This window comes from Microbispora sp. H10949, from assembly GCF_014161435.1.
Taxonomy (GTDB): domain Bacteria; phylum Actinomycetota; class Actinomycetes; order Streptosporangiales; family Streptosporangiaceae; genus Microbispora; species Microbispora triticiradicis.
Map to the genome: position 1 here is coordinate 1 of NZ_JABBWZ010000012.1, position 114,173 is coordinate 114,173.

Below are 114,173 nucleotides of genomic sequence, written 5' to 3' on the forward strand. Positions count from 1 at the left end.
CCGCCGCCCGCTCGGCCTCCCCCCGGCGCGAGAACCCCAACCGCGCCCGCTCATGACCCAGATAGATGTTCTCGGCCACACTCAACCCGTCCACCAGGTCGAGCTCCTGATAGATCGTGGCGATGCCCTGCCGGATGGCGGCCGTCGGGCTGGTCAGCCGGACCTCCTGGCCGTCGAAGGTGATCGTTCCCTCGTCGGGCTGGTGCGCCCCGGCCAGAGTCTTGATCAGGGTGGACTTTCCGGCGCCGTTCTGGCCGAGCAGGCAGTGCACCTCACCGACGCGGACATCGAGGTCGACGCCGTTCAGGGCACGCACACCGGGGAACTGCTTGACGATGCCTCGCATCTCCAGCAGGGACGACTCGGACGATGACGGCTGCACAGAGGCCTCCTAGGGGTGGGTGCGGCCGGGCCCCGCCCGCCTGACGGCGCCGGCTGGCACCGCCGCTACGGCACCGATGTCGGCGTCAACGATGCCGACGCGGCTCCGGACAGCCGTACAGGCGGGCGGGACGTTCTTGTGGGATAGGGCTCGGAATGGCTAAATGGTGGTGGTGATCCCGTCCGCCTGACCGCATGTCCCATCGCCACGGCACGCGGGATGGGCGGGGGGGAGTACCGAGCGGGGAGCACGGTCAGGCGGACGGGACGTTCGAAGGGGACGGCTGAGGAGAGGATGGGGGGTCGGAACCGGCCCGCGGACAGAGGCGTCCGCCGCCGGACAGGTCGTCGGAGTTCTCGATCACCCCGATGGCAGCGGATGTCGGATCGATATGGCGGTGGGATCGGACAGCGCTCGTTCGACGACGACACCGGCCGCTCCACGTGCCGCCGCCCCGAAGCCGAGATCGGATGCGACGAACCGGCAGCGTTCGACGGCGCCGGTCATGCCCAGACGCGTCAGCTCCTGCCGGGCGGCGGGGATGAGCCGGTCGGCGAGCCTGGCGAAGTAGCCACCGAGCACGATGACTCGTGGGTTGAAGAGGTTGACCAGCACCGACGCGCCGAGCCCGAGCCACCGGCCCACCTCCGCGATGGCGGCTTCGACCCTCGGGTCGCCTTCCGCCCGCCGCTGCTCGATCTCGGCCAGCCGTTCCTCCGGATCACGGACGATCTGCCGGCCCATGCCGTACGCACGGTCGGGTGTGGCCATGCGCACCAGCGCCGCCAGTCCGACCTTGGTCTCCCAGCAGCCGACACGGCCGCAGCGGCAGGGCTCACCGGCGGGATCGACCATTATGTGACCGACCTCCCCGGCGAATCCGTCCGCTCCACCCAGCAACCGCCCGCCGGAGATTACACCGCCTCCGACGCCCACCTCGCCGGTGAGGTAGACCAGGTCGGACGTGCCGGCCTCGGAGCCGGAAGTGTACTCGGCCAGCGCGGCGAGGTTGGCGTCGTTGTCCACCACGATGGGGATGTCCGGGCGGATGCCCGCCTGGGACAGCCGCTCCGCGACCGCCACTCCGTGCCAGCCGAGGTTCGGCGCCACGACGACGGTGCCGGTGATCGTGTCGACGAGGCCCGGGATGGCCACGGTGACACCCGCGGGCGTCACCCCGAGCCGGTCGAGGTCGGCCAGGGTCTTCTCGACCACGAGGGCCAGTTCGTCGAGCGAGCGCTCCGGGCTGGACCCCATCGCGTCGAAGCCGACGCGCCGGTCCACGAGCACCCGGCCGGCCAGATCGGTGGCGATGGCGGCGATGTAGTCGACGTTGACCTCCACGCCCAGGGCGCCGACACGCGAACCGTCGAGGGCGAGCGCGACGCTCGGGCGGCCGACGGAGCCCGCGTGCTGCGGTCCCGTCTCCATCACCAGCCCGCGTGCCTGCAACTCGCTGACCAGGCTGGTGACGGTGGTCTTGTTCAGCCCGGTGGCGAGCGCGACAGCCGACCGGGAGCACGGGCCCGAGGCGCTCACGTGACGCAGCACCAGAGCGAGGTTGGAACGGCGCACGGTGGCCTGGTCAGCGGGAACACCCGCGGACAGACCGCGACTCAACGAGTCGCCCGTACGGCCGTCGGCCCTGCTTCGGTCCACGCCTCTCCCTCAATTAGTTCGTGTGGCTCGCCGAATTAATGCCAGCGACTTCCGGAAGACGCAAGACTGAAACCGGTTGCAGGTTCCGTAACAGTCCGATAACCCCAGGTACAGATGGTCGTTGAGCTGCGGTTGGGCCGCCGATGCCAACTCGTTACTCGACAGATGGGTGCAGGTCCGGACATCCTCGTGTTACAACGCTGATTAATTGATCTCAGAGACAAACAAAGGGCGGGTGAGGGTCAGGTGACGTACGAGCCGAACCTCCTCCGCACCTCCACCGGCGCGACGCCGACGGCGGCGGGCCCCGCGGCCCTGCGCAGGGCGAACCTCTCACTGGTGCTGCGCGAGCTGCGTGACCACGAGTCCCTGTCCCGCGCCGACATCGCCGACGCGACCGGGCTCCACCGGGCCACCGTCTCCAACCTCATGGCCGAGCTGCTCGAGCGGCGGCTGGTGCGGGAGGTCGGCGTCGAGCACGTGGGCGCGATCGGCCGGCCCAGGCGGGCGGTGGCGCTGCACGGCGCGCACGTCGGCGCCCTCGGACTGGAGATCAATGTCGACTACATCGCGGTCCACGGCACCGACCTCAGCGGCCGGGTGCTGGTCGAGCGCCGCGTGGCCTTCGACACGATGGGCAGCGGCACCGACAGAGCCGTCCGCCGCCTCGGGCTCGTCGCCAAGGAGGCCGCGGAGGCTATGGAACGTGCCCGGGCCGTCCCCGCCGGCGTCGCGGTGGCCGTCCCCGGCCTCGTGGACGTGGCGCGCGGCGTGGTGACGCTCGCGCCCAACCTCTACTGGCACGATCTGCCGCTGGCGGACGAACTGACCTCCATGCTCAGGCCTCTGGACGTTCCGGTGAGGGTGGACAACGACGCCAACCTCTCCGCGCTGGCCGAGTTCACCTCGGGCGTCGCCGCCGGCACGCCCGACCTGGTCTATCTCACCGGAGAGGTCGGCGTCGGCGGTGGCATCATCTCGGGCGGCAGGCTCCTGTGCGGAGCGGACGGCTACTCCGGCGAGGTCGGACACCTGCGGGTCGACCCCAACGGCGACCAGTGCGGCTGCGGCCGCGTCGGATGCTGGGAGACCAAGGTCGGGCTGGCCGCACTGGTCCGCGCGGCCATGCCGGAGCAGGCGTACGGACTGCCCGGGATGCCGGTGCCCGACCCCGACGAGCGCGTGGCCGACATCGCCCGGGGCCTTTCATCGGGCGACCGGCGCATGACGCAGGCGGTCGCGCAGGTCGGCCAATGGCTCGGGCTCGGCGGCTCGATCCTGGCCAACCTGTTCAACCCCCGCGTGATCGTCATCGGAGGCTACTTCGCCTCGCTGGCCCAGTGGCTCCTGCCCCACGCGCAGGACCAGCTGAACCGGCTGGTGGTGGCCGGCTCCGGCGCCCAGTGCCGGTTCGTCGCCTCCACGCTCGGCTTCGGCGCCGCGTCACGCGGCGCCGCGAGCATGGTGGTCGACCAGATCATCGCCGACCCGACCTCGATCCTCGATTCATTACCCCGGCCGGCAGTTCACTGACGGCCCCCACAGACCTGGAACGGCACCTTCCAGCACCCCGAAACACCTCCGGAATATCCACTACGACCAAGTGGCAACAAGCGCGGCGGCGCGCGCCTTGCCTGACCTTCCCCCCAGTCAGGAAAGGGTTCTCCATGTCTCCACGTTCTCGAACGTGGGCCAGGCTGCTCAACGCGGCCCTGCCAACCAACGGACGACGTCCGAAACGTCTGAGCGCGGCGACGACGGCCATCGCCCTCGCCGCGCCAGTGATCACTCTCCTCGCGGCGCCGGTGAGCGCCGAGGCCGCCACCACGGCGGCCACGGCGGCCCCTGATTTCAAGGTGCTCGTCTTCTCCAAGACGACCGGTTTCCGGCACGACTCGATCCCCGAGGGGATCGCGGCGGTGCAGAAGCTCGGCCAGGAGAACAACTTCGCGGTCGACACGACCGAGGACAGCGCGGCGTTCACCGACGCCAACCTGGCGCAGTACCAGGCCGTCATCTTCATGTCCACGACCGGTGACCCGGTCAGCACCCAGGACCAGAAGGACGCCTTCCAGCGCTACATCCAGAAGGGCGGCGGCTACGTCGGCGTCCACGCCGCGGCCGACAGCGGCTACGACTGGGCGTGGTACGGCAAGCTGGTCGGGGCCTACTTCAAGCAGCACCCGGCGATCCAGCAGGCGACGGTCAAGGTCGAGGACCCGGCGCACCCGTCGACCGCGGGCCTGCCGATCACCTGGAGCCGTACCGACGAGTGGTACGACTACCGGACCAACCCGCGTAACACGGTTCACGTGCTGACGTCGCTGGACGAGAAGTCCTACACCGGCGGCACGATGGGCGCCGACCACCCCAACACGTGGTGTCAGGACTACGACGGTGGCCGCTCGTGGTACACCGGCCTGGGCCACCTGAAGGAGAACTACAGCGAGGCGAACTTCCTCAAGCTGCTCCTCGGCGGTATCAAGACCGCCTCGGGCGCCGTGAAGGCCGACTGCTCCGCCTCGCAGAGCAGCAGCTACGAGAAGGTCACCCTCGACGACAACACCAGCAACCCGATGATGCTGGACGTCGCCAAGGACGGCCGGGTCTTCTACATCGACCGGCTCGGTGACGTCAAGGTCATCAAGCCGAGCGGCGGCACCGTGACGGCGGCGCACCTGAACGTGTTCACCGCCAACGAGAGCGGTCTGCTCGGTATGGCGCTGGACCCCGGGTTCGCGACGAACAAGTGGATCTACCTGTACTACTCGCCCACGGGCTCGGAGAACGTCGACCGGCTGAGCCGGTTCACGGTCAACGGGGACGCCCTGGACCTGGCGAGTGAGAAGAAGATCCTGGACGTGCCGGTGCAGCGGGCCGAGTGCTGCCACCACGGCGGCGGCCTGGTGATGGACCCCAAGACCGGCAACCTCTGGCTGGGCACGGGCGACAACACCAACCCCTTCAACTCCGACGGCTACACCCCGATCGACGAGCAGTCGGGCCGCTCCAGCTGGGACGCCCAGCGCTCCGCGGGCAACACCAACAGCCTGAGCGGCAAGCTGCTGCGCATCCACCCCGAGGCGGACGGCACCTACACGATCCCGTCGGGCAACCTGTTCGCCCCGGGCACGGACAAGACCAAGCCGGAGATCTACGGCATGGGCTTCCGTAACCCGTTCCGGATCGGCATGGACCCCAAGACCGGCAACGTGATGCTGGGTGAGTACGGCCCCGACGCCAACTCCGCCAGCGCCACGCGTGGCCCGCAGAACACGGTGGAGTGGAACCTCATCTCCAAGCCGGGCAACTACGGCTGGCCGTACTGCAACGGCAACAACACGCCCTTCATCGACTACAACTTCGCCACGAAGCAGTCGGGTTCGGCGTTCAACTGCGCGGCTCCGGTCAACGACTCGCCGAACAACACCGGCCTGACCAACCTGCCGCCGGTGATCCCGGCCACGGTCTGGTACCACTACGCCGTCGACGCCAACAACTTCCCCGAGCTGAGCGGCGGCGCCCCGATGGGCGGCCCGGTCTACCGCTACAACCCCGACATCACGGCGACGAACAAGTGGCCGGCGTACTGGGACGGCAAGGCCATGTTCGGCGAGTGGAACAACAACGCCATGTGGTCGTTCCAGCTCAACGAGGACGGCACCAAGCTCGTCGAGATGAACCGGATCCTTCAGACCCTGAGCTTCAAGAAGCCCATGGACATGAAGTTCGGCCCCGACGGCGCCCTCTACCTGATCGAGTGGGGCTCCGGCTTCGGCGGCGACAACGCCGACTCCGGCGTCTACCGCATCGACTACGTCAAGGGCGTCCGTCCCCCGACGGCGCGTGCCGCCGCCGACAAGACCGACGGCCCGACGCCGCTGACCGTCAAGTTCAGCAGCGACGGCTCGCGCGACCCCGACGGCAAGGCGATCACCTACGCCTGGGACCTCAACGGTGACGGCACGACCGACTCCACCGCCGCCAACCCCACCTTCACCTACACCCAGGCCGGCGAGTACAACGCGGTTCTCACCGTGACGAACGCCGACGGCCTGACCGGTAAGGCGAGCGTGGTGATCAACGCGGGCAACTCCAAGCCCGAGGTCAAGGTCGAGCTCCCGCCGAACGGCTCGTTCTTCGAGTTCGGCGACCAGGTGAAGTTCAAGGTCACCGTCACCGACGCCGAGGACGGCACGGTCGACTGCAGCAAGGTGCAGATCCAGTCCATCCTGGGTCACGACACCCACGGTCACCCGCTCGACCAGACGACCGGCTGCGAGGCCGTCGTGCAGACCGCCATGTCCGGCCACGGTGAGTACGACAACCTGTTCTACGTGATCGAGGCCAGCTACACCGACAAGGGCGCCGGGGCGGCCAAGCCGCTCACCGGGCGGGGTCAGGTCATCCTGCAGCCCAAGCGCAAGCAGGCCGAGCACTTCAGCGCCACCGGCCGGGTCACCGGCGGCACCGGCACCGACGCCGCGGGTGTCGCGGTCGAGGACACGACCGACACCGCGGGTGGCAACAAGAACATCGCCAACGTCCAGGACGGCGACTGGTGGTCGTTCGACCCGATCAACCTGACCAACATCAGCGCGATCCGGTTCCGCGTCTCGTCGAACACCACCGGCGGGACCATCCAGGTCCGGCAGGGTGACCCGGCGACCGGGACGCTCATCGGCTCCGTCGATGTGGCGAACACCGGCGGCTGGCAGACGTTCAAGGACGTCACGCTCAACCTGACCAACCCGCCGGTCACGAGCGGCCCGCTGTACTTCGTCGTGCGCAAGCCGGCGAGCGCGGCGAACGACGCCTTCCTGCTCAACTTCAACTGGGTCGACTTCATCGGCAAGGGCGCCTCGGAGAACCAGCGTCCGACCGTGTCGGTGGCCGCGAACGCGACCACGGGCATCGCGCCGCTGAAGGTGGACTTCACCACCACCGCCAGCGACCCCGAAGGCGACGCGCTCACCTACAAGTGGAACTTCGGGGTGAACGGCGCGCCGGAGCCGACCACGGCCAACGCGAGCTACACCTACACCGCGCCGGGCACCTACACCGCCGTGGTGACGGTGACCGACGCCAAGGGCGCCGCAACCAGCGCTCAGGTGCAGATCAAGGTGGACGCGCCGGCCATCGTGTGCTTCAGCGGCCGTTCCGACGACTTCCTGGGCACCCAGCTCGACCGTGACCGCTGGTCGGTCATCCGGGAGAACCAGGACCTGCGGGTCGCCGACGGCAGCCTGATCATCCCGACCTCGACGACCGACATCTACCAGACGACCAACAACACGCCGAACATCGTCGTGCAGCCGGCTCCGGCGGGCGCCTGGACGGCCACCGCCAAGCTCACGCTGAAGGCGCAGGACGCCTACCAGCAGGCCGGTCTGGTCATCTACGGTGACGACGACAACTACGCCAAGATGGTGCTGCAGGGCCGGTCGACCAACGGGTCGAACCACGCCAACCGCGTCTTCCAGTTCATCCGGGAGGACAAGGGCGCACCGAACGAGGTGACCGCGAGCAACACGGCCCAGCTCGGGGACGCGTACCCCGACACGGTGTACGTGCGGTTCATCAGCGACGGCACCAACATCACCGCGCACTACTCCTCGGACGGCACCAACTTCACGGCGATGTCGGAGACCAAGCCGCTCGCCGGGATCTCCAACCCGAAGATCGGCCTGATCTCGCTGGCCGGGGCCAACCACCCGGTGGTGGACGCGGCCTTCGACTGGTTCCAGATCACGCCGGACGACAAGGCGACCGCGCCGACGCCGGACGACGACTTCAACGGCACCTCGCTGGACAAGTGCCGCTGGACCCAGAACGTGCGTTACGACGCGACGGCCGCTCGGGTGACCGGTGGCAACCTGGAGCTCGACACCACGACGGGTGACATCTACGGGACCACCAACAGCGGCCCGAAGAACTTCATCCTGCAGACGGCGCCGAGCGGTGACTGGACGCTGGAGACCAAGGTCGACGGCTCTGCTCTCAGCGAGCAGTACCAGCAGGGCGGCGTGATCGTCTACGGCGACGACGACAACTACGTGAAGTTCGACTTCCTCACCACCAACGCCGCAGGGTCGACGGTGGCGCGGACGATCGAGCTGCGCAGCGAGGTCGGCGGCACCGTGCAGAACCCGCAGCCGCAGGTGAACAACCTCACCGCCGGCCCGTACTGGCTGCGCCTGAAGAAGGTGGGCGACAGCTTCACCGGTGCCTACTCCGCGAACGGCACCACCTGGACCGACCTCACCACGAGCGGCGCGGTCGCCGTGGTGAAGAACAGCGCCGTGGCGAACGCGTCGAAGGTCGGCGTCTACACCATCGGCACCAACCAGGGCGCGTCCAAGACGGTCAAGTTCGACTACTTCAAGCTGATCAAGGCGGGTAGCGAGGACAAGACCGCTCCGGTGACCACCGCGACGACCGACCCGGCCCAGCCGGACAACGGCTCGTTCACCGGTCCGGTCACGGTCACGCTGAAGGCGGTCGACGAGACCGGCGGCAGCGGCGTGGCCAAGACCGAGTACGCGCTGGACGGCGGCGCCTGGACGGCCTACACCGCCCCGGTCACCGTCTCCGGCGACGGCCAGCACGAGGTGACCTACCGCTCGACCGACAAGGCCGGCAACGTCGAGGCGACCAAGTCGCTCAAGCTGACGATCGCCACGCCGAAGGTCAAGCTGACCGTCACCGCGGCCACCCGCTGCATCGGCACCACCGCCTACCTGGCGGTCACGGCCGTCAACGACGGCGACGCGCCGGCCACGATCACGCTGAACACCGCGTTCGGCAACAAGACCGTGACCGACGTGGCCCCGGGCAAGCAGGCCTACCAGTCCTTCAACACCCGGACCGCCCAGGTCGCCGCCGGCAAGGCCACCGTGACCGGCACCGCCACCATCGGCGGCAAGCAGGTCACGACGTCCTACGACGCGGCCTACGCCGCGGCCAGCTGCAGCTGACCGCGACGGCGGTGACGACGCGCACGCGCTGACCCACCGCCACAGCACAACCGGGGCCGGCCGGCCGAACAGCCGGCCGGCCCCGCCCCCTCATAAATCGGAGTGATCACCCCATGCGAATGACCCGCACCACCCAGATACTGGCCGCCTCCGTGCTCGGCCTCACCCTCACCGGCATCGGCGTCTCCCCCGCCCTCGCCGACGACCCCGGCGCCGGCATCGACGTCTCGGTCACCATCACCCCCACCACCACCCCCGGCCAGATCTCCATGACCGTCGCCGACAACAACGGCGTCTCCCTCCAGGAGAACGGCTCCGACGCCGCCGCCCGCCAGTTCGTCGGCACCCTGCCCACCGTCACCGTCACCGACACCCGCACACCCGCCGAGATCCCCGACGGCGAATTCTGGGCCGTCGTCGGCCAGGCCAGCGCCTTCACCGCCACCGCCACCGGCACCGCCCCCATCGGCCCCGAATACCTCGGCTGGAAGCCCCGCCTGCTGTCCGACACCAACACCGGCGCCGTCGCCGCCGGCGAGCCCGTGTCCTCCGTCGTGTCCGACGGCTCCGGCGCCCCCACCGTCGGTCTCAAGGGCCAGGAACTCCTCGTCTCCACCGCCGACTCCGCCACCGAGATCGGCACCTCCAAGGTCAACGCCGACCTCGCCCTGCGCACCCCCGTCGACGTCGCCGCCGGCGAATACCACTCCACCCTCACCCTCTCCCTCTTCAACCAGTCCTGACCCACCGCACGTCGTGGACGCCCGGAACGTGTGCGAGTCCGACTCCACGTTCCGGGCGTCCATGTTCGCGCCCGGTGTCGCTTCCGGGTGACTCTCCCTACTACGCTCCGCCTATCACTCCCCGCGGAGAACTTCGACCAGGAGGTGGCAGCAATGAGCCGGCGTAGCGAACCGACGGTGACCCGGCAGCCGGCCAGGAGCCACCGCGTGCTCACGCTGGTGGCCGCGTTCGTGCTCGGCGCGGTGGTGGCCGGTGGCGTGGTGTTCGCCGCGACCCGGCCCGACTCGACCGAGCAGGCGGTGAACCGGATCCGCGCCGAGGACGCCGTCCGCGACAAGGCGCAGATCAAGGAGCTGACCGCGCTGGCCCGCACCACCCGCGACAAGCTCGTGCCCGTGCTGGAAGGGCTGGAACGCGTGATGCCCGTGGAGGACGGCGCCGCCCCCGCCGCCGCTTCCACCACCGCCTCCCCCGAGGGCGGGAAGCCAGAGAAGGCCACCGGCGCCGACATCGCGAACTGGCGGCAGGCGACCGCCGCCGCCGTCCAGTCGTTCGCCGACCCGCCCTCGGGCGAGACGTACACCAACCTGGCGAGGTCGGGTCTCGCCTCAGCCGTACGGCAGCTCGCCACCACCGTCGACAGCTTCGCGGCCGCGCAGGCGCTCACGGGACCGGCCCGCACGAACATGCTGGCCCTCGCCGCCCGGCAGCGGATGGACGCGGTCTTCACCTGGTCGGTCGGGGCCACCGCCCTCGACGCGGTCAGCGTCGACGCGGGCAGCGGACACCAGCACGTCTACCTCCCGGCCGCCCCCGGCAGCGGAGCGCTCACTGCCGACGACGAGGAAGAGGGCCACTGACGTTCAGCCGCGGGTCCACTTCTGGTTGGACCCGCCGGTGCAGTCCCAGAGCTGCAGAAGGGCGCCGTTCGCGCTGCCCCGGTCCACGATGTCCACGCACCGGTTGGCCTGGACGTTGACCAGGTCTCCCGCCGGCGTGAGCGTGAAGCGCTGGGCTCCGGTCCCGTTGCACGTGTAGAGCTGGATCGGAGTGCCGTTGGCGGTGCCCGCCGCGGCGGCGTCCATGCACTTGCCCATCGCGCGCACGGTGCCGTCGCCGTTCACCGACCACTGCTGCGCGACGGTGCCGTTGCAGTCGTACATCTGCAGCCGGGCGCCGTCGGCGGGGTTGGCGCTCGGGATGTCCACGCAGCGGCCGTTCATGGCGGATCTGAGCGCGGTGCCGGTGCCGCTCCCGTCGTTGTTCCAGGCGGAGACGCGGACGTAGTCGACCAGCATCGTCTGCGGGAACGCGGTGGTCGCGTCGGGGTTGCCCGGCCAGTATCCGCCGACCGCGACGTTCAGGATCATGAAGAACGGGTGGTCGAACACCCACTGGTTGCCGCGGATGTCGGCCGGGGTGACGCGGAAGTACTCCGCCCCGTCGAGGTACCAGACGATGAGGCCGGGCGACCAGTCGACCCGGTAGTTGTGGAAGGCGTCGCCCAGAGGCGCCCCGATCGTACGGTTACCGCCGACGCCGCCGCTGCCCGAGTAGCCGGGGCCGTGCACGGTGCCGTAGACCGTGTTCGGCGCGTTGCCGACGTTCTCCATGATGTCGATCTCACCGGTGTTCGGCCAGTTGCCGCCGCCGAGCATCCAGAAGGCCGGCCAGATGCCCTGCCCCTTGGGAATCTTGATGCTCGCCTCGAAGCGGCCGTACGCCTGGCTGAACCTGTCCGCCGTCAGGATGCGGCCGGAGGTGTACTGGCAGGTGCCGTAGTGGCACTGGTAGCCGGCGGGGTTCTCCTTGCGGGCGGTGATGGCCAGGTGGCCCTGGCCGTCCTGGTACACGTTCCGGGTGGAGTTGGTGTAGTACTCCAGTTCGTTGTTGCCCCAGCCGCCACCGCCGATGTCGAACTTCCACTTCGCCGGGTCGACGGCGCTGCCCGAGGCGCCGTTGAACTCGTCCGACCAGGTGACCGGGCCGATGGCGGCCTCGGCCCGCTCGTTGCCGGGAATACCGCTCAGGGCGCCGGCCAGGCCGACGGCCAGGGCCGCCGCGATCAGGAGTAACCGGGGTTTGCGCATGGGGGTCTCCGGTCCGGGGGGAGTGATTCGGAGTGTGGTTGCCGATGCAACACCCGTTCACACGCACTGTCAATAGTAAAGTTTACTTTTTGTTTACTTCGGTCAGGGTCTTCAGGGCACGTCCGGCGACCGTCTCGGCGGGCCTGCCGAGCAACGCCACCAGGTCGCCGGTCTGCTGTTCCAGCGCTCCCGCGCGGATCCGCGCGTTGATCCAGCTCATGGGGCCCGATCCGGCGTCGGGCACCTCGCGGTAGGGCACGCCGAGCGCCTCCGCGACCTCCGGATAGCTCCACAGCGGTCCGGTGAGGTCGTACGCCCGGCCCAGATGCCCCTCGCCGGTCAGGACGTTCGCCGCCGCCTCGGCGAGATCCGCCCGGAACGCCGTGTTCAGCCCACGGCCTCCGGTGCTGCTGGTGATCTCGCCGTCGTCGGCCCGCGGCACGAACGCGTCACTGTAGAAGGGGTGGCGCAGGAACGTGTACGGCAGGCCGCTGCGGAGTATCGCCTGCTCGGTGGCGTGATAGGCCTCCGTCATGCCGGTGGCGGCGGCGCCGGCCCCGAGGAAGCTCGTGAACACGACGGCGCCGACTCCCGCCTGCTCGGCCGCGGCCACGGCGTTCAGGTGCTGTCCGATCCGGCGCGCGGTGTCGAGTTCCGGCGAGGAGATGAGCAGCAGACGCGTGGCCCCGTCGAACGCCTCACGCAGGCTCGCCGGGTCGTCGTAGTCGCCACGCCGCACCGCCACGCCTTCGGGCGCCCGGCCGGGGTCGCGTACCGCGGCCACCACCTCCGCCCGGGTACGAAGATGTTCGACGACGAGGCGGCCGAGCGCGCCGGAAGCTGCGGATATCACGATCACGGGGCGAGTCAACCGTCTGCCGGGGCGAGGCCGCCACTGCTTTATGACCGCACTGCTTTATGACCGAGAATGTCGGTCGTGAGCCGTCCCCCGATCGCCTCGGTTCCGGCCGGACCCGTCGACGTGCCGCGCGTCGTCGCCGAACTCGCCGGGAGCGACGCCGTCACCCCCGTCTGGCGCAACGAGGTCGGCGGCCTCACGTTCCGGCTCGACGGCCCGGGTGACGGTGCCGGTGGCACGAGGTACGTCAAGTGGGCCGCCACCGGCACACCCGAGATCGACCTGCCGCGCGAGGCGGAACGGCTGACCTGGGCGCGGCAGTGGACCACCGTCCCCCGCGTGCTCGCGTACGGATCGGACGCCGACGGCGCGTGGCTCGTCACCGCCGCGCTCCCCGGCCGCTCGGCGGTGGATCCGCGCTGGACCGCCGACCCCCGCACCGCCGCGGCCGCGATCGGCCGTGGCCTGCGCCTGCTGCACGACGCGTTGCCGGTGGCACGGTGCCCGTACGACTGGGGGGTCGAGCACCGCCTCCGGCGGGCCGGCGAGCGCCTCGGCCGGGCCGAGGCGCGGCGGCGTCTGGGCCGCCCGCCCGCTCCCGACCGGCTCGTCGTCTGCCACGGCGACGCCTGCGCCCCCAACACCCTCCTGCACGACGACGGGACGGTCGCCGGGCACGTCGACCTCGGGTCGCTGGGCGTGGCCGACCGGTGGGCCGACCTCGCGGTCGCCGCCTGGAGCACCGAGTGGAACTACGGCCCGGGTCACGACGGCGAGGTGTACGAGGCGTACGGCGTCGCCCCCGATCCGGAGCGCATCGCCTACTACCGCCTGCTGTGGGACCTGACCTGACCGGTAAAGCCCCGGCTCCCTGGGCGGTCTCCGGAGTTCACGTGAGGTTCAGCCGTTGCCGCGAGGGTGCATTCGGAGCCGGAGCGATCCCCCCGGCGGAACGAAAGGGCACCGCACATGAGCGAGGGGCACGCGCATCCCCACCCCCACCCCCACAGCCATCCCCACAGTCATCCCCACAGCCACGACCACGACCACGACCAGGACCCCGGGGAGACGGCGGCGGTCGTGGACATGGACGTCCCCGACGAGGCGCTGTCGCCGGGTGAGCTCTCGCGCCGTCAGATGTTCCGGCGGGCCGGACTGCTCGGCGCCGGCCTGACCGCCGCCGGCGTGCTCGGCGCCCCCGGCCCGGCCGCCGCCGCCGGCCGGGACGACCGGGAGCCGAAGGACGGCTTCCTGTGGCTCGCGGGTGACCACCACATCCACACGCAGTACAGCTCCGACGCCATGTACCGGGTCGTCGACCAGGTGCGGCACGCCAACGCGTACGGCCTCGACTGGATGGTCGTCACCGACCACGGCAGCGTCACCCACGCCAAGATCGGCGTGGAGAAGGTCAACCCCGACATCGTCGCGGCGCGTCAGGCGGTCAGGGACACCCTCGTCTTCCAGGGCCTTGAGTGGAACATCCCGGCCGCCGAGCACGGCACGGTGTTCGTGGCGCCGGGACGGGGCGAGGTGGAGACGCTGAAGGAGTTCGAGAACTCCTTCGACGGGTCGGTGAAGGGCGCCACGGCGAGCACCCGGCAGAACGAGGCCCTCGCCATCGCCGGGCTCGACTTCCTGGCCCAGGCCGTGAAGCGCCGCCGCGTCCCGGACGCGCTGTTCCTGGCCAACCACCCCGCGCGCAAGGGCATCGACTCCCCGCACGAGATCCGCGCCTGGCGCGACGCAGCGCCAGGGATCGCGGTCGGCATGGAGGGCGCTCCGGGCCACCAGGCCGCCGGAATCCCCAAGCCCAACGGGCCCGGCTCCGGACGCGGCTACTACGACAACAGCCAGAGCGCCGACTCCTTCCCCGGCTATCCGGCGGAGAGCTACCGGACCTTCGGCGGCTTCGACTGGATGACCGCGACCGTCGGCGGCCTGTGGGACAGCCTGCTCGCCGAGGGCAGGCCCTGGTGGATCACCGCCAACTCCGACTCGCACACCGTCTACGGAGACGCGAGCGACCGCGGGCCGGGCAGCGACTTCAACGCCAACGGCCGGTACGAGGACCCGATCTACAAGGGCGTGCCAAACCTGTCCAACGGCGACTTCTGGCCCGGCTACTACAGCCGCACCCACGTCGGCGCGACCTCCTTCGCGTACGGCGCGGTCATGGACGGCATCCGCCGGGGCCGCGTCTGGGTGGACCACGGCGGCCTGATCAGCGGCCTCGTCGTCCGCGCCCGGGCGCGCGGCAACGGCGGCGACAACGGGGTCACCCTCGGCGACACGCTGTCCGTCCGCCCCGGCACCAGGGTCGAGGTGTCCATCCAGATCACGCTGGCGAACCGGCCCAACTGGGCGCAGTTCATCCCCACGCTGGCCCGGGTGGACGTCATCCAGGGCGACGTGACCGGCCCGGTCTCCGACAAGGACGTGTTCACCACCCCGAAGACCAAGGTCGTCACGTCGTACGAGGTCGGGAGGAACAGCGGAACCGTCACCTTCACCTACCAGGTGGAGGCCGTCGACCACCCGGTCTACGTACGGCTGCGCGGCACCGACGGCAACCGCGTCGCCCCCGGCCTGCTCGGCGCGTCGGTGGACCCGCACGGCCCGGCGATGGACGTGCCCGGCGACGCCGACCCCTGGAAGGACCTGTGGTTCTACAGCAACCCCGTCTGGATCGTGCCGCGCCGATGATCGCCGGTCTGGACAACGGCACCCGTACGGTGGCCCAGGCCGAGCATCTCCTCCACCAGGTGGTGGAGGCGCTCGGCCTGTCGTCCGGGGTCGTCGGCTGCACCCACTTCGTCCGCACCGGTGACCTGCCGCACGTCGCCTGCTCGCTGACCCTGGCCGGGCACCTGGAGACGTCCCGGCTCCCCGAGGGGGTGTCGGTCGCCCTCGGCGACAGCCGTACGGGACCGGATGCGGAGGGCGCGGCGGTGGCGGCGGCCGAGCACGCGGCCCGCACCGGCGGGCGGGTCGTGCTGTTCCCCGGCGGCGACGACCTGCCGGGGACGCTCACGGTCGGCGAGTTGCTGGACCGGACGGCGATCGACCGCGTCGTCGTGCTCGCCCAGGCCGAGCCTCCGGCCGACGACGTGGTTCTGGTCACCAACGGCCACGTCCGCCCGGTCTGGCGGGACGGGCTGATGACCCTGCTCGCCATGCCTGCTCCGGGGCCGATCCCGGGCAGGCGGATCGCGCCGGCCGAGGTGCCGGACCCGACCCCCTGTTGCGCCGACCACGTGTCGTGATCGGTTCGGTATCGAACCTCTAGTGGATTTTGGAGCGATTTCGGTAAAAGATCACTCGTACCCTTTTTCCTCGCTCTTTGAGGTACATGTGAGAAAGATCCTTCGGGTGGTCGCGGCCCAGATGTTCGCCGCCGCCTTCGTCGTCACCACCCTGACCAACCCCGCGCACGCCGACACGACCGAGAGCGACGCCGACATCGCCCTCGAATGGCAGAGCGTGTACGACACCTACCACTTCACCGACGCCACCCCGCCCGCGCCCGGCTCGGGCCGCAGCCGGGTCGTCAACAGCATCTCCGTCGACATCGACTCGCCGATGCCGCAGACCTTCTACAAGTACTCGAACTTCAACAACCACATCGGCAAGAACCCGTTCCTGAAGCGGGTCGTCACGCACAAGGAGTGGCTGGCGGCTCCCGTGCTCTACCGCAACCTCACGGCGATCGAAGAGATCCCGTACCAGGGCACGATCGTGGTGAGCAAGACGCACGCGCAGCAGCGCCTCCACGCCGACGGGTTCTACTACGAGACCGACAGCTGGTCGCAGCCCAACGTGGTCACGCACCAGAAGATCGAATTCACCCCGCTGCCCGGCGGGAAGACCCGGGTGACGGAGAACCTCGCCTTCGAGGCGGACGACTCGCTGATCGACTTCGTCGCCGCGAACGGCACCGCCGCTCACCAGCAGCTCCAGGGCGCCCTGAAGCAGGCGATCGAGAGCGGCGCGCTCTGATCCGGCCCTGATCCGGCCCTGATCGGGCCCTGATCCGACAGCGACGACGGGCGTCCTCTCTAGTGGGGAGGACGCCCGTTCCGTACTCAGCTCCGTACTCAGCGCCCGTTGTATCCCCTGCCCTCGGCGCTCTGGAGGTTCTGGTTGATGGAGCAGTGGCGGGCCCCGCTCCCGCAGTTGCCGTTGATCGTGTTGGTGTAGATGCTGACGCTCGACACCTGCTGGACGCCGGAGTAGTCGACGGCGCTGTTGCCCGCCGGGGCGTTCACGTTGTGCCGGCCCGTGCTCAGCTGGTAGGGCGGGCTGTCCATCGTGGGGGCGCTGGCCGAGTTGACTCCACCCGTCCGCTGACCACCGCCGCCGTAGACCCTGCCGCCGTGCTCACTACCGTGCTCACTACCGTGCCTCCTGCCGTGTCCCTTGCCGTGTCCCTTGAGGTGGACGGGTTCCACGGCGTGCGGCGCGGCGGCGGGATGGGCGGCGGCCGCTCCTGCCGGACGGCCCGCGCCGGTCGGATGGGCAGAGCCGGTCGGATGGGCCGAGCCGGACGAATGGCCGTCATGGCCGGGACCAGGACCGGGGCCGGGATCGGCGGGGACGACGAGTGCCGTGGACGAGACCGGCTCCGCGAGTTCAGGGATCAGGTGACCAGGGCGTGTGACACCGGACATCGCGACGAGGAGCACGGCGAGGGCGAAGGGCCGGACGTACCCCGCCACAGCCCGGACCCTCCCTCTCCCTGCTCTGTCGCCGCCCATCCGTTCCACCTCCGCTCCGGCCGCTCATGGGTGCAAGCGGCGCATCCCGCTCATACCCTTCGCCCCCCGCCCATTTCCCTCTTCGCGTGGCCAAGCGGCGGTCAGGATGTGGCGATCGCGGCGAGCACGTCGAGCCGGGCGGCGCGGCGGGCCGGCAGGAGCCGGCCGACCGGCAGCGTGAGCGTGGCCTCGCTGGTGCGGCCCAGCGCGGCGACCGTGCCGGCCGCGAAGGCGACCCCGCACAGTGCCCGACCCAGGGCCGGGGCGACGACAGTTCGCCGTCCAGGCCCTGTCGCGTGGGCAGGGCCGCGCCGAGTGTCTTCGCCGGGCACCGGTTTCGCCTCTCCCCTCATCTGCTACACCCGCAGTCGTGTGGTGCGGGGGTTGCGGTAGGTGAAGGCCCAGCGGTCGTCGCCGATCTTGCGGCGGGTGTAGCGGGTGGGGTGGCGGTAGCGGTCGCGGTTGTGGAACTGGCACGCCGGTCCCAGCAGCTTGAGATCGGTCAGCCCGCCGCTGCACCAGTCCTCGGCGTGGTCGATCTGGCACATCGTGGCCGGCAGCGGGCAGCCGTCCACCCAGCAGGTCGCATACCGCGCGAAGACCGCCCGCCGCTGGGCCGGGGTCGCCAACCGCACCTTGCGGCCCATGTCCAGCACCTGCCCACCGGCGTCCATCACGATCCGCACCAAAGTGCTGGTACGGGCCAGCCGGTGCACGCTGGAGACGGGCAGCAGATGCCCGGTCGCCAGGATCAACCCCGGCAACCCCCGCAACCACACCCCCGGCGGACTGTTGCCCCCCGCCCTCGGCCACGCGTCATCGTCGCGTTCCACACCCGGCGGAGCATCGGCTCCTGTCCGGGACGTCTCATGCGACGCCCCACCTGGCGTGAAGGCATGCCGGTAGCCCTCCGCCGGGCAGTCGCCGGCAGAGCGGTCCCCACCGGGGCTGCCGTGAGCACGGCGATCCCCAGGGCGATCCCTGCTTGGACTGTCCTCGGTGTGAGCGCCAGTGGCGTCGTCACTCTTGGTCGGGGGATCAGGGGCACGCGTCTGCTGCGCACGAGTGCGCTGCGAATTCCAGGCTCGGTGTCTGTGCGTCTTTGCCTCGTCGGCGTGACCCTGCCGGGTATCGCCCACCTCGCCGACCTCATCAACCTCGCCGAGGGCGGCACGCTCGTCGCCGTGGGCCGCGTCGAAGTGCGGCCAGACGACGGCCGGGCCACCTGTGGCCGGGCGCTCGGGAGCAGAGGGCTCGCTGTCGGTTGTCGCGGCGTAAGGCGTGCCGAAGCCCTCGCTGACGCAGGCGTCAGAGCCGGGGACGGAGCCAGGGCCGCAGGAACCGAGGTCGGGACCAGAGCTGTCGCTCGGGTCGGAGTCTGAGGGGTCGCTGGTGGGGTGGTCGGCAGAGGGGTCAGCTGTGGGGTCGCCCGAGGGGCCGGTGCCCGAAGGGTCGGGACCAGAGCCGTCGCTCGGGCCGGCGTCTGAGGGGTCGCTGGTGGGGTGGTCGACAGATGCGTCAGCTGTGGGATCGCCCGAGGGGCTGGCTGTGGAGTCGCCTGAGGGGGTGGTGCCTGAGGGGTCGTCGGGGAGGCTTTCGGCGGTGACCAGCACCAGAAGCTCAGTCGCGATCTTGTTCTCCAGGAGCGCGATGAACGCATCGGCGTTCCGCACGCTCGGGGTGCGGTCGTCGCCCTCGGCCTTCGGCTTTGCGTAGACGTCCAGCAGGTGCTGCAACCGCCCGGCGGCCTCGACCGGGAGGTAGAACTCTCCCTCCAGCCCGCCGTTCCTGCGCCGCCGCACCCGGAAGAACCGGCGGTCGAAATCGGCCTGCTCGTCCTGCTCGTGGCCGTCGGGGTCCAGCACCGCCCGCAGATACCGCCCCGCCTTGGCCACCTCCGCCGCCCCCGCCGAACCTGCCAACTCCAGCAGAATCCCCTCAGCAGTCACGGCCTGCTCATCGGTCAACCCGGAGGTGGCGGTGCAGATCGCCTCCACGATGCCTTCGGCCAGGCTGCCCTCGGCGAACCGCTCACGCACCCGCGACAGGCGACCCAGCTCCATGCCCATCGTCACCAACCGGCCCGCACCCGGGATCGTCATGCCGCCAACGGATCGCAGCCACAACCTGGTGGAGGCATGCCCATGGTTCTTCGCCTCCCCGGACCGATGCACCCGGCCCACCCGAGCGGCAAGCGCGCTGGTGATGCGGTCGCGGGCTGCCAGCAACTCCTCGGCCTCGGCCAGACATACCTCCGCCGACTCAGGCACCGGCACCAGCGCCACTACCCGCGCCGCCTCACCAACCGCCGCCACCGCCACCCACGACGATGCACCACTGCCACCAGCACCAGAAGCATCCCGGTCCGGGCCCGCATCGCTTCGGCCGGCGCCCTCGGCACCGCCAGACGCACCACCGGCATCACCACCAGAAGCACCAGCGGAAGCGCCGCCGGAAGCGCCGCTGTAGGCACCCCCGGCGCCATCCGGACAAGCCGCGTCGGGAGAAGCACAACCAGGAGGATCACCGTCAGGAAAGGCACCGTCGGCGGCACCGCCATCCGTGCGCGCGGCATCCGTGCGCCCTGCGACCGTGCGCGCACCATCGGCGCCCAGGGCATCGGTGCGCGTGGCATCGGCGCCCAGGGCATCAGCACCGGCACCGGCAGGGCCAGGGGCGCCGCTGTCGGCATCTCCTGCGCGAGGGGCAGGGGCGATGGAACCGACCTCAGAGCCGGGGCTATCGGCAGGGTTAGGAGCGCCATCAGGGGCGGGGCCATTCACGGTTTCGTCAGCGCTGGAGTCGTCAACGGCAGCGATACCGGCACGAGTCGTAAATGCTCGAACAAAGGGAAGAGTTGCCGGGATACCGCGTCGACTCGCGTGCTCTCGTGTATCGGGATCGACGATAGGCACGTATTCACGGGCAAGTGCGCCCTCGGACGACCAAAGGGGCGAGCCGGCGATGAGCTGATCCCACCAGTCGTCGCCGATGTCACCGCTGGCATTAGAACGCTGGGAGCGCTCAGGATCATCGTCGAACAGATCCATCGCACCTCCCGAGAAATTCGAAATCCTGTCTTAATTCTTCCACGCCAACCGGCCACGAACACCCCCGCACCGGGATTTGTTGGAGTTACAGGCAAGTTCCCGATTAGCTGTATATGCGACATCTGCCGTACCGCACCGTTTGAACAGAAAACAACCGCCGCAGAAGGCCTTGAACGGGGAACAGCAGGGCACTACCGCGAGCACGGTGGCCGGGAGTGCGGGAGAAGAGCCCGCGGAGCCGGCAGCCGGCTCGGGCGGTGTGGCTCGGGCGGTTCCTCGGAGGCCGGCCGGACATGACCTCCGGTCGAGGACTCAGGGGATGGTGGCCAGAAGATCGGCCAGGGCTTGGATCGCTCTGGAGATCCCGGTGGCGGCGAGGCCGGCACCCACGAGGCTGAGGCAGATGGACAGCACGCAGCCGTGGCCCCCACGCATCGGGCTGAGGATCGGTTTCTGCGGCTCCAGCCCGTACCAGAGGGACCGCGGCTCCAGGAGAAGGAACAGGATCGCGCCCACCTCGCCCACCCAGAAGAGCCAGAACCAGGCCCATCTGTTGCCCCAGCGGGGCTGACCCGCGCCCAGCATGGTGAGGAGAGCGGCGAGCCACGCGCCGCCGACGATCCAGGGCGCGCCGGGGAAGGGCACCTGGAAGGGCCATGATGGATAACGCGGGTTGTTCTGATTGCTGGTCCAGCGCCAGATGACCAACGGGTGCTGATCGGCGGCCTCGGATCCGCGCACGAGTTCACGGCGGACGCGGGCCGCGTCCGCGACCCGATCGACGTCGTACCACAACAAAGGGCCGGTGGACCACCGTAACCGCACCGGATCGCCCTCGAAGAAGATCACGCACGTGACCTGATCCGCGCGCAGCGCCGCCTGGAACTCGGCGACCGTGCTCTCGCGCGGGAAAATGCTCAGAACGGTCAGAAAAGCGCCCCAGAGCAGGATGACAAGCAGCACGACGCGTATCCACAGGGCCGCGATCCGAAAGGGAACCCGCATGACCGGCGGTCTCTCCTGCGGATGCACGTCCCTCCGATCGTCGAGGCCCGTACGGACGTCACTCCCGGACTACAGCGGCCAGGCTTCACGCGCTTCAAGGTGATGTCGGAGGGCGGCTACGGCGCCGCGGCAACGGGCCGTTCGAGTGCCCGGCCGACGCGCCTTTCACAGATCCCGGCGCACAAACGCCGCCACGCAGACACCGCTGCACAAAACGCCGCCGCGCAGACATCGGCGAAAGCCGCCGAGAGTGCCCCATGCCGAAAGCGTACGTTCTCATCACCCGGAGCGCGTGCGCCGTTCGGAACAGATATGAACGGAGACAATCGGATCAGACTTGCTACAACCGATCCTGGCGGGGCAGCACGACCTCGCGGGCGATCAGGAGCAGGGCGGCCGCCAGGGGGATCCCGAGCAGCGCTCCGACGATGCCGAGCAGGGCGCCGCCGAGCAGCGCCCCCAGGATGGTCGCCACGGGCGGTACGTCGACCGACGACTTGAACACCTTCGGCGAGATCCAGTAGTTCTCCACCTGCTGGTAGACGATGAAGAACACGGCGCAGGCGATGCCGACCTGGACCGACACGAGGAAGCCCACCCCGGAGGCCACCACCGCCCCGATGACCGCGCCGGCCAGCGGGATCAGGTCGGTGACCGCGACGAAGATGGCCAGCGCCAGCGCGTACGGCACCTTCATCATGGACAGGAACAGGAAGGTCACCACTCCGGCGATCAACGAGATGATCAGGTTTCCGGCGACGTAGCCGCCGATCTGGTTGATGATCTCGTCGCCGAGCAGCCGGACCCGTGTGCGGCGCGAGCGCGGCACGAACCGGTAGGCCGTCTCCTTGATGGAGTTGAGGGACCCGAGGAAGTAGAGCGTCAGCACGAGCACGGTGAACCCGCTGAACAGCGCACTGATCAGGACGCTCGCCACGCCGAGGAGGCCGCCGAACATCTGGGTGGCCAGCCTGTCGCCGGTCACGTACTGCTGGAGCTTGTCCAGGACCTGATACCGCTCGTCCACCGAGCGGATCAGCGGGTGGTTCTGCAGTTGCTGCACGTATTCCGGCAGGTGGCCGAAGAACCCGGACGTCTGCTCGGTCAGCGGCGGCACGACCGCGAGGCCGAAGGCGACGAAGAACGCGATCACCGATCCGAACACGATCGTGATCGCGACGCGGCGGGACAGGTTGCGGCGCTGGAGTGCCTCGACCGCGGGGTTGAGGCCGATGGCGAGGAACAACGACACCACGATCAGCACGAGCGCCGAACCCGCGCTGGCGATCGTCTGGACCAGCAGCCACGCGGTGAGCACGCCGAGGGCTCCGGTCAGGCCGAACATGAACGGGTTGCTCCGCAGAGGGCGCCCCGGCATGCCGAACGGCCGGTCGAGGGGCGTCATCGCGACTCCGTCGCCCGTGCCGTCGCCCGTGCTGTCGCCCGTGCCCCCACCCGTGCCGCCGTCCGTACCGACGCTTGTGCCGGCGCGCGTGTCCCGGCCCGTTTCACCGCCGCCGTCACCGCCGCCCACGCCACCGGTGTCGGCAGCCGGCTCGGGCGCCGGCCGGTCGGGGGACGGCCGGTCAGGAGACGCCGGAGAGTCGGCCGGCTCCGCTGTCCCTTCACTCTGACCAGGGAGTGAGGGGAAGACGCTGGAGATGCCGTTGCCTGGGGAACGACCGGTGTCGGGCACGCCCCCCTACTGCCCAAACAATCTACGATTTATCGCGACAAATGCCACGCGATGCACTCACCACCCCGACGCGTCAGTGACGGTCATTCGACGGGCGGTCCGGGGCACGCTTGGGGCTCGCCTCTCGCGCATGACGTTCGATCGCGCCGTTGATCTCCGCGCCGAACAGCACGACCAGCGCGGAGAGGTACAGCCAGAGCATGAGCACGACCACCGCGCCCAGAGCGCCGTACGTCTGGTCGAAGCGGCCGAAGCCGCTGACGAAGACCGACAGGCCCACCGAGACCAGCAGCAGGGCCGGTACGGCGAGTCCCACGCCCCAGCCGACCGTGTGCCACCCGGGGCGCCGTCCGGGTTCCAGCCGGGCGCCGGGGACATACCGGTAGAGCAGCGCCAGCCCCGCACCGAAGAGCAGGACGAGCAGCACCCAGCGCCCGGCCGAGACGGCGGCGCGGGCGGCCGCGCCGAGCCCCAGGTGCCCCAGCACCACCGGGAACGCGGCCACGAGCGCCAGCAGGACGGACGTCCCGGCGATGGCCGCGACCGTGAGCAGCAGGGCCGTCAGCCGGGTACGGATGAAGCCGCGCTCCCGCCGGCCGCCGTAGACCGCGTCGACGGCCCGGACCAGCGCCTGGACGGCACGGGACGACGCCCACAGCAGCGCGACGAGGCTGAGCGCCAGGGGCGCGCCGAAACCCTGGCGCCCGGCGCGCACCGCGTGGGTGAGCTGGGAGACGAGCAGCCGGCCGACGTCCGGGGGCAGCGGGCGGGTGAACGACGCCAGTTGCCCGGCCACCTGCCGGGGGTCGGCGACCAACCCGTAGACCGCCACCACGACCATCAGGCTCGGGAAGACCGACAGCGTCCCCCAGAAGGCGATGCCCGCGGCCAGCAGAGACAGGCGCTCCCGGGACGCCTCCTCCCGCACCCGCCGGGTGATCGCCCGCCACTCCTCGGCCGGAGGCCACGCCCGCGCCCACCCCGTGATCACGCCGTACCGGCGCCGCATCTAGTCGCTCTGCCGCTGCGGTTCGCTGATCTCCTTGACCACGGGCGTGAGCAGGTCGGCGGTGAGCTGGTGCATCTGGAGGAGCAGGTCGTCGATGGTCAGCATGCCGACCACCCCCTCCTCGTCCGCCACGGGCAGCCTGCGGAAGGAGTGGCGGCGGAAGGTGTCGAACGCCACCTCCACCTCGTCGCCGGGCCGCACCACGACGGGACGCTCCGACATCACCCGGCCGACGGGCGTGTCCGCGTCCTCCCCGCGGGCGAGTACGCGAAGGGTGAGGTCGCGGTCGGTCACGACGCCCGTGACGCCCTGCCCCTCCGAGACGACGACGCATCCGACGCCCGAGTAGTCCATGTGCCGCGCGACGTCCCGCACCGGGGTGACCGGCGGGACGACCACCACGGGCGTGGACATCACATCTCTGATCTTCATGGCCGGCACTCCCCCCGCGCCCGCCCAGGGCCCTGTCCTCAGCCCACTCCTACCCGCCGTACGGAAGTCCCGCCCTATTTGTGACCTAGTGCTCTTTTTATTCCCAAAAATACAGATAAGGGTGTATTTGGAGGTGATGACCATGATCACGCTGAGCGTCATCAAGGCCGACACCGGAGGCTTCGTCGGCCACTCCGCCGTGCATCCCCGATTGACCGCCGAGGCCAGGCGGGAGATCGAGCGGGCCAAGTCATCCGGGCTGCTCGTCGACGGCCACGTCGAAAGCTGCGGCGACGACATCTCGCTCATCATGACCCACACGTACGGCCCCGAGGCGGGGCTGATCCACTCCTTCGCCTGGGACACCTTCCAGGCGACCACCCACATCGCCAAGGATCTCGGCCTGTACGGCGCCGGGCAGGACCTGCTGTCGGACGCCTTCTCCGGCAACCTGCGCGGCATGGGCCCGGGCTACGCGGAGATGGAGTTCGAGGAGCGGCCGTCCGAGCCCGTGCTGTGCTTTCTCGCGGACAAGACCGAGCCGGGCGCGTGGAACCTGCCGCTCTACAAGATGTTCGCCGACCCGTCCAACACCGCCGGCCTGGTGATCGACGAGAAGATGCACGCCGGGTTCGCGTTCGAGGTGTACGACCTGTGCGAGGACCGCCGCATCGTCTTCGACTGCCCGGCCGACCTGTACGACATGCTCATGTACATCGGCGCCCCGGCCCGCTACGTGGTCCACGGCGTACGGTCCAAGACGCTGGGCACGACCGCGGCGGCGACCAGCACCCAGCGGCTGTCGCTGATCGCCGGGAGGTACGTCGGCAAGGACGATCCGGTCATGATCGTACGCTGCCAGTCGGGCCTGCCGGCCGTCGGCGAGGCGCTGGAGCCGTTCGCCTTCGCGTACTCGGTGGCGGGCTGCATGCGCGGCTCGCACCACGCTCCGTTCATGCCGGTGCCCGTCGGGCAGGCGCACCCGTCCCGCTTCGACGGCCCGCCCCGGGTGGTCGCGCTGGGCTTCCAGATCAAGGACGGCAGGCTGGTCGGCCCGCGCGACATGTTCGACGACCCGGCCTTCGACGGCGCGCGCCGGCAGGCGACCGAGGTGATGGACTACCTGCGCCGCCACGGCCCCTTCGAGCCGCATCGGCTGCCGCTGGAAGACCTGGAATACACCACGATGGCCTCTCTCACCAGGCGCCTGTCGCACCGCTGGACGCCGATCACGACCGAGGTCGCCACACCTGCAGGGTTGCGATGAGAGGACTGTGATCAGGATGAAGGCGGCGGTCGGCGACCGGCTGGTCGTCGAGAGCGTCCAACGGGGCAGGCTGGGTCGCGTCGGGATCGTGCTGGCGCTTTACCACACCGACGGCTCACCGCCCTACCTCGTACGCTGGCTGGACGAGGAACGGGAGACGCTGTGCTTCTACCCGGGCCCCGACGTCCGGATAGAGCACTACCTGGAGTGGTGCCCGCAGAGCCCGTGAGGCGCTAAGCCCGGTGGAGGCACTCCATGACGTCCTCGTCGCTCGTCTGGGTGAAGTCCTCGTACCAGGCGCCGATGGCGTAGAAGTGGTCCGGGGTGTCCAGGCAGACGATCTCGTCGGCGTCCCCGCGCAGGCTCGCGATCGTCTCCGGCGCGCCCACGGGCACCGCCAGCACCACCGTGGACGCGCCGTGCGCGCGGGCGACCTGGCAGGCGGCGCGGGCCGTCCCGCCCGTCGCGATCCCGTCGTCCACCACGATCACCGTACGGCCGGCCAGGTCGACGGGCTCGCGGGCGCCGCGGAACCGGCGGGCACGGCGCTCCAGTTCGGCCCGCTCACGGCGTTCCACGGCCGCCATCTCGTCGTCGGTGAGCCGGGCGAGCCGTACGACGTCGGGGTTGACCACCCGCACCCCACCCTCGCCGATGGCGCCGAACCCCAGTTCCGGCTGGTACGGCACGCCCAGCTTGCGCACGAGGATCACGTCCAGGGGGGCACCGAGGGCCCGGGCGACCTGGAACGCCACGGGCACCCCGCCTCGGGGCAGCCCAACGACGACCACGTCTCCCACGCCATCCTTTGCCTCACGGAGGTCACGCAAGCGCTCGCCGAGGAGGAGCCCGGCGTCACGACGATCCACAAACACGACATTCACCCCCAAAACCTGACGGTACGCGGCCTCTCGTGAGCGAGGAGAGCCGCGGGTGAGTCCTGATCGCCTGTCCTGCATACTGGGGCGGTGACCGCGACCGACCGGGCCCCCGGCGGGGAGCTTCCCCGGCACCGGCCGACTCTGGCCGAGATCGCCAATCTGGCGGGTGTGTCTCCGCCGACCGTGTCGAGGGTGCTCAACGGGCAGGCCGGGGTCGCCCTGGCCACCCGGCAGCGCGTGGAGGCGGTGCTCCGGGAGCACGGCTACCGGCGGCGCGACAGCGAGCCCGCCGCGATCCTGGAACTGGTCTTCCACGCCCTGGAGAGCCTGTGGGCGCTGGAGATCATCCAGGGCGTCGAGCAGGTCGCGCGGGAGCGCGGGCTCGCCGTGGTGCTGACCGAGATGCAGGGCAGGCTCACCCCCGGCAGGGCCTGGACCGAACAGGTGCTCGCCCGCCGTCCCACCGGGGTCGTGGCGGTCTTCTCCGAGCTCACCGTGCAGCAGCAGTCCCAGCTCGCCACCCGTTCGATCCCCCTGGTCGTGCTGGATCCGACCGGGGAGCCGCTGCACCAGACGCCGTCCGTCGGGGCCACCAACTGGAGCGGCGGGATGGCCGCCACCCGGCACCTGCTCGACCTGGGCCATCACCGCATCGCCATGCTGAGCGGGCCCACCCAGTGGCCGTGCTGCCGGGCCCGGCTCGACGGTTTCCGGGCCGCGATGGACGCGGCGGGCGTGTACGTGGACCCCGCCCTCCTGCGGATCAGCACCCTCTATGTGGAGGGCGGGTTACGCGACGGCGCCGAACTGCTGCGCCTGCCCGACCCGCCGACCGCCGTCTTCTGCGCCAACGACCTGCAGGCCCTCGGCGTGTACGAGGCCGCCAGACGGGCCGGGCTGCGCGTCCCGGAGGACCTCAGCGTGATCGGGTTCGACGACCTGTCGTTCACCCAGTGGGCCGGGCCGCCCATGACGACCGTACGGCAGCCGCTCGTGCAGATGGGGGCCACCGCCGCGCGGATGGTCCTCCACCTCGCCGACGGCGAGCCGCTCGAACAGCACCGCGTCGAACTCGCCACCACCCTCGTCGTACGGGAGAGCACCGCGCCGCCCCGTTCCTGACCTTTCTACGGCTCCGTTCACGGCCGGCGGCCCCATGTGGCCCATCGCCACAGCCACTCCAGCGGGCCGTACCGGTGGGTGCGCAGCCAGAGAACGGACCACAGCCACTGGACGGCGAGGATGACGGCCGAGGTCAGTGCCACTCTCGCCGAGGACCAGGCCTCCGGTGAGCATCCGCAGAGGCGGGCGGCGAGCAGGACGAGGACGGTCGCGGTCAGGTAGTTGGTCAGCGCCATCCGGCCGAGCGGCGCGAAGACGGCCGTCAGCGCCGGCCGGAGCGGCGTCCGCAGCAGCACGAGCAGGGCGCAGACGTAGATCCCCGCGACCAGCAGCCCGGAGAGGGCGAGCGCCCGCCCGAATCCGGGGTCGTCGCCCTCCTGACCGGCCGACCACCACAGGGCGGGCGCCGCCGCGACCGCGAAGGCCAGTCCGAGCAGCGCCGGCACCCGGGTGGACCGCTCGATCCGGGCCGTCACGCCGTATCTGGTCAGCGCGGATCCCAGCAGGAACAATCCGGCGACCAGGGTGAACCTCTCCCCGCCGAGGAACAGCGCCACCGCGACGAGCACAGGGGCGAGCCCGGCGACCACCCGGCGCGGCAGCCAGGTCGAGGGCAGCAGTACCAGCAGGCCGATGACGGCGTACGTGCTGAGGATGTCGCCGGGCCAGAGCAGGAGGAGGTGCGCCAGCCCGGCCGCGAGCAGCACGAGGAGCCGGCGCAGCAGGATCACCCTCGGGCGGGCGGCCCGGGCGGCGGCCGACTCCAGCAGCAGCGAGAACCCGACGCCGAACAGCAGCGAGAAGATCGGGAAGAAGCGCTGCTCGACGAGCAGGCCCATCCAGGCGTCGTCGGGGGTCGTGGGGGCGGCCGCCCGCAGGACGTCTCCGGTGTGGGCGATGGGTTTGACGTTGGCGAGCAGGATTCCGCACAGCGCGAAGCCGCGCACCACGTCGAGCGCGGTGATGCGCTCACGTCGCGTTCTGTGGGCCGCGGGAGGTTCCGTGAGAGCTTCCATGAGAGCCGCATCCTGCGCGGGCCCGTACGCCCCCGGCATCGGCCGCAAGCGGGAATCGGGCGGCACGGGACCATACTTTCGGCTGGTTCTGCGCGGCCCGCCCATCTCGTAGCCTCGGCCCTGTGTTTACTGAGGGCACTCGTAACCTCGGCCCTGTGTTTACTGAGGGCACTCGTAACCTCGGCCCTGTGCTTACTGAGGGCGCTGTAGCCGGGGGCCGTGCGCGGAGATGGGCGGCCGACACCGGTCTGGGCGCCGTGTTCGCCGTGGTCCTGGCCTTCTGGGCCTCTCTCATCGCCGACAGCTGGGGCGGGGGCTACTGGCGGTTCGACTGCGCCGCCGGGGCCGCGGTCTGTGCCATCGCGTTGTTCCGGCGGCGCGGCCGGGCATGGGCGGCGGTGGCGGGCCTGGCCGTGGCGGCGACCGCCGTCCTGGCCGCCAGGTTCGCCGATCTGCCCGCCGAACCCGGTCCCGGGATGGCCCTCGGCCTGGCCGTGCTGGTCGCCGCGGCGGTCAGGAGACTGCCGGTCCGTACGGCCTGCGGCGTGGCGGCCGGCGGGCTGGCCGTGGCCGTCGGCAGCCTGCTGACCGCGCACACGTCCGCCGCCGGGGTGCCGTCGGTCACCGCGATGAACGTCGCGGCCTGGGCCGCCGCCGTCGTGGCCGGGCTGAGCCCGCGGCTGCTCGACGCCCGCAGGCGGGCCGTCGCGGAGGCGGTACGCCAGGCCGAACGGCTGGCGTTGGCCCGGGAGTTGCACGACGTCGTCGCCCACCACGTCACCGGCATCGTGGTGCAGGCGCAGGCCGCCCGGCTCGTCGCGCGGCGGAGCCCGGAGAAGGCGGGCGACGCCCTGGGCCAGATCGAGGCGGCCGGGTCCGACGCGCTGGCCGCGATGCGTCGCGTCGTCGGCCTGCTGCGCGTCGCCGAGGGTGAGGCGGGCGGCCCCGACGCGGGCCCGGGAGTCGCCGAGCCCGGCCGCCTCGGCGACCTGGTCGGGCGGTTCGAGGCCGGGGGCCGCCCGGTGCGCCTGCGGCTGCCGCGCGAGGAGGAGACGGCGGCGTGGCCGCCCGAGGTGGCCTCGACGGTCTACCGGGTGGTGCAGGAGTCGCTGACCAACATCGCGCGCCACGCGCCGCGGGCCCGCGAGGTCACGGTCAGCGTGGAGCGGGACCGGGACGTCGTCGTCGTGGAGGTCGCCGACGACGCGCCGCCGGGGTCGCAGGCGGGATCGCGCGGAGGGTACGGCCTGCTCGGGATGCGTGAGCGCGTCGAGGCGCTCGGCGGCACGTTTCGGGCCGGGCCACGCCCCGGATCCGGCTGGTCGGTGCTCGCCACCCTGCCGGCCACCCTGCCCAGCCCCCGCCAAGAGTCCCGGCACGACGCGTGACGACGATCAGAGTCCTGGTGGCCGACGACCAGGCGATGGTACGCGGCGGCCTGCGGCTGATCCTGGAGGACCAGCCCGACATCGAGGTGGTCGCCGAGGCGGCCGACGGCGCCGAGGCCGTCGAACTGGCCCGGCGGCTGCGGCCGGACGTGTGCCTGGTCGACGTGCGGATGCCCCGGCTCGACGGCATCGAGGTCACCCGTCTCCTGGCCGGCCCGGGAGTCCCCGAGCCGCTCAAGGTGGTCGTGGTCACCACCTTCGACCTGGACGAGTACGTGTACGGCGCGCTGCGGGCGGGCGCGGTGGGCTTCGTGCTGAAGGACTGCGGCCCCGCCCTGCTGGTGGAGGCCGTGCGGGCGGCGGAGGCCGGGGACGCCCTCGTCTCCCCCTCGGTCACGCTGCGGCTGCTGCGCCACCTCACCACCCACTGGACCACCCACCCGGCCACCCGTCTGGAACATCCCCTCTCGAACCGGGAGATCGAGGTCGTCCACGCCATCGCGCGGGGCCGTACCAACCAGGAGATCGCCGCGGAGCTGTTCATCTCGCTCAGCACGGTCAAGACCCATGTGTCGGGCATCCAGGCCAAGCTCGGGGTGCGCAACCGCGTCGAGATCGCCGCATGGGCCTGGGAGAACCGACTCATAGGACGTACGTGACACAACAGCCCAAAATGTGTCAAATCACCCGGAACGGGCAGGAGGTGGGCAGCAGAACTAGAGAAGGGTGGCAGCATGGCCGTAAGCGGCATCATCTCCGCCATAATCATCGGACTCATCATCGGCGCTCTCGGCCGACTGGTCGTGCCCGGGCGTCAGGCCATCCCGATCTGGCTGACCATGGTGATCGGCATCATCGCCGCCCTCATCGGCACGGCGATCGCGCGGGGCCTCGGAGTGGCGACCACCCCCGGCATCGACTGGCTGGAACTGATCATCCAGGTGGCGCTGGCGGCCCTGGGCGTCGTCGCCGCCGTGGCCCTCTTCAGGCGCGGAAGCGTCGGATAGGCCCTCTCCGACGGCCCCGGCACATGCCGGGGCCGTCGGCGCGTTCCCGGACTTCACCGACCTTTACGTAATCACCGACTTCCTTTGAATTCGCCCGGCCCGGGGCGGCGTACGGTCGTCTTTCGGGGGCGTTTCGGGGGTCTTGATGAACTGCCGTGATGAGACGTGTGTCACCTGCTCGGACGAGGCGGTCGCGGTCACCGTCGTACGGCTTCTTGTCGGGTGGCGTGGTGTCAGGTGAGCCCGGAGGGAGGCGCTCGTGAAAGAGGCGGGCCCGATGACGGCGCCGATGGAGCACCGCATGCGCTGGCAGTTCGGCGTGCTCGCGCCGCCGGGCTTTCCCGGCGAGCCGTCGGCCGGCGTGACCGAGTGCCTCCTTGAGGCGGACCCGGACGCGACGATCGACCTGCGGCTGCGGTTCCTGCACGTCAGGTGCAGGACCGTGGAGCGGGAGGAGGACGACGGCTACTGGCCGGTGCCGAAGCTGACCGTCGCCGGGCACGACTACCTCGGCTTCGACGAGGCCGTCGAGCGGGAGACCCGGGCCGTCATCCCCCTGACGGGCGGGCGGCGCACGATCGAGGTCCACGTGCCCGGGGGCCGGGAGATCGAGCCGATCCTCTCCCCGAGCGGTGAGCGCACGGGCCGCGTCACCTGCGAGCACCAGCCGATCCACGCGGAGCTGCGGGTCTCCGCCGAGCGGCTGGCCGATCCGTACGGGCTGGTCAGGTTGCGAGTGGAGGTCCACAACACGGCCCGCTGGGAGCGTGCGGACGCGCCGCGCGAGGAGGCCCTGCGGCACTCGCTGGTCGCGGCCCACCTGCTGATCGGCATCAGCGGAGGAGCGTTCGGCCCGGGCCCTGTCGACGAGGGCCCGCAGGTCAGGGGGGTGTGACGGCGATGCACGAGTTCGGGATCGCCGAGGCCGTTCTGGACGCCGTGGAGCACCGCGCGAAGGGCAGGCGGGTACGGCGGGCCCGGGTGCGGGCGGGCGCCCTGCTCCGCGTCTCCCCCGCGGTCCTGAAGCAGGCGTTCGGCCTCGCCGCCACCGGCACGGTGGCCGAGGGGGCGACGCTCGACCTGGTCGTCGAGCCCGTCCGGCTCGTCTGCCGGGGCTGCGGGCACAACGCCCTGTGCGACAACCCGATGACGATCTGCGGCAAGTGCGGGGGCATCGACATCGACGCCGAGGGTGGGGACCGCCTCGTCCTGGAGTCGGTCCAGATCGTGGAGGCGGCCCATGTGCCTGGGGATTCCGGGCGAGATCGTGGAGATCCCGTCCGATCGGCCTGACCTCGCCACGGTCGACGTGAGCGGGCCCGACGAGGCCCAGCCGCGTGGCGAGGCCCTCACACGAAGGGCCGGGAGCCGACCCCCTGCACGATCCCCTCGACCCGGACGGCGACGCACGCCTGCTCACGGGCCCATTGTCTCAGGCGGCGGTTCAGTCGGGCAGGTCGAAGACGTCGTCGAGGGCGATGACCCGCAGCAGATGGCGCAGGTAGGCGGTCAGCGCGACGATCCGGAAGGCCGCCCCGCGTTCCTCGGCTCCCCGGTAGAGGTTCATCACGACGGCGATGCCGGAGGAGTCGACGAACCTCAGCCCGGCCAGGTCGAGCTCGATCACCCGCGGGTTGTCCGCGAGCACCTTGTCCGCCTCTTCGGCCGCCTCGTCCACGGTGGTGTAGTCGAGCTCGCCGGTCAGCACAAGGCGCGCGGTGCCTGGCTCGGGGGTGACGTACTCGACCAGTAACGGCGGCGTGTCCTGCATCAGGGGCTCGTCTCTTCGGGTTCGGGGTGATCGGGGGCGCCATGGGCCGCGCCCGCCACTCTCATGCCCTCGGCGAGGAACGCCCGGGTTCGAGGGCAGTCTGTCAGCTCACCGCGCAGGACGGCCAATCCGAGCACGACGGACTCGCTCGGCACTCCGCGCGCGGCCAGCACCATGCAGGCCCAGGTGACGAAGTCCGTGAAAACCGACACGTCGCCGAGATACAGCGCGGCGCCGAGGAAGTCGGCGACGTACCCGAGATCCTCCCTTATCTGCTCCATCTGCCACGGGTCGTAGTCCCGCATGGGCGGGTAGGAGGCGACAAGCAGGTCCAGCGCCCGCGGCAGCAGCTCGCCCCGGCGCCGGGCGAGGCAGGCGTACTCGCCGTCGGGCGGCAACTCGGCGCCGTTCTCCCCGGCGAGCGGCAGCGGCCCGGTGTCGAGCAGGTCGGCCGCGATGTCGGCGGCCGGGGCCCAGGCGTCCGCGCCGAGCAGACGGGCGATCCGGTCGTCGGCGCCGAACGCGGCCCCTCCCACCAGGACAGGGACGCCGGCCATCCGGCAGGCGCCGACGGCCCGGTGCGCGCGAGGCAGCCACACGGGCAGCGTGCAGCCGAGCGCGACCAGTTCGGGGCCGGCCTGCCCGATCCATTCGACCAGATGGGGTGCGGGCACGTTGGCGCCGAGGAAGTCGGCCCGCCATCCGTGCAGGCGCAGCACCTCGGCCAGGAGGCGGGTGGGCAGCGCGTGATTCTCCCTCTCCGCGCAGGCGACCACGATCCGCCCGCGGGTGGGGGGCGGGCTCACCCTGTGGGCGACGGCGGCGACGACCCGCTCGCTGACCGCGGACGCCGCGTGCTCCTGGGCCACGGTCCACCGGTTGACCGCCCAGAGCCGGCCGACCCGGCGCTGGGCCGGACCGATCACCCGCAGCAGCACGTCCTGCGCGGAAACGCCCTCGTCGAGCATCCCGAAGACCAGGTCGACGGCGCCGGACTCGTCGGCCTCCTCGATCTGTCGCAGATAGCGGACGATCTCGCTCGTGAAGCCCGCCGCCGGGGCGCTCACCATCGCACGTCCACCGGCCGAGGGGGGAGCCGCCGGGGTCTTCCCACGTCACGCCCCCTTCAGCTGAGTCCTTTTCCTCACGTTACCCGTGAGGGCGAGCCGCCGGACGGGCGGGAGGCGGCCGCCGCCTCCATGCCCTCGGCCAGCAGGGCGCGGGCGCGCGGGCAGTCGGCCAGCACATCCCGGAAGAGCCGCAGCCCGAGCACCACCGACTCGGCGGGCACCTTCCGGGCCGAGAGCACCTCGCAGGTCCATGTGACGAAGTCGGTGAACAGGCTCGTGTCGTGGACGTAGAGCGCGGCCGCGAGGAAGTCGGCGATGTGCCCGAGGTCCTCCGCGGTGTGCTCAAGCTGCCGCTCGCTGTATCCGCCCATCGGGGCGTACGACTCGCTGAGCAGGTCCAGCACCCTGACCAGCACCTCGGCGCGGTGCCGGGTCAGGTATCCGTACTCCTCGTCGCCCAGGTGGACCGCCCCGTCACTGCCGGCGGCGAACGACGGCAGCCCGGCGGCGAGCCGGTCGGCCGCCGCGTCGGCGGTGGGCGCCCACGCGTCCGCACCCAGCAGGCGTGCGAAGCGGCCGTCGGCGCCGAAGGCGGCCCCGCCCGCCAGCACCGGGACGCCCACAGCGCGGCAGGCGGCGATGGTGGCGTGCGCCCGGGGCAGCCGGGTCGCGATCATGCAGCCGAGCGCCACCACGTCGGGGCCCGTCTGGTGCAGGTGCGTGATCAGGTGCGGGCCCGGCACGCTCGCCCCCAGGAAGTCGACCCGCCATCCCCGCAGCCGCAGCACCTCGGCCAGCATGCGGGTGGGCAGCGCGTGATACTCCCCGTCGGCGCAGGCCACCGTCACCCGGCCACGCGTCGGTCTGGGCCGCACCCGCCCGGCGATCGCCGCGACGGCCCGCTCGCTGACCGCGGTGGCCCCGTGCTCGCGGGCCACCGACCAGTCGCCGGCCGCCCACAGCTCACCCACCCTGCGCTGGCCTGCGGCGACGACCCGCAGCAGCACGTCCTCGGCGGGGACGCCCTCGTCGATCAGGTCCAGGACGAGATCGACCGCGCCGTACTCGTCGGCCTCGCCGATCAGTTTCAGGTAGCGCTCCACCGAGGTCCCGGCGCCGGTGCCCGCCGGTCCGCCCGTCATCCCTGCCTGGGTCATCACGTCGTCTCCGCCCACACGGTCTTGGCACCCGGCATGGCACCCGTCGCCGAACCGGTCGCCGGGTCGTACCCGCCCGCCCGTACGGCGAGGAGGGCGCGGTCGTCCTGCTGGCCGCCCGCGAGCCACTCACTGCTGATCTGCTCCAGCCGCTCCACCAGCGCGTCGACCGGCATGCCGGCACAGCTCGCCAGGGCCTCCTTGAGCCGTTCCTCGCCGAACATCTCCCGCCTGGTCGGCCCGCCGAAGGCCTCGGTGATGCCGTCGCTGTACAGCAGGCACACCTCGCCGGGAGCCAGGTCGACCGTGGCCGGCCGCACCACGGTCTTCTTCAGCGCGCCGAGGAGGGAGCCGCGGGCGGGCGCCTCCTCCACCGTGCCGTCCCGGCGCAGCACCAGCGGCGGCGGATGGCCCGCCACGGCCAGATCCACCAGCACGTGCTCGTCGGGGGCGACCCGGAGCGCCGCGAGGACCAGCGTGACGTAGGAGTTCGGCGCCGGCGAGGCGAGCAGCGACCGGTTCAGCAGTTCGAGCAGCTGGACCGGGCGGCTTTCCAGCAGCAGCAGCGCGCGCAGGCTCTGCCTGACCTGCCCGGCCAGTACGGCCGCGCGGGCGCCCTTACCGCAGACGTCGCCCAGGATGATCAGAGGCGGACGTTCCAGGATGCCGATCCCGCTGTCGTGACCGGCGCCGGTCTCGGACATGTAGACGTCGTAGAAGTCGCCGCCCACGGCGCCGGCCTGCTGGGAGGACCGGAGCCTCCCGGCGAGGCGCATGCCCTCGACCTCCGGCAGGTCGGGCGGCAGCAGGTCGTCGATCAGGATGGCGTTCACCGCGCTCTGCTCCCGGAACAGCGAGGCCGCCGAGAGCGCCGCGCCCGCCCGGGACGCGAGGTCGCGCACCATCGCCAGGGCCTCGTCGTCGAACGGAGGCCGACCGGCGCGGCGGACCAGCGCCATCGCCCCCGCGGGGACGCCGTTGCCGGGCAGCGGGAAGACCAGCAGGTCACCGGCCGGGCCGAACCCCTCCGGCAGCAGCCAGTCCGGCGCGGCGCCCGCGTCCTGCCGCCCGCCCGAGCCGTGCGTCAGGCCCGCGAGCGCGTCGGTCAGGCCCGGCACCCGCAGCGCCGTCGAGAGCGGCATGACGCCCTCCTCCGGTCCGGGGTGCCCGGCGACGGCCCGGATCCACTCGACCCGGCGGTTGGTGGCGGGCGGCAGCACCACGACCGCCAGGTCGCACAGGAACTCGGTGCCCAGATCCACGGCGGCGCGGGCGCATCGGCGTGGGTGGAGCGACGCGAACAGGCGGCGCGCGGCCTCAAGCAGGAACTCGGCGCGGCGCGGCAGGGGCGGCGCCTCGCTCAGGTAGAGAGCACGGTGGTCGCCGGCCGCCTCCGTCCGCACCCGGATCACCCGGCCGCCGTACGTCACCGTGTTCGATCCGGCCTGGTCCAGCTGTGGGGGAACCGGCCTGCCCGGGACGATCTCCGGCGCCAGCCGGGCCGCCGCCGCGTTGGCCAGCAGCACGACGCCATCTGCGTCGCACAACACGATTCCCTCGTCGCTGCCGTCCAGCAGCGCCGCCATGTCGCCGGGCGTCGCCCGCGCGGCTCCCGCGTTCGCGGAGCCGGTGGCGCCTCTCACCCGTGCGTTCTCCTCATGGCCCTCGATCCTCGGATCCGTCGTCTTTGTCAGACTACCTTCGGCCCTGTCGGCTCGATCCACGCCCCTTGGCCACGGGATGGGCTAAGGAACGCCCTGGAGCAGGACCAGGGCGGCGGCGCCGAACAGCCCGGCGTCGCGGCCCAGTGAGGTCGGCTCCACCCGCAGGCGGCGCAGGAAGCCGAGCCCGGTGTTCCGCCCGATCGCCCGCCTGAGCGGGTCGAACAGGATCGGTCCCGCCGCGGCCACGCCCCCTCCGATGACGACGTCGTCGAGATCGAACAGGGCGGACGCCGTGAGGACGGCGGTGGCCAGCGCGCCGCCCGCGCGCTCGAAGGCGCGGACGGCGGTGGGATGACCGGCGCGGGCGTCGGCGGCCAGAGCGCGGGCGTCCGCGCCGGTCCAGCCGTTCGCGGCGGCCCAGCGCACCATGCCGGGCCCGCTGGCGATGGTCTCGACGCATCCGACGCCGCCGCAGGGGCACGGCTCGCCGCCGGGATCGACGGTGATGTGGCCGATGTGGCCGGCGTTGCCGGTCGGGCCGACGTACGGCACGCCGTCCAGCACGAGACCGCCGCCCACGCCGGTGGACACGACCATGCCGAGCATCGCCCGGCTCCGCCCGGTGGGCCCGTCGGGAATGGGGCCGGTGAGCCCGCGCCACCACTCGCCGAGCGCCATGCACTGGGCGTCGCCCGCGAGCCGTACGGGACGGCCGGGCAGTGTCTCACCGAGCGCGTCGACCAGCGGGAAATCACGCCAGGCGGGGATGTTCACCGGACTGACCGTGCCGCGGCGGGGGTCGAGCGGACCGGCGGAGCCGACCCCGATTCCGTCTAGGCGGTCGGGCGCCACCCGCTCGGTGATCCGGCGCACGACCTCCGAGAGCGTCCGGCCGGCCGACTCCGGGCCGCGCAGCGGCACCTCGGTGCGGGCCAGCATCTCGCCGTCGGGCGCGACCGCCGCGGCGGCGAACTTCGTGCCGCCGATGTCCACCGCGAGCACGGTCATCGCCGCGTCCCCGGTCTCTCCACCACGGTCACTCCCGTCGCTTAACCGGATAAGGCCACGCAACGCTAGTCGCTTGACGACCGCCGCGTCAACGCTCCGTCACCGGCACCCGGGCGGCCGCCGACAAACCGGTTCAGCGGTAAATATCCGACCCCGCGGACATCGGCGGGGCGGGGGCGGGAAGGGCCGCGAGGGGACCCGGCCTGATGAACAGGGCTTTCCATAATTCCGATCGATTTGGTAGGGTTCGCTGGTGCATTTCGACTACACCATGGCGATCGGCTCCTTTCTGGTCGCCGTCGTCGTCGGCCTGACGGGGATGGGCGGGGGCGCCCTCATGACGCCCATGCTCGTGACGTTCTTCGGCGTGCCGCCCCTCGCCGCCGTCTCCAGCGATCTCGTCGCCGCCGCCGTGATGAAGCCGGTGGGCAGCCTCGTGCACCTGCGCCGGGGCACGGTCAACCTGAGGCTCGTCGCCTGGCTGTGCGCGGGCTCGGTCCCGGCGGCGTTCTGCGGCGTGCTCATCGCCCGCGCCCTCGGCACCGGCGAGGGCGTGCAGAGCGTGATCCAGAAGGGCCTCGGCATCGCGCTGCTCATCGCCGCGGCCGGCCTGGCCGTCCGCGGCTACCTCGCGATGCGCGACCGCGCCGAGGGCCGCACCCCCGAGACCGGCCGCCGCACCGCCGCCCCCGGCGAGCCGGCCGCGACCGAGATGCCCTCGGTCACCGTACGGCCGCTGCCGACCGCGCTGGTGGGGGCCGTCGGCGGGCTCGTCGTCGGCATCACCTCGGTCGGCTCGGGCTCCCTGATCATCGTGGCCCTGCTCGCGCTCTACCCCGCGCTGAAGGCCAACCAGCTCGTCGGGACCGACCTGGTCCAGGCCGTGCCGCTGGTCATGTCGGCCGCGCTCGGCCACCTGCTGTTCGGCGAGTTCACGCTGTCGGTCACGGTCGCGCTGCTGGCGGGCTCGATCCCCGGCGTCTACCTCGGCTCGCGCATCTCCTCCCGCGCCCCCGGCGGCCTGATCCGCCGCGCCCTGGCCTTCGTGCTGCTCGCCTCGGCGCTGAAGATGTTCGGCGTCGGCAACGCGCAGACCGTCTGGGCCCTGCTCGCCGTGCTGCTGCTCGCCCCGGCCTTCTGGATGGTCCTGCGCGTGCGCTGCGGCCTGCCGCCGCTGCCCTGGACGCGTACGGCGGCCTCCTCAGCGGGCACCTCACCGGACTCCTCACCGGACTCCTCGGACAGAGACTCCGACCGGATCGCCGCGCAGTAGGACCGGCGGCGGCGCCGGCGGCCCGGCTCAGGAGGCGGGCGGGTGGCGGCGCAGGGACTGCCAGATGGGCTCGGGCAGCAGCCGGGCGGCCTCGTCGAGGTCCGCCTCCGGCGCACCGGCGATCCACCGGCGCGTGACCTCGGCCACCGGGCCGATCAGCAGTATCTCGATCACCGGCACGGGCAGGCCGGCGATCGCCCCCGACGCGACGTGCGGGCGCAGCCACGCCACCAGCGCGTCCAGGCGCGGCGTCTTCGCGGCGGCCGCCGCGCCGGGCTCCACGTGCCCGAGGTACGGCGAGGCGTGGATGAACCTCGCCTTGGCCGGGTGCTCCCGTACGAAGCCGAGGTAGGCGACGACGATCGCGCGCACCCCCGCGCGGGGGTCGTCCACCCCCTCCACGGCCTCGACCAGCGCGTCGAGCAGATCGGCCAGGCACGCGGAGTAGAGCGCGGTCGCGAGGCCGGGGAAGCTGCCGAAGTGGTGGTAGAGGCTGCCGACGCTGATCCCGCCGCGCCCGGTGACCGCCCGCATCGTGAAACCCTGCGGGCCGTCGTCGGCGTACACGGCGAGGGCGGTGTCGAGCAGCCGCCGCGCCGTCTCCTCGCCGCGCCGCTGCCGGGTCACGCCGTCCTGGTGAGGGCCGCGGCCTGGCTCCACAGCGCCTCCGCGAGCGCGGCGTCCCGCGCGACGGGGGCGAGCGGGGTCTCCTCGTCGATCTCGAAGTAGCGGCCGGTGCCGCCGGAGGCGTCGAGGGCGAGGCGCACGACGGGCCGCGCGCCGGCCTCGGGAGTGTCCCAGGTGCGCTTGACCGCCTTCAGCACCAGCCCGAGCGGGCCGCCCCTGGCCCCGAGGTCGGTCCGGATCACGCCCGGGTGGACCGCGTCGATCGTCACCCCGGCATCCTGCCACCGCCGGGCGAACAGCGGCACCATCATGAGGTTGCACAGCTTGGTGTCCGCGTACGTGCGGATGGGGTGGAAGTCCAGCCCGGTCGCGGTCCGGCCCGGCTCCGCCCGGCCCTTGACGTACAGGCCCGCGCTGACCTGGACCACCCGCGTGCCGCTCTCACGCAGCCGATCCTCCAGCAGGTGGTTGAGCAGGAACGGCGCGAAGTGGTTGACCGCGAACGCGCGCTCGATGCCGTCCGCGGTGATCTCGCGGCGGGCCGGCCAGACGCCCGCGTTGTGCACCAGCACGTCGAGGCGCGGGCAGGCGTCCAGCAGGGCGCGGGCCGCCTCCCGCACCGACGCCGCCTCGCCCAGGTCGGCGACGACCAGCACGGCGTCGCCCGGCAGGGCCGCCCGCGCCGCCTCTCCCCGTACGGGATCGCGGGCGACGATCACGACCCGGTACCCCTCCTCGGCGAGGCGGGCCGCGACCGCCTGCCCGATCCCGCGGGAACCCCCGGTGACCACAGCCGTACGCGTCATGGGAGCGACTCTAATTAGAGAAACTCTCTAGAGCAACTCTCTAATTCTGAGCCGTCAGAGCGAGCCCATCAGAGCGAGCGCAGTGCGGGGAGCAGCTCCTTCTCCGACCACTCGAAGAACTCCCGCTGGCGCTCCCGGCCCACCTGGACGAGCGCGAGGTGGGTGAACCCGGCGTCGGTGTACTGCCGCACCGCCTCGACCACGGCGTCCACGTCGGCGCCGCAGGGCACCTTCTCGGCCACGTCCTCGGGCCGTACGGTCTCGGTCGCGGCGGCGAAGTTGACCGGGGCGGGCAGCTCGGACATGACCTTCCAGCCGGTCACCGCCCAGCGCCACATCCGATGCGCCCGCTCGACGGCGGCGTCCCGGTCGGGGTCGTAGCAGACGGCGAGCTGGCCGTACACCGGCTTGCCCTCGCCGCCCGACGCGGCGAACTTCTCCACCAGCGAGCCGTCCGGGTCGGTCGCGATGAGGCCGTCGCCGAGCTCGGCCGCGATGTCCGCGGACTGGCCGCCGGACGCCGCGATCGCGATGGGCACCGGGCGCTCCGGCAGATCGAAGACCCGGGCGGAGTCGATGTCGAAGTACTCGCCCCGGTAGTTGCGGTAGCCACCCTGGAACAGCTCCCTGATGACCTCGATGGCTTCCCGGAACATCTCGTGCCGGGTGTTGACCGGCGGCCACCCGTGCCCCACGACGTGCTCGTTCAGGTTCTCGCCCGCCCCGAGCCCGAGCGTGAACCGCCCGTCGCTGAGCACCCCGACCGTGGCCGCCTTCTGGGCCACCACCGCCGGGTGGTACCGCATGATCGGGCAGGTGACGTACGTCATCAGCGGCAGCCGTTCGGTGGCCTGCGCCACCGCGCCGAGCACCGACCAGGCGTACGGGGAGTGCCCCATCTCGTCCAGCCAGGGGAAGTAGTGGTCGGAGATGACGGCGTAGTCGAAACCGGCCCGCTCGGCCGTGACCGCGTCCTCCACCAGCTCCTTCGCCGGGCTCTGCTCGGACATGAGTGTGAAACCGATCTCTGCCATACGCGACCCCTACCCACGTCCGTCCAGGTCAGACGGGCCGCCCAGACGGGCCGCTCAGACGGCCCGGTGGTACTGGTGGGGCCATCGGCCGGCGGCGCCCAGCTCCCGGGCCGCGCGGTTCGGCCAGTAGGGGTCGCGCAGCAGCTCACGGCCGAGCATCACCGCGTCGGCCCGCCCGGAGGCGACGATCTCCTCCGCCTGGCGCGGCTCGGTGACGAGCCCGACGGCCGAGACGCGCAGGTCGGTCTCCTCGCGCACCCGGGCCGCGAACGGCACCTGGTAGCCGGGACCGGTCGCGATGCGCGCCCGCGGCGCGTTGCCGCCGGACGACACGTCCAGCAGGTCGACGCCGTGGGAGAGCAGTTCCTTGGCCAGCCGCACGGTGTCGTCCGCCGTCCAGCCCTCGCGGGGGTCCTCGGGGTTCTCGCTGAGCCAGTCGGTCGCCGAGACGCGGAACAACACCGGGAGCTCCTCGGGCCACTCCGCGCGCACCGCGTCGACCACCTCCAGGGCGAAGCGGACGCGGTTCTCGAAGGAGCCGCCGTACGCGTCGGTGCGGTGGTTGGTGAACGGCGACAGGAACTGGTGGATCAGGTAGCCGTGGGCGCCGTGAACCTCCACCACCTTGAAGCCCGCCGCGAGCGCCCGGCGCGCCGCCGCCGCGAAGGCGCCGACGAGCCGCCGGATGTCCGCCTCGTCCAGCTCGTGGGGCACCGGGTGGCCCTCGTCGAACGGGATTGGGCCGGGCCCGACCGGCCGCCAGCCGTGCCCCTCCGGGCCGACCGGCGCGCCGCCGCGCCACGGCCGGTCCGTCGACGCCTTGCGGCCGGCGTGGGCGAGCTGGACGCCGGGCACCGCGCCGTGCTCGGTCAGAAACCGGGTGACGCGGCCGAACGCCTCCTGCTGCCGTTCGTTCCACAGCCCCAGGTCGGCGGGGCTGATCCGGCCCTCCGGGGCCACGGCGGTGGCCTCGGTCATGATCAGGCCGGCCCCGCCCACCGCCCTCGACCCGAGGTGGGTGAGATGCCAGTCGGTGGGCACGCCCTGCTCCGGCCCCTCCACCGCCGCGGAGTACTGGCACATCGGCGACATCCAGGCACGGTTCGGGATGGTCAGGTCGCGCAGGGTCAGGGGCTCGAACAACGCGCTCACGGCCGCGCTCCTCTCGTCGTCGGGACACTAGTACGATAACCGTCGTAGTACGCTATCTGTCAAACTACGATGGTCCTCGTACAATGAGGGGTTCGCGAAGGGAGCCGCCGATGCCGTCCACCACCCCTCAACTCCGGACGCTCGACCATCCGGACCGGGCCGAGATCCGGCTCGAAGGCGTGCTGCACGCGTTGTCCGATCCCGCCCGCCTCCAGGTGGTGCACTACCTCGCGGGCGCAGGCGAGTCGTCCTGCTCGGCGATCGACCTCGCGGTCAGCAAGTCGACCAGCACCCACCACTTCCGGGTCCTGCGCGAGGCAGGGGTGATCAGGCAGGTCTACCGCGGCACCGCCAAGATGAACCGCCTGCGCCGGGAGGACCTCGACGCCCTCTTCCCCGGCCTGCTGGACTGCGTGCTCCGCGCGTACGAGACGCGATGCGTCCAGCGTACGTAACCGTCCAAATCGCCTTGACCAGTTACCGGCTTTGCGTTACCTTGGTAACTGCCTAAGAAAATAAAGACAGTTACAACGGCGTTGGGGCGGCAATGATGTTCTACGACTACTCCCTGGCCACCGAGCGGGTCACCGAGCTGCACCGCGCGGCGGACCACGCCCGCGTCGCGAGCCGCATGGCCGCGGCCCGGCGCTGGTCGCGCCTCGCGTCCTGGGCCGAGCGCCAGGCCCGGCGGGCGGGCGACCTGGGCTGACGCCCGCCGTCCGCACCGGGCCGCCGACAGTGTGAGGAGGCGCGGATGCGGGCATGCGGCGTCCCCGGCACGGCGGTGGTGAAACCGACTCCCGCCGCCCTGATGGAGGACGCGGGCACCGGCCTCGACTACGGCACCCGGCCCGACCGCCTGCCCGGCCTGCTCACCCCGAACGACCGGTTCTTCGTCCGCAGTCACGCGCCGACCCCCCGCCTCGACCCCCGCATCTGGACGCTGCGCGTCGAGGGCGCCGGCGTGCGGCGAGCCGTCGACTACACCTACGACGACCTGTGGCACCGGTTCCCGCTCGTGTCGGTCGTCCGTACGCTGGAGTGCGCCGGCAACCGGCGCGCCCTGTTCGCCGCCGAGTGCGGGCGCCGCTTCGACGGGGTCCAGTGGGGCCGCGGCGCGATCGGCACCGCCGAGTGGACCGGCGTCCCGCTGCGCGACCTGCTCGAACCCGCCGGGCTCACCGGCACCGCGGTCGAGGTCATGCCCGAAGGGCTCGACGAGGGCCGCGCACGCCGTCCGATGCCCCTCGCCAAGGCACTGGCCCCCGACACCCTGCTCGCGCTCGCCATGAACGGCGAGATCCTGCCGCCGGACCACGGCTTCCCCGCCCGCGTGGTGGTCTCGGGCTGGCTCGGCGCCGCCAGCGTCAAGTGGGTGGGCCGGATCGAGGTGTCCGACCACCCCCTGCACGTGGCGTGGAACACCGACGACTACGTGCTCGTGACTCCCGGCGAGAGCGCCGTGCCCATCACCTCCACCCCCGTCGCGAGCCTGGTCGAACTGCCCTGGCCGGCCCGGCTGCGGCCCGGCCCGCGCCTGGTCCGCGGCCGGGCGTACGCCGGGGAGGACCGGGTGGCGGCGGTCGACTACCGGATCGACGACGGCCCCTGGCGGCCGGCCGGCCTCGACGGGCCGGATCTCCCCGGTGTCTGGACCCGGTGGCGCTTCACCTGGGATCCCACCCCGGGAGCGCACGTCGTACGTGTGCGCGCCACCGACGAGCACGGCCGCTCCCAGCCGGACGCCACCCCCTGGAACGCCCTCGGCTACTGCCACAACTCGGTGCTCCCCCACCCCGTCCTCGTGGCCTGAGGCAGTTACGGATTCAGAAGCCGGAGCCATTGACGTGGACCGGTCCAGGGTCGAGCATGAGCGACGCCGCTTCAGTCATACGTACGTCCGCATGCATGAGATCCAGGAGGAACCATGTCGAGCATGTCGAGCGAGTCGTCCACGGAAGCGGCGTTACCGAAGGCCTGGCAGGCGTTCGTCACCAAGCCCGGCGAGGACACCGCCAAGGCGGTGGCCAAGGAGCTGGGAGAGGACGCGAACCCCGGAGTGCTCGGGTCCATACGGCTCATGGCCAAGACCCTGGCCCAGCGCTCCGCGAACGAGCGCAGCGCGATGTCCCGGCTCATCGCCGCACAGCTCATGGGCGACGTCGCCCGCGCGTTCATGAAGGCGACCGCCGCGGTCCGTCTCGCCCATCTGGTGCAGGAGGCGCCGAAGGAGCAGCCGGTGCCGCGGCACGACGACCCGCACGGCGACGACCTGGTCTACACGCTCGACCTCCTGCCGCCGGACAAGCCCAGGAAGCTCCCCGAGAAGGGCCGCGACTGGCAGACGCTCGACGCGCTCGACCTCGCCCCGGGAGGCAAGGCCCCGGACAAGGTCACCGTCGACCTGGTCAAGCTCGCGCAGCGTGTCGACGACGCCCGCGACGCCACGTCCATGAGCCACCTGCGAGACGCGCTGAAGCTCCTCGACTCCATCGCCGGCGGTGGGTCCGCGTACTCCACGCAGCGCCGCACCGAAATCGGCAAGACGGTGAAGGTGAAGGGGACGACGCAGGAACACCTCGTCGACCAGATCGGCTTCCGCGCCGCGCCGAGCCAGCGCGCGGAGCTGGGTAACCTGTCGGCCCAGAACTCCCGCGCGGCCCTCTACTGGCGCACGAACTTCCGGGACAAGGTGAACCTCTTCGTAGACAAGCTGCAGATGAGCGGGAAAATCGGCAAGGACGACATCCTGGTGAACAGCCCGCGCGTGCTGCGCAGGCTCGAGATGGTGCTGCCTCCGAAGGTGTGCGCCGATCTCTCGATCAAACCGCTCATCGGGAGTTCGGGCATCAGCGTGCTGAGCGGCACCGGCAAGCACTCCGGGCACCTGTGGAGCCAGGTTCTCTACGAACTCGGCGCCACGCCGTCGGCGTACCAGCTCTACGAGCTCGTGGACAGGGACAAGCCCGCTCCCAAGCCTGACTTCACAGTCGACACGCAGGCCGACCTCGTGCAGCTCATCACCTCCAGCCTGTTCTCCCGGCTGCAGGAGATCGCACGCGGGAAGGGTGTGATCGCGCCGGTCTGCGCGATGGTCGAGCACCTCGTGCTCGGCCTCACCGACAAGCTCGGCCCCGACCGCTACGACGCGCTGACCGCCAACGCCATCGGGTCCCTCAACCGGCTCCTCGACATCGTCGTGGAGAACGTGGACAACCCCACGGTGGCGATGCGCGCGGTCGACCTGATGATGGACGAGATCGCCGTCGTCGTCGCCGTGGGCAAGTACTACAACTGGACCGACTACCGGAAGACGATGCGGGAGATCCTGCTGGAGCGGGCGCCGAGCATCGCGACGCTGGTCGAGGGCGACAAGATCCAGGTCGACAGTTGCCTCACCACGAGCGGCATGGACGCGCTCGCGACCGCGCTGTACATCGCGCTGTCGTGGCGGGACCAGGAGGAGGTCGCGCGGTCCACCGAGGCGATCGACTACTACGAGATCACGTTCCTGCTCGGCAAGCTCAAGAAGGGCGAGAAGGCGACCCCCCACAAGGACGTCCTGGTGGCGGCGCTGAACCCGAGCACGCCCGCCTTCGCGCCGTCCCCCGAGAAACTCGTGACCGACGTCCTGCAGAGGGTGAAGACGCACAAGAAGGGCGAGTCGCCGTTCGCGCTGATCATCGACACCACCATCGAGGTCGCGCCCAAGCCGGGCGGCAAGACCCAGATCGAGATCGTGCTCGACGGCCTCAAGGACGCCGTCGCCGCCGGCGCGCTGGAGGTCTTCCTGTGCAAGAGCTTCCAGAAGTACGCCTCGCTCGGCACCGGCAAGGTGGCCGCCGGCAACCTCACGATGCTGTCGGCGAAGGACAACCTCGAGTCCGCGTACGCACGGGCCGAGGCGCTGCTGCAAGACCTGGATCTCGGCCTCGCGGGACACGATGAGTCGCAGCTCGTGGTGCACATGCTCAGGCACGGGCACCGCGACGAGCTGGCGCTGATGCGCAGCGCCGCCCGGAACGCCAAGTTCGTGGACGAGTTCTGCTGGCCCATCGAACGATCGGACTTCAGTCAGGGGACGTCGTACGTGGACGGCATCCCGCTGCTCATGCGCAGGACGCCCGCCGTCGACACCGACGAGCTTTTCAAGAAGCTCGTCCTCATCGATCAGCGCCTCAGCTTCTCGTTCCTGCGGACCTCGTACTCCGGCCAGATCCCGAGCGTCGGCGGCGTCGAGGGCAAGTACGTGCGCATCAACACCGGCCACGAGTCGAAGGCGACGATGGTCGAGTGCTTCTACGCGTTCGGCCACCTGGCGACCAGCACGCCCCCCGGCTTGGAGCCGAGCGAGACACCGGTCAATCTGCGCGCGCTGACGATCGCTCCGGTGCAGATGCACCTGAAAGCGCTGGACGCCGCCAAGGACACCGATGCCCTGACCGCGCGGTACCTGAACAACATCCTCGCCTCGTACTGCGCGTTCGCGCTCCAGAATGTGGCGGACAGGGCCACTGTGACGCCGCTGCTCGTCGACTTCTTCGTGAATTCGACGAGCGGCGTCACGATCGAGACCCAGCGCTATCTCGCCGGCGAACTGCTCACTTTCGCGAAAGATCAGATGGAGGTGCCTTCGGACTCCACCACCCTCACGGCGTTGTACAACGCGGCGGTGATCCTTCCCGCCTGGCGGCTCAAGTCCATCGCCAAGGGGCTCGCGCCCAAGCTCGGCAGGATCGGCGAGTCGAAGGAGGCGACGCAGTTGCGCGGTCTCATCGACCGCGCCGCCAAGTGACGGCGGCGAAAGCCTTCGCCTGATCGTCTCCCGCGTGAGCGCACGGCGCTTTCAGGGGACCAGGACCACCTTGCCGACGGTGGCGCGGGTCTCCAGCGCCGTGTGCGCGGCGGCGGCGTCCTTGAGCGGGAAGCTCTGCACCAGCGGCGTCAGCGCGCCCGACGCGGCGGCGGCGAGCGCCCGCTCCTCCAGGCCCCGCAGGCCGCCCGGCCGCTTCAGCACCCGCGGGCCGACGGCCACGGACGCGGTGATGCCGCGGGCGTAGAGGTCCTCGGTGGTCAGCCTGGTCGGCCCGCCCGCCGCGTCGGCCCAGCCGAACAGCACGAGCCTGCCGCCGACGCCGAGCAGTTCCAGGGTCTGCCGGCCGAGGTCCCCGCCGACGCCGTCCAGCGCCAGCGTCACCTCCTGGTCGCCGAGGGCGGCCCGGACCGCCTCGGGCCAGCCGGGAGCGGTGTAGTCCACGGCGTGGGCGGCGCCCAGGCCGAGCACCCGGTGCGTCTTCGCCGCGCCGCCGGCCAGCCCGACGACGGTGGCGCCGGCCCGCACCGCCGCCTGGACGAGGAGGGCACCGACGCCGCCCGCCGCCGCCGTCACGAGGACGACGTCGTCCGCCCGGATCTCCGCCACGTCGAGGATCCCCATGGTGGTCCGGCCGGTGCCGATCATGGCCACCGCCTCGCCGAAGCCCAGGCCGTCCGGGATCTCGTGGATCGCGGCCGCGTCCCGTACGGCCAGTTCGGCGTAGCCGCCGGGGGCCATGCCCAGGTGGGCGACCACCCGCCTGCCGACCAGGGCGGGGTCGGTCTCCGGCCCGGCCGCGTCGACGATCCCGGCGACCTCCCGGCCCGGGATCGTCGGCAGGTCGGGCACCGGGATCGGGCCCCCGCCGTACTTCCCGGCCCGGAGCACGGTGTCGACCAGGTGGACCCCGGCCGCCCGTACGGCGACGCGGACCTGGCCGGGACCGGGCTCGGGATCGGCGACCTCCTCGTAGACGAGGTTGCCGGCAGGGCCGAAGGCGTGCAGTCGGACCGCGTACATGCGGCTGTCTCCCCTCCGCGAACAACTGAGCAGGTCCGTTATAGATCGGCCCGAACCCCCGGCGACATCGGACGATGGTCCTAGGCCGTACGGGCGTTGGGTTTTCCCCGGGCGGCCTTTATGATCGCTGCGAGTCACCTTCGCTACCGCCGGTCAGGGAGACGACACGTGGCCGATGACGCGCCGCCGCCGGGCATCGACGCGAGCGTCCCCAACCCCGCCCGCATGTACGACTACTTCCTCGGCGGGAAGAACAACTACGCGGCCGACCGGGAGGCGGCGGAGCGGGTCCTGCGGGTCGCGCCCGAGGCCCGCATGCTGGCCCGCCGCAACCGCGCCTTCCTGCGCCGCGCCGTACGCCACCTGGTGACCGAGGTCGGCATCCGGCAGTTCGTGGACATCGGCACCGGGCTGCCCGCCCAGGGCGGCGTCCACGAGGTGGCCCACGAACTGGATCCCTCCGTGCGGGTGGCGTACGTGGACCACGACCCGGTCGTGCTCGCGCACGCCAGGGCCCTGCTGTCCGGCGCCGGCTCCACCGTCACGGTGCGGGGCGACCTGCGGCGGCCCGAGGAGATCCTCGCCGATCCCGGGCTGCGGTCGCTGATCGACCTGTCGCAGCCGGTCGCGATCCTGCTCGTGGCCGTGGTGCACTTCCTGTCCGAGGCCGACAAGCCGGCCCAGCTCGTAGCCAGGCTGCGGGACGCCGTCGTCCCCGGGAGTCACCTCGTGCTGTCCCACGTCACGGACGAGGAGCGGGGCGGCGCGGCCCGGGAGGGGGCGGCCGTCTACCGGGGTTCGGACGCGGGCGTCACCCTGCGGAGCCGCGACCAGATCCAGGAACTGTTCGACGGCTGCGAAGTCCTCGATCCCGGCCTCGTCCCGCTGGACGACTGGCGGCCCGACGACGAGAATCCGCTTGCCCTGCAGGCCCGGCGCAACCTGCCCACCTGGTTCCTCTGTGGGGTCGGCCGAATTCCCTGAAAAAGCCGTGAATATTGTGTTACGTCCTTCCTGTACTGGTTTCTTCCTTTAGGTGCGATACGCGAAGATATGCGTCATCGCATTGGATGGGAGGAGACGCATGCTGAAGCGCAACAGGCTGTTCGGTCCGAAGACCCGGGTGACCTTCACGCTGCCCGTCGACCAGCCCCTGGGGACGGTCAGCGTGGTCGGCGACTTCAACGACTGGCTGCCCGGCCGCCACGAACTGCTGCGGCGCAGGAACGGCACCCGTACCGTGTCGGTGATCCTCCCGCCCGGCGCGCACCGGTTCCGCTACCTCGCGACGGGCGGCGTGTGGTTCGACGACGAGGGCGCCGACCACGTGGACGAGCAGGGCAGCGTGCTCCACCTCTGAGCCGTTTCCTCTTCCATAACTCGGGCATACGGGAACGATCGTGACACCCAGGCCCTTCTGGAAGGGGAAACCATGAAGGCACTCACCTGGCACGGCAAGCGCGACGTTCGGGTGGAGGAGGTACCGGACCCGGCGATCAAGGAACCAACCGACGCGATCATCCGGGTCACCACGACCGCCATCTGCGGCTCCGACCTCCACCTGTACGAGGTGCTCGGCCCGTTCATAGGAGAGGGCGACATCCTCGGCCACGAGCCGATGGGGATCGTGGAGGAGGTCGGCGCGGAGGTCACCCACATCGCCCCCGGTGACCGCGTCGTGATCCCGTTCAACATCTCGTGCGGCCACTGCTACATGTGCGACCGGGCGCTGTTCGCCCAGTGCGAGACCACCCAGGTCCGCGAGTACGACACCGGCGCCGCGCTGTTCGGCTACACCAAGCTGTACGGCGAGGTGCCCGGCGGCCAGGCGGAGTATCTCCGCGTGCCGCAGGCCCACTTCGGGCCGATCAAGGTGCCGGAGGGGCCGCCGGACGAGAGGTTCGTCTACCTCTCCGACGTGCTGCCCACCTCGTGGCAGGCGGTCGAGTGGGCGGAGATCCCCGACGGCGGCAGCGTCACGGTCTTCGGCCTCGGCCCGATCGGGCAGATGTCCGCCCGCATCGCCCGCCACCGCGGCTACCGGGTGATCGCCGTGGACCTCGTGCCCGAGCGTCTGGAGATGGCCCGCAGGCACGGCATCGAGGTGATCGACGTGGGCGACACCGACAACGTGCCCGAGGTGGTCCGGTCGATGACCGGCGGCCGGGGCACCGACTCGGCCATCGACGCAGTCGGCATGGAGGCGCACGGCTACACCGTCGGCAAGTTCGCCCAGACGGTCACCGGGATGCTGCCCGACAAGGCGGCCGCCGCCATGATGACCCGCGCCGGCCTCGACCGGCTCGCCGCCCTCCAGGACGCCATCGAGACCGTGCGGCGCGGCGGCACGATCTCCATCAGCGGCGTGTACGGCGGGATGACCGATCCCCTGCCGATGCTGCGGATGTTCGACAAGGGGATCGCGCTGCGGATGGGCCAGGCCCACGTCAAGCGGTGGATCGACGACCTCATGCCGCTCGTGACCGGCGACGGCGACCCGCTGGGGGTCGAGGACCTGGCGACCCACCGCCTGCCGCTCGACCAGGCCCCACACGGCTACGAGATCTTCCAGAAGAAGGAGGACGGCGCCATCAAGGTCCTGCTCACGCCCTGACCGGCACGGCCCGTCTCGTCCGGCCGCGTACGGCGGTGGCGAGGAAGACCGTCCCGAACACCAGGCCGACGAGCAGGGCGATCGACGCCCCGGTCGCGACGTTCCACACGGTGGAGACCCACACGCCCGCCAGCGCGCAGGCGACCCCGATCGCAGCGGCGATCGGGAACAGCAGCGCGATCCTGTCGCTGAGCAGGCGTGCGGTCGCGGCCGGGCCGACGATCAACGCGACGGCGAGGATCGTCCCCAGGGCGGGCACGCTGGCGACGACGGTCACCTCGACGACCGCCAGCAGGGCGAAGTCGAGCAGCACGGTGGGCAGCCCGAGCGCCGCGGCGCCCACCGGGTCGAAGGACGCCAGCAGCAGTTCCTTGCCGACCAGGGCCAGCAGGAGCAGCACGCCGACCGTGACGGCGGCGGTCGCCGCGAGGTCGCCCGTGCTCACCGCGAGGACGTCGCCCACCGTGTACGCCGCGAGGTCGCGGGTGAACCCGTCCTGCGACGACACCAGCACGACCCCCAGGGCGAAGCCGCCCGACAGGGCGATGCCGGTCGCCGTGGTGAAGTCCTGCCCGCGGCCCCGGCTGAAGACCAGCACTGCGGCGACAACCAGCAGCCCGAAGAGTCCCCCGCCGAGATAGAGGTTCACCCCCAGCATGGCCGCGACCACGATGCCCGGGAACGTCGCGTGGGTGAGGGCCATCGTGAAGAACGGCAGCCGCCGGGCGACGACGAACACCCCGGTCACCCCGCCGAGCACGCCGACCAGGACCGCCTCGACGAGGGCCCGGTGAACCGTGGAGTCGAGCCAGCTCACGCCGCCTCCAGGACATCGAGGTCGTCCGGCGCGGTGCGGCGGCGGGCCCGGCCGAGCCCCGCACGCCGGCGGGCGAACGCGGCGGCGTGGGCCAGGCCGTACAACCCGACCAGGACGAGCACCACGGTCGCCCCGGAGGCGAGCCGGAGGCCGTAACCGATCGACGCCTCGTAGCTCGCGACCAGCCCGAGCCATCCGGCGGCGGCGCCGAGGAGCGCGGCGAGCGGCACGATCACCACGAGCCGGTCCGACAGGCTGCGGGCCGCCGCGGCCGGCACGACCAGCAGCGCGATCACGAGGATCGTGCCGACCGCCTTGACGGCGGCCACGACGACCAGGGCGACCGCGACGTTCATCACGAGGTCGAGCAGGCCGACGCGGACCCCCGCCGCGCGGGCGCCCACGGGGTCGAAGGCCCGCAGCAGCAGCGGCCGCCGCAGCACCGCCAGCAGCGCCACGACCAGCACCGTCACGACGGCGGTCTGCGCCAGTTGCTCCTCGGTGACGGTGAGCACCCGGCCGAACAGGAACGCGGTGAGGTCGGAGGTGAACCCCGTCTGCCGTGACACCAGCACGACGCCGACCGCGAACAGCGTGGTCAGCAGCACGGCGAGCGCGGCGTCCTCGCTCACCCTGCGGCGGGCGGTGAGCAGAGTGAGCAGGACCGCGGTGACGACCCCGGCGGCGAGCGCGCCCCAGAAGACGCCGCCGTCACCCGCCATGAGATGGCCGATGACCACCCCGGGGAAGACGGTGTGCGTCAGGGTGTCGCTGACGAAGGCCAGGCGGCGCAGCAGCACCAGCACTCCGACGGTGCCCGCGAGCGCGCCGAGGACGACCAGCTCGGCCAGCGCCCGCGCCATGAACGGAAGCTGGAACGGCTCGAAGAAGATCATGATCGCGCCGCCCTCACGTCTGGGTCACGATCACGCGGTCGCCGCGTAGTTCGAGCGCGTGCCCGCCGTACGTCGCGCGCAGCCGCTCGGGCGTCAGCACGTCGCCGGTCGGGCCGAAGCCGAACTGGTGCCGGTTGAGCAGGCACACCTCGTCGCACGCCAGGTGCGCGATGGCGAGGTCGTGGGTGCTGACGACGACCGAGGCGCCCTGCTCCTTGAGCGAGCCGATCGCCTCCAGCAGCGCGTGCTGGCTGACCGCGTCGACACCGTTGAACGGCTCGTCGAGCAGCAGCATCCGGGGTCCGGCGGCGATGGCCCGGGCCAGCAGCACCCGCTGGCGCTGCCCGCCCGACAGCGTGCCGAACCGGTCACGGGCCCGCGCGGCCAGCCCGACCCGCTCCAGGGCCCCGGCCACCTCGGCCCGGTCGGCGGCGGACGGACGGCGCAGCCAGCCGATCCGGCGGTAGCGGCCCATCATCACCACCTGCTCGACCGACACCGGGAAGTCGGGGTCGAGCGTGTCGGCCTGCGGCACGTACGCGACGTCGCGGCGGGCCTGCGCCGGGGTCGTGCCCAGCACCTCGATCCGGCCGCGTACGACCGGAACCAGCCCGAGCAACGCCTTGATCAGCGTCGACTTGCCCGCGCCGTTCGGGCCGATCAGCGCCACGGCCTCGCCCTCGTGGACGACGCCGTCCAGTTCCTCCAGCACGGGGACGTCGCCGTAGGCCACGCTCGCCCGGTCGATCACCAGGGTCGGCGCGCGCTCACTCATGTGGACGTCCCCCTCAACGCGTTGACGATGGTGTCGGTATTGTGCTCCTCCATCTGGAGATAGGTCGCACCGGCCGACCCCTCGGGGCCGAGCGAGTCGCCGTACAACGCGTCCTCGCCCGCCACGACCGTCACCCCGGCCTCGCGGCCGATCGCTTCGGCGGTCTTGGGCGGCAGCGACGCCTCCGAGAAGATCGCGACCGTCCCGGTCGCCCTGATCTCGGCGACGAGATCGGACACCTGCTTGGCCGACAGTTCGGCGGAGGTGTCGAAGCTCGGGATGATCGACCCGACGAAGGTCAGCTTGTAACGGTCGAGGTAGTAGCCGAAGGCGTCGTGGTTCGTCACCAGCTTGCGCCGGTCGGCCGGGATCGAGCCGATCTTCCTGGCGATCTCGGCGTCGAGCGCGTCCAGCTTCGCGTCGTATTCCGCCAGGTTGGCCTGGTACGCCGCGGCGTCGGCCGGGTCGGCGGCGGCGAACGCCTTGCCGATCGTGGCGGCCATCGTCTTGACGTTCAGCGGGTTGTGCCAGATGTGCGGATCGCCCGCGCCCTCCTCGCCGTCGCCCCCGCGAACCGGCACGCCCTGCGAGGCGTCGACCACCCGGCCGTCGAAGCCGGCGGCCCGGACCGTGTCGTCGAGCCACTTCTCCAGGCCCACGCCGTTCTTCACGAGCACGTCGGCCTCCGCGATGGCCTGCATGTCGGCGGGCGACGGCTCGTAGTCGTGCGGATCGACGTTCGGCCGGAGCAGCTGGTGGACGGTGACCCGGTCACCGCCCAGGTTGCGGGCGAAGTCCGCGACCTGGGTGGTGGTCGCGACCACCTTCAGCGGCAGCGACGGGTCGTCGGGGGTCTCAGGCTCCGCGCCGCCGCACCCCGCGGCGAACAGGACGAGCAGCGCGGCGGACGACAGGGTTCGAGCAAGCGGCGAGAGCACGAGAGATCCTCAAGTCGGCGTATCAGGGGAGGCATCCCACTCAACTGTCCCGCAAATGAAAATCATTGTCAACTTAGGACATCTGGGCCGTGTTTCCCGCTCACCATCGGGGCGCTCACACCCGCCCGGTCGTGCCGGAGGCGCGCCAGGGCACAGCCTTCGTCGCTCGTTCCTCGCTCCTCAGTCCAGACCGGCGGCGCGCCCCTCCGGATCGCTCGGTGTTTCCCGCTTGGGTGTCTAGTGGCGGGTGCGGGCGGCGAGGACGGCGCGGGCCGTGCCGGGGTTGTCGGCGAAGACGCCGTCGACGCCGAGGTCGAGCAGGCGCGACAGCCAGCCCGTCACGTCGCCGGTCGTCCGCGCGTACGCCGGGTTCGCCGGGTCCCCGAGCCGGAAGTCGGCCGGAAGCTGGGAGTTCTCGTCGCGGACCGTCCACACGTGCACGTCCAGGCCCGCCCGGTGGGCGTCGCGCACGAGCGTCGTCGGCGCGAGCAGGCGCCCGTCGGGGCCCGTGGGCACCACCCGAGAGGTCGCCGCGCCGATCCCGTCGGCGTACGTCGCGATCTCCTTGAGACCGGCGGGCGTCACCATCCCGTCGTAGGTCAGCGGGTCACCCGCCGCCACCCGGTCGTACGGCGCGCCGGACCCGTTGACCAGCTGGATCAGCGGCAGGCGGGTCTTTCCGCTCAGCTCGCGCAGGTTGGCCGTCTCGAACGACTGGATGAACACCGGGTCGCGCCGGTCACGCCAGCCGTGCCGGCCGAGCACCTCCAGCAGCGGCTCCTCCAGCGACAGCCCGATGGAGTCGAAGTAGGAGGGGTGCTTGGTCTCCGGGTACACGCCCACACCGCGCCGCCGCGCCAGCTCCACGACCTCGTCGAAGGTCGGGATCTGGGCCAGGCCGTCCAGGGCCGCGTTGTCCGGGCGCAGGTCGGGGATGCGCTCGGTGGCCCGCAGCGTACGCAGTTCGGCCAGCGTGAAGTCCTCGGTGAACCAGCCGGTGACCGGCACGCCGTCGATGGTCTTGGTGGTCCGGCGGGCGGCGAACTCGGGATGGTTCTCCACGTCGGTGGTCCCCGAGATCTCGTTCTCGTGCCGGGCCACCAGGACGTGGTCCCTGGTGGAGACGAGGTCGGGCTCGATGTAGTCGGCCCCGAGCGCGATGGCCGTCTCGTACGACAGCAGCGTGTGCTCGGGCCGCAGGGCGCTGGCGCCCCGGTGCCCGATGACGACGGGCTGACGCTCCCGCCCGGCGGCGGCGGGTTCCGGCTGGTGTGACACAGCGGCCACCGTACCGGCGGCGAGGACGGACAGGACGACGACGGCGGATCTGCGGATCATGGTCATGTCCGGGACGCTAGGCGGGTCAGGCGTACCGGACGTGACCTTCGCGTGCCTTCCCCGGGAAACGCGTACGGCCCCCGGGTGACCCGGGAGCCGTACGAAGAGACGCGGTGAGACGCCGGATCAGACCTGGCCGGCCTTCTCCAGGGCCGAGCAGCAGGTGTCGGTGATCAGACGGGTGACCAGGTAGGGGTCGACGTTGGCGTTGGGGCGCCGGTCCTCGATGTACCCGCACTTGTCGACCTCGACCTGCCACGGGATGCGGACCGAGGCGCCGCGGTCGGAGACGCCGTAGCTGAACTTGTCCCACGGAGCGGTCTCGTGGTGGCCGGTCAGCCGGTCCTCGATGCCGTGGCCGTAGTGCTTGACGTGCTCCACCGCGTTGTCGGCCAGCGCCTCGCAGGCGGTGATGATCGGCTCGTAGCCCTCACGCATGGCCTTGGTGGAGAAGTTGGTGTGCGCGCCGGCGCCGTTCCAGTCGCCCTTGACCGGCTTGGGGTCGAGCGTCGCGGCGACGTCGAACTCCTCGGCGGTGCGGTAGAGCAGCCAGCGGGCGACCCACATGTGGTCGCCGACCTCCAGCGGACCCCCCGGGCCCACCTGGAACTCCCACTGGCCGGGCATGACCTCGGCGTTGATGCCGGAGATCTTCAGGCCGGCGGCGAGGCAGCGGTCGAGGTGCAGCTCGACGATGTCGCGGCCGAAGACCTCGTCGGCGCCGACGCCGCAGTAGTAGCCGCCCTGCGGGGCCGGGAAGCCGCCCAGCGGGAAGCCGAGCGGGCGGCCCTCCTTGAAGAAGGTGTACTCCTGCTCGATGCCGAACCACGGCTCCTGCGCGGCGAACCGCTCGTCCACCTCGGCGAGCGCGGCGCGGGTGTTGGTGGCGTGCGGGGTCATGTCGGTGTGCAGGACCTCGCACATGACCAGAACGTGGTCGCCGCCGCGGATCGGGTCAGGGCAGACGAAGACGGGCTTGAGCACCAGGTCGGAGGAGTGACCGGTGGCCTGGTTGGTGCTGGACCCGTCGAAGCCCCACAGCCCCGGCTCGGCGCCGTCGGCGAGGACCTTCGTCTTGGAACGGAGCTTCGCGGTCGGCTCCGTGCCGTCGATCCAGATGTACTCGGCCTTGTAGGTCACGTCGATCCCTTTCGAAGCGAGGCGGCCTGGCGTTCGTCCGCCACGCTTGAGAGTGCCGTTCTGGCATTTCGTAACCTTTGCCCGTTTGTAACCAGGGTGTTAACGCGTGTTCTTTGCTTGACAAACCGCTGCCCCGTTGTGACCGGGAGCACATGATCCGCGCCTTTGAGGGCAGACGGAGTGCGTCCACGAATCGCAAACCGCACCAGGGAGTGACGGCAGATGGTCTTACTGGGCCTGCTTCTGGTCCTGATCGCGGCGGCTGCGGTGATCGAGGTGTCGGTCAACGACACCGCGAACACGATGCCGATCACGGTGCTGGACCGCACCTTCAACCTCAGCCCGTTCGAGTTCTTCATCGCCGGCGTGGTGACCGCCGCCGTGTTCGTCGTCGGCCTGATGCTCATCACCGGCGGCCTGCGCCGCGGGGCCGTCAAGCGCCGCAAGGTGCGCGAAGCGCGCCTCGCCGAGCGGGACCGCGTCTCCCGCCTGGAGGCCGAGAAGCGCGAGCTGGAGCGCCGCCTCCAGTCGTCGCCGGCGACCACCCCCGCCACCGAGACCGAGGCCGAGGCCGAGCGGGACGGCGTGGCTCCGGTCACCGCGGCCTACCCCAAGGTCGACCGGGACCGGGACGGCGTCGACGACAGGGCCGAAGCCAGGGCCGAGAACCGGGCCGAGCGGGACACCGCACCGCACCGCCTCTCCGTGCCCCGGCAGTCGTCGCCGGACCAGCTGGTCGCGGGTGGCCGGCACGCGGCCGACGACCGGCACGCCTGACCGGCGTGTCCGGGCGGCGGCGGCCCGCCCCCTCAGCGGGAGACACACCTATGAGGGGGCGGGCTGCAGCCGGTGGGCCTCGCCGCCCAGACCCGCGGGAGGCCGCACCCTGGTCACCTCCCGCCCCCGCGCGCACACGATCTCCGCGAAGGTGACGGCGTTGCGTACGGCGGCTCCGCCCGGGTCGTTGTTGAAGTAGACGTAGGCGTCCGGCACGTCGCCCAGCCGGTCGGCCCAGCTGCGCAGCGCGCGCCGCCCGTACGTCGGCCAGGGGTCGGCCCGGCCCTCGTGGAAGCGCAGGTAGACCCAGCTCGTGGTGCGCCACAGGGGCCCCGCAGGCCGTCCGAGCCGGTCGGCCCAGCAGAGGGCGGCCCCGAACTCCGTCAGCAGATCGCGGATCTCGGCCGTCCACCACGAGGCGTGCCGCGGCTCGACCGCGACCCGCACCGAGGACGGGAACCGGGCCAGGCAGGCCCGCAGCCGTACGGCGTCGGCCTGCAGGGTCGGCGGCAACTGGAGCAGGATGGGCCCCAGCTTGGGGCCGAGGCCCTCGGCCACGCCCATCAGCCGGTCCACCGGCTCCTCCGGGTCCTTCAGCCGCTTGATGTGGGTGAGGAAACGGCTGGCCTTGACCGCCATGACGAAGTCCGGCGGGGTGCGCTCCCGCCACGACTCGAACGTCTCCCGCTTCGGCAGCCGGTAGAAGGCGTTGTTGTTCTCGACCGTGGCGAAGATCTCGCCGTACCTTTCCAGCCACAGCCGCTGCGGCACTCCCCCGTAGACGAGGTCGCGCCAGTCGGCGTACTGCCATCCCGATGTCCCCACCAGCACGGGCATGTCCGCTTCCTACCCCGCGAACGGCATAGATCGCGGATCGCCGGGCACGCGTAGCCAAAAACAAGCAAAACGCGAGCGAAGCGGGAAACACCGAGCGAGCCGGAGGGGCGCGCCGCCGATCTGGACCGAGGAGCGAGGGACGAGCGACGAGGGAAGACGGCGGATGTGAGCGCCCCGACGAGCGAAGCGGGAAACACAGAGAGGAAGCACGATGATTCAGGGCAAGACGATCGCATTCCTCGTCGCCCCCGAGGGGATCGAGCAGGTCGAGCTCACCGAGCCGTGGAAGGCCGTCGAGCAGGCGGGCGGCACGCCGAAACTGATCTCCACCCAGCAGGGCCGGGTACAGGCCTTCAACCACCTCGACAAGGCCGACACGTTCCCCGTGGACGCCGTGGCGGGAGACGTCGCCGCGTCGGACTTCGACGGGCTGGTCCTCCCCGGCGGAGTGGCCAACCCCGACTTCCTGCGGACGAAGCCGGAGGCCGTACGGTTCGTCAAGGAGTTCTTCGACACGGGCAAGCCGGTCGCGGCCATCTGCCACGCGCCGTGGACGCTGGTGGAGGCCGACGTGGTGCGCGAGCGCACGCTCACCTCGTGGCCGAGCCTGCGGACCGACCTGCGCAACGCCGGGGCGACGTGGGTGGACAAGGAGGTCGTGGTCTGCACCGGAGGCCCGAACACGCTGGTGACCAGCCGCAAGCCGGACGACCTCAAGGCGTTCTGCCAGGCCGCCGTGGACGCGTTCGGCGGCTGAGCCCCCGCGCGGCGCGGGATCGTTCCAGAGCCCTTTCCGAGCGGATCACGGTCTGCCATGCTTTTCCGGTGCTACCCCCTGGACGCAGCGCATGACCGAGGTATTCACGCTCGGAGAGGCGTTGGCCGTCGTCTCGGCCGACCGGCTCCGGCATGACGCGAGCACCCGCCTCGACGTGGAGGGACCCGAGCTGACGACGGCGATCGGCCTGGCCCGGCTCGACCACTCGGTGAGCTGGCTGGGCCGGGTCAGCGCCGACGAACTGGGCGTCCGCACGATGACCGTCCTGCGCGGCGAGGGCGTGGACGTCTCGTCCGTACGGGTCGATCCGACGGCGTCCACCGGTCTCGTCGTCCGCCAGCGGCGCATCGGCCGGTCGTCGCACGCGGCCTACTACCGCGGCGGCTCGGCGGGATCCCGCCTGACGACCGGGGACGTGCCCGGCGAGGCCGTCCAGTCCGCCCGGATCCTCCACGTCACCGGCGTCACCGTCGGGCTGAGCGGCTACGCCTACAGCGCCGTCCACCACGCGGCGAAGCTCGCCAAGGACGCCGGCGTGCTCGTCTCCGTCGACGTCAACCACCGCCCGCACCTGTGGGACAGCGTGGAGGAGGCACGGCAGGGCCTGACCGAGCTGGCCGCCTGCGCCGACGTGCTCTTCGCGACCCAGGACGAGCTCGGGCTCGTGGAACCGGTGCTCGCGTCGATCCCCGAACTGGTCGTGACCCGGGGCGCCAAGGGCGCCAGCGCCACCGTGGAGGGCCTGCGTTACGACACCCAGGCCGCCCCCGTGACGTCCGTCGACCCCTCCGAGGTCGGCGGCGCGTTCGTGGCGGGCTATCTCAGCGCGATCCTCGACGGGCTCCACCCCTCGGACCGGCTCAAACGCGGCATCTCCGTGGCCGCCTTCTCCGTGGCCAGCCCGAGCTCGTGGCAGGGCCTCCCGACCCGCGGCGAGCTTCCGCCGTAAGTGTCCGTGATATCCCGATCAAGACCGGTACCATCCTTGCTGTACGACGAGGAGGGGTGCCGTGGACGAGCAGAGGGCACCGGCGGGCGTTGATCCGTTCGCACCCAGCGTCGCCCGGATGTACGACTACTACCTGGGCGGCAAGGACAACTTCGCGGTGGACCGCGAGGCCGCCCAGAAGATCATCGAGATCCTGCCCAACCTTCCGGACATCGCCCGGGAGAACCGGCAGTTCCTGATCCGGACCGTCACCCACCTCGCGCGGCAGGGCATCCGGCAGTTCCTCGACATCGGCGCCGGGCTTCCCACGCAGCGCAACGTCCACCAGGTCGCCCAGGAGCTGGCCCCGGAGTCGCGCGTCGTCTACGTGGACAACGACCCCATCGTCCTGGTCCACGCCCGGGCGCTCCTCGCCGAGAACGAGCGGGTGATCGCGGTCGGCGCGGACATGCGCGACGCCGAGGCGCTCGTGGACCGTCCGGAGGTCCGCGCGCACCTCGACTTCTCCCAGCCGGTCGCCGTCCTCCTGCTCGGGGTGCTGCACTTCGTCCCCGACGACGAGGAGGCCCTGAAGATCGTCACAGCGCTCCGGGCCCCGCTGGCGCCGGGCGGCTACCTGGTGGTCTCGCACGGCTCGCTCGGCGAACTGAGCGAGGACCAGGAGGAGGAGGGCCGCAAGGTCTTCAGCCGCACCTCGGTCCCCGGCACCACCTCCCGGTCGCGGGAGCAGATCCTCGCCTTCTTCGACGGGCTCGACCTGGTCGAGCCGGGAGTGGTGCCGCTGCAGGAGTGGCGGCCTGACGCCGACTACGTCTCCGTACGGGACGGCAAGGCCGGCGCGCTCGGCGGCATGGGCCGCGTGCGCTGACCCTCGTCAGGGACGCGGGACGTTGCGACATTGGTACCGTCCCGTAACACCCCGCCCGGAGAATCGAAGCAATGGTCTGAAGGCAGACCAAAGGAGCCGGGCATGCCAGATCCCGTCGGTGACGTGCGGGATGTCGTCGCGGGCTGGGCCGGACGGCCGCTGACGTTCACCAGGATCACGGGCGGGCTCAGCCACCACGTCGCCAGGATCGACAGCGCGGACGGCGAGCGCTGGATCCTGCGGGTGCTCGACCCGCGCATCACCGAGGCCGGTCTCGGCATCCCACTGGACCAGGAGATCGCCAACACGGTCGCCGCGGCGGCGGCCGGAGTCGGCCCCCGGGTCGTGCACGTGCTGCCGGGGGCCCTCGTGCTGGAGTACGTCGAGGGCGTCACGCTCGACGTCCCGGCCGTGGCGGCGCGGATCGAGGAGGTGGCGGCCGCCTGCCGCCGCCTGCACGCCGGGCCCCGGTTCGGCAACGACTTCTCCATCTTCCGCACGCTCCGGGACTACCTGGCCCGCTGCCGGGCCCACGACCTGGCCCTGCCCGCCGGGTTCGAGGACGTGCTGCCTCTGGCCTACGAGGTCGAGGCGGCGCTGGCCCGCCGCCCGCTGCCGTCCGTCCCCTGCCACAACGACCTGATCTGCGGCAACCTCATCGCCACCGGTGACGGCGTCCGCATCGTCGACTACCAGCTGTCCGGCAACAACGACCCCTGCTTCGAGCTGGGCGACATCGCCGCCGAGGCCGGTTTCGACCCCGGCCAGGTCGTACGGCTGACGCGGGCCTACTTCGGCGGCGACGAGCACGTCCCACGCGTACGGCTGAACCTGATCATGGCCAACCTCACCTGGACCCTCTGGTTCGTCGTCCACCAGGGGCTGGTCCGCTCCGGGGCCATGCCCGGATTCGACTACTCCGCCGAGGCCGCCGGCAAGTTCGCCCAAGCCGTACGCGACCTCGGGGATCCCAGCTTCGGACGCCTGCTCGACGGCGTCCGGAAACCCCGCACCGGTTAGAGGAGGCCTCAGTGGCGCAAGCCCTCGACGACGACGCCAAACGACTGGCGGAACTCGGCTACAAGCAGGAACTGGCCCGCACGTGGAGCGGGTTCTCCAACTTCGCGATCTCCTTCTCCATCATCTCGATCCTGGCCGGCTGTTTCACCACCTTCAGCCAGGCCTGGAACAACGGCGGGCCCCTGGCGATCTCCGTCGGCTGGCCGCTGATCTCGGCGTTCATCCTGATCATCGGGTTCTGCATGGCGGAGCTGGTCTCCGCCTACCCCACGGCGGGCGGCATCTACTGGTGGGCCGCCAAGCTGGGCAGGCCGGTCCACGGCTGGTTCACCGGCTGGCTGAACCTGATCGGGCTGATCGCGGTCACGGCGTCGGTCGACTACGGCTGCGCGACGTTCCTCAACATCGTGGTCGGCCGGTTCAGCGACTCCTGGGCGAACGGCAACGCGCTGCACCAGACCTTCCTGCTGTTCGCGATCGTCCTGGTGCTGCACGCGCTGATCAACATCTTCAGCCACCGCCTGATCTCGCTGCTGCAGAACATCTCGGTGTGGTGGCACGTGTTCGGCGCGGCGGCCGTCGTGCTGATCCTGGTCTTCGGCCCGTCGAAGCACCAGAGCGTGGGCTTCCTGTTCGAGACGTTCAACCACTCCGGCTTCGGCGGCGGCGACTCCGGGCCCGCCTTCTGGCTGTACGTGCTGCCGCTGGGCTTCCTGCTCACGCAGTACACGATCACCGGCTTCGACGCCTGCGCGCACGTGTCGGAGGAGACGCACGGCGCGGCCCGCGCCGCGGCCAAGGGTCTCTGGCAGTCGATCTTCTACTCGGCGATCGGCGGCTGGATCCTGCTGCTGGCGTTCCTGTTCGCCGCCACGAACGTGGACGCCGTCAACGCCGAGGGCGGCTTCGTCGGGGCGATCTTCACCTCGTCGCTGTCGTCCACCCTCGCCACCGTCGTCTTCGGCATCTCCACGATCGGGCAGTTCTTCTGCGGCATGAGCTGCGTGACGTCGATGTCCCGGATGACGTACGCCTTCTCCCGGGACGGCGCGGTGCCGGGCTGGCGGCTGTGGTCGAAGGTGGACCGCAACCGCACGCCGGTGAACGCGATCATCGGCGGCTGCGCCGTCGCGCTGCTGATCACGCTGCCCGCGTTGTACGCCCCCGAGGGCTCCGCGACCCCGGTGGCGTTCCTGGCGGTGGTGTCCATCGCGGTCATCGGGCTCTACCTCGCGTTCCTCATCCCGATCTGGCTGCGGCTGCGCGCCGGCGACTCCTTCCAGACCGGCCCGTGGACGCTGGGCCGCAAGTACCGGGCACTCTGCTGGATCGCCGTGATCGAGATCGCGATCATCTCGGTCTACTTCGTCCTGCCCATCTCACCCGCGGGCGTGCCCGGCGACCCCGGCTTCACCTGGACGTCGGTCAACTACGCCCCCATCGCCGTGGGCGCCGTGCTCATCGGCATCGCCCTGTGGTGGCGCCTGTCGGCCAGGCACTGGTTCACCGGTCCCCGCCGCACCGTCGACACCGTGGACGGCATGGACGGCGTCGGCGGCGTGGACGAACCCGAGCCCGTCGCGTAACCCGGCGAACCCCTCCGTGCGGCCCGCCCCGGGGCGGGCCGTACGGGACGCGGTCAGGTGGGCTCACCCAGCTGTTCGGCCAGTCGCTCCAGACCGCCCCTGATGAGCCGCCCATACCCGTCGTCGCCAAGCGCCCCGATCTCCGCCCGCGCCTGCCGGAGGTGCTCACGGGCGCGGTCGAGATCGCCCAGCTTGCGGTAGCACTCAGCCAGGTTCAGGTGCAGCGACGGATACAGGCCCGCCACCGAGAGCGGCACCCCGACCTCGGCCACCCGCTCGTCGGTGACGAGATCGGCGGCGGCGAGCGCCCGCAGATCCCACATCAGCTCCTGGTGGACGTCGTCCTGCACGTCGGCCATCGAGTGGGCGAGGACGCAGACATGCAGCGGGTCGCCCTGCTCACCGCCGATGTCATCCCAGATCCGCGCGAACAGGTCGCGAGCGGCTTCACGCTGACCCTGACCGTGATGCAACTCCACCGCCTGGCCGATCCGGGCCATCGTCGGGTCGGCGGCCATGAGCCACTCCTTCACCGTCGCGAACGATCAAGGGCAGCCTACTTGTCCCATCTCGCCCGTTGTGCATGCCGGAAGGCAGGGCCGGGAAGGTCCGGGAGTTCCAGTACGACCCGCTTTCCTGACGGCCTGCGGCCATCCCGCGCCGTCCACGTGTTTCAGGGCCGGCTCAGGAGGACTCGAAGGCGGTGGCGACGGCTCGGCGGGTCTCCTCCATGGAGGCCCGGCCGAGCTCGTGGGCGATCGACGTCATCTCCACGTCCGGCATCCCGCAGGGGATCGCGAGGTTCCACGGCGTGAGGTCGCCCTCAACGTTGAGGGCGAAGCCGTGGCTCGTGACCGACCGGCTCGCCCGCATGCCGATGGACACGATCTTGCGGCCGGTGTCCCTGGTCCACACGCCGGTCAGCAGCTCCGACCCCGGCGGGGTGTCGCGCCGCTCGGCGGGGACGCCGAGCGCGGCCAGCGCCTCCACCAGGCGCAGCTCGACCTCGCGGATGTAGTCGACCACGCCCTCGCCGGTGCCCAGCTTCACGACGAGGTAGCCCACGAGCTGCCCGGGGCCGTGGTAGGTGAGCTGACCGCCGCGGCCGGTCGGCACCACGGGGATGCCGGCGGCCGGGTCGGGCAGATGGGACTCCAGGGTGCGCTTCCCGATGGTGAAGACCGGCGGATGACTCAGCAGCCACAGTGTGTCGGGCCGCGCGTCGTCCTGCCGTTCCTCGACCAGGGCGGCCATGCGTTCCATGGCCTTCTCGTAGTCGACCAGGTCGTCCTGGATCAGCGTCAGGGGCCGTCGCCGCATCATCGCTCACCTCTCCCGATGTGAGCATATTCCGATCTGCGCCATAGACGCGCCCGCGCGGCCCCGCGCCGCCTACCTGCGGTCGTACGAGTAGTCGTAGGCCGCTGTGGACGCGGCCGGGGCCTTGGGGAAGATCACCCACATGATGATGTAGGCCACGAACTGGGGGCCGGGCAGGAGGCAGGACAACAGGAACAACACGCGGATGACGGTCGGCGAGGTGCCCCACCGCTCCGCGAGCCCGCCGCAGACGCCGGCGATCATCTTGTGCTGTCTCGATCGGTACATCGTCGGTTCCTTTCGTCATCCGATACAACGGACCGTTCGACACCTCACGTTCCGCGAGGAACCCTGATAAAACCCTGACCCTCCCTGATTCGGCGATTCAGGGCTCCGGGCCGGTGATCTTCTCGTGGAAGGGGGCATATACGGAGCCAAAAGACCGTCGTGGGAGTTACACATGGATATAGCGACTCTGCAGGGGCAGACCCGCCTGTACCTGCGGCAGAAGATCACCATGATGGTGAACAGGTACGTCGTCCATGTGGCCGGTCCCGGCGGTTCCGAGGGCGAGCTGGTGGGCTTCGCCGAGCAGAAGCGGATGGCGCTCAAGGAGCAGGTGACGCTCTACACCGACGAGTCGCGGGAGACGGTCCTCGCCGGTTTCAAGGCGCGCAAGGTGCTCGACATCGCCGGGGAGTACGACGTCGTGGACCACGCCGGAACGTCGATCGGGACCTTCCGCAAGAACTTCGGCCAGTCGCTGCTCCGCTCGACCTGGCATCTCCAGCAGCCCGGCCTGCCGACGCTGACCGGCCACGAGCGGAACCTCGTGGTCGCGTTGCTGCGCCGGTTCGCCGACTCGCTGGAGTGGCTGCCCTACCACTTCGACTTCAGCATCGGCGCCTCGATCGCGTTCTCGGTCGACCGCCGCTGGGGCCTGCGCGACCGGTACGCCATCGAGATCCACGACCCGCGCCTCGACCGCCGCCTGGTCATCGCCATGGCCGTGGCCCTCGACGCGCTCCAGGCAAGGTGAGGGAATCACCGGAACGGCCGCGACTGTTATAGTCGGCGGTAGCCGTATGGTTCTGGCTCCGTTCGAGCCCATACGCGCACCGCATATCTTCCGTCGGCGACCAGCCGACACGAGACCTCCCGCGCGATCCGTGATCTTGCGATCCGCGATCTGACGGGTGCGATCCCGTCCGTCCTTCGGGCGCGGCGTCCCACGATCCGCCTCCAGCGGAGAACCCCATTGCGTGCGTGTGAGTCCCAAGGGGGACCCCGCACATTCCCGGACCGAGGAGTCCTATGACCACCACCACTCTCACCGTTCCCAAGCAGCGCTCCTCCCGCCCGCGACGGGCCCCGGCCGCCGCCTCCGCGACCGTGGCCACCGAGGTCGGCGGCCTGCTCGACTTCGCCGGCCGGAACGCGGTGATCCGTTCCCGCGGCTACCTGCCCGGGCCGAAGGACGTGGCCGTCCCCGCCGCGCTCGTGGCGCGGTACGGCCTGCGCCGCGGCGACCTGGTGAGGGGCGCCGGGGAGAACGGCCGACTCGCCTCCGTCGTCTCGCTGAACGGCGCCCCCGTCGACACCGGTGAGGCCAGGCCCGACTTCGCCGACCTCGTGCCGATCCACCCCGACGAGCGGCTGCGCCTGGAGACGGCACCGAACGTCCTGGCCACCCGCGTCATCGACCTGTTCGCCCCGGTCGGCAAGGGGCAGCGCGGCCTGATCGTCGCCCCGCCGAAGGCCGGCAAGACGATGTTCCTCAAGGCCGTCGCGAACGCGATCACGGCCAACCACCCCGAGTGCCACCTCATCGTCGTCCTGGTGGACGAGCGGCCCGAGGAGGTCACCGACATGCGCGAGTCGGTACGGGCCGAGGTGGTCGCCTCGACCTTCGACCGCCCGCCGCAGGACCACATCGCGGCGGCCGAACTGGCCGTCGAGCGGGCCAAGCGGCTGGTGGAGACCGGCCGGGACGTGGTCGTGCTCATGGACTCGATCACCCGCCTCGGCCGGGCGTACAACATGGCCGCGCCGAGCGGCGGGCGGGTGCTGACCGGCGGCATGGACGCGCGGGCCCTGCACCAGCCCAAGAAGGTGCTCGGCGCCGCCCGCAACATCGCCGGCGGCGGCTCGCTGACGATCCTCGCGACCGCGCTGGTCGAGACCGGCTCGAAGATGGACGACAACCTCTTCGAGGAGTTCAAGAGCACCGGCAACATGGAGCTCAAGCTGAGCCGGAGCCTCGCCGACCGCCGCGTCTTCCCCGCCGTCGACGTCGTCGCGTCCGGCACCCGCCGGGAGGAACTGCTGCTCCACGCCGCCGAACTGCCGCTGATCTGGCGGCTGCGGCGGGCGTTGCAGGACCAGGAGTCGTTCGAGCGCTTCCTCGGCTCGCTGAAGAACACCGGCTCGAACGCCGAACTCCTCCTGGCCCTGGCGAAGAACTAGACCCCGATGGGGTGCCAGACGGTCTTGGTCTCCAGGAACGCCGTCATCCGCTCGATGCCGGGGTCGGCGAGCCAGTCCACGCGGCCGGCCGGGGGCCGGAGCACCCGCTTGAGGTTCTCGGCGGCGAGTTCCTCGCACGTGACGGCCAGCTCGGGGTCCGCGCCCGTCAGGTCGATGCCGTTGACGTCCATGTGGCCCGCGAGCCAGGGAGCGATCTCGGCGGACGAGCCGGTGAGGATGTTCACCACCCCGCCGGGAAGGTCGGAGGTCGCCAGCACCTCGGCCAGCGTGATCGCCGGGAGCGGCGCCCGCTCGGAGGCCGCGACCACGCACGTGTTCCCGGTCACGATCACTGGCGCGATCACGCTGACCAGGCCCAGCAGCGGGCCCATCGGCGGGGCGACCACGGCCACCACGCCGGTCGGCTCCGGGCTCGACAGGTTGAAGTACGGCCCGGCGACGGGGTTGGCCGACCCGAGGACCGCCCCGATCTTGTCGGACCAGCCCGCGTACCAGACCAGCCGGTCGACCGCCGCGTCCACCAGCTCGCCGGCCTTCTTCGCGGAGACGCCGTCGGCGTCGACGACCTCGGCGACGAACTGCGCGCGCCGGCCCTCCAGCATCTCGGCGATCCGGTACAGGATCTGGCCCCTGTTGTACGCCGTGGCGCCCGACCACCCGGAGAACGCCTTCCGGGCGGCCGATACGGCGTCCCTGGCGTCCTTGCGCGAGGCCCGCGCCGCGTTCGCGAGGAAGTCTCCCTTGGAGGAGGTCACGGCATACGACCTTCCGCTCTCCGAACGCGGGAACGCGCCGCCGACGAACAGCTTGTACGTCTTGCGCACGGCCAGCCGCGCGGCCTGCTCACTCATCGAAGGTTCCAATCTCGAGCGGACGGGCGGGCTGGTAGGTCTGGCCGCACCGGCACACGCCGCCGCGGTGCGCGAACCACCCGTGCCGTACGGCGAAGCGGCGGGAGCGGCGGGCCCGGGAGAAGCCCTCTCCGGCTCCCGCGTCGGCCCGGCGGGCCAGGCGGCCGCGGCGTCCGTCGTCGCAGCGGGCGTGCGGCCGGGCCGCGTGACGGTCACATCGGTCATACCGCAAGGTAGGCCTCCAGACCGTGCCGCCCGCCCTCGCGGCCGTACCCCGACTCCTTGAAGCCGCCGAACGGCGAGGCGGGGTCGAACCGGTTGAACGTGTTGGACCAGACGACGCCCGCCCGCAGCCGGGACGCCATCCACAGCATGAGCGAGCCCTTCTCCGTCCACACGCCCGCCGACAGCCCGTACGGCGTGTTGTTGGCCTTCTCCACCGCCTCGGCGGGCGTGCGGAACGTCAGCACCGACAGCACCGGCCCGAAGATCTCCTCGCGGGCGATCCGGTGCGACTGGGCGACGCCGGTGAACAGGGTGGGCGGGAACCAGTACCCGCGGTCCGGGATCGGGCAGGCGGGCGACCAGCGCTCGGCGCCCTCCGCCTCCCCGGCCTCCGACAGCTCGCGGATCTTCGCGAGCTGCTCGGCCGAGTTGATCGCGCCGATGTCGGTGTTCTTGTCCAGCGGGTCGCCGAGCCTGAGCGTGCCGAGACGCCGCTTGAGCGCCTCCAGCAGGTCGGCGGCGACCGACTCCTGCACCAGCAGCCGCGACCCGGCGCAGCACACGTGGCCCTGGTTGAAGAAGATGCCGTTGACGACGCCCTCGACGGCCTGGTCGATCGGGGCGTCCTCGAACACGATGTTGGCGGCTTTGCCGCCGAGTTCCAGCGTGAGCTTCTTGCGGGTGCCCGCGAGGCTCCTCGCGATGTGGCGGCCGACCTCGGTGGAGCCGGTGAAGGCGACCTTGTCCACGCCGGGGTGGGCGACGAGCGCGGCGCCCGTCTCGCCCGCGCCGGTGACGATGTTGACGACCCCCGGCGGCAGGTCGGCCTGCCGGCAGATCTCGGCGAAGGCGAGCGCGGTCAGCGGCGTGGTCTCGGCGGGCTTGAGCACGACCGTGTTGCCGCAGGCCAGCGCGGGCGCGATCTTCCAGGCCAGCATGAGCAGCGGGAAGTTCCACGGGATGACCTGCCCGGCCACCCCCAGCGGCTGGGGGTCGGGACCGAACCCGGCGTACGACAGCTTGTCGGCCCAGCCGGCGTAGTAGAAGAAGTGGGCGGCGACCAGCGGGAGGTCCACGTCGCGCGACTCGCGGATCGGCTTGCCGTTGTCGAGCGTCTCCAGCACGGCCAGCTCACGCGACCGCTCCTGGATGATCCGGGCGATCCGGAACAGGTACTTGGCCCGCTCGGCGCCCGGCATGCCCGACCAGAGGGGGAAGGCCTTGGCGGCGGCCCCCACGGCGCGGTCGACGTCGGCCTCCCCCGCCCACGCGACCTCCGCGAGCACCTCCTCGGTGGCCGGGTTGACGGTCTTGTGGCGCTCCTCGCCCTGCGGCTCGACCCACTCGCCGTTGATGAAAAGGCCGTACGACGGCCGGATGTCGACGATGTCCCGCGACTCGGGCGCGGGTGCGTATTCGAACATGACTCAGCCCTCAGTCGAGCGTGAAGTAGTCGGGACCCGCGTACCGGCCGGTGGCCATCTTCTGCCGCTGCATGAGCAGGTCGTTCAGCAGCGAGGAGGCGCCCAGGCGGAACCAGTCGGGGTGCAGCCAGTCGGGCCCCGCGGTCTCGTTCACGAGCACCAGATACTTGATCGCGTCCTTGGTGGTGCGGATGCCGCCCGCGGGCTTCACGCCCACCTGACGGCCGGTCGCGGCGCGGAAGTCGCGCACGGCCTCCAGCATCACGAGCGTCACCGGGAGGGTCGCGGCCGGCGACACCTTGCCGGTGGAGGTCTTGACGAAGTCCGCTCCGGCGATCATCGCCAGCCAGGAGGCCCGCCGCACGTTGTCGTACGTCGCGAGCTCCCCGGTCTCCAGGATCACCTTCAGATGACTGTCGGCACATGCCTCCTTCGTCGCGACGATCTCCTCGTACACCTTCAGGTAGTCGCCGGCGAGGAACGCGCCGCGGTCGATGACCATGTCGATCTCGGACGCGCCCGCGGCCACCGCGAGGGAGGTCTCGGTGACCTTCACCTCCAGGGAGGACCGTCCGCTGGGGAACGACGTGGCGACCGACGCCACCTTCACCCCCGAACCCGCGAGGGCGGTCACGGCGGTCGCGACCAGGTCGGGATAGACGCAGACCGCGGCGACCGGCGGCACGGAGGCGTCGGCGGGGTCGGGCCGGACGGCCTTGGCGCACATCGCCCTGACCTTGCCGGGGGTGTCGGCGCCTTCCAGGGTCGTCAGGTCGACCATTCCGATGGCCATGTCGACGGCCTGTTTCTTGGCGGTCGTCTTGATGGATCGCGTGCCCAGCATCGCGGCGCGGGCGTCCGCGCCGACCCGGTCGACCCCGGGAAGGCCGTGCAGGAACGCCCGCAGCGTCGAATTTGAGGAGGCGACCTCCGCGAGCGGAGTAGTCATAGTTGGCACGGAACCAGCATCGCCGACCACGGCGAATGATTCCAAACCCGGGGACCCGGGTGTTCCTAAGGCATCGCCTTACCCGCCTTAGACGGCGTAGGCCAGCGGTCGCACACAGGGCGGCCAAGAGATAGGGCATCCGCCCGATGTGGCGGGGGGCGTCTTAGAACGAACCTTGATGTGTACGGGAAAGAAGCCTCGAACAAGGAGAACCGCGATGGGGCCGGAACTGCACTACCAGATCATGATCAACCGGGCCGCCGAGCTCCAGGAGGAGGCCGCGTCGCACCGGCGCGCCCGCCAGGCGCTGGCCAGCCTCAAGGCGCAGCAGCGCTCCCGCCGGCTGCGCGGGACGTTCGGCAAGCTCCGCAGCTCGTGACCCGCGTACGAAGGCCCGGCCGGACCCTCCCTCCCGGCCGGGCTTGCCAGCCCCCATAGGGCAAAAAAGCAGGCGAAGCCAGACAAAGGGTCATGACATGCTTTACGACATGACACGCCGGGCGGTAAGCCCCGTCTTCGTCGGGCGGGACGCGGAGCTGGAGACCCTCGCCGAGGCCTACGACCAGGCCCGCAAGCAGGCCACCGCGGCGGTGCTGATCGGCGGCGAGGCAGGGGTGGGGAAGACCCGCCTCGCCGGCCGGTTCGCGGAGGAGGCCGCACAGGACGGCGCCCACGTGCTCGTCGGGGGCTGCGTGGAGCTGTCCGCCGAGGGTCTCGCGTACGCCCCGTTCACCGCCGCGCTGCGCCAGCTGGTCAGGGAGGCCGGGGTCGCCGAGGTCACCGCGCTGCTGCCGGACGGCGCCGGCCGGGACCTGGCCAGGCTGCTGCCCGAGTTCGGCGAGCCGACCGGCGACGGGGAGACGGAGTCGGCCCGCGCCCGGCTGTTCGAGCTGATCCTCACGCTGCTGGAACGGCTCTCCGAGCGGCGGCCGGTCGTCCTCATCATCGAGGACGTGCACTGGGCCGACCGCTCCAGCCGCGACCTCATCGCCTTCCTCAGCCGCAACCTGAGGACGGCCCCCGTCCTGATGGTCATGACGTACCGGTCGGACGAGCTGCACCGCACCCATCCCCTGCGGCCCGTGCTGGCCGAGCTGGGCCGGGTCGACGGGGTGGTGCGGCTGGACCTGCCGCGCTTCACCCAGGACGAGGTCGCCGCGCAGATGGCCGGAATCCTCGGCGTCACCCCCGAGTTCGCCAGGGTCGACCGGGTCTTCGAGCGCAGCGGCGGCATCCCGCTGTTCGTTGAGGCGCTGCTCGACTGCGGCGAGGAGTGCTCGTTCCCCGACTCGCTGCACGACCTCATCATCGGGTCGGTGGAACGCCTGCCCGAGGAGACCCAGCGGGTGCTCCGCGTCGCCGCCGCCGGGGGCGTACGGGTGGGGCACGCCCTGCTCGCGGCGGTGAGCGGGCTGTCGGACGTGGACCTGGAGGACGCGCTGCGCCCGGCCATCGCCGCGAACGTGCTGCAGGTCGCCGACGGCGGGGCGTACGCCTTCCGGCACGCCCTGATCCGCGAGGCGGTGCACGACGAGCTGCTGCCGGGCGAGCACGCCCGCATGCACGCGCGGTACGCCGAGGAGATCGACCGCGACCGCACGCTGGTCCCTCCGGGCCGGGCGGCCATCGAGATCGCCCACCACTGGTACTCCGCCCGCGACGACGAGTGGGCGCTGGTCTCCGCCTGGGAGGCGGCGGAGAAGGCGGCCAAGTCGTTCGCCTACACCGAGCAGATCCAGCTGCTCGAACGCGTGCTGACGCTGTGGGACAAGGTGCCCGGCGCCGCCGGCCGCATCGGCCAGGACCACTGCACGGTGCTCGAACGGGCCTCCGAGGCGGCGTACGTCAGCGGTGACATGGAGCAGAGCCTCAAGTACGTGCGCGGCGCGCTCGCCGAGCTGGACGAGCGGACCGCCCCGGAGCGGGTGGCCGAGCTGCTGGTCCGCATGGCGAACGTGAAGTCGCAGAAGGCCAAGCCCGGCAGCCTGGACGACCTGCGCCGCGCCGAAGGCCTGGTCCCGCTGCCCGGCGACACCCGCACGCTCGTGCTGACCCGGCTCGGCACGATGCTGATGTGCTCCGACCAGGTCGTCGAGGGCACGGCGGTCACGCAGGAGGCGCTGCGCACGGCCCGCGAGAAGGGGCACGAGGTCCAGGAGGCCGACCTGCTGATCAACCTCGCGCTCGGCCACTCCATCAACGGCGACCTGCAGACCACGTTCGCGCTCAACGAGCGGGCGCTGGCGATGGGCACCCGCCTGGACTCGCCCCGGATCATCCTGCGCGCCCTCGGCAACAACGTCGACGCCCTGGACAACCTCGGCCGCTCGGAGGAGGCGGTGCTGCTCGCCCTGGAGGGCGAGAAGCTCGCCCGCCGGTACGGCAGGTTCCGCCACCAGGGGGTGTTCATCGCCAACAACCGGGCGGAGGCGCTGGAGTCTCTCGGCCGGTGGGACGAGGCCATCGAGGTCATCGACCGGGCCATGACCATGGGCCCCACCATGCGCACCCGCTGGCACATGCTGCGCGTCCGGGCGGACATCGCGATCAGCCGGGGCGAGGAGGACCTGGCGCAGGACATCCTCTCCGAGGTCGGCGCCTTCTCCCCGCGCCGCGAGGAGCAGACGCAGGAGTGGACGCAGAACACCCGCCTGGCGCTCGCCTTCCACCTGCTGCGCGGCGAGCCGCTCAAGGCGCTGGACCTGCTGGAGGCCGCGCTCGACAACCCGCCGCTGTCGCGCAAGGCGATGCTGGCCGGGCGGCTGCTGGCCTCGATCCGGTACGTCTGCGACGCCGCGGCGCCGGTCGCGCCCGAGCGGGTCGCGAAGGTGCGGGCGCACGGCGACCGCCTCGCGGAGAACCTGGGCGACGGACCGGTGAACGAGGCGTTCGGCCTGGTCTACCGGGGAGAGTTCGACACGGCGGCCGAGGCGTGGCGGCGGCTGGGCCGCCCCTACGTCCAGGCCAAGGCGCTGCTGCTCGCGGCGGTGGACGCCGCCGCGCGCGGCGACCGCGACGGGGCCTCCGCGCGGCTGCACGAGGCCTGTCCGCTCGCCACCGCGCTCCGCGCGACCCCGCTGGTCACCCAGATCGAGACGCTGGCCCGCCGCGTCGGCACGCCGCTGTCCAGGACCCCGCTGCCCGACGCAACGTCGTCCGACGCTTCGCCGGCCAGGTCCGGACGGCAGGCCGACCTGACCCCCCGTGAGCTGGAGGTGCTCCGCCTGGTGGCGGCCGGGCGGAGCAACCGCGACATCGCGGCCGAGCTGTTCATCTCGGCCAAGACCGTCAGCGTCCACGTGTCGAACATCCTGCCGAAGCTGGGCGTGTCGACCCGGGGTGAGGCCGCCGCCGCGGCCCACCGCCTGTCTCTTCTCGACTAGCCGAACAAGGGCTCGATCAGCAGCAGCACGCCGAAGACGGCGAACGCGGCGGCGGCGCCGTACTTGATCCACTTTTCCGGCAGGCGGCTGCCGAGGAAGCGCCCGACGAGGATCGCCAGCGCGTCGGCCGCGACCATGCCGATGGTGGAGCCGATCCAGGTGCCGAACCAGCCGTGCTGGGTGGCCAGCGTGATGGTGGCGAGCATCGTCTTGTCGCCCAGCTCGCTGAGGAAGAACGCCACGCCGACGGCGATGAACGCGTTGCGGGTCGTCTTGGCCGCCTTGCCCTCCTCCTCCTCGCTGAGCTCGTCGCCGCGCAGCGTCCACAGCGCGAAGCCGAGGAACGCGAGACCCGCGACGATCGAGATCGCGGTGGTGGGGAGCGCGTCGCCGACGACCCTGCCGAGGGCGACGCTGCCGAGGTGCACGAGCGCGGTCGCGACGGTGATGCCGGCCAGCACCGGGAGCGTCCTGAACCGGGTGGCGAAGGTCAGGGCCATGAGCTGGCTCTTGTCGCCGAGCTCGGCCACGAAGATGACGACGAGGGAGATCCAGAGGGCTTGCACGGGGTCGCCTTCCGAGGGGAGATGCGACCGGGCCGCCGTACGACACCCGGGGAGCGGGCACGACTTCGGCCCGGCAGCATGTGGTCATGACTGTCGGGCCGAAGGTCTCGTCCGCCACGGGGGCTCCACGACCGGGCGGGCGAACCGCCAGTGTGTCGATCAGTGGATTTCGGACTACTCCCCTTCGGTGTTGTCCCAGTTTAACCGAGCTGAAGACTGGCTCCCACCAGCACGGGTTCGTTGACGAGCCACACGCCGAACTTCTCGTGCACGCCGTCGCGCACCTCGCGGGCCAGCGCGAGCAGTTCGGCCGCGCCCGCCTCACCGGTGGGGTTGGTCAGGGCCAGAGTGTGCTTCGTGGAGATGCGGGCCCGGCCCTTCTCGTACCCCTTGGGGAACCCGGCGTTCTCGATCAGCCACGCCGCCGGGATCTTCACCGAGCCGTCCGGCATGTCCCAGCGCGGATGACCGGGGGCGCGAAGCTCCAGGGCCGTCGCCTCGTCCGGGCCGAGCACGGGGTTGGTGAAGAAGGACCCCGCGCTGCGCGTGTCGGGGTCGTCGGGATCGAGCACCATCCCCTTGCCGCGCCGTAGCTCCAGCACCGCCTCCCGTGCCTCGGTCAGCGGCACCCGCTCGCCGATCTCCACCCCGAGCCGCGCGGCCAGTTCCCGGTACGCCACGGGCCCCGACAGGGCCGACCGCTCCAGGGCGTAGGTGACCGCGAGCACAACGTGCCGTTCGGGGTCGTGCTTGAAGGCGCTGTGCCGGTAGGCGAAACCGCACTCCGCCGCCGTGAGGTCGGCCACCTCGCCGGTCCCGCGGTCGTACACGCGGACGCCGGTGACGGTCTGCGAGACGTCCTGCCCGTACGCCCCGACGTTCTGGATCGGGGTGGAGCCCACCAGGCCGGGAATCCCCGACAGGCACTCGATCCCCGACAGGCCTTCGGCGACGCACCGGGCGACCAGGGCGTCCCAGTCCTCCCCCGCCTGCGCCGTGACGAGCACGCGCCCGTCCCCGGACGGCGCCGCCTCGACGCCCCGGGTGACGACGCGGACCACCAGCCCGCCGAACCCCTCGTCGGAGACGAGCAGGTTGCTGCCGCCGCCGAGCACCAGCACGGGCTCCCTGTCACGATCGGCCTCGGCCACCAACCCGACCAGGTCACCGGTGGTGTCCGCCTCCGCGAACGCCCGGGCGGGGCCGCCTGTACGCAGGGTGGTGTAGCGGGCGAGGGCCACCCCTGCCAGCCGGTCAGCCATTCGTCTCCTCAGCGCGTCCCCCCAGGCCGGGTAGAGGCACCCAGGGCCGTGTAGAGGAACAGGATAGCCACCCCGCCCCCGCCCGCCCCATCACGGAGTGTGGGGGGCTTCCTGGTCGGGAGGTGAGTCGGTGCCTGTGTCGACGCCGGTCTCGGCGATCGCCTGGTCGATCCGGGAGGTGGCCGAACTGCCGTCCCACAGAAGCTGGGAGGCGACCATCGACGCCTCGCCCGACGGGGTCAGCGCCGTCTCGATCGTCCCGCCGGGGGCGACGTCGCGCTTGACCTCGGTGATCTCCTCGTGGCCCGCCGCCCGCGCGGCCTCCCGCGCGTTCCCCGCGCGGGGCGACGGCAGGCTACCGCCCTGGGCGTCCCCGGCCTTGCCCGGGTCCTGCGTCTGCGTCGCCACGCCGGCGGTGTCGCCCTGCTCCCGCTGGGTCGTGACCGGCTCGTTGACGACGCCCTCGGTCTCTGAAGTGTCTCGCTCGCTCACGATCCGACCGCTACCCAGCACCGGCGCCGCCAAGCACCCTCATGGCTCATCGTGGCCGATCGGGGCCGGTCAGGAGAGCTGGACCACCGCGCGGGCCTTGGAGAGGACCCGGGAGTCGCCGGACCTCGCCGTGAGCGTGACCACGACGCGCTTGTCCTCGCGCTTCTCCTCCACGATCCCGCTGATCGTGATCGTCGCGCCGTTGTCGTCGTCGGGCACCACGACCATGGACGAGAAACGGACCCCGTACTCGACCACCGCGCCGGGGTCGCCCGCCCAGTCGGTGACGAACCGGCCGCCCTGCGCCATCGTGTACATGCCGTGCGCGATGACGTCGGGCAGGCCGACCGCCTTCGCGTAGCGCTCGTTCCAGTGGATGGGGTTGAAGTCGCCCGAGGCCCCGGCGTACCGCACCAGGTCGACCCGGCGGACCCGGTACTCGGCGGCCGGGATCTCCTGGCCGGTCTCCACATCGTCGTACTTGACCGTCGCCGCCATGATCAGGCCGCCCCTCCGCGCTCCACGATGATGTTGTAGGTCCGGCAGACCAGCTCGCCGGAGGTGGTGTGCACGTCGCTGCGCACGGTCAGGAACTCGTTGCGGCCGACGCTGCGGATCTCCGCGATGGTGGAGCTGCACACGAGCTCGTCGCCCGCCTGGATGGGCCGCTCGTACTCGAACCGCTGCTCACCGTGCACGACCATGGAGAAGTCGAGCCCCAGGCCGGGGTCGGTGAGCGCGTCACCGGTGCCGAGGAGGCTGAACACGATCGGGAAGGTCGGCGGCGCCACGACGTCCGGGTGCCCGGCCGCCACTGCGGCCTGCCGGTCGTGGTAGATCGGGTTGCCGTCGCCGATCGCGGTGGCGAACTCGCTGATCTTGACGCGGCTGACCTCGTAGGGCGCGGACGCCTGGTACGTCCGCCCGACGAAGTCGCGATTCAGAGGCATCGGCCGTGCTCCTTAGGGGATGAGCGGGTGACCGTACGCTAGCAACACCCGATCCGGCCGGCCGTCACCGCCGCACCGCGGAAGATCCGGCCCAGAACATCCGACCCAGAAGCACCGACACGAAAACCGGCGCCTCCGCGACGGAGACGCCGGTCATACGTGATCGAGGTCGTGCTGTGTCGAGGTCAGGCCGTGCAAGCCGACCGCGTAAGCCGACCGCCGCGTTCGCGGCGCGGAACCACGCGCGCCGGACCGCGCTACGACTTAGCGGGTCTCGCGGTGCGCCCGGTGCGTCTTGCAGTTGGGGCAGTACTTCTTCAGCTCAAGCCGATCCGGGTCGTTGCGCCGGTTCTTCCGCGTGATGTAGTTGCGGTGCTTGCACTCCTGGCAGGCCAGCGTGATCTTCGGCCTAACGTCTGTGGCAGCCACGTGGGAGTGCCTTTCTGCGTTTGGGACTACTGGACAACCCAGGCCGGGGCCGCCTTCGTGAGGTGACCCGGCAGGGTAGTAGCGGAGGCCGGACTTGAACCGGCGACACAGCGATTATGAGCCGCTTGCTCTGCCTGACTGAGCTACTCCGCCTCGGGCCGGAGAAACTGCATCCGGCCACGCAAGGATACCCGACCCGTACGGCTCTTCGCGCATCGGGATCAGCCGTGATCGGGATCGGTCAGCCGGTGGGGAAGAGGCACCCCCACCAAGCCGAAAGCCCCACCCGGCAGCGCTCCCACAGGAACAATGCTCAGATAGGACTTTCCGGCCAGAGCCCCCAAACGGAATCGAACCGTTGACCTTCTCCTTACCATGGAGACGCTCTGCCGACTGAGCTATAGGGGCGGGCCCGGTTGCGCTCTCGCGCCTCGCGGACAGGTGTAACCATACACGGCCACGCTGAACGATGCGAACTCGAATACCGCCGCGCTCACGGTGCCGGCTCACGGTGTCGGCAGCATGCCGGAGAGATCGGCCGCGGGCCGCTGACGGGGCGGTACTTCGGCCGCGACGGCGTACCTGCTGAAGTAGCCCTTCCCCCGGACGGGGGTCACGTTGCTCAGCGTCACCGTGGCCTCGTACGGCGTGTTCTCGCAGGCGGGCAGGCACCAGGTGCCGCTGAGCCTGCCCGCGCCCACGGCCCGGGTCGGCCCCCAGGAGTGCCAGGTGACCTCGCTGATCGTGGTGAACTCGGAGAGGACCAGGATGGCCGGCCGCTGGTCGGGCCGCCCCTGCTCCGAGCCCTGCAGGTTGAGCACGTACACCGGTGTCTCCGCGACCGGGCCGGCCTGCGACGCGCCGCAGCCGGAGACCCCCGCGCCGAGGACCGCGACCGCGAGCTTGGTGACAGTGGTGACCAGGCGCATCGATACCCCCTCGGCACTCTGAGTGCCCAGGGTCGGCGCGGGTTACGCCTGCGGCCCGCCTACCTGACGGCCGTACGGGCGTCGCCGGCCCGCTCCGGCAGGGCGATCACCTCGCACAGGTCGGCGAGGTCGACGAACCGGGCGACCTCGTCGACCGACAGGCAGTCGGCGACCAGCCGTCCGTGCCGCCGCACGCGGAGCACCTGGCGGTCGCGGCGGTACGCCGGAACGATCTCGTACCCGTCGGGACCCACCCATCGCCTGTCCATAGGGGAACAAGCTATCGGTTCTTCCCATCGTTCTCTCCCGTCTCATAGGGATCGGGTTTAAGTAAGGACCTAATGGACCCCAAGCACCGGGGCGCACAGTGAGCGTGCCCGACCGCCCCGCTCACGAGAGGCATCCCGATGTCCGACGCACCCGTCCCGCACCCCGCCAACCTGCCCGCCCCCAACCTGCTCGGCTTCCGCATCACCCACCGCGCGATGCGGGCCGACTCCCGGCGCCTCGCCGACGTCACCGGCGAGATCGCCGCGGGCCGGCAGCCGTGCGGCCCCGAGCGCGCGGCAGCGATCAGGGACTACGTGGTCAAGCTGTGCCAGGGCATCCATCACCACCACAAGGCGGAGGACGACCACCTGTGGCCCCTGCTCGTGCGTTCGGCGGGCGCCGAGGTGGACCTGAGCGAGCTGAGCGAGGACCACTCCGAGCTCGATCCGCTGCTGGAGGAGATCCGGTCCGTCGCGGGCGACCCGGCCGAGCTGGCCAAGCCGATGCGCCGTCTGGCCGACCTGCTGGACGAGCACATCGTGGAGGAGGAGCGGCAGCTCTTCCCGGTCATCATGCGGCACGTCACCGCGAAGGACTGGGAGGAGCTGGAGAAGCACGTCCGCAAGGGCGGGGACCCGCGGTTCGAGCTGCCCCGCATCGAGCGGCACGCGCGGCCGGAGGAGCTGGCCGAGCTGCGCAGGCTGGCCGGGCCCGTCCTGGTCGTCATGCTGGCGCTGCTGCGTCCCGGCCACCGTCGCCGCGAGCGTCTCGTGTTCGGCGCGGCGTGAGCGCCCGGCGGGCGGCCTCCTCCCAGTGCGGGGAGCCGGCCTGCCGGGCCACCTCGGCGGCCCGCCGGTAGTGGGCGTCCGCGTCGCCGGGCCGGCCCAGGAACACGGCGAGGTCGCCCAGCGTGTGGGCCACCGGCCCGGCCGTGACCGACCCCGAGTGCAGGCCGGCCAGCTCGCCGTCGTACGGCAGCAGCAGCTCGTAGCACTCGGCGGCCACCTCCCGGTCGCCCAGCGCCGCCGCGTTGTCCGACCGCATGGACATCAGCAGCAGCCAGTAGTAGTCGCGCCGGGGCCGGTGCCCGGGCAGCCACACGGCGCGGGCCTCGTCGAGACGGCCGGCGCCGACGAGCACCCGGGTGTACATCTCCATGCTGTCCTCGCGCAGGCGCTCCCAGAGGACGGTGAGCTCCTCCACCATCCCGGCGAGACGCCCTGACGCCAGCGCGACCACGAAGCGGCCGACCATCCCCACCATCGCGCCGTTCGCGTCGCCGGTGCGGGCCAGCCGTTCACCGAGCTCGCCGTACGCGCGGCCGGCCCGCTCGAAGTCGCCCGTCACCAGCAGGCGCAGGGCGTCGAGGAAGGCGAGGATGCCGAGGGCCAGGCCGAGCTGGCCGGTCGTCGACAGCGCGGCGCCCCTGTCGGCGTGCTCGCGCGCCGAGGCCCAGTCGTTGCGGGCGAGCGCGACCATGAGCAGCGCGAAGTGGCCGAGCGTCTGGTAGCCGAGCAGTCCCGCGTCGGCGGACGCGGTCAGCAGGTCGTGACCGAGCGTCTCCAGCTCCGCCCGCCGGTCCGGCGCGAGGCAGGCCCAGTAGCGGGCGTTGAGCGCCATGCAGCGCAGCCGGGGATCGCCGAGTGCGTCCGCGATCGCCAGCGCCTCTGCGCTCGCCGTCTCGACGCGCTCCGCGTCGTGTCCTTCGAGCGCGTGGCAGAGGGCGACGAGCATGCGGCAGCGCAGCTCCCCCGCCTCCGCCGGCATCGAGCCCTCGATCGCCCCGACGAGCCGGGGGTCGTACGCGCGGTCGGGCTGGATGGTCCAGATGACCGGCGCGTCGAACGACGTGACCGCGCGGGCGACCGCCGCCCGGTCGCCCATCTCCTGGGCCAGCGCCAGGGCCTTCTCCCGGTTCCGCAGGGCGGTGATCACGTCGCCCGCGTGCGCCTGCGCGGACACCAGGTCGCACAGCAGGCCGAGGCGGACGTCCCGGGGCGGCTCGCCGGTCCCCTGGGTCAGCAGGTCGAGGGCGTCCAGGGCGCCCTGCAGCAGCGTCGCCGCCTCTCCGTGCGCGTGGTAGACCGACCAGGCCTGGTGGGCGGCGCGCGCCGCGTACCCGGCCGCCGTGAGGGCGGTCGCGGTGGTCGCGGCGGCGAGCGCGTGGTGCCCGAGCGCGCCGACGTCGCCGGGCCGCACGCGTTCCAGCGCGGCGAGGACCCTGCCGTGGATGCGCGTACGGCGCAGCCGGGGGATGTCCTCGTACAGCGTCTCGCGGACGAGCACGTGGGCGAAGCGGACGTGGCCGGGGCGCGGCTCCTCCAGCAGGCCGGACAGCACGCCCGCCTCCAGGCCGTCGAGCACGGTCTCCTCGTCGGCCCCCGGCATCGCGACGAGCACGTCCGCGTCGGCCTCCCGGCCGAGGACGGCGGCGGTGCGGAGCGTCGTCTGCGCCGTGGCGGGCAGCCGGGCGAGGCGGCGGCGGATCAGGTCGCGGACGCCCGGCGGCAGCGCGTGGGCCGCGGCCGGGCCGTCGACCGCGAGCAGCCGGGCCGTCTCGGCCACGAACAGGGGGTTGCCGCCGGTCCGCTCGGTGACCGTGCGGACCAGCGTCTCGTCCACCTCCGCGCCGGAGCGCTCCGTGAGCAGGCGCGCCACCTCCGGCTCGCCGAGGCCGCCCAGCGTGATGTTCTCCACGGCCTGGACGGCGAGCGCGGCGGCGGTGGCCGTGAGGTCGCCGCCCGCCTCCGCCGGCCGGTGCGTCAGCAGGACGAGGACCGGCGTGCGCGCCAGGCGGCCGGCGAGATGACGCAGCAGCTGGAGGGTCTCCTCGTCGGCGCGGTGCACGTCCTCCAGCACGATCAGCAGTGGTCCCGGCACACCCTCCAGGTAGTCGCCGGCCGCCCGCGCCAGCCAGAACTGGCCCACGGGCGCGGCGTCGTCGGTCAGCAGCGGCGCGAGCCTCGCCGCCGTCCCGGGCTCCGGCGGGCGGGTGGCGGAAAGGTCGCGCAGCACCTCGCTCCAGGCCCAGGCGGGCGGCACGCCGCCGGTCGTCTCCGGGCAGCGGCCGACCACGGTCTGCCAGCCGTCCCCCGCCAACCGCCGCACCAGCGCGCCGGCGAGCGTGCTCTTGCCCGAGCCCGCCTCGCCGCCGAGCCAGGCGATGCGGAAGCCGTCCCGCGCCTGCCCGGCCGCGGAGACCAGCCGGGACAGCTCCGCCGTACGGCCGACCATCCGGAAGTCGGCCGGGGCGGGTTCGGCCCGCGTCTCTCGTACGGGCGGCCCGATCACGGGGACCGGGTCGAGCGACTCGGCCTGCGCGAGGATGTCCGCCTCCAGCGTGCGCAGCGCGGGCCCGGGGTCGACGCCGAGCTGGTCGGCGAGCAGGGCGCGGGTGCGGCGCAGGGCCGCGAGCGCCTCCCCCTGCCGGCCGCCCCGGTAGTAGGCCAGCGCGAGCAGCCGTACGGCGTTCTCGCGCAGGGGGTGCTCGGTGAGGTGGCGTTCGAGCTCGGGGACGATCTCGGCATGGCGGCCCAGCGCGAGCGCCGCCTCGGCGCGGTACTCGGAGGCGACCACCCGCAGTTCGTTCAGATGGCCCACCTCGGGCACGGCCCACTCCTCGTCGCCGAACTCGGCGTACGCCGGGCCGGTCCACAGCGCCAGGGCCTCGTTGACGAGGTCGAGCGCCCGGGCGGGCGCGCCCTCGGCGAGGAGGCCGGAGGCGGCCTCGACCAGCCGGGGGAAGCGCCAGGCGTCCACGTCGTCCGGCTCCAGCGCGAGGCGGTAGCCGGGCGGAGCGGTCACCAGCACGCGGGCGGCGGCGCGGGGCGGGCGGTCCGGCTCCAGCACGCGGCGCAGGTTGGAGACGTAGACCTGCAACGCGCCCAGGGCGCGAGGAGGCGGCTGGCCCTTCCACAGGTCGTCCACGAAACGGTCGGTCGACACCACGTGTCCGTGCGCGCAGACCAGCCGGGCCAGTACGGCGCGCTGGAGCGACGTCCCGAGGTCCGCGCGACGGCCGTCGACCTCCGCCGCTATCCGCCCCAATATCCTCAATCGCACCATAACGGGGTAAGCATAGGTATCAGGCTCGATAGTGGTAGTAACCGAGCAGGTCATCCAGCACGGACACGTCGTCCATGCGGATGCGCGTCCCGGTCGCGAACGCGTTGATCATCTTGCCGCCTCCGACGTACACCCCGACGTGGTGGGTTCTGCCGGGCCTGCCGAAGAAGACCAGGTCGCCGGGTTGCGGCACGTCGACCCGGCGCAGCCGGCCGACGTGGTCGTCGGTGTTGCCGGGGCCGAGCACGTCGTCGCCGAACGCCAGGTCGTACACCCATCGGGTGAACCCCGAGCAGTCGAAGCCGCGCGTCCGACTCGCCGGACAGGGCATGACCGAGCCGCTGTACCCCCGGCAGGTCCCCTTCGACGGCCCCGGCCGCGTCGCGTGTCCCCCGCCCCACGAGTACGGCAGAGCGCCCTGGGCGGCGTACGCGACGGCGACGGCCCTGGACAGCTCCTCGTCGAGAGGCGCGGAACCCGCGGCGGCCAGCGCGACGATTCCCCCGATCAGAACCAGTCGGCGCCTGAGCGCGCGCTCAACCCCCATGGATCGTGACAATAGCCACTCGTCTCTTTCCTGACCATGGAAGCTTTACCCCACTCGATCGACTCACCGGGTAGGAATTGTTACTCTGAGTAGGGCTAAGGTGGTCCAATGTTCAACCGAGCCCTACCTCTGTGAGCCAGGACGCGTTCGACGTCCTGCCGTCGAAGCGCTTCGCCTGGTCGCCCCGGACCTCCCCCACGGCTCCTTCAGTGGTCCCCGGCGTCAGGGAGAGCGAAGGGAGCCACCGTGGAGACGCGGACGGCACCGACCCCGTCCCCCACCCGTTGGTGGGTGCTGGGCATGCGCGGAGAGCTGGATCTCCACGCGGTGCGGCATCTCCACGAGCCCCTGCGCGGCCTGATAGAGGCCAGGGGCCCGTGGCTCGCCCTCGACCTGAGCGAGGTGCGCTTCATCGACACCACCGGGGTCGGGCTGCTGGTCCGCCTGGCGCACCACCTGCGCGGCCGGGACGGCGACCTCGCACTGATCGCCCCCGGAGGCCAGGTGCTGCGGATCCTCCGCTGGACGAACCTGACCCGGCTGTTCCGCGTGCTCGACACCGCTGACGCGCTGACCGACCTCGCCACCGACCACCCCCGCCTCGGCCGGGCGACCTGATGCTCCCCGGGAAGCGGCGTGACCGGCCGGGAGCCGTCAGTCCAGCCTGATCTCCACCGGGGTGTCGTCGGGCGGCGGCGCCACGGGACGGCAACTCTGGCCGCACCCGCCGAACGAGGGGTCGAGCGGGGCGAACTTCGTCGCCGGCACGCCGCTCAGCGCCTTGAGCATCGTGTCCTTCCAGATCGGGCCGGGAACGCTGGCGCCGAACACCTCGCCGTAGTAACGGCCGCCGATCGTCACGCCGTTCAGCTTGTACTTCGACGTGCCGCGCGGATCGCCGAGGCTGACCGCGCCGGCCAGGTCGGGGGTGAACCCGGCGAACCAGGCGGAGGAGGAGTTGTCGTTGGTCCCGGTCTTGCCGCCCGCGTCACGGCCGATGCCGCCGACCGCCGCCATCGTGCCCTTGGTCAGGACACCGGACAGCACGTGCGCCGCCGCGTCCGCCACCTCGGGGTCGAGAGCCTGACGGCACTTGGGCCTGTAGTCGGTGGTCTTGCCGGTGCTGTCGGTGATCCGGCTGATCGCCATCGGCGCGCAGTACTTTCCGCGCGCGCCGATCGCCGCGTAGGCGTTGGCGACCGTCACCGGGTCCATCTCGTTGATGCCGAGCGTGAACGTCTCGAACTCCTGGAGCGCCCCGCCGTCGGAGCGGTGGATGCCCAGCGACTTGGCCGTCTTGACCACCTCGCAGAGCCCGACCCGCCGCTCCAGCTCCATGAAGAACGTGTTGACCGAGTGCCAGGTGCCGGTCTGCAGGGTCAGCCACCCGGGCGACCCCTCGTCGTTGGTGACCGTGTGACCCGGGTCGCCGATGGACCCGCCCGCGCAGTTCCTGAACGCCGAGGCGCCGGGGGCGGTGTAGCCGGCGCCCACGCTGAACCCGTCGTTGATCTTCATGCCCTGCTTCAACGCGGTGAGCAGCGTGAAGGTCTTGAAGGTCGAACCCGCCTGGAAGCCGATGCCACCGCCGTGCGCCGCGTCCGCGACCAGGTTGTAGGACATCTCCTTCCTCGTCTTGCGCGTCCCGTACGGCCGGCTCGCGGCCATCGCCCTGATCGCCCCGGTGCCGGGCTGCACCAGCGCCTCGGCGGCCACCGGGTTGTCGGACGGGTTGACCCACTTCCTGATCGCCGCGTCCGCCGCCGCCTGCATCGAGGGGTCGATCGTGGTCCTTATCGTCAGGCCGCCCCGGTTGAGGAACCGCAACCGGTCCTTGGCCGTCCTGCCGAAGTCGGAGTTGTTGAGGATCTCGTTGCGCACGTAGACGCAGAAGTACGGATATTTACTGGACTCGCAGCCGCCGGGAAGCTTCGTCCCCTTGTACCCGAGCTTGGTGGCCTTGGCCTTGGCCGCCTCGGCTGCGGTGATCTTGCCCAGCTCGGCCATCCGGTCGAGCACGACGTTGCGCCGCTTGAGCAGCCGGTCGCGGTGGGTCTTGCCGAGGTTGGGGTCGGTCGCGTTGGGGTCCTGCACCGCGCCCGCCAGCGTCGCCGCCTGCGGCAGCGTCAGCCTGCTCGCGCCGACCCCGAAGAACCGCTTGGCCGCCGCCTCGACGCCGTACGCGCCCGCGCCGAAGTAGGCGATGTTGAGGTACTTCTCCAGGATCTCGTCCTTGGAGTACTTCTTCTCCACGCCCATCGCGTACCGCAGTTCGTTGAGCTTGCGGGCGTAGCTGGCCTCCAGGGCCTTGTTCTTCTCCGCCTCGGTGTCGGCCGAGTTCAGCAGCACCTGCTTGACGTACTGCTGGGTGATCGAGGAGCCGCCCTGGGCCACCCCGCCCGCCTGCATGTTCCTGGCCAGCGCGCGGAGGGTGCCCTCGATGTCGATCGGCCCGTGCTCGTAGTAGCGGTAGTCCTCGATCGAGATGATGGCCGTCTTCATGACGTCGGCCATCTCGTCGAGCGGGACGACCTCGCGGTACTGCTCGTAGAACCGCGCGATCTCGCGGCCCTTGACGTCCTGCACCACGGAGACCTGCGCGAGCGGAGGCTCGGGGAGGTCACGCGGTTCGAGGCCGACGTCCTTGACGGCCGACACCAGGCCGACCCCCGCGCCGCCGACCGCCGGCAGCGCGATCCCCGCGACCAGCACGCCCGCCGCCGCTCCCATGGCCGCCAGACGCAGCACCTTCCCCGTGGCGTTCACCCGATCATCCCCAACTCGATCTCCCCGGCCCCGATCGTCCCCCGAATCGATAAGGACAAGGTTATGGGGCCGTAAAGGGGATTGTTGACGCGGTCCTACGACAGCAGGCCGAGGCCGCGCACGAGGACGGTGGCGGTCCGCGCCACGACCTCGTCGTCCGCGGAGCCGCCGGGGGTGAGGCGGTTCGTGTAGATCGCCAGAATGATCGGGGCCGCGTCCTCGGCCGGCCAGACGACGGCGATGTCGCCGGCGGTGCCGTACGTGCCGCCGGTGCCGGTCTTGTCGCCGACGATCCACTTCGGGGGCAGGCCGGCGCGGATGCGCGCGTCGCCGGTCGTGTTGCCGCGCAGCCACCCGACGAGCCGGGACCGGTCCGCCGCGTCGAGCGCGCCGCCGGTGGTGAGCGCGCGCAGGTCGCGGGCGATCGACAGGGGTGTGGTGGTGTCGCGCCTCTCCCCGGGCGACCACACGTTCAGCTCGGGCTCCCAGCGGTCGAGACGGGAGACCGGGTCGCCGAGCGAACGGAAGTAACGGGTCAGGCCCCGCGGCCCGCCGATCCGCTTCAGCAGCAGGTCGCCGGCGGTGTTGTCGCTGTGGACGATCGCCGCCCGGCACAGCGCGGCGAGCGTCATCCCGTCGGCCACGTGCCTGCCCGTCTGCGGCGAGTGCGGCTTCACCTCTCCGGCCGTCCAGCGGACCACCTGCCGGGTCAGCTCGGCTTCGGTGGTCCCGGCCAGCACCGCCCCGGCGGCGAACGCCTTGAAGGTGGACGCCAGCGGGAACCGCTCGCCCTCCCGGTAGCCGATCGTGATCCCGGTCGCCATGTCGATCGCGTACGCGCCGATGCGGCCCCGGAAGGAGACCTCCAGCCTGCGCAGCGCCTTCCGTACGGCCGCCTGGCCGTGGGCGGGCGCCGCCGAGGCCCGGGCCGGAGCCGTGGGTCCGGCCGAGTTCGTGGCGGGAGGCCCGCCCGGACCGGGCGCGCCGCCGCCCGCGTCGGCGCCGCAGGCGGCGCAGGCCAGGACGGCGGCCGCCGCCGACGTGGCGGCTTTCCACCCGCCCAGCCGTCTCATGACAGAGGAGCCAACCAGAGGCGACGGAGTCGCGTCCAATGTGCCTCCAAGGTGTCGCGGCCACGTGTCGTCGCCCCGCGGTTCGTCATTCGGTGATCTGCCGCCGGACGGCGGGGCTGAGGCCGGAGAGGAGGCGGTCCGCGCGGCCGTCGGTGCTCGCCCGCAGCAGGGCCGCGATGACGGCCGGCGGCACGTTGTCGAGGACCCGCCAGGCCCGCCGCGTCGTCATCGACTCGACCAGCCTGACCGCCGTCGTGGTGGAGCCGAGCGCGGTGAGGATCTCGGCGGCGCTCCGGTCCGCGACCCCCGCCATGACCAGCGTGCCACGGCCCGTGGGCATCGCGCGCAGCACCGCGGCGGCCTTCGCGGCGGCCATGTGGTCGAGGGCCCGTCCCGCTCTCGCCGTCCCCATCAGGGCCAGCACCGTCGCCGCCGCCGGCGGCTCGCCCGCCATGGCGTCGAGCAGTGCGCCCGCGGTCACCGGATCCAGGGCGTCGAGCAGCGACGCGGCCACCTGCCTCGGCTGGGCGAGCAGCAGGCGCGCGCCCACAACCGGGGACGCCCGCCGTAGCGTCTCCATCGTCGGCGCCCCCTGAGACACTCCCGCCGGCGGGCCGTCGCCATGCGGCCGTGCCGGAGGTTTCGACGGCGACTCCGGCGCCCGCATACCTGCACGCCGGCGCTCCGCAGGTGCCGGTGCCGGAGGTTTCGACGGCGACTCCGGCTCCCGTGCGCCCGCAGCCTCGCGCTCGCGTCCCGCCGCCTGCCCGGACGCCGGCACCGGGGGTTTCCGTGACGGCTCGGGTGCCGCACCCCGCCCGGGCGCCGCAGCGGTCCGGGGCGCCGGGCCGTCGAGGATCGCGCGCAGCCTGGCGTCGGCCTCCTGCGCTCCCATGCGCCGCGCGGGATCCTTCTCCAGCAGCCCGATAACCAGGCGGGAGATCGGCCCGGGCCGTGTCGGCGCCGGGTCGTCGCTGATGACGGCCAGCATGGTCGCGTGCTCGTTGCCCCGGCGGAAGGGCGAGCGGCCCTCGACGGCCCAGAAGAGGGTGACGCCGAGCGACCACAGGTCGGACGCGGCGTTCGCCGCCTCCCCCTTGATCCGTTCCGGCGCCATGAACTCGGGAGTGCCGAGCAGGCGGCTCCGCGCCGTGAGACCGCTCGTCCCGGACATCTGGGCGATGCCGAAGTCGACCAGGACGACCCGCCCGGCCCTGCTGATCAGGATGTTGGCGGGCTTGACGTCCCGGTGCACCACGCCTGCGGCGTGCGCGGCGGTCAGTCCGCCCAGCACGTCGCGGGCGACGGCCGCGGCCTCGCTCTCGGCCAGCACGCCTTCCTTGATCTTGTCCTCCAGGGAGACGCCCTCGACATGGGCCATGACAATCCACGGTCTGCCGTCCGCCTCGAAGACGTCGTGCACCACGACGATCGAGGGATGCCCGATCTGGGCGAGCGACCGCGCCTCCCGGAGCGCCCGCTCCCGCTGGACCTCGGCCCGCTCCCCGTACGGCCACAGGGGGATCTCCTTCATGGCGACCAGGCGCTCCAGCGCCTTGTCCCAGGCGAGCCACACCGCGCCCATGCCACCCCGCCCCAGCAGGGACCGCAGCTCGTACCGGCCCACGACGACCTGCCCGGGCCGCGCCGGGCCGCCGACCGTCATGTCGGAGTCAGTCGTCATCGGGGAGCAGTTCGACCCCGCCGGAGCGCTCCGGGGCGGGCCGCGACAGCCGGAGGGTGCGGGTGTCCGGCATGCTGCGCAGTTCCTGGTCCTCGACCGAGCCGTAGCCGTCGGCGACGTGCTCGGCGCGGGTTCCCGTCGGCCCTCGCGACGGGCCGTCGGGACGAGGCGTGGGAACCTCCGGGAGTGGCCCGGTGTCCCCCGTACGGGACCAGATGCCCCAGATGTCCGTACCGCCGTTGGCGGGCGCCGCGGTCGGCGGCCGGGTCATGGCCCCGGCGGTGAAGCTGCCCCGCGCGGTGCGGAACTCGTGCTGCTCGGCGAGCGCGAGCACCTTCTCGTAGTTGCCGGGCCGCTGCATCAGCTTCACCGCGACCGGCAGGCACTCGATGAGCAGGAACAGCAGGAAGAGCAGCAGCCGGGTCATGCTGAGGCTCATGTCCTTGCCGGTGATCTCGTTGAGCGCCTGGATCCTGATGAGCAGGCCGTTGGTGGTGAGGTTCTCCGCGTCGAAGGACTCCTGCAGGTTCCCCTGCCGCTTGAGCGCCACGTCGAGCTGGGCCCGCGCCTTCGGCAACGCCTCCTTCGCGCTGGCGAGGCGCACCTGCTTGGCCTCCTGGCCGTTGTCGGTCAGCTCCCGCCTGCGCTTCTCGATCTGCCCGTTCAGCAGGTCGATTCGGCGCTTGTTCTTGTCGTACGCGCGCTTGCTGTCCCGGGCGAGCGGGCCGTCGCCCTTCTTCGGGCAGGACGGCCCTCCGTAGAGCTGGCACTGCCACTCGGTGTAGTGCTTGTCGGCGAGCTTCCGCTCGCTGTCCCGGTCGGCGGTGAGCGCGACGATCTGCGGATCCTGGTCGGTGGCGACGGGGACGTCGCCACCGGAGGAGACCACCTTCTCCAGGTTCGCGACCTCCTGGCGAAGCTGGCCGATGGTCTTACCGGTCACGCCCTGCTGCTGCTGCGCGACGAATACGTCCGCGCGCCGCTGCTTGATCTCGACTATCTGCGCGTCGATTTCGGACTTGAAGATCTGCAGGACCAATGGAGTGGAGATGACGAAACCGAGAAGCAGCGCCATGAGGATTCGGGGAACGGCCAGCGGCCAGCGGCGCGGGGCGTCCGCCCTCATCGTGCTGACCAGCCAGCGGTCGAGGCTGAGGATCATCAGACCCCACACCAGGCCCGCGAGGACGGCGACGACGACGTTGAGCCCCAGCGCGCTGCTCAGGGCGAACGTCATCGAGACCATGGCGAGGACGCCCGTCGTGAGGACGGCGCCCCCGATGCCCTCGAACTTGGGCTTCTCGGTCGGGCAACGCTCCAGGACCTCCGATCTCGCTCCGGACAACGCAATCAGAAAGTCCCTCATGTTTCTCCCGGGAGATTGGAGCTGTGGCCTGTGCCGTACACACGGAAACATCGCGTGACGCACGCAACACCGCTATCGTAGTTCTCCTATGTCACGTTTCGCGATATCGCGGGAATTTACCGTGATGTCATCACAGAAGGTGGGCGCATTCGAGAACTTCTCGCCGGTGACGACACCGGGGATGACATCGGGGACGGAGACAGGCGCGGGGACAGGCGCGGGGACGGGGCGCCGGGCATGACGCGGGATCCCGTGCCGGAGCCCGGCGAGGACCTGCTCGGCAAGACTCTCGCCCGGGCCGTCGCGGGGCTCACCGCCACCGGCCGGCTCGTGGTCGTGGAGGTCGCCGCCGACGCCATGACGACCTTCGAGATCCACCGGGACGAGCACGGCACCGCACTCGGCCACCAGTGGTCCCTGCCGTGGATCACGCTGACGGCGGAGCACGGCTGGGGCGAGGACGCCCGGCAGGCCCTGCTGCGCGCCGCCGGCCTGCCCGCGCCCGGTTCCGAGGTGATCGTCGCGTGCTCGTCCCCCGAGAGCGGGACGGCCCTGCAGGCACTGGAGTGGCTGCGCGAGGCGCGCACGGCACAGGTCTTCTCCACCGCCGCGCCGATCACCGGGCTGGTCAGGGACGTCCTCGTCGGCGACCCGCTGCACCAGTCGTACGACCTCGTGGTGATGCGCCCCGCCGGGGCCGGGGGACGGCTGGAGCTGGCGGGCAAGCTGCTGTTCCCGGTCGGCGCCCGCGCCGGAACCCGGACGGAGCTCACCGTCCGCTGCGAGCCGGGCGGTGAGCACGGCACGGCCCTGGCCGTCGTCACCCGGCAGGGCCGGGAGCCGCGGCTGCTCTCCGTGCACAGCGCCAGGGTCGCCCCCGGGCCGTACGTCGTCACCGCCGAGCTGGTGCGGCCCGGCCGGGTGCGGTTCGCGGGGCTGCCCGGGCTCGCCGCCGACGGGCGGACCTGGGACGACCTCCTCGCCGACGTACCGGACCGGCTGCCGCCCAGGACCGGACCGGCCCACCTGATCTGCGCGGTCGAGGTGTGCGGCCCGGACGTCAAGGTCGAGGAGCGGCTGGGCCGCGCGCGTCAGATGATCGCGTTCCTGTCCGGCGAGCCCGCGGACGCGCCGCGCGTGTCCCTCGTCGCGTACGGCGCGCACTCCTTCGACCGGTCCGTGCGGGACCGGCCCGTGGAGGTCGTCACCTGGCAGGCGACGGCGGAGGCGGCCCTGAAAGGGCTCGACGGCCTGGAGGAGCGGGGCGCCGTCACCCAGGGCTACCCGTACCACCCGCACGCCGCGCAGGTGGAGGACATGCTGGCGACGGTGGCGGCCCGGCTCAGCCGGAGCATGAGCCAGTCGTCACCGGGCCGGCACGTGCTGCTCACCATCGGCGACCGCCGCCCGCATCCGGGACGGGCGGACCGGTCCGGCGTCCTGCCCTGCCCGCAGCGGCACGACTGGCGGTCGCTGCTCGCCTACCTGGAACAACTGCCCGGGGTCGCGTTCGGCGCGATCTGCGACCAGCCCGAGGACGGCCCGCCGCACCGGATCTGGCGCCATCTCGGTGCCCAGGCGCTGGCCCATCTCGACGCCCTCGACCTCCAGGGACTGGCCGCCGGCCTCGGGCTCGCCGTGCCCGCCGCCGTCCACGTCCCGTTTCCCCTGCTCGACGAGACGGAGTGAACACCGGCATGCAGCCCGATCCGAAGCCGGGGCGGCCCGCCCACGACATCGCCATGTGGGGCGCGCCCGGCAGCGGCAAGACGACGCTGCTGGCCGCCCTGGACATCGCCCTGATGCGCAAGGACGACGACTGGAGGATCGTCGGCTCGGACCCCGCGTCGTCCGAGTTCCTGATCGAGCGGACGAACGCGCTGTCCACCGGCAAGGTCTTCCCCGAGGCGAGCCAGGGCCTGGAGCACTACCACTGGACGCTGTACGGCCCCGGCGAGCGGCACAGGCGGCGGTGGTGGCGCAGGCCGGGCAAGCCGGAGCCGTTCGAGGTCGGCGTCGGCATGATCGACGCGCCCGGCGGCCTCTTCAGCGCGGGCCCCCGGCGGCTCGACTACGGCCCCGACGTGCTGGACGACCTGCGCGAGCGGATGCTGAACGACCTGGTGAAGAGCCTCGGCATCGTCTTCCTCTTCGACCCGATCCGCGAGTTCGAACGCGGCGACGCCTTCGACCACCTGCACCCGCCACTCAAGCGGCTCACCGAGCGGATGCGGGACCTCGGCCGGCTCACCGGCGGCCGGCTCCCCCACCACGTCGCCGTGTGCGTCACGAAGTTCGACGATCCGCGCGTGCTGGAGACGGCCGAGAAGATGCACCTGCTCGCCTCCGAGCCCGACGACCCGTACGGCTTCCCCCGGGTGTCCCACGACGACGCCCGGGACCTGTTCCGGCAGTTGTGCGACCTCTCGGCGAACGGCAACGCCGACATGGTCCTCAACGCGCTCGGCCGCTACTTCCACCCCGACCGGGTGCGGTTCTTCGTCACCTCGTCGATCGGCTTCTACGTCCATCCGCAGACGAAGGCGTTCGACTGGCACGACTACCAGAACCTGCTCCCCGAGGACGACGACCTGCGTATCCGCGGGCCGATCCACCCGATCAACGTGGTGGAGCCCATGCTGTGGCTCGGGCGGCGGCTCGCCGCCGAGAAGGAGAGCCCGCGGTGAACGGGGACGGCGCGCCGAGGATCGGCTTCGAGTGGGCCCTCGAAGGCAAGGAGCACGGCAGCTACGACGAGTACGGCCTGCTGCAGTGGAGCAACGAACGGCTCGCCGGCGTCTTCGACGAGCTCAGGGCGCGGTACGCCGCCGGCACGCCCTCCGAGCTGCCCCAGGTGACGATCGCCCCCGCGGCGACCAAGGACAACGACGAGGTCTCCCACAATGTGGTGCTGGCGATCCACACCTGGTCGGACCACCGTGACTTCGCGGGCCGCAAGGTCGCCTACACCCGCTGGTTCTACGTTCCGTACCACCAGCTCCAGGGCCACCCGGTGTCGTACCGGGCCCTGTACGCGGCGCTCGGCGCGCTCCCGCCGGCTCCGGAGCCGCCGCTGACCGTGGCCGTGCCGGCGCTCGACCCGCGCGACGTCATGCCGGGGGCGGACGCGCTGGCGGCCGCCGCGCTGCTGGCCTCCGGGCAGCAGGTCTGCCTCGTCGGCGCGGACGGCGTCCCGATGGCTGAGCGGCTGCGCTTCGTCGACACGGTCATGGCGCTGCTGCCGTACGGCCTGCGGACGAGGTTCAGCGCGGCGACCTGGACCAGCAGCACCACGAAGCACCGGATCAAGCTCTCCTTCGCCCGCTACGCCCCGGAGGGCATCCAGGCCGTCCAGTGGGGCCAGGGCGCGGACATCCCCCTCGACAAGCACTCGGCGACGTACCACCGCATATTGCGCAAACGCGACGTGGACTACCCCGACCTGATCGGGTGGCTCGCCGGACAGACCGAACCCCTGTCGTTCAACGACGCCGACCGCTCCCGGGTCTTCGAGCTGCTCCGCCAGTCGGCCTTCCAGTCACCTCCCGCGCGACCGGATCCGGTCCCCGCGCCCGCACCGGCGCCCGCCGCGAGCGGCGACCACGGGGTGGTGGAGGTGGCTCACCGGGGCCCCACGGTCGCCGCGCTTGCCGCGGCTCTCGCCGAGGTGGCCCCCACGGAGGATGCCCGCCCGACCTTGACCGCGCTCCTGGAGGTGGTCTGGAACCAGTCCGACAGATCGGCCCTGGCGGACGCCCTGTACCGGTACCGCTGCTTCCGGCACGTGATCGATCAGCAGGAGGACCGGGACCACCTGTACGAGCGGTTGGTCTCGGCGGCCTTCCAGCCGGACGAGGAATGGATGTGGGCGAGCAAGCGCGGCGCCCTGCTGGCCGCCGAGGACACGCCGGACCCCGTGCGGCGCCGGTTGAAGGCTCTGGCCAGGCCGCGGTGGTGGCGGTTCGGCACCTGGGACCGGCGGTACCGGCTGGCCTGCACCATCGGTGTCCTGGTGTTCGCCGTCGCCTTCGCCGGCGCCGGAGCCCTGCAGCTTCTACGTGGCGACGACCCCCCGGCCCAGCAGGCTCTCCCCCTGCCGCCGCAGCGGAAGGCCGTCCTCGTGAGGGACGCCGCGGAGCAGCCGTACGTCACGGAGGTCGTCAAGGAGGCGCTACGGCGCGCGGGGTACCAGCCGGACGACCAGGTGCAGGGCGCTCCCTCGGTGCTGGTCGGCTACGACCCCGACATCCGCGGCGAATTGGCCGTGAATGGCCTGACTCCCGTGGGTGACTTCCCCACCCGGGACATCCTGATCGTGCGGGACGACCAGGAGGGCTTTCCCGGGCAGATTCTCGTCAGCGAGGGATTCGGCCAGGATGTGGAGGATCAAATCCTCAAACATCACAAGGGGCTGCTTATCATCCGCAAACCGTACGAGGAGCTGAAAAACCAGCTGATCGACGGAAAAGCGGAAGCCGCCATCGTCCCCGGTGACGTCGAGGCGGATGGCTACACCCCTTCGGAGGCCCTCGACGACCTGCTTCCGGAACGGAGAATCGTCGTCGGGGCCGGCTCCGGGCTCAGGTCGGCCCTGGAGCCGGCGATGGACCGCCTGAACAAGGAGGGCGTCAGGTCCTCCGATGACCCTCAGGCCGACGCGAAGGCGTTCGTCGACCTGATCTATTCACACGCTCCCGCGCTCGCCTCCTCCGCGAAACCCGTGAGCGAGCCGGCGGGAAACTCAGGGGACGTCATCCTGATCACCAGTGTCGTCGCCGCCGTCGCCGGACTGGCGGGGGCGCTTCTCCTCGTTCGGAGGCCCTCCCGGTTCAAGGGGTCGCTGACCGGGCGGCATCGCGCGTGAGCGGCGTTCCGGCCACGCTCGGCACCGCCCTCGCGGTCTTCGCGGGCACCAACGTCGACGACGTCGTCATCCTGACCGTGCTGTTCCTGTCGGCCCGCGCCCAGGGCCGGCCCCGTCCCTGGCAGATCGTGACGGGGCAGTACGCCGGGATCGCGGCGCTCGTCGCCGTGTCGGGCGTCGCCGCCCTCGGCCTCGCCGTCGTGCCGGACCAGTGGGTGGGCCTGCTCGGCCTGGTCCCGCTCGCCCTCGGCGTACGCGGCCTGGTCGCGGCGGTGCGGTCGTCCGGCGGGGACGACGACCCCGCGCCCGCGGTGGCCACGGGAGTCCTCTCCGTCGCGGGCGTCACCGTCGCCAACGGCGCGGACAACGTCTCCGTCTACACTCCCCTGTTCCGCTCCATCGGTCCGGCGGCCACCCTGCTCACCATCGCCGTCTTCGCCGTCCTGGTCGCGGTCTGGTGCGCGGCGGCGTCCTGGCTGGGCTCCCACAAGAAGATCATCGAGTTCGCCGAACGATTCGGGCGCTGGCTCGTCCCGATCGTGTTCATCGTGATAGGCGCGCTGATCGTGCTCGATTCCGGCGTAATCGGCCGTCTGACCGATTTCCACTAATTCAAAGGGATTGGAGCATGCCAAGGCCGTCTATAGAAGCATGAAAAATCGCGGAATGGAACGATCTAGCCTGGCAAACGATCCGAAGTTAGACTCCCTGACAGGTTCGGCCGCCCGCCCTCGGTGGCCGTTCGCTCGTCGCCCATGGGGAGGGCCGTGCCCCTCCACGCCCAGTGGGCGGCGGCGCGATCCTCCATGCCTCCGGGCGCCTCCGGGCGCCGACGCGGGTCCTTGGGTGACGAGGCCTCACAGGTCCCCATGGAGGTGTCGTGTCGAGGAAGCCCCCGTCCGCCCTATTACCCAGGACGGCGTTACGCACGACGGCGCTCGTCGCCGGTCTTGCCCTCATACCAGCGATGGCCCCGGCGGGATCCGCCGCCGCGGACCCGAGCCCGACCCCCTCGCGGTCCTGGACCGCCACGGCGCTGACGGACGCCGAGCACGTCCAGGGCGCCAAGTCGCCCTCCGGGAAGCTCGCGAAGAGCGACCCCGAGCTGCTCAGATCACAGTCGGCGGAGCCGACGACCGTCGTGGTCAAGCTCGACTACGACTCGCTGGCGGCCTACAAGGGCGGCCTGCCGGGGCTCCCCGGCACGAGCCCGTCCGTCACCGGCAAGGCGCTGAACGTCAAGAGCGGCGACTCGGCCAAATACCAGAAGCACATCGAGAACGTCGAGAACTCCTTCCTCGGCGAGCTCGGCAGGAAGATCCCCGGCGTCCGGGTGGGGCAGAAGCTCCGCACGGTGTACGGCGGCGTCGCCCTCACGCTGCCCGCGAACAAGGCCGCCGACCTGCTCAGGCTGCCCGGTGTGGCGGCCGTGCAGAAGGACAGGGTGGAGCAGCCGCTCACGGACTCCAGCGCGGAGTTCATCGGCGCGCCGACCGTCTACAACCAGCTCGGCGGGATGAAATCGTCGGGCAAGGGCGTCATCGTCGGCATCCTGGACACCGGCGCGTGGCCGGAGCACCCGTCGTTCGCGGACCCCGGCACGCTGCCCGCTCCCCCGCCCAAGGCGGACGGCACGCCGCGCACCTGCAACTTCGGCGACAACCCGCTGACCCCGGCCGCCGACCCCTTCACGTGCAACCGCAAGCTGATCTCCGGCCAGCCGTTCCTCGCGACGTACAACGCGATCGTGGGCGGGGAGGTGTACCCGGACAGCGCCCGTGACAGCGGCGGCCACGGGACGCACACCGCCACTACCTCGGCGGGCGGGCCGGTCGACCACGCCAACCCGCTCGGCATCGACCGCGGCGCGATCCACGGCATCGCGCCGGCCGCGCACGTCGCGGTCTACAAGGTCTGCGGCGAGGAGGGCTGCTACCAGTCCGACTCGGTGGCCGCGGTGGCGCAGGCCATCGCCGACGGCGTACGGGTCATCAACTTCTCGATCGGCGGCGGCGCCGACCCCTACAGCGACGCGGTCGAGCTCGCGTTCCTGGACGCGTACGCCGCGGGCGTGTTCGTGTCGGCCTCGGCGGGCAACTCCGGGCCGGGCGCCGCCACGACCGACCATCGCGGCCCGTGGGTGACCACCGTGGCGGCCTCGACGCAGAGCCGCACCTTCCAGTCGACGATCACGCTGACCGGCGGGCCGTCGATCAAGGGTGCGTCGGTCACGGCGGGCGTCTCCTCGCCGCTGCCCGTGGTGCTCGCCTCTGCCCCGCCGTACAGCGACCCGCTGTGCCTCAACCCGGCTCCTCCGGGGCTGTTCTCCGGGAAGATCGTCGCCTGCCAGCGCGGCCCGAACCGGGTGCTCAAGGGCTTCTCGGTGAAGCAGGGCGGCGCCGCGGGGATGATCCTTTACAACGCCACGCCGCAGGACGTCATGACCGACAACCACTGGCTGCCGACGGTGCACATCGACAAGCCGGAGACCGACGTCCTGCTGAGCTGGCTGAGCTCCCACCCCGGTGCGACGGCGACCTTCACCCAGGGGACGAAGGCCACCTGGCAGGGCGACGTGATGACGTCGTTCTCCTCGCGCGGCCCCGGCGGCGACTTCCTCAAGCCGGACGTCACCGCGCCCGGCCTGCACATCCTGGCGGGCATGACCCCGACCCCCGACTCGCCGCTGGAGGGCCCCGCGGGCAACCTGTACCAGGTCATCGCCGGGACCTCGATGTCGTCGCCGCACGTCGCGGGCGCCGGCGCGCTCCTGTTCGCGCTGCACCCGGACTGGACCCCCGGCCAGGTCAAGTCGGCCCTGGAGACCACCGCGACGACGAAGGTCACCAAGGAGGACCGGACCACCCAGGCCGACCCGTTCGACTACGGCGGCGGGCGCATCGACCTGAGCAAGGCGGGTGACACGGGCCTGACCCTGGACGAGACCGCGGTGAACTACGCCGCCTCGGCCACCGACCCGCTGAACCGGATCGACCTCAACCTGCCGTCGGTGAACGCGCCCGTCATGCCGGGCGTGATCAGCGCGAAGCGTACGTTCGTCAACGCGACCACCAAGACGCTCACGTACACGGCGCTGGGCACCACCGTCAGCGGGGCGAGCATCACCGTGCTGCCGCCGCTGTTCACGGTGAAGCCGGGCAAGAGCCAGAAGGTCACCATCCTGATCGCCGCGCCGGACCTGCCCGAGGGGCAGTACTTCGGCCAGGTGAACCTCAAGCAGGTCGGCGGCGGCCGGGAGCAGCACCTGCCGGTGGCCTTCTACCGGCGCGAGGGCACGGTCCCGATCGACCAGACCTGCACGCCGAGCGCGATCGCCAGGAACACCGGGCAGTCCACCTGCACCGTCTCGGTGCAGAACACCACCCTGGAGGACACCGACGTCACCGCGCTCAGCACGCTGGACGCCAAGCTGCGGCTCACCGGCGTCACCGGCGCGACCCAGGTCGGCAGCCAGATCGTGACGACCAAGAAGACGCTGGCGGGGAGGCAGCCGGACAAGCCGGTCATCGCCCCGGGTGAGAGCCCGGCCGGTTATCTGCCGCTCTCGGCCTTCGGCATCACCCCGACGCCCATCGGCGACGAGGAGGCGCTGAACCTCACCGTCCCGGCGTTCACCTACGCGGGCCGTACGTTCACCAGGATCGGCATCGTCTCCAACGGCTACACGGTCGCGGGCGGCACGAACGGCTCGGCGGACATCCAGTTCGACCCGCAGACGCTCCCCGACACCACTCCGCCGAACGGCGTGCTCGCGCCGTACTGGACGGACCTGAACGGCGAGGGGACGCCCGGCGTCTACGCCGCCACCCTGAGCGACGGGGTGAACAGGTGGCTGGTCATCGAGTGGAGAGTCAACCTGTACGGCACGAGCAGCCTGAAGACCTTCCAGCAGTGGATCGGGCTCAACGGCGCCGAGGACATCTCGTACACCTACGACCCGGGCAACCTGCCCGGTGACCCGGGTGCGGCCTACGGCCTGACCGTCGGCGCCGAGAACGTCGAGGGCACCGCGGGCACCCAGATCAGCGGCCCGCCGACGCAGGACTACCGCGTCACCAGCACGCCGGGCGCCCCCGGCGGCACGCTGAACTACTCCTTCACCGTGAAGGGCGTGTCCCCGGGCACCGGCACGGTCACGACCGCCACCTCCACCCCCCAGGTGAAGGGCATCACGGTCGAGGTCGACAAGATCACCGTTCAGTAGGTCCTCTCCGAGGGGCCCGGCGGACGCGCCACGTCCGCCGGGCCCCTTCTTGTGTCGCCTCCGGACCCGTCGCCGGGGTCGTGGGAAGCTGTGGTCGGCGGCCGAAGGGAGAAGCTCATGTCCGAACACATCGAAGAGATGGAACGGGCGGCCGGGCCGGGCGTCGCCGTCCGCCCGATGCGCGAGGCCGACGCCACGCGGGTGCTCGCCATCTACCAGGCCGGGCTCGACGGCGGGGACGCCAGCTTCGAGACCACCGCGCCCACCTGGCAGGCGTTCGACGCCGCGAAACTGCCGCTCCACCGGCACGTCGCCGTCGACACCGCCACCGGACAGGTGATCGGCTGGGTCGCGGCCGGCGCCGTCTCCAGCCGCTGCGTGTACGCGGGAGTGGTCGAGCACTCCGTGTACGTCCACCCGGATCACAGCGGCAGGGGGGTCGGGCTGGCGCTGCTGACCGCCCTGATCCGGTCCACCGAGGCCGAGGGCGTCTGGACCATCCAGTCAGGGATCTTCCCCGAGAACACCGCCAGCCTGCGCCTCGACGAGAAGGCCGGCTTCCGTGTCGTCGGCATCCGCCACCGCATCGGGTGCCACCACGGCCGCTGGCGCGACGTCGTCCTCCTCGAACGCCGCAGCACCGTCACCGGCGTCTGACGCGATGATTGAGCGGTCGGCAACCGCCGTACGAGTGGACGCCAAGTGCCGGTACAGGTGGGCGCCAAGAGGCGGCTGACACGCTCCTCCCATGCACCGCACAGGAGGAAACGTGAGAAGAACGCTCAGGACCCTGCTCGCCACGGCAGCGCTCGCCACCGCCGCGATCGGCGTCAACGTGGCGCCGGCCCACGCCGGCTGGGCCGGGATCACCCTGTACGAGGACTCCGGCTACAAGGGTTACCCCCACGCCTACACCACCAGCCGCGTGGCACTGTACGGGTGGTGGGAGAACGACGTGGCCAGCTCCGTGAAGAACAGCGACGTCTTCGCCTGGGTCCTGTACGACGACCGCGACTACCAGGACCGGCATTTCTGCATCAGGCCGGGAGAGTGGGTCGAGACCCTCGGGTCGTCGCCGTGGAAGTTCAACGACAAGATCTCGTCCCTCAAGCGGCTGACGACCTCGAGCTGCGCCGGATACGTCCCCTTCTACAACGTCGCCTGACGGCTCAGCACGGAGGACGGAAGGGCAGGTCGGCGGGGAGGTAGACGGCCCACTCGGCGGGGGTGACGGGCGGGTGGGCGAGGGCGCAGATCCTCCGGGCCGCGTGTCCGGCGTCGACGTCCCACAGGCGTACGGTCGTGTCCTCTCCGCCGGTGGCGACGACGCGGCCGCCGGGGACGTAGACGAGAGTCTGGACCCGGCCGTCGTGGCCGGTGAGCGTGGCGACGACCCGGGCGCCGCCCGGACCGGTCAGATCCCACAGCCGTACGCTGCCGTCCAGGCTGCCGGTGGCGAGGGTGCGGCCGTCCGGGCTGAAGGCGGCCCCCGTGACGGCGTCGGCGTGACCGGTGAGCGTGGCCACGGCCCGGGCGCCGCCCGGACCGGTCAGATCCCACAACCGCACGCTGCCGTCCAGGCCGGCGCTGGCGAGGGTACGGCCGGCCGGGGAGACGGCGAGACGGGTGACGGCGCCGGTGTGTCCTCTCAGGGTCACCGGGTCGTGTGGGCCGCCCGGGCCGGCGACCCGCCACAGCCGGATGACGGCGTCGGCGCCCGCGCCGGCGAGGAGCAGGCCGTCCGGGCCGCTTCGCACGAAGGTGATCGTGTCGACGGAGCCGCCGCTGCCGCCGAGCGTGGTGAGGTGGGCCGGGCGGCGCGGGTCGGATACCCGCCACAGGTCGATCGTGCCGTCTGCGCTCGCGCCGGCCAGCAGGTCTCCGCCGGGGCCGAAGGCGACCGAGGTCACGTTGGCCTCGTGGCGGCTCAGCACGGCGAGGCTCAGCGGGCGGCCCGGGTCGGACAGGTCCCACAGGCGGATCGTGCGGTCCTGCCCGCCGGTCGCGAGCAGCCGCCCTCCGGGGTGGAAGGCGGCCGCCGTGATGTTGTCGGTGTGGCCGGTCAACGTGGCGAGCGGCGCGGGCCCGCCCGGGGCGGCGAGGTCCCAGACGCGGGCGGTGCGATAGCCGCCGGCCACGAGAAGGCGGCCGTCGGGGCTCGCGGCGAGTGACTGGACGGGGCTGCTGTGCCCGCTCAGCACGGAGGTCCGCATGTCCCACAGCCGTACGGTGGTGTCCTTGCCCGCGGTGGCCAGGCTCCGGCCGTCGGGGCTGAACGCCACCGAGTAGACGACGTCGGCGTGGCCGCTGAGGACGAGGGGCTCGCTCGGGAACGCGGGGTCGGTCACGTCCCACACGCGGGCGGTGCGGTCGTAGCTGCCGGAGGCCAGGATCCGTCCGCCGGGGGCGAAGGCCAGGGAGACGATGCCGTTCTGGTGTCCGGTCAGCACCCCGAGCGGCCGTGGCCGGCCGGGGCGGCGCAGGTCCCACAGCCGGACGGTGTTGTCGAACCCGCCCGTGGCGAGGACGCGCCCGTCGGAGGTGAACGCGGCGCACAGCACGCGGTCGGTGTGGCCCTTCAGGCTGGGCAGAGCGCGCGGGTGTCGCGGATCGCCGACGTCCCAGACCCGTACGACCGCCTCGGCCGAGGTGGTGACCAGGACGTTTCCGTCCGGTGAGAAGACCGCCGAGGTGAGCCCTTCGGAGTAGCCGGTGAGCGTGGCGATCCGTACCGCCCGGCCCGGGTCGGACACGTCCCACAACCCGACCGTGCGGTCGTAGCTCGCCGTCGCCAGCAGGCGGCCCCGCGGGTCGAAGGCCACCGTACGCACCGCGTCGGTGTGTCCTTCGAGCACGGCGAGGGGGCGCGGCCGGCGGACGTCGGCCACGTCCCAGAGCCGCGCGGTGTGATCGGCCCCGGAGGTGGCCAGGACCCGCCCGTCGGGCCGGAACGCGGCCGACATCACCTCGCCGGAGCCGCCGATGACGGAGAGGGCCGCGGGACGGTGCGGGTCGGAGACGTTCCACAGGCGTACGGTGCGGTCGAGGCCCGCCGTGGCGAGGGTGCGGCCGTCGGGGGTGAAGGCCGTGGCGTACGCCGGGGCACGGTGCGCGGTCAGCCGGGTCGCGTAGGGCACGGCCGGCGCCGACAGGACGCTGCCGCGCGCCTCCGGGGTGTCGGCCAGGCGGTAGGCGGCCAGGCCCAGCTGTGCGGACAGCGCGGGGTTGGTCCCGCGCAGGGCGATGGCGTCGCCCGCGAGCCTGCGGGAGAGGGCCTGGTCGCGCTGGCGGACGGCGGTGCGCTGGGCCTGCGACGCGGTGACGGCGGCGACCGCGGCGACGACCACCAGCGCCACCAGGGCGGCGATGGTCTGGTAGAGGCGGCGGGTGCGGCGGCGCACCTGGCGGCCCGAGGCCCGCAGGAAGTCGGCCATGGTCGGCGTCACGTCGGAGGGATGCCGCTGCGCCCACTCCTGCGCGGCGAGCAGCCGGGCGCCCCGGTACAGCACGTCGGGATCGCTCCGCTCGCGCCGCCAGGCCTGGGCGTCGGCGGCGAACCGGCGGCCGAGCAGCAGAGCGGCGCGGTCGGCGGCTAGCCAGTCGGCGAGCAGGGGCCAGGCGGACAGCAGGGCCTCGTGCGTGATCTCCACGGTGTCGTGGTCCAGGGTGAGCAGGCGCTGGTCGGCGAACCGGTGCAGCACCTCGGTCATGGCGGGCCCGGCGGACGGCAGATCGGCCGAGGAGACCCTGCGGCGGGTGTCGGCGGCGTCGGCGGAGACGTGCACGAGATGCAGGAACAGCCGTCGCGCCAGTTCTCGCCGCTCGGGGGGAAGCTCCTCGTAGATCTCGGTGGCGCTGGCGGCCACGGCCCCCTCGATGCCACCCGCCTCCTGGTAGCCGGCCACGGTCAGGCCGTGGCCCTGGTCGTTCAGCCAGGTGGCGTAGAGCGCGTGCGACAGCAGCGGCAATACCCCGGCGTCGTGGGCCCGGCCGGCTTCGCGGAGCAGCAGTTCGACCAGGGCGTCCTCGATGGCCAGGCCGGCCTTGCGCGCCGGTTCCACGATGGCGTCGCGCAATTCGTCCCTGGTCATGGGACCGACGGCCACCTGACCGTGTTGCGCGACGGCCGCCAGATCCGGAAACCGGAGCAGGTGGCCGTAGAAGTCGGCGCGCAGGCCGATCACCACGACGGCGCCGCCGGCCGCGGCCCGCACCAGCGCGTCCACGAACGCCGCCTGCCCCGGCTCTGGGGAGGTCGTGAAGATCTCCTCGAACTGGTCGACGATGAGAACCTCACCCGGCTGGGCGGCGATGACGGGACGCGAGGCCGGCGTGCAGACGGTGACCGCACGTCCCCGCTCGCGCAGCGCCGCGGCCAGCCCGGCCCGCAGCAGCGACGACTTGCCCGCGCCGGAGGCCCCGACCACCAGCCGCAGCACGCCGCCGTCCGGTCCGGAACCGTCCAGTTGGGTGACCGCGTGCAGGAGGCGCTCGGTCAGGGCGTCCCGGCCGAAGAACCACGCGGCGTGCTCGGCCTCGAAGCCCGCCAGCCCTCGGTACGGCTCGACGCCTTCCCGCCTGCGCGACCGTCCCCGCCGTACGCGCTGCCAGGCGTCCACCCATGCGGTGACCTCGGCCGCGCCGCAGACTGTCACCACCCGCTCGAACAGCTGCCGCAGGGCCAGTGAGGGCAGGCCGCGACCGGCGAACCAGTCCCCGATCGTGCTGTGCGCGCCGGGGCTGCCCGCCCGCGCCGCGACCTGCCGTACGGTCAGCCCGGCCCGCTCGCGGAGCATGGTGAGTTCCCTGGCGAAGCCCTCCCGGTCACGGATCCGGCCCGGGTCCGGTCCCGCCGCGTCCTGAGCCACCGCCGCGCCTCCTTAGGGAAACGGTCTCCTTATGTAGTCCGTCGCGCGGCTTCGAGGGTTACCGGCCTGTACGGGCTTGTACGGATCAGGCCGGACACCTTCCAGGGCCGCCGGCTCTCGCCCGATAGTCGGGGCGTCCAATCGGAATGGAGGACGCTCATGACAGGCACGACCGGACAGCCGTCCCGCAGGGCGGTGCTGCGCATGGCGGCGAGCGCGCCGCTTCTCCTCGGCGCGAGCGCCGCGCTCGCCGTCGCGACGTCGGCCCCGGCGCTGGCCGCCCAGGCGGGGTGGCGCTGGTGCGAACGCTGCAGCGGCCTTTGGTACTCGCTGAACGGGACACGGGGCACGTGCCCCGCGGGGAACGTCTTCGACGGCGGTCATCACAGCAACGGCAGCGGAAACTACATCCTGAAGACCGTCGAGGACGGCGGCCGGGGCCAAGGCAACTGGCGCTGGTGCGGCGCCTGCCAGGGCCTCTGGTACGGCGGCAACCCCACTCTCGGGTACTGCCCCAACCGGGGCGCCACGGGCCACACGCCGATCGGCCCCTACCCGACCATCTCGTCGTACTACCTGATCGAGGACGTCGGCAACCGCGACTCCCCCGGCGGCCAGGAGCAGTGGCGCTGGTGCTACAAGTGCGCCGGCATGTTCTTCGACGGCAACACCCCCGGCGGCTCCGGCCGCTGCCCCAAGGACGGCCTCACCCACGCCGTCACCGGCGGCAGCTACGTCCTGCGACAGGTGCCGTAGCGGCGGCGCGGCCCAGGTCACCGCCTACAGCGTCGAAGCATCAGATGCGATTGTGGGCGGTGACCCGGCTGCACCGACCCGGGGTTCGACGCGGGGGCCCTCGGGTGCCCAACCCGTCGCCGGCGGCTCACCGACCGCCGTTCTTCTTCCGGTCGTGCCGCAGCGCGAGCCGGACCGCGAAGTAGACGACGGCGAAAAGTACGGCCACCTCGAACACGACCAGTACCAGTTCCGCCAGTCCGAGCCCGTACATCGACCACCTCTTCAGGAGAAGGAACCGAGGGAAGTATGAGCCGATAGCGCGCCACAGTCGAGCAAATGCCCCCAGCGGGGAACTCTCCGCGGTGTGATCACCCTCGCTGCCAGAGGAAGCCGGTCGCGATAAATCGCCCCATAAGATCTCGACGTGGGACTATCTGATCTTCGTCGTGAAATGATTCTCGCTGCTATCGCAGAGTGCGACGCCATGGGCCGGGACGGTTTCCTGGACACGTACGGATACGGGCGGGCACGCGGATATTTCCTCGTCCACGGGGATCGACGCTACGACTCGAAGGCCATCGCGGGAGTCGCCCACCGGGGCGTCGACGGGCGACCACTTCGGCCTGACGAGTTCTCCGGGGGCAGGGAAAGCGTGGCCCGCCAGCTCGTCCGGCTCGGCTTCGAGGTCGACGCCCCCGGGCTGTCGCTGGGCGAGCACACGATCGAGAGCCTGGTCCTGAAGATCGGCTCCCTCCGTACGGACACGTCGAGATCGGTCGGCAGGCCCCGCAGACACCAGCCGCTGACACTGCTATGGGCGCTCGGACGAGCCGCGCAGGCAGAGCCGCGCCTGGAGGCCTGGGCACGGACAAGTGCCGAGATCTCCTCACTCATCGAGAAGTTCGGCCATGCCGACGACCAACCGAATCCCGAGTTCCCGGTCCTGCGGCTGTACCACGACGAGCTGTGGGATCTGGACGCGTCCGATATCCCTCCCAGGGCGAGCACGAGCAGTGCTCAGCGATGGATGAACAGCCATGCGCCTACCGGAGGCTTACGCCCGTGGGTCCACACCATCGTGAGCCGGCACCCGGACGTGCGCGCGCAGATCGTGCTGCGCCTTCTGGAGAAGTACTTCCAGGGCGCCGACCACGACGAGCTGCTCATCGCGGTAGGCCTGTCGGGCACCTCTGACGCCGAGGTGCCCCTGCACCAAGGATCTCCGGCCCCGCGACGACGGCAGTCCACCACAATGCGGATGATCCGCGATTCTGCCCTGGCCCAGCAGATCAAGGACTTACACGGACACCACTGCCAGATCTGCGGCGTACGACTGTGCCTGCCCAACGGCTCGTACGCCGAGGGCGCCCACATCCGCCCGATCGGCCAGCCGCACAACGGCCCCGACGAGCCGGGCAACATCCTCTGCCTCTGCCCGAACGATCACGTTCTCTTCGACCGCGGCGCCCTCACCCTCACCGACGATCTGCAGGTCTTCGACGAGATGATCGGCCAGATCACAGGCGATCTGCGCCTCGCACCGCAACACACGATCAGCGTCACGCACGTCGCCTACCACCGCGAGACGGCCCGCCAGGTCACGCGACCGGCGAGTCCCAGCGAACTCAGGCTTTAGGGGGTTCGGGCGGCCGGCCGCCCGGTGTGCGGTGTGAACCCGAACGGCGCAGGCGACGTCACATCGGCATGGCCTTTTCATGGGACATGCTCATAGCTCCAGGGTCGGCACTCGCGGGCGTCGGACTGACCTTGTATGGAACTGCGGTCCGGGAAAGAGTGCAGTTCAGGCGCCAGCACGAGGCAGCCCTTGACGGTCTCCGACGTGCGACCTACGCCAGTTTCTTGTCGGCTTCAGATGTCATGACTCAGCGAATGAGTCGAGTGCTCACCGACATCGGACTTGGGGCATGGGTGACACGAGACCCGACAGAGGCAGAAGCCGGGAGTCTCCAGCTCGCCGTTGCCCAGGTCGCCGAGCTCAGGCGCGTCTACGCCGTACTCGAGCTGGATGGCCGACTCGAGCCGGCGCTCAAGGGTAAGGAGCTGTACGCGGCGCATGCTCAGCTCGATGTGATCCTCGAACCTGTCCTGAACGGGCGCGGAGAGCTGGACGAAGACCGAGCTTTTGACGCTCTGCACAAGACGCAGGAAGCACGGAAGGCTTTCGTACTCGCCTGTCGAACGGAGCTCGACCACGCGTGAGGCGATGTAGCTAGGGCTCCCTGTGTTCGACACACGTCGGCAGCACCAGCCGCAGTAAGGCGCCGCTTCGACACGGCACGGCTTCGGCCGTCCCGCCGTGAGCCTCGGCGACCTGCCGGACGATGGCCAGGCCCAGTCCGGAGCCAGGATGCGCGCGGGCCGCGGGCGATCGGTAGAAACGGTCGAAGACGAATTCGAGGTCGCTGTCGGGGATCCCTGGGCCGGCGTCCGCGACCTCGAGGGTGCCCGCCGTGACGCTGATCCTGACCCGGCCGTCGGACGGGCTCCATTTCACGGCGTTGTCGACGAGGTTCGCGACGGCGCGTTCCAGGGCGTCGGGGTCTCCGTGGACGAGAGTGGGCGCGCAGGCCAGCTCGAATTCGATCTGTGGCGCCCGGCGCGCCGCGCGGGCCGCGACGCGCTCGGCGACGAGGTCGAGGCGGACGTCTTCGGTGTGGTACGGCGCCTGGCCGTAGCGGGCCAGGTCGACCAGGTCGTTGACCAGCGTCGTGAGTTCGCCGGCCTGGCCGAGCGCTTCGGCGGCGAGGAGCGGGGCCTGCGCGTCGGCCGGGTTCTCCGCCAGCAGTTCAAGGTTCACCGTCAGGCTCGTCAGCGGTGTGCGTAGTTCGTGCGAGGCGTCGGCCACCAGACGGCGCTGGGCGCCGACCGACTCGTCCAGGGCGGCGGTCATCGCCGCGAACGCGGCGCCGAGCCGGCCGATCTCATCCCGGCTGTCCGCGGGAATCGCTATGGACAGGTCGCCGGTCGTACGGATCAGTTCGACCGTCTCGGTGAGCTGGTGCACCGGGCGGAGGACGCGGCGTGCCGCCAGGCGTGAGGCCAGCGCCGCGAGAAGTCCGGCGGCCACCGTCGAGCCGGCGAGCAGCCAGGCGAGCTCGCGTAGCGTGGGTGCGGGATCGGACTCCGGGATGGCCGTGCGCACGAGCGTCCCCGGTGAGTCGGGCAACTGGGCGGTGTAGACGCGGTAGACGACGCCGTTGTAGACCGCGTCACGGAAGTAGGCGCCCTCGATGCCGTCCGCGACGGCGACGTCGCGAGCGGTGATGTCGACGAACTCCGTCGACGGCCCGATCCGGACAGGCTCCGGCACGATCTGCAGCTGGGTGCTCCCGATCCCCAGCGGAACAGTCGGGAAGCCCGGCTCCCCGTTGACGTCCCTGAACTTGGCCTTGATCGCCGCGGCCACGTTCGGCGCCTGGCCGGCGGCCACGACCAGCGTGTTGTCGATCTGGCCGCGGAGGTTGGCGTTCACCGCCGGATACAGGACCACCGACACGAGCACCAGGGCGCCCGCGACCACGGAACCGCCGGCGATGGCCAGCCGGGTGCGCAGGTTCACGGCTCCTCACGCAGGACATACCCAAGGCCGCGCACCGTCTGGATCAATCTGCTGCCGCCGTCCGATTCGAGTTTGCTTCGCAGGTAGCTGACGTAGACCCACAGTGCGTTCGACTCCGGGCCGAAGTCGTAACCCCAGACGGACTCGAAGATCTGGGTCCGGCTCAGCACCCGGCCGGGATTGCGCAGGAACAGCTCCAGCAGGGACAGCTCCGTCTTGGTCAGGTCCAGGCGCCGACCGGCGCGCTCGGCCCTGCAGCCGCTCACGTCCAGCTCGACGTCGGCGAAACGCAGCACCTCGGCCCTGGCGCCGCTGCGCCGGAGCAGGGCTCTGAGCCGGGCCCGCAGCTCCTCCAAGGCGAACGGCTTGGCCAGGTAATCGTCGGCACCGGCGTCGAGCCCGGCGACCCGGTCGGTGACCAGGTCCCGGGCCGTGAGCATCAGGATCGGCGTGTCGTGCCCGCCCGAACGCAGCATCCGGCACACCTCCAGCCCGTTCGGTTCGGGCATGAGGACGTCGAGAACCACCGCGTCCGGGCGGAACACGCCGTGCTCGGCGAGTGCGGACGCCCCGTCAGCGGCGGACGACACGTCGTAGCCGTCCCGGCGCAACGCGTGCTCCAAAGACCGCCGCACGGCCGGGTCGTCGTCCACCACAAGTATCCGCATGGTCGCCCATCCTCGCCGTCGATCCTGAAGCCGTGTCAGACGCGGTGGCCGTCAGCCCTTGCTCAGTGACCGCTTCAGATCGCTCAACGCGGCATCGAGCCGGTCGGAGCCGACCCCGAGCGAGGCGGCGATGTCACCGAAGGTCTTGGACGTGACATCGACTCTGCCCAACGTCACCAGAGTGGCCAGAGCGGCCTTGGCCTTGGCCTGGTCGACACCGAGCGCCGCGGCCAGAGACGCCGCCGCGGCGTCGGTGGTGAACGGCGAGTCCTGCCGGCCGTCCGGGGCCTTCTTGTCCATGCCGTCCAGCTTGTCCCGGTGGTCGTCGCCCGGGGCGGGCTCGGCGATCAACGGCCGCAAAGCGTCCTGGACCTGAGAGACCGGCAGCCCCAGCTTCGCCGCGACCGCCTCGACGAAGGCGTCCGGCGTGACATCGGCCGACTTGGCCAGCGACATCTTGGCCGCGACCAGCGCGGCGTCGAGCCGCTCAGCCGTCACGCCCAGCTTCGCCGCGATCGCGCCCAGATCGGCCTCCACACCCGCTCCGGGCTTGCCTGACGAGTCCTGCCGGCCGTCCGGGGCCTTCTTGTCCATACCGTCCAGCTTGCCCCGGTGGTCGTCACCCGGCGCGGGCTCGGCGACGATCGGCCGCAGAGCCTCCTGGACCCGCGCGACCGGCAGCCCCAGATCGGCCGCGACCGCCTCGACGAACGCCTCCGGCCTAACACCGTCCGACTTGGCCAGCGACATCTTGGCCGCGACCAAAGCGGCGTCGAGCCGCTCAGCCGTCACCCCCAGCTTTGCCGCGATCGCGGCCAGATCGGCCTTCGCGCCCGCCCTGGATTTCCCTTCTACCTTGACCGTCGCGGTTTCGGATCTCGCGGCGCCGGATGCCGGGGCAGGATCGGCCGCCGCGGCCGTACCGGTCGCGGCCAGCGTGGCGAGCGTTGCCGTGGCCAGGACCAGCCGTGTGCGTTTCATCATCGTGATGCCTTTCGTCCACGGAGCGCCGGACGAGAACCGGCGCCGTGGAGACGACACAAACATCGCGGCCTCTGGTGTGCTTTCAGCCACCTTTAAAGGTTCCTTAGAACGGCGCACCGGCCGGGACGACGTACAGCCTTCTCGGCGGCCCACCCCCGCCCAGGTCGCCTCTCCCCAGGCGACCGACCGCCGTCCCCCCGTCCGAATCACCACACAGGGCTGCGCCGCGGGAAGACGACGCCGGGCCTGAGTTTCCGTAGGGTCTGTTCGTGCTCCTATGGATCAATGGCCCCTTCGGCGGCGGCAAGACGCAGACCGCGCACGAGACCCAGCGGAGGCTACCCGGCAGCGTCATCTGCGACCCCGAACACGTCGGCTTCGGCCTACGTCGGATGATGCCCCCGCTTCTGCGGGGAGATTTCCAAGACCTTCCCGCCTGGCGGCAGGGCGTGTACGAGGTGCTGGACCTGGCCCTCGCCAAGCACGACGGCACGGTGATCGCACCGATGACGATCGTGGAGCCAACCTACTTCCAAGAGACCATCGGCCGGCTCAGAGAGCGCGGCCATGACGTCCGGCACTTCGCGCTACTGGCCGAACGCGAAACGGTACTGCGACGGCTACGTGAGCGCGCTTTCGGGCATGTTGTGCAGTTCGTCAGAGGAAAGGACGCCCCTTTGCGCCGGGAGAGCTTCGCCGTAGCGAAACTCGACCTCTGCCTAGAGCGCCTGCGCGAGGAGGAGTTCGCCGAGCATGTATGGACCGACCGCCTCACGATCCCGCAGGTCGCCGACCACATCGCCGCCTCGGCCGGACTGACCCTGACCCCGAACACGGACAACGCACTACGAGGGCGCCTCCGCCGGGCCTGGACAGGGATCAAGCACATCCGGCTCGACTGACCGGCTGACTCGGCAGTGCGCGCCAGCGCGAGCAGGTCGAGCAGGACCTCAGTGATCCCGTTGTGCTCCGTATCGGACCTCAGCGCCGCACCAGCGCCAGCACGCTCAACCCGAACATGAGGACGCCAAGGGGGAGATGGACCGACGGTACGTGCGCGATGCCGAGCGCGACCTGAACGGAGGCGAGGACGAGGAAACCGGATGCGTGCCAGACGGGCCGGGGCGAGCCGCCGCCCATCCTCCACGCCAGCACCGCAGCGAGCACGTACAGCAGCGACGCCCCGTACATCACGCGGGCTCCGACACTGTGCAGCGTCTCTCCATAGGACGAGGTCAGCAGCAGCCCGGCCGAGACCGCCTGAAGGAAGATGGTCAGGGTCTGCACGGTGATCGCGATTCGCAGAAACGAGAAGCTGTTGTGTGCCGTCGCCTGAGTGGCCATGTCACGGTCCCCTGTTCCGCCCCTGGGGCAGTAGATCGATACGGTCTCACCAGCCCGACGACGCGGGCCCGCGAAAGGTAAGGCGAGGAGCGGTCGGGAGCATGGGGATGGCTGGGACGAGCACCGATGAGATAGCCGGTGAGCGGCGTCAACTGATCAATGTCGCCTACCGGTTGCTCGGTTCACTGGCCGAGGCCGAGGACGCCGTACAGGAGGCCTACGCACGCTGGTACGCGCTGCCGCGAAGTCGGCGGGAGGAGATCGTGTCCCCTGGCGCCTGGCTCACGACGGTGACCGGCCGCATCTGCCTGGACGTGCTCGGCTCGGCGCGGGCCCGGCGTGAACGCTATGTCGGCGCATGGCTGCCCGAGCCGCTGCCCGACCGCGCGGAGTGGGACCACGGCCACGGCACCGACCCCGCCGACCAGATGGTCCTGGACGAATCGGTGGCCATGGCCTTCCTCGTCGTCCTGGAGTCGATGACGCCCGCCGAGCGGGTGGCGTTCGTCCTGCACGACGTCTTCCGTTACCCCTTCACCGAGATCGCCGGCGTCCTCGGCCGGACCTCTGCGGCCTGCAAGCAGCTGGCGGCCTCCGCCCGGCGACGGGTGGGCGTCGCGCACGCGCCGGTGACGGCGGCCGGGCAGGCCGACACGGTGCGGCACGTCAAACAGGCATGGGAGACGAAGAACATCGCGGCCCTCGTCGACCTCCTCGACCCGGCCGCCAGGATGATCGCGGACGGCGGCGGCATGGTCGGTACGGTCCTGCACCCGATCGAAGGCGGCGCGCGCATCGCCCAATACATGGTCGCCATCGCCGACAAGGCTCCGGGGCTCGAACTCCTGGAGCGGTCGGTCAACGGTGTGCCGGGCCTGGTGGCCCAGCATGCCGGCGTCGTCACGACCGTAGCCTCGTTCGATGTCGCCGACGGCCGCGTCACCCGGATCTGGGCGGTCCGCAATCCGGAGAAGCTGGGCCCGTGGGTGTAAGACGGCTGACTTTACCCCGCTTGAAGCACCTATAACGAAGATCGACAGCTAGTACGGCGATTCGCCGCGGTCGCAGTCAGACAATCTCACCCAACTGCTCGGCCAGCCGCTCCAGGCCACCCTTGATGAGCTGCCCACACTCGTCGTCGCCAAGCGCACCGATCCCGGCTCGGGCCTGCTGGAGGTGCTCACGGGCGCGACCGAGATCGCCCAGCTTGCGATACCACTCGCTCGGGCAGCAAGGCGAGGCCATGCGCCGGATCCTGCAAGTCACGAAGCGCTGAACACTTAGCCGCGTATTGGCCGCGACGAGCCGTAGAACGCCGTTGCCAGCCGGGGACAGCCGGACACACAGCAAGAGGCCCGTCACCGTGTTCGCGCTGGTGACGGGCCTCTTTTGCCTAGTGTGGCAGGTGCAAGGTTCGAACTTGCGTAGGCTGAGCCGACGGTTTTACAGCGCGTGACCGTTCCTGTCCGTGCAATGCCCCTGACCTGCGGTGCCATCTTGTTCGGCCGCCACGGCCAGCATGATCATTGAACGCATATTGCACGAGCCTTCGGCCCCTCCGCGCCATCTTCGTACGGCTTTCGCCGAGCTTTCATCCACAATGGACCTATGCGAGGGCCGTGGGTGCATGCTGGCCGACTCTGGACGAACGGCGATCCGTTTCTCGCTGTCGACGCTTCATTGCGCGGCGCGTGGCGTGGGTTCAGCGACGACCAATACGACGACATTGTGGATCTTCGCCCAGAGGACACCAGCATCCCGGTCGGAGCCGGCTGGGCAGTCATCGTCGGCG

At 71.3% G+C, this 114,173-nt stretch carries 108 protein-coding genes and 2 tRNA genes (1 of these 110 running past the window's edge); 49 read left to right on the forward strand and 61 right to left on the reverse strand.

Annotated elements, in window-relative coordinates; genetic code table 11:
• Together HHX40_RS28175 and HHX40_RS28180 are read right to left on the reverse strand one after the other, a co-directional pair.
• Positions 1-382, reverse strand: a 382-nt coding sequence (locus HHX40_RS28175) for an ATP-binding cassette domain-containing protein (protein WP_310738326.1), incomplete at its 3' end; no start/stop codon positions are given.
• A gap of 360 nt (positions 383-742) precedes the next feature.
• The gene (locus HHX40_RS28180; protein ID WP_310738327.1) at positions 743-2,041 is read right to left on the reverse strand and encodes an ROK family transcriptional regulator; all 1,299 of its coding nucleotides are present in this window, start codon (positions 2,039-2,041) and stop codon (positions 743-745) included.
• A gap of 246 nt (positions 2,042-2,287) precedes the next feature.
• Here HHX40_RS28180 and HHX40_RS28185 point away from each other — a divergent pair, with 246 nt between their 5' ends.
• The 4 genes from HHX40_RS28185 to HHX40_RS28200 all read left to right on the forward strand — a co-directional run bounded on the left by HHX40_RS28185 (position 2,288) and on the right by HHX40_RS28200 (position 10,622).
• On the forward strand, positions 2,288-3,574 hold the full coding sequence (locus tag HHX40_RS28185) for an ROK family transcriptional regulator (protein WP_182883003.1): 1,287 nt from the start codon (positions 2,288-2,290) through the stop codon (positions 3,572-3,574).
• A 248-nt stretch (positions 3,575-3,822) separates the two neighbouring features.
• Entirely contained in the window at positions 3,823-9,018 is a 5,196-nt protein-coding gene (locus HHX40_RS28190) for a ThuA domain-containing protein (RefSeq protein ID WP_220499690.1), read from the forward strand.
• Between the two features lie 113 nt (positions 9,019-9,131).
• On the forward strand, positions 9,132-9,761 hold the full coding sequence (locus HHX40_RS28195; RefSeq protein ID WP_220499691.1) for a hypothetical protein: 630 nt from the start codon (positions 9,132-9,134) through the stop codon (positions 9,759-9,761).
• 153 nt (positions 9,762-9,914) lie between these two features.
• The gene (locus HHX40_RS28200; protein ID WP_182883005.1) at positions 9,915-10,622 is read left to right on the forward strand and encodes a hypothetical protein; all 708 of its coding nucleotides are present in this window, start codon (positions 9,915-9,917) and stop codon (positions 10,620-10,622) included.
• A gap of 3 nt (positions 10,623-10,625) precedes the next feature.
• Here HHX40_RS28200 and HHX40_RS28205 read toward each other — a convergent pair whose 3' ends face one another.
• Positions 10,626-11,852 carry a glycoside hydrolase family 16 protein gene (locus HHX40_RS28205; protein WP_182883006.1) on the reverse strand — a complete coding sequence of 409 codons (1,227 nt, stop codon included), beginning with the start codon at positions 11,850-11,852 and terminating at the stop codon, positions 10,626-10,628.
• An 82-nt stretch (positions 11,853-11,934) separates the two neighbouring features.
• Positions 11,935-12,711, reverse strand: a complete 777-nt coding sequence (locus tag HHX40_RS28210; protein ID WP_182883007.1) for an NAD(P)H-binding protein — start codon at positions 12,709-12,711, stop codon at positions 11,935-11,937.
• A gap of 78 nt (positions 12,712-12,789) precedes the next feature.
• Between HHX40_RS28210 and HHX40_RS28215 the strand changes: the two genes are divergently transcribed.
• The 4 genes from HHX40_RS28215 to HHX40_RS28230 all read left to right on the forward strand — a co-directional run bounded on the left by HHX40_RS28215 (position 12,790) and on the right by HHX40_RS28230 (position 16,710).
• On the forward strand, positions 12,790-13,563 hold the full coding sequence (locus tag HHX40_RS28215; RefSeq protein ID WP_182883008.1) for an aminoglycoside 3'-phosphotransferase: 774 nt from the start codon (positions 12,790-12,792) through the stop codon (positions 13,561-13,563).
• Positions 13,564-13,680: 117 nt separating this feature from the next.
• A complete protein-coding gene (locus HHX40_RS28220; protein WP_182883009.1) occupies positions 13,681-15,417 on the forward strand; it encodes a PHP domain-containing protein in 1,737 nt (578 codons plus the stop codon).
• A complete protein-coding gene (locus HHX40_RS28225) occupies positions 15,414-15,977 on the forward strand; it encodes a hypothetical protein (protein ID WP_182883010.1) in 564 nt (187 codons plus the stop codon). The genes HHX40_RS28220 and HHX40_RS28225 overlap by 4 nt, the downstream gene beginning before the upstream one ends.
• Before the next feature lie 88 nt (positions 15,978-16,065).
• Positions 16,066-16,710: a hypothetical protein gene (locus HHX40_RS28230; protein WP_182883011.1), complete on the forward strand. Its 645-nt coding sequence runs from the start codon at positions 16,066-16,068 to the stop codon at positions 16,708-16,710.
• Positions 16,711-16,808: 98 nt separating this feature from the next.
• Here the strand turns inward: HHX40_RS28230 and HHX40_RS28235 are convergent, their stop codons facing one another.
• The 8 genes from HHX40_RS28235 to HHX40_RS28270 form a co-directional block, all read right to left on the reverse strand.
• Positions 16,809-17,429 carry a hypothetical protein gene (locus tag HHX40_RS28235; RefSeq protein ID WP_182883012.1) on the reverse strand — a complete coding sequence of 207 codons (621 nt, stop codon included), beginning with the start codon at positions 17,427-17,429 and terminating at the stop codon, positions 16,809-16,811.
• A 140-nt stretch (positions 17,430-17,569) separates the two neighbouring features.
• A complete protein-coding gene (locus HHX40_RS28240) occupies positions 17,570-17,800 on the reverse strand; it encodes a hypothetical protein (protein ID WP_182883013.1) in 231 nt (76 codons plus the stop codon).
• A gap of 24 nt (positions 17,801-17,824) precedes the next feature.
• Positions 17,825-19,783, reverse strand: coding sequence for a DUF222 domain-containing protein (locus tag HHX40_RS28245; RefSeq protein WP_182883014.1), 1,959 nt, complete (start codon positions 19,781-19,783; stop codon positions 17,825-17,827).
• A complete protein-coding gene (locus HHX40_RS28250; RefSeq protein WP_182883015.1) occupies positions 19,753-20,160 on the reverse strand; it encodes a hypothetical protein in 408 nt (135 codons plus the stop codon). Before HHX40_RS28250 ends, HHX40_RS28245 begins: the two co-directional genes overlap by 31 nt.
• 670 nt (positions 20,161-20,830) lie before the next feature.
• Entirely contained in the window at positions 20,831-21,481 is a 651-nt protein-coding gene (locus tag HHX40_RS28255) for a hypothetical protein (RefSeq protein WP_182883016.1), read from the reverse strand.
• Between the two features lie 382 nt (positions 21,482-21,863).
• On the reverse strand, positions 21,864-22,928 hold the full coding sequence (locus HHX40_RS28260; protein ID WP_182877617.1) for an AI-2E family transporter: 1,065 nt from the start codon (positions 22,926-22,928) through the stop codon (positions 21,864-21,866).
• Positions 22,929-23,292: 364 nt separating this feature from the next.
• Positions 23,293-24,228, reverse strand: coding sequence for a YihY/virulence factor BrkB family protein (locus HHX40_RS28265; protein ID WP_182883017.1), 936 nt, complete (start codon positions 24,226-24,228; stop codon positions 23,293-23,295).
• Complete coding sequence (locus tag HHX40_RS28270) at positions 24,229-24,660, reverse strand: CBS domain-containing protein (RefSeq protein WP_182883018.1); 432 nt, start codon at positions 24,658-24,660, stop codon at positions 24,229-24,231. It abuts the gene before it with no gap.
• A gap of 142 nt (positions 24,661-24,802) precedes the next feature.
• On the opposite strand from HHX40_RS28270, the gene fbp reads away from it, so the two are divergent.
• Positions 24,803-25,927 (forward strand): fructose-1,6-bisphosphate aldolase/phosphatase, encoded by a 1,125-nt coding sequence (fbp, locus tag HHX40_RS28275; RefSeq protein WP_182883019.1) that lies wholly within the window; start codon positions 24,803-24,805, stop codon positions 25,925-25,927.
• 16 nt (positions 25,928-25,943) lie between these two features.
• Entirely contained in the window at positions 25,944-26,156 is a 213-nt protein-coding gene (locus HHX40_RS28280; protein ID WP_182883199.1) for a DUF1918 domain-containing protein, read from the forward strand.
• Positions 26,157-26,160: 4 nt separating this feature from the next.
• On the opposite strand, the gene HHX40_RS28285 is transcribed toward HHX40_RS28280, so the two are convergent.
• A complete protein-coding gene (locus HHX40_RS28285; protein ID WP_244301634.1) occupies positions 26,161-26,727 on the reverse strand; it encodes a phosphoribosyltransferase in 567 nt (188 codons plus the stop codon).
• Positions 26,728-26,895: 168 nt separating this feature from the next.
• Between HHX40_RS28285 and HHX40_RS28290 the strand changes: the two genes are divergently transcribed.
• Positions 26,896-27,930, forward strand: coding sequence for a LacI family DNA-binding transcriptional regulator (locus HHX40_RS28290; RefSeq protein ID WP_111697321.1), 1,035 nt, complete (start codon positions 26,896-26,898; stop codon positions 27,928-27,930).
• 17 nt (positions 27,931-27,947) lie between these two features.
• On the opposite strand, the gene HHX40_RS28295 is transcribed toward HHX40_RS28290, so the two are convergent.
• Positions 27,948-28,946, reverse strand: a complete 999-nt coding sequence (locus tag HHX40_RS28295) for a DUF418 domain-containing protein (protein WP_182883020.1) — start codon at positions 28,944-28,946, stop codon at positions 27,948-27,950.
• A gap of 188 nt (positions 28,947-29,134) precedes the next feature.
• On the opposite strand from HHX40_RS28295, the gene HHX40_RS28300 reads away from it, so the two are divergent.
• The 5 genes from HHX40_RS28300 (at position 29,135) to HHX40_RS28320 (ending at position 32,634) form a co-directional block, all read left to right on the forward strand.
• On the forward strand, positions 29,135-30,334 hold the full coding sequence (locus HHX40_RS28300) for a sensor histidine kinase (RefSeq protein WP_310738329.1): 1,200 nt from the start codon (positions 29,135-29,137) through the stop codon (positions 30,332-30,334).
• A 35-nt stretch (positions 30,335-30,369) separates the two neighbouring features.
• The gene (locus HHX40_RS28305) at positions 30,370-30,993 is read left to right on the forward strand and encodes a response regulator (protein WP_182883200.1); all 624 of its coding nucleotides are present in this window, start codon (positions 30,370-30,372) and stop codon (positions 30,991-30,993) included.
• A 75-nt stretch (positions 30,994-31,068) separates the two neighbouring features.
• Positions 31,069-31,341: a GlsB/YeaQ/YmgE family stress response membrane protein gene (locus HHX40_RS28310; protein ID WP_182883022.1), complete on the forward strand. Its 273-nt coding sequence runs from the start codon at positions 31,069-31,071 to the stop codon at positions 31,339-31,341.
• A 259-nt stretch (positions 31,342-31,600) separates the two neighbouring features.
• A complete protein-coding gene (locus HHX40_RS28315) occupies positions 31,601-32,236 on the forward strand; it encodes a hypothetical protein (protein WP_182883023.1) in 636 nt (211 codons plus the stop codon).
• Positions 32,237-32,241: 5 nt separating this feature from the next.
• Positions 32,242-32,634, forward strand: a complete 393-nt coding sequence (locus HHX40_RS28320) for a hydrogenase maturation nickel metallochaperone HypA (protein WP_182883024.1) — start codon at positions 32,242-32,244, stop codon at positions 32,632-32,634.
• Positions 32,635-32,785: 151 nt separating this feature from the next.
• Here HHX40_RS28320 and HHX40_RS28325 read toward each other — a convergent pair whose 3' ends face one another.
• From HHX40_RS28325 to HHX40_RS28345, 5 genes are all read right to left on the reverse strand, one after another.
• Positions 32,786-33,112 (reverse strand): STAS domain-containing protein, encoded by a 327-nt coding sequence (locus tag HHX40_RS28325; protein ID WP_182883025.1) that lies wholly within the window; start codon positions 33,110-33,112, stop codon positions 32,786-32,788.
• Positions 33,112-34,182 (reverse strand): cobalamin B12-binding domain-containing protein, encoded by a 1,071-nt coding sequence (locus HHX40_RS28330; RefSeq protein ID WP_182883026.1) that lies wholly within the window; start codon positions 34,180-34,182, stop codon positions 33,112-33,114. The genes HHX40_RS28325 and HHX40_RS28330 overlap by 1 nt, the downstream gene beginning before the upstream one ends.
• A 74-nt stretch (positions 34,183-34,256) precedes the next feature.
• Positions 34,257-35,339 (reverse strand): cobalamin B12-binding domain-containing protein, encoded by a 1,083-nt coding sequence (locus HHX40_RS28335; protein WP_259404017.1) that lies wholly within the window; start codon positions 35,337-35,339, stop codon positions 34,257-34,259.
• Positions 35,339-36,982: a PP2C family protein-serine/threonine phosphatase gene (locus HHX40_RS37945; RefSeq protein WP_182883027.1), complete on the reverse strand. Its 1,644-nt coding sequence runs from the start codon at positions 36,980-36,982 to the stop codon at positions 35,339-35,341. Before HHX40_RS37945 ends, HHX40_RS28335 begins: the two co-directional genes overlap by 1 nt.
• A gap of 102 nt (positions 36,983-37,084) precedes the next feature.
• A complete protein-coding gene (locus tag HHX40_RS28345; RefSeq protein WP_182883028.1) occupies positions 37,085-38,011 on the reverse strand; it encodes an ROK family protein in 927 nt (308 codons plus the stop codon).
• Between the two features lie 271 nt (positions 38,012-38,282).
• On the opposite strand from HHX40_RS28345, the gene HHX40_RS28350 reads away from it, so the two are divergent.
• Complete coding sequence (locus tag HHX40_RS28350; RefSeq protein ID WP_182883202.1) at positions 38,283-39,284, forward strand: sulfite exporter TauE/SafE family protein; 1,002 nt, start codon at positions 38,283-38,285, stop codon at positions 39,282-39,284.
• A gap of 27 nt (positions 39,285-39,311) precedes the next feature.
• On the opposite strand, the gene HHX40_RS28355 is transcribed toward HHX40_RS28350, so the two are convergent.
• From HHX40_RS28355 to HHX40_RS28370, 4 genes are all read right to left on the reverse strand, one after another.
• Complete coding sequence (locus HHX40_RS28355; protein WP_182883029.1) at positions 39,312-39,911, reverse strand: TetR/AcrR family transcriptional regulator; 600 nt, start codon at positions 39,909-39,911, stop codon at positions 39,312-39,314.
• Complete coding sequence (locus tag HHX40_RS28360; protein WP_182883030.1) at positions 39,908-40,717, reverse strand: SDR family NAD(P)-dependent oxidoreductase; 810 nt, start codon at positions 40,715-40,717, stop codon at positions 39,908-39,910. Before HHX40_RS28360 ends, HHX40_RS28355 begins: the two co-directional genes overlap by 4 nt.
• 68 nt (positions 40,718-40,785) lie before the next feature.
• On the reverse strand, positions 40,786-41,751 hold the full coding sequence (locus HHX40_RS28365; protein WP_111697333.1) for an LLM class F420-dependent oxidoreductase: 966 nt from the start codon (positions 41,749-41,751) through the stop codon (positions 40,786-40,788).
• A gap of 54 nt (positions 41,752-41,805) precedes the next feature.
• Positions 41,806-42,903, reverse strand: a complete 1,098-nt coding sequence (locus tag HHX40_RS28370; RefSeq protein ID WP_182883031.1) for an NADH:flavin oxidoreductase/NADH oxidase — start codon at positions 42,901-42,903, stop codon at positions 41,806-41,808.
• A gap of 110 nt (positions 42,904-43,013) precedes the next feature.
• Between HHX40_RS28370 and HHX40_RS28375 the strand changes: the two genes are divergently transcribed.
• From HHX40_RS28375 to HHX40_RS28390, 4 genes are all read left to right on the forward strand, one after another.
• A complete protein-coding gene (locus HHX40_RS28375; RefSeq protein ID WP_182883032.1) occupies positions 43,014-43,358 on the forward strand; it encodes an ArsR/SmtB family transcription factor in 345 nt (114 codons plus the stop codon).
• A gap of 92 nt (positions 43,359-43,450) precedes the next feature.
• Positions 43,451-43,612, forward strand: a complete 162-nt coding sequence (locus tag HHX40_RS28380; protein ID WP_165900421.1) for a hypothetical protein — start codon at positions 43,451-43,453, stop codon at positions 43,610-43,612.
• A 45-nt stretch (positions 43,613-43,657) separates the two neighbouring features.
• Entirely contained in the window at positions 43,658-44,716 is a 1,059-nt protein-coding gene (locus tag HHX40_RS28385; protein WP_182883033.1) for a sulfite oxidase, read from the forward strand.
• Between the two features lie 114 nt (positions 44,717-44,830).
• On the forward strand, positions 44,831-47,698 hold the full coding sequence (locus HHX40_RS28390; protein ID WP_182883034.1) for a hypothetical protein: 2,868 nt from the start codon (positions 44,831-44,833) through the stop codon (positions 47,696-47,698).
• A gap of 51 nt (positions 47,699-47,749) precedes the next feature.
• On the opposite strand, the gene HHX40_RS28395 is transcribed toward HHX40_RS28390, so the two are convergent.
• Positions 47,750-48,739, reverse strand: coding sequence for a zinc-binding dehydrogenase (locus tag HHX40_RS28395; RefSeq protein WP_182883035.1), 990 nt, complete (start codon positions 48,737-48,739; stop codon positions 47,750-47,752).
• A 168-nt stretch (positions 48,740-48,907) separates the two neighbouring features.
• On the opposite strand from HHX40_RS28395, the gene HHX40_RS28400 reads away from it, so the two are divergent.
• From HHX40_RS28400 to HHX40_RS28410, 3 genes are all read left to right on the forward strand, one after another.
• Positions 48,908-49,723, forward strand: coding sequence for an SAM-dependent methyltransferase (locus HHX40_RS28400; RefSeq protein WP_310738332.1), 816 nt, complete (start codon positions 48,908-48,910; stop codon positions 49,721-49,723).
• A 100-nt stretch (positions 49,724-49,823) separates the two neighbouring features.
• Complete coding sequence (locus HHX40_RS28405) at positions 49,824-50,099, forward strand: isoamylase early set domain-containing protein (protein ID WP_111697340.1); 276 nt, start codon at positions 49,824-49,826, stop codon at positions 50,097-50,099.
• Between the two features lie 72 nt (positions 50,100-50,171).
• Positions 50,172-51,353, forward strand: coding sequence for a zinc-dependent alcohol dehydrogenase (locus HHX40_RS28410; RefSeq protein ID WP_182883037.1), 1,182 nt, complete (start codon positions 50,172-50,174; stop codon positions 51,351-51,353).
• On the opposite strand, the gene HHX40_RS28415 is transcribed toward HHX40_RS28410, so the two are convergent.
• From HHX40_RS28415 to glnII, 6 genes are all read right to left on the reverse strand, one after another.
• Positions 51,343-52,170, reverse strand: coding sequence for a metal ABC transporter permease (locus tag HHX40_RS28415; protein WP_182877589.1), 828 nt, complete (start codon positions 52,168-52,170; stop codon positions 51,343-51,345). The genes HHX40_RS28410 and HHX40_RS28415 overlap by 11 nt on opposite strands.
• Positions 52,167-53,066: a metal ABC transporter permease gene (locus HHX40_RS28420; protein WP_182883038.1), complete on the reverse strand. Its 900-nt coding sequence runs from the start codon at positions 53,064-53,066 to the stop codon at positions 52,167-52,169. Before HHX40_RS28420 ends, HHX40_RS28415 begins: the two co-directional genes overlap by 4 nt.
• Positions 53,067-53,079: 13 nt before the next feature.
• Complete coding sequence (locus HHX40_RS28425; protein ID WP_111697344.1) at positions 53,080-53,841, reverse strand: metal ABC transporter ATP-binding protein; 762 nt, start codon at positions 53,839-53,841, stop codon at positions 53,080-53,082.
• Positions 53,838-54,779, reverse strand: a complete 942-nt coding sequence (locus HHX40_RS28430; protein ID WP_182883039.1) for a metal ABC transporter substrate-binding protein — start codon at positions 54,777-54,779, stop codon at positions 53,838-53,840. Before HHX40_RS28430 ends, HHX40_RS28425 begins: the two co-directional genes overlap by 4 nt.
• A gap of 237 nt (positions 54,780-55,016) precedes the next feature.
• Positions 55,017-56,123, reverse strand: coding sequence for a glycerophosphodiester phosphodiesterase (locus tag HHX40_RS28435; protein ID WP_259404005.1), 1,107 nt, complete (start codon positions 56,121-56,123; stop codon positions 55,017-55,019).
• A 120-nt stretch (positions 56,124-56,243) separates the two neighbouring features.
• Positions 56,244-57,257, reverse strand: coding sequence for a glutamine synthetase (glnII, locus tag HHX40_RS28440; RefSeq protein ID WP_182883040.1), 1,014 nt, complete (start codon positions 57,255-57,257; stop codon positions 56,244-56,246).
• 222 nt (positions 57,258-57,479) lie between these two features.
• On the opposite strand from glnII, the gene HHX40_RS28445 reads away from it, so the two are divergent.
• Entirely contained in the window at positions 57,480-58,034 is a 555-nt protein-coding gene (locus HHX40_RS28445) for a hypothetical protein (protein ID WP_182883041.1), read from the forward strand.
• Positions 58,035-58,082: 48 nt separating this feature from the next.
• On the opposite strand, the gene HHX40_RS28450 is transcribed toward HHX40_RS28445, so the two are convergent.
• Complete coding sequence (locus tag HHX40_RS28450) at positions 58,083-58,871, reverse strand: DUF72 domain-containing protein (RefSeq protein ID WP_111697349.1); 789 nt, start codon at positions 58,869-58,871, stop codon at positions 58,083-58,085.
• 211 nt (positions 58,872-59,082) lie between these two features.
• Here HHX40_RS28450 and HHX40_RS28455 point away from each other — a divergent pair, with 211 nt between their 5' ends.
• The 5 genes from HHX40_RS28455 to HHX40_RS28475 all read left to right on the forward strand — a co-directional run bounded on the left by HHX40_RS28455 (position 59,083) and on the right by HHX40_RS28475 (position 64,072).
• Positions 59,083-59,628: a type 1 glutamine amidotransferase domain-containing protein gene (locus tag HHX40_RS28455; protein WP_182883042.1), complete on the forward strand. Its 546-nt coding sequence runs from the start codon at positions 59,083-59,085 to the stop codon at positions 59,626-59,628.
• 91 nt (positions 59,629-59,719) lie between these two features.
• On the forward strand, positions 59,720-60,598 hold the full coding sequence (locus HHX40_RS28460; RefSeq protein ID WP_182883043.1) for a sugar kinase: 879 nt from the start codon (positions 59,720-59,722) through the stop codon (positions 60,596-60,598).
• A gap of 61 nt (positions 60,599-60,659) precedes the next feature.
• The gene (locus tag HHX40_RS28465) at positions 60,660-61,466 is read left to right on the forward strand and encodes an SAM-dependent methyltransferase (protein WP_182883044.1); all 807 of its coding nucleotides are present in this window, start codon (positions 60,660-60,662) and stop codon (positions 61,464-61,466) included.
• A gap of 102 nt (positions 61,467-61,568) precedes the next feature.
• Complete coding sequence (locus tag HHX40_RS28470; RefSeq protein WP_182883045.1) at positions 61,569-62,486, forward strand: phosphotransferase; 918 nt, start codon at positions 61,569-61,571, stop codon at positions 62,484-62,486.
• Positions 62,487-62,497: 11 nt separating this feature from the next.
• Positions 62,498-64,072: an amino acid permease gene (locus HHX40_RS28475; protein ID WP_182883046.1), complete on the forward strand. Its 1,575-nt coding sequence runs from the start codon at positions 62,498-62,500 to the stop codon at positions 64,070-64,072.
• A 53-nt stretch (positions 64,073-64,125) separates the two neighbouring features.
• Here HHX40_RS28475 and HHX40_RS28480 read toward each other — a convergent pair whose 3' ends face one another.
• From HHX40_RS28480 to HHX40_RS28490, 3 genes are all read right to left on the reverse strand, one after another.
• Complete coding sequence (locus HHX40_RS28480; protein ID WP_182883047.1) at positions 64,126-64,590, reverse strand: tetratricopeptide repeat protein; 465 nt, start codon at positions 64,588-64,590, stop codon at positions 64,126-64,128.
• A gap of 166 nt (positions 64,591-64,756) precedes the next feature.
• Positions 64,757-65,395 carry a lipoyl(octanoyl) transferase LipB gene (lipB, locus tag HHX40_RS28485; RefSeq protein WP_182877579.1) on the reverse strand — a complete coding sequence of 213 codons (639 nt, stop codon included), beginning with the start codon at positions 65,393-65,395 and terminating at the stop codon, positions 64,757-64,759.
• 69 nt (positions 65,396-65,464) lie between these two features.
• Positions 65,465-65,680 (reverse strand): PspC domain-containing protein, encoded by a 216-nt coding sequence (locus HHX40_RS28490; RefSeq protein WP_111697358.1) that lies wholly within the window; start codon positions 65,678-65,680, stop codon positions 65,465-65,467.
• A 172-nt stretch (positions 65,681-65,852) separates the two neighbouring features.
• On the opposite strand from HHX40_RS28490, the gene HHX40_RS28495 reads away from it, so the two are divergent.
• A complete protein-coding gene (locus HHX40_RS28495; protein WP_111697359.1) occupies positions 65,853-66,431 on the forward strand; it encodes a hypothetical protein in 579 nt (192 codons plus the stop codon).
• 275 nt (positions 66,432-66,706) lie between these two features.
• The gene (gene rho, locus HHX40_RS28500; protein ID WP_182883048.1) at positions 66,707-67,858 is read left to right on the forward strand and encodes a transcription termination factor Rho; all 1,152 of its coding nucleotides are present in this window, start codon (positions 66,707-66,709) and stop codon (positions 67,856-67,858) included.
• Here rho and HHX40_RS28505 read toward each other — a convergent pair.
• The 4 genes from HHX40_RS28505 to deoC are packed head-to-tail and all read right to left on the reverse strand — an operon-like array spanning position 67,855 to position 71,328.
• On the reverse strand, positions 67,855-68,730 hold the full coding sequence (locus tag HHX40_RS28505) for an aldehyde dehydrogenase family protein (protein WP_182883049.1): 876 nt from the start codon (positions 68,728-68,730) through the stop codon (positions 67,855-67,857). The two genes, rho and HHX40_RS28505, sit on opposite strands and share 4 nt — an antisense overlap.
• Positions 68,723-68,962: a hypothetical protein gene (locus HHX40_RS28510; RefSeq protein ID WP_138459369.1), complete on the reverse strand. Its 240-nt coding sequence runs from the start codon at positions 68,960-68,962 to the stop codon at positions 68,723-68,725. Before HHX40_RS28510 ends, HHX40_RS28505 begins: the two co-directional genes overlap by 8 nt.
• Positions 68,952-70,379, reverse strand: a complete 1,428-nt coding sequence (locus HHX40_RS28515) for an aldehyde dehydrogenase family protein (RefSeq protein WP_182883050.1) — start codon at positions 70,377-70,379, stop codon at positions 68,952-68,954. Before HHX40_RS28515 ends, HHX40_RS28510 begins: the two co-directional genes overlap by 11 nt.
• A 10-nt stretch (positions 70,380-70,389) precedes the next feature.
• On the reverse strand, positions 70,390-71,328 hold the full coding sequence (gene deoC, locus HHX40_RS28520) for a deoxyribose-phosphate aldolase (protein ID WP_182877576.1): 939 nt from the start codon (positions 71,326-71,328) through the stop codon (positions 70,390-70,392).
• A 217-nt stretch (positions 71,329-71,545) separates the two neighbouring features.
• Here deoC and HHX40_RS28525 point away from each other — a divergent pair, with 217 nt between their 5' ends.
• Positions 71,546-71,707, forward strand: a complete 162-nt coding sequence (locus HHX40_RS28525) for a hypothetical protein (RefSeq protein WP_165900422.1) — start codon at positions 71,546-71,548, stop codon at positions 71,705-71,707.
• A gap of 109 nt (positions 71,708-71,816) precedes the next feature.
• Complete coding sequence (locus HHX40_RS37950; RefSeq protein WP_310738333.1) at positions 71,817-74,711, forward strand: ATP-binding protein; 2,895 nt, start codon at positions 71,817-71,819, stop codon at positions 74,709-74,711.
• Here the strand turns inward: HHX40_RS37950 and HHX40_RS28535 are convergent.
• The 10 genes from HHX40_RS28535 to HHX40_RS28580 form a co-directional block, all read right to left on the reverse strand.
• On the reverse strand, positions 74,708-75,277 hold the full coding sequence (locus HHX40_RS28535) for a TMEM165/GDT1 family protein (RefSeq protein WP_111697365.1): 570 nt from the start codon (positions 75,275-75,277) through the stop codon (positions 74,708-74,710). The two genes, HHX40_RS37950 and HHX40_RS28535, sit on opposite strands and share 4 nt — an antisense overlap.
• Before the next feature lie 200 nt (positions 75,278-75,477).
• Positions 75,478-76,539 carry a UDP-N-acetylmuramate dehydrogenase gene (locus HHX40_RS28540; protein WP_182883052.1) on the reverse strand — a complete coding sequence of 354 codons (1,062 nt, stop codon included), beginning with the start codon at positions 76,537-76,539 and terminating at the stop codon, positions 75,478-75,480.
• A 90-nt stretch (positions 76,540-76,629) separates the two neighbouring features.
• Positions 76,630-77,031 (reverse strand): hypothetical protein, encoded by a 402-nt coding sequence (locus HHX40_RS28545; RefSeq protein ID WP_182883053.1) that lies wholly within the window; start codon positions 77,029-77,031, stop codon positions 76,630-76,632.
• A 69-nt stretch (positions 77,032-77,100) separates the two neighbouring features.
• Positions 77,101-77,529 (reverse strand): MaoC family dehydratase, encoded by a 429-nt coding sequence (locus HHX40_RS28550; protein ID WP_182883054.1) that lies wholly within the window; start codon positions 77,527-77,529, stop codon positions 77,101-77,103.
• A 2-nt stretch (positions 77,530-77,531) separates the two neighbouring features.
• Positions 77,532-77,981 (reverse strand): MaoC family dehydratase N-terminal domain-containing protein, encoded by a 450-nt coding sequence (locus HHX40_RS28555; protein WP_182883055.1) that lies wholly within the window; start codon positions 77,979-77,981, stop codon positions 77,532-77,534.
• 264 nt (positions 77,982-78,245) lie between these two features.
• On the reverse strand, positions 78,246-78,410 hold the full coding sequence (gene rpmG, locus HHX40_RS28560) for a 50S ribosomal protein L33 (RefSeq protein ID WP_036325591.1): 165 nt from the start codon (positions 78,408-78,410) through the stop codon (positions 78,246-78,248).
• A gap of 79 nt (positions 78,411-78,489) precedes the next feature.
• Positions 78,490-78,563: transfer RNA gene (locus HHX40_RS28565), tRNA-Met, on the reverse strand.
• A 182-nt stretch (positions 78,564-78,745) separates the two neighbouring features.
• Positions 78,746-78,818: transfer RNA gene (locus HHX40_RS28570), tRNA-Thr, on the reverse strand.
• Between the two features lie 98 nt (positions 78,819-78,916).
• Positions 78,917-79,339, reverse strand: coding sequence for a hypothetical protein (locus HHX40_RS28575; protein ID WP_182883056.1), 423 nt, complete (start codon positions 79,337-79,339; stop codon positions 78,917-78,919).
• A gap of 59 nt (positions 79,340-79,398) precedes the next feature.
• The gene (locus tag HHX40_RS28580; RefSeq protein ID WP_182883057.1) at positions 79,399-79,608 is read right to left on the reverse strand and encodes a transposase; all 210 of its coding nucleotides are present in this window, start codon (positions 79,606-79,608) and stop codon (positions 79,399-79,401) included.
• A 138-nt stretch (positions 79,609-79,746) separates the two neighbouring features.
• Between HHX40_RS28580 and HHX40_RS28585 the strand changes: the two genes are divergently transcribed.
• Positions 79,747-80,397 carry a hemerythrin domain-containing protein gene (locus HHX40_RS28585; protein WP_111697372.1) on the forward strand — a complete coding sequence of 217 codons (651 nt, stop codon included), beginning with the start codon at positions 79,747-79,749 and terminating at the stop codon, positions 80,395-80,397.
• Here the strand turns inward: HHX40_RS28585 and HHX40_RS28590 are convergent.
• Both HHX40_RS28590 and HHX40_RS28595 read right to left on the reverse strand, forming a co-directional pair.
• Positions 80,333-83,674 (reverse strand): BTAD domain-containing putative transcriptional regulator, encoded by a 3,342-nt coding sequence (locus HHX40_RS28590; RefSeq protein WP_182883058.1) that lies wholly within the window; start codon positions 83,672-83,674, stop codon positions 80,333-80,335. The two genes, HHX40_RS28585 and HHX40_RS28590, sit on opposite strands and share 65 nt — an antisense overlap.
• A gap of 19 nt (positions 83,675-83,693) precedes the next feature.
• Positions 83,694-84,221 (reverse strand): C40 family peptidase, encoded by a 528-nt coding sequence (locus HHX40_RS28595; protein WP_182883059.1) that lies wholly within the window; start codon positions 84,219-84,221, stop codon positions 83,694-83,696.
• A gap of 246 nt (positions 84,222-84,467) precedes the next feature.
• Here HHX40_RS28595 and HHX40_RS28600 point away from each other — a divergent pair, with 246 nt between their 5' ends.
• Positions 84,468-84,839, forward strand: a complete 372-nt coding sequence (locus HHX40_RS28600) for an STAS domain-containing protein (RefSeq protein WP_182883060.1) — start codon at positions 84,468-84,470, stop codon at positions 84,837-84,839.
• A 36-nt stretch (positions 84,840-84,875) separates the two neighbouring features.
• Here the strand turns inward: HHX40_RS28600 and HHX40_RS28605 are convergent, their stop codons facing one another.
• From HHX40_RS28605 to HHX40_RS28620, 4 genes are all read right to left on the reverse strand, one after another.
• Positions 84,876-86,987, reverse strand: a complete 2,112-nt coding sequence (locus tag HHX40_RS28605) for a transglycosylase domain-containing protein (RefSeq protein WP_310738334.1) — start codon at positions 86,985-86,987, stop codon at positions 84,876-84,878.
• Between the two features lie 95 nt (positions 86,988-87,082).
• Complete coding sequence (bla, locus tag HHX40_RS28610) at positions 87,083-88,060, reverse strand: class A beta-lactamase (protein ID WP_182883061.1); 978 nt, start codon at positions 88,058-88,060, stop codon at positions 87,083-87,085.
• 85 nt (positions 88,061-88,145) lie between these two features.
• A complete protein-coding gene (locus HHX40_RS28615; protein WP_182883062.1) occupies positions 88,146-89,744 on the reverse strand; it encodes a serine/threonine-protein kinase in 1,599 nt (532 codons plus the stop codon).
• Entirely contained in the window at positions 89,734-91,110 is a 1,377-nt protein-coding gene (locus tag HHX40_RS28620; RefSeq protein ID WP_182883063.1) for a DUF4407 domain-containing protein, read from the reverse strand. The genes HHX40_RS28615 and HHX40_RS28620 overlap by 11 nt, the downstream gene beginning before the upstream one ends.
• Positions 91,111-91,347: 237 nt before the next feature.
• Between HHX40_RS28620 and HHX40_RS28625 the strand changes: the two genes are divergently transcribed.
• The 7 genes from HHX40_RS28625 (at position 91,348) to HHX40_RS28655 (ending at position 101,364) form a co-directional block, all read left to right on the forward strand.
• Entirely contained in the window at positions 91,348-92,799 is a 1,452-nt protein-coding gene (locus HHX40_RS28625) for a hypothetical protein (RefSeq protein ID WP_182883064.1), read from the forward strand.
• Positions 92,800-92,807: 8 nt separating this feature from the next.
• On the forward strand, positions 92,808-93,797 hold the full coding sequence (locus tag HHX40_RS28630) for a hypothetical protein (protein ID WP_111698001.1): 990 nt from the start codon (positions 92,808-92,810) through the stop codon (positions 93,795-93,797).
• Positions 93,794-95,974 (forward strand): hypothetical protein, encoded by a 2,181-nt coding sequence (locus HHX40_RS28635; protein WP_182883065.1) that lies wholly within the window; start codon positions 93,794-93,796, stop codon positions 95,972-95,974. The genes HHX40_RS28630 and HHX40_RS28635 overlap by 4 nt, the downstream gene beginning before the upstream one ends.
• A complete protein-coding gene (locus HHX40_RS28640) occupies positions 95,971-96,585 on the forward strand; it encodes a cadmium resistance transporter (protein WP_182883066.1) in 615 nt (204 codons plus the stop codon). The genes HHX40_RS28635 and HHX40_RS28640 overlap by 4 nt, the downstream gene beginning before the upstream one ends.
• A 356-nt stretch (positions 96,586-96,941) precedes the next feature.
• Positions 96,942-100,199: a S8 family serine peptidase gene (locus tag HHX40_RS28645; RefSeq protein WP_182883067.1), complete on the forward strand. Its 3,258-nt coding sequence runs from the start codon at positions 96,942-96,944 to the stop codon at positions 100,197-100,199.
• A 117-nt stretch (positions 100,200-100,316) separates the two neighbouring features.
• Positions 100,317-100,856: a GNAT family N-acetyltransferase gene (locus HHX40_RS28650; RefSeq protein ID WP_259404006.1), complete on the forward strand. Its 540-nt coding sequence runs from the start codon at positions 100,317-100,319 to the stop codon at positions 100,854-100,856.
• A gap of 112 nt (positions 100,857-100,968) precedes the next feature.
• Positions 100,969-101,364, forward strand: coding sequence for a peptidase inhibitor family I36 protein (locus HHX40_RS28655; protein WP_165900470.1), 396 nt, complete (start codon positions 100,969-100,971; stop codon positions 101,362-101,364).
• 4 nt (positions 101,365-101,368) lie between these two features.
• On the opposite strand, the gene HHX40_RS37955 is transcribed toward HHX40_RS28655, so the two are convergent.
• Positions 101,369-105,067: an AAA family ATPase gene (locus HHX40_RS37955; RefSeq protein WP_182883068.1), complete on the reverse strand. Its 3,699-nt coding sequence runs from the start codon at positions 105,065-105,067 to the stop codon at positions 101,369-101,371.
• Positions 105,068-105,226: 159 nt separating this feature from the next.
• Between HHX40_RS37955 and HHX40_RS28665 the strand changes: the two genes are divergently transcribed.
• Positions 105,227-105,823 (forward strand): hypothetical protein, encoded by a 597-nt coding sequence (locus HHX40_RS28665; protein WP_182883069.1) that lies wholly within the window; start codon positions 105,227-105,229, stop codon positions 105,821-105,823.
• 127 nt (positions 105,824-105,950) lie between these two features.
• On the opposite strand, the gene HHX40_RS37240 is transcribed toward HHX40_RS28665, so the two are convergent.
• On the reverse strand, positions 105,951-106,076 hold the full coding sequence (locus HHX40_RS37240) for a hypothetical protein (protein ID WP_259404007.1): 126 nt from the start codon (positions 106,074-106,076) through the stop codon (positions 105,951-105,953).
• A gap of 180 nt (positions 106,077-106,256) precedes the next feature.
• Here HHX40_RS37240 and HHX40_RS28670 point away from each other — a divergent pair, with 180 nt between their 5' ends.
• Both HHX40_RS28670 and HHX40_RS28675 read left to right on the forward strand, forming a co-directional pair.
• Entirely contained in the window at positions 106,257-107,441 is a 1,185-nt protein-coding gene (locus HHX40_RS28670; RefSeq protein ID WP_182883070.1) for an HNH endonuclease, read from the forward strand.
• A gap of 263 nt (positions 107,442-107,704) precedes the next feature.
• The gene (locus HHX40_RS28675) at positions 107,705-108,025 is read left to right on the forward strand and encodes a hypothetical protein (protein WP_182883071.1); all 321 of its coding nucleotides are present in this window, start codon (positions 107,705-107,707) and stop codon (positions 108,023-108,025) included.
• A gap of 10 nt (positions 108,026-108,035) precedes the next feature.
• Here HHX40_RS28675 and HHX40_RS28680 read toward each other — a convergent pair whose 3' ends face one another.
• The 3 genes from HHX40_RS28680 to HHX40_RS28690 are packed head-to-tail and all read right to left on the reverse strand — an operon-like array spanning position 108,036 to position 111,127.
• The gene (locus HHX40_RS28680) at positions 108,036-109,385 is read right to left on the reverse strand and encodes a sensor histidine kinase (RefSeq protein WP_182883072.1); all 1,350 of its coding nucleotides are present in this window, start codon (positions 109,383-109,385) and stop codon (positions 108,036-108,038) included.
• A complete protein-coding gene (locus tag HHX40_RS28685) occupies positions 109,382-110,053 on the reverse strand; it encodes a response regulator transcription factor (RefSeq protein ID WP_182878003.1) in 672 nt (223 codons plus the stop codon). The genes HHX40_RS28680 and HHX40_RS28685 overlap by 4 nt, the downstream gene beginning before the upstream one ends.
• 51 nt (positions 110,054-110,104) lie before the next feature.
• Complete coding sequence (locus tag HHX40_RS28690) at positions 110,105-111,127, reverse strand: hypothetical protein (protein WP_182883073.1); 1,023 nt, start codon at positions 111,125-111,127, stop codon at positions 110,105-110,107.
• 179 nt (positions 111,128-111,306) lie between these two features.
• On the opposite strand from HHX40_RS28690, the gene HHX40_RS28695 reads away from it, so the two are divergent.
• The gene (locus HHX40_RS28695; protein WP_182883074.1) at positions 111,307-111,939 is read left to right on the forward strand and encodes an AAA family ATPase; all 633 of its coding nucleotides are present in this window, start codon (positions 111,307-111,309) and stop codon (positions 111,937-111,939) included.
• A gap of 79 nt (positions 111,940-112,018) precedes the next feature.
• Here the strand turns inward: HHX40_RS28695 and HHX40_RS28700 are convergent, their stop codons facing one another.
• Positions 112,019-112,381: a hypothetical protein gene (locus HHX40_RS28700; RefSeq protein WP_182883075.1), complete on the reverse strand. Its 363-nt coding sequence runs from the start codon at positions 112,379-112,381 to the stop codon at positions 112,019-112,021.
• A 107-nt stretch (positions 112,382-112,488) separates the two neighbouring features.
• Between HHX40_RS28700 and sigJ the strand changes: the two genes are divergently transcribed.
• Entirely contained in the window at positions 112,489-113,373 is an 885-nt protein-coding gene (gene sigJ, locus HHX40_RS28705; protein ID WP_259404008.1) for an RNA polymerase sigma factor SigJ, read from the forward strand.
• A 76-nt stretch (positions 113,374-113,449) separates the two neighbouring features.
• Here sigJ and HHX40_RS28710 read toward each other — a convergent pair whose 3' ends face one another.
• Positions 113,450-113,626, reverse strand: a complete 177-nt coding sequence (locus HHX40_RS28710) for a hypothetical protein (protein ID WP_182883216.1) — start codon at positions 113,624-113,626, stop codon at positions 113,450-113,452.
• Between the two features lie 363 nt (positions 113,627-113,989).
• On the opposite strand from HHX40_RS28710, the gene HHX40_RS28715 reads away from it, so the two are divergent.
• Positions 113,990-114,173, forward strand: the beginning of a protein-coding gene (locus HHX40_RS28715) for a hypothetical protein (RefSeq protein WP_182883077.1). It continues 398 nt past the right edge of the window; the window shows 184 of its 582 coding nt (coding positions 1-184); the start codon lies at positions 113,990-113,992; its stop codon lies off the right edge, out of view.

Bases quoted from the DNA above. Each gene is read 5' to 3' on its own strand.
- HHX40_RS28195 (WP_220499691.1), top strand. From the start codon at position 9,132: ATGCGAATGACCCGCACCACCCAGATACTGGCCGCCTCCGTGCTCGGC.
- HHX40_RS28200 (WP_182883005.1), top strand. From the start codon at position 9,915: ATGAGCCGGCGTAGCGAACCGACGGTGACCCGGCAGCCGGCCAGGAGC.
- HHX40_RS28205 (WP_182883006.1), bottom strand. From the start codon at position 11,852: ATGCGCAAACCCCGGTTACTCCTGATCGCGGCGGCCCTGGCCGTCGGC.
- HHX40_RS28220 (WP_182883009.1), top strand. From the start codon at position 13,681: ATGAGCGAGGGGCACGCGCATCCCCACCCCCACCCCCACAGCCATCCC.
- HHX40_RS28225 (WP_182883010.1), top strand. From the start codon at position 15,414: ATGATCGCCGGTCTGGACAACGGCACCCGTACGGTGGCCCAGGCCGAG.
- HHX40_RS28250 (WP_182883015.1), bottom strand. From the start codon at position 20,160: ATGCCGACAGCGGCGCCCCTGGCCCTGCCGGTGCCGGTGCTGATGCCC.
- HHX40_RS28260 (WP_182877617.1), bottom strand. From the start codon at position 22,928: ATGACGCCCCTCGACCGGCCGTTCGGCATGCCGGGGCGCCCTCTGCGG.
- HHX40_RS28265 (WP_182883017.1), bottom strand. From the start codon at position 24,228: ATGCGGCGCCGGTACGGCGTGATCACGGGGTGGGCGCGGGCGTGGCCT.
- HHX40_RS28270 (WP_182883018.1), bottom strand. From the start codon at position 24,660: ATGAAGATCAGAGATGTGATGTCCACGCCCGTGGTGGTCGTCCCGCCG.
- fbp (WP_182883019.1), top strand. From the start codon at position 24,803: ATGATCACGCTGAGCGTCATCAAGGCCGACACCGGAGGCTTCGTCGGC.
- HHX40_RS28280 (WP_182883199.1), top strand. From the start codon at position 25,944: ATGAAGGCGGCGGTCGGCGACCGGCTGGTCGTCGAGAGCGTCCAACGG.
- HHX40_RS28295 (WP_182883020.1), bottom strand. From the start codon at position 28,946: ATGGAAGCTCTCACGGAACCTCCCGCGGCCCACAGAACGCGACGTGAG.
- HHX40_RS28305 (WP_182883200.1), top strand. From the start codon at position 30,370: ATGGTACGCGGCGGCCTGCGGCTGATCCTGGAGGACCAGCCCGACATC.
- HHX40_RS28310 (WP_182883022.1), top strand. From the start codon at position 31,069: ATGGCCGTAAGCGGCATCATCTCCGCCATAATCATCGGACTCATCATC.
- HHX40_RS28320 (WP_182883024.1), top strand. From the start codon at position 32,242: ATGCACGAGTTCGGGATCGCCGAGGCCGTTCTGGACGCCGTGGAGCAC.
- HHX40_RS28325 (WP_182883025.1), bottom strand. From the start codon at position 33,112: ATGCAGGACACGCCGCCGTTACTGGTCGAGTACGTCACCCCCGAGCCA.
- HHX40_RS28330 (WP_182883026.1), bottom strand. From the start codon at position 34,182: ATGGTGAGCGCCCCGGCGGCGGGCTTCACGAGCGAGATCGTCCGCTAT.
- HHX40_RS28335 (WP_259404017.1), bottom strand. From the start codon at position 35,339: ATGACCCAGGCAGGGATGACGGGCGGACCGGCGGGCACCGGCGCCGGG.
- HHX40_RS28345 (WP_182883028.1), bottom strand. From the start codon at position 38,011: ATGACCGTGCTCGCGGTGGACATCGGCGGCACGAAGTTCGCCGCCGCG.
- HHX40_RS28350 (WP_182883202.1), top strand. From the start codon at position 38,283: ATGGCGATCGGCTCCTTTCTGGTCGCCGTCGTCGTCGGCCTGACGGGG.
- HHX40_RS28360 (WP_182883030.1), bottom strand. From the start codon at position 40,717: ATGACGCGTACGGCTGTGGTCACCGGGGGTTCCCGCGGGATCGGGCAG.
- HHX40_RS28365 (WP_111697333.1), bottom strand. From the start codon at position 41,751: ATGGCAGAGATCGGTTTCACACTCATGTCCGAGCAGAGCCCGGCGAAG.
- HHX40_RS28375 (WP_182883032.1), top strand. From the start codon at position 43,014: ATGCCGTCCACCACCCCTCAACTCCGGACGCTCGACCATCCGGACCGG.
- HHX40_RS28380 (WP_165900421.1), top strand. From the start codon at position 43,451: ATGATGTTCTACGACTACTCCCTGGCCACCGAGCGGGTCACCGAGCTG.
- HHX40_RS28385 (WP_182883033.1), top strand. From the start codon at position 43,658: ATGCGGGCATGCGGCGTCCCCGGCACGGCGGTGGTGAAACCGACTCCC.
- HHX40_RS28390 (WP_182883034.1), top strand. From the start codon at position 44,831: ATGTCGAGCATGTCGAGCGAGTCGTCCACGGAAGCGGCGTTACCGAAG.
- HHX40_RS28395 (WP_182883035.1), bottom strand. From the start codon at position 48,739: ATGTACGCGGTCCGACTGCACGCCTTCGGCCCTGCCGGCAACCTCGTC.
- HHX40_RS28405 (WP_111697340.1), top strand. From the start codon at position 49,824: ATGCTGAAGCGCAACAGGCTGTTCGGTCCGAAGACCCGGGTGACCTTC.
- HHX40_RS28410 (WP_182883037.1), top strand. From the start codon at position 50,172: ATGAAGGCACTCACCTGGCACGGCAAGCGCGACGTTCGGGTGGAGGAG.
- HHX40_RS28420 (WP_182883038.1), bottom strand. From the start codon at position 53,066: ATGATCTTCTTCGAGCCGTTCCAGCTTCCGTTCATGGCGCGGGCGCTG.
- HHX40_RS28425 (WP_111697344.1), bottom strand. From the start codon at position 53,841: ATGAGTGAGCGCGCGCCGACCCTGGTGATCGACCGGGCGAGCGTGGCC.
- HHX40_RS28435 (WP_259404005.1), bottom strand. From the start codon at position 56,123: ATGACCATGATCCGCAGATCCGCCGTCGTCGTCCTGTCCGTCCTCGCC.
- HHX40_RS28445 (WP_182883041.1), top strand. From the start codon at position 57,480: ATGGTCTTACTGGGCCTGCTTCTGGTCCTGATCGCGGCGGCTGCGGTG.
- HHX40_RS28450 (WP_111697349.1), bottom strand. From the start codon at position 58,871: ATGCCCGTGCTGGTGGGGACATCGGGATGGCAGTACGCCGACTGGCGC.
- HHX40_RS28455 (WP_182883042.1), top strand. From the start codon at position 59,083: ATGATTCAGGGCAAGACGATCGCATTCCTCGTCGCCCCCGAGGGGATC.
- HHX40_RS28460 (WP_182883043.1), top strand. From the start codon at position 59,720: ATGACCGAGGTATTCACGCTCGGAGAGGCGTTGGCCGTCGTCTCGGCC.
- HHX40_RS28470 (WP_182883045.1), top strand. From the start codon at position 61,569: ATGCCAGATCCCGTCGGTGACGTGCGGGATGTCGTCGCGGGCTGGGCC.
- HHX40_RS28480 (WP_182883047.1), bottom strand. From the start codon at position 64,590: ATGGCCGCCGACCCGACGATGGCCCGGATCGGCCAGGCGGTGGAGTTG.
- lipB (WP_182877579.1), bottom strand. From the start codon at position 65,395: ATGATGCGGCGACGGCCCCTGACGCTGATCCAGGACGACCTGGTCGAC.
- HHX40_RS28490 (WP_111697358.1), bottom strand. From the start codon at position 65,680: ATGTACCGATCGAGACAGCACAAGATGATCGCCGGCGTCTGCGGCGGG.
- HHX40_RS28495 (WP_111697359.1), top strand. From the start codon at position 65,853: ATGGATATAGCGACTCTGCAGGGGCAGACCCGCCTGTACCTGCGGCAG.
- rho (WP_182883048.1), top strand. From the start codon at position 66,707: ATGACCACCACCACTCTCACCGTTCCCAAGCAGCGCTCCTCCCGCCCG.
- HHX40_RS28505 (WP_182883049.1), bottom strand. From the start codon at position 68,730: ATGAGTGAGCAGGCCGCGCGGCTGGCCGTGCGCAAGACGTACAAGCTG.
- HHX40_RS28515 (WP_182883050.1), bottom strand. From the start codon at position 70,379: ATGTTCGAATACGCACCCGCGCCCGAGTCGCGGGACATCGTCGACATC.
- deoC (WP_182877576.1), bottom strand. From the start codon at position 71,328: ATGACTACTCCGCTCGCGGAGGTCGCCTCCTCAAATTCGACGCTGCGG.
- HHX40_RS28525 (WP_165900422.1), top strand. From the start codon at position 71,546: ATGGGGCCGGAACTGCACTACCAGATCATGATCAACCGGGCCGCCGAG.
- HHX40_RS37950 (WP_310738333.1), top strand. From the start codon at position 71,817: ATGACACGCCGGGCGGTAAGCCCCGTCTTCGTCGGGCGGGACGCGGAG.
- HHX40_RS28540 (WP_182883052.1), bottom strand. From the start codon at position 76,539: ATGGCTGACCGGCTGGCAGGGGTGGCCCTCGCCCGCTACACCACCCTG.
- HHX40_RS28550 (WP_182883054.1), bottom strand. From the start codon at position 77,529: ATGGCGGCGACGGTCAAGTACGACGATGTGGAGACCGGCCAGGAGATC.
- HHX40_RS28555 (WP_182883055.1), bottom strand. From the start codon at position 77,981: ATGCCTCTGAATCGCGACTTCGTCGGGCGGACGTACCAGGCGTCCGCG.
- HHX40_RS28575 (WP_182883056.1), bottom strand. From the start codon at position 79,339: ATGCGCCTGGTCACCACTGTCACCAAGCTCGCGGTCGCGGTCCTCGGC.
- HHX40_RS28580 (WP_182883057.1), bottom strand. From the start codon at position 79,608: ATGGACAGGCGATGGGTGGGTCCCGACGGGTACGAGATCGTTCCGGCG.
- HHX40_RS28585 (WP_111697372.1), top strand. From the start codon at position 79,747: ATGTCCGACGCACCCGTCCCGCACCCCGCCAACCTGCCCGCCCCCAAC.
- HHX40_RS28590 (WP_182883058.1), bottom strand. From the start codon at position 83,674: ATGGTGCGATTGAGGATATTGGGGCGGATAGCGGCGGAGGTCGACGGC.
- HHX40_RS28595 (WP_182883059.1), bottom strand. From the start codon at position 84,221: ATGGGGGTTGAGCGCGCGCTCAGGCGCCGACTGGTTCTGATCGGGGGA.
- bla (WP_182883061.1), bottom strand. From the start codon at position 88,060: ATGAGACGGCTGGGCGGGTGGAAAGCCGCCACGTCGGCGGCGGCCGCC.
- HHX40_RS28615 (WP_182883062.1), bottom strand. From the start codon at position 89,744: ATGACGACTGACTCCGACATGACGGTCGGCGGCCCGGCGCGGCCCGGG.
- HHX40_RS28620 (WP_182883063.1), bottom strand. From the start codon at position 91,110: ATGAGGGACTTTCTGATTGCGTTGTCCGGAGCGAGATCGGAGGTCCTG.
- HHX40_RS28625 (WP_182883064.1), top strand. From the start codon at position 91,348: ATGACGCGGGATCCCGTGCCGGAGCCCGGCGAGGACCTGCTCGGCAAG.
- HHX40_RS28630 (WP_111698001.1), top strand. From the start codon at position 92,808: ATGCAGCCCGATCCGAAGCCGGGGCGGCCCGCCCACGACATCGCCATG.
- HHX40_RS28645 (WP_182883067.1), top strand. From the start codon at position 96,942: ATGGCCCCGGCGGGATCCGCCGCCGCGGACCCGAGCCCGACCCCCTCG.
- HHX40_RS28650 (WP_259404006.1), top strand. From the start codon at position 100,317: ATGTCCGAACACATCGAAGAGATGGAACGGGCGGCCGGGCCGGGCGTC.
- HHX40_RS28665 (WP_182883069.1), top strand. From the start codon at position 105,227: ATGACAGGCACGACCGGACAGCCGTCCCGCAGGGCGGTGCTGCGCATG.
- HHX40_RS37240 (WP_259404007.1), bottom strand. From the start codon at position 106,076: ATGTACGGGCTCGGACTGGCGGAACTGGTACTGGTCGTGTTCGAGGTG.
- HHX40_RS28670 (WP_182883070.1), top strand. From the start codon at position 106,257: ATGATTCTCGCTGCTATCGCAGAGTGCGACGCCATGGGCCGGGACGGT.
- HHX40_RS28685 (WP_182878003.1), bottom strand. From the start codon at position 110,053: ATGCGGATACTTGTGGTGGACGACGACCCGGCCGTGCGGCGGTCTTTG.
- HHX40_RS28700 (WP_182883075.1), bottom strand. From the start codon at position 112,381: ATGGCCACTCAGGCGACGGCACACAACAGCTTCTCGTTTCTGCGAATC.
- sigJ (WP_259404008.1), top strand. From the start codon at position 112,489: ATGGCTGGGACGAGCACCGATGAGATAGCCGGTGAGCGGCGTCAACTG.
- HHX40_RS28710 (WP_182883216.1), bottom strand. From the start codon at position 113,626: ATGGCCTCGCCTTGCTGCCCGAGCGAGTGGTATCGCAAGCTGGGCGAT.